Below are 113,834 nucleotides of genomic sequence, written 5' to 3'. Positions count from 1 at the left end.
GCGTGCGCCGGGGCTGCCGTCGCGGAGGGAGCGCCTTGGGGCTGGGGGGCGACCGGGGTGGGTGCGCCGTGGGGCTGGGGCGCCACCGGTGCCGGTGCGCCATGCGCCTGGGCTGCCGCCGGGCCGGGTGCGCCCGGCGGCAGTGTGGCCGTCTGGACTGTCGTGCCGTGGGCGGGAGTTGTCGCCGGGTGCTGGACCGGTGGGGCGGGCGCCCAGGGGCCGGGCTCGCCGTAGGGCGGGGTGCCGTAGGGATCGGGGTCGTGCAGCGGCTTGGGGCGCTCGGAGGCCGCTCCAGAGGCGGTTGAGGAGCCGTCCTGCGCCCTCGGCGGCTGAGCATCGGCAACAGCGGCGACGGCGGCGGCCGGGACACCGGGCTCGCCCGTGCCCTGCCCCTGCCCCTGCCCCTGCCCCTGCCCCTGCCGAGCGGTCTCCTCACCGTTCGCGTTCGCCTCACCGACCGACACCGAACCACCCCCGTCGACAGGCGCGTTGCTCCGCTCCACCGCGAGCCGCGTGGTCGCCTCGGCCGAGGCCGACACATGCCCCTCGGCATTCGAGGACGCCGAACGCCCCTCTGCGGTTTCAACACCGCCCGCCCCGGCACGCGACGCCCCCGACAATCCGTCGTCGGCGGGGCTCGTCGACTCGGCCGCCGAACCCGCGTCCGTACGCGGCGAAGCGGGCCGCTCCAACTCGAAGTCCCCGTCGCTGTCGACGCGCGGTGAGGAAGCGTCCGGCGACGCGGCACGGGCACCGGACACGGAGTCGGAGTCATCCGCCGGCTCGTCGGCCGCACCCGGTGTGGAAGCGCCCGACTCCCCGGCGTCGACACGTGCCACGGCATCCCCGCGCGTCCTGCCCTCGGCCCCCGGCCGGACGTCGTCGGCGTTCGGCAGGGCGCCGTCGGCCCCCGGCGCGGGCGAACCGTCACTCAAACTCCGTGCGGGCCCCGCCAGTTGGAAGTCGCCGTCGGGGTCGGGCGTGACCGGAGTGGGTGGTGGGGTCGCAGGTCGGTCCAATTCGTAGTCGCCCCCGTCGCTTCCGCCGCGCAGCGAACCCGCTCGAGGTCGGCTCCACCACTTACCCTTCGTGGGCTTGCCCTCGTCCATGCTCTCCCCACACCTGGGGCCCGTCCTCAGGACCGGCCCGCTACCCGTCGCGGACCCGCCTCAAGGACCGGTCCGCCGCCCGCCGTTGGCCGGGTGCCACCGGCCGGAATCGGCCGGGGCGGCCACGGCCCTCCCTGGATTCAACCAGGTTCGCGGGCCGTCGCGCAGATCCCGGGGTCAGCGCAGGGCGGGGGAGGAAGGAGTGGGAGACGAGGTCGCGTCGGGTGCCGTCAGCAGGCCCGGAGCGGTGAGCTCGGGTGCCGGAGGCCATGAGGTGAGCTGCAGCGGGGGCGCGGCGGTGAGCGGGTGTATGAGCGGCGACATCAGCGCGGCACCGGAGAGCGCGGGCGCCGACAGCGGTTGCGCCGCCGTACGGCCCTGCCCGGCGGGGGCGGGGATTCCGGGCAGCAGGGGCGCGGAGATCGACGCCGGTGCCACCGGCACCTCGCCGACGACCCGCTGGCCCTGCCCGAGCAGTGGCCCGCTCGTGCCTCGGCGACGCTGTGACTCGGGGGTCGTGGAGGCTCCCGTGGACTGGGTCCGCAGCGGGGTGACATTGCTGCCGGAGCCGGAACCGCCCCGGGCGTCCACCGTCTCGCCGGGCACCCCGGTGGTCATCCCGCCGAGCGCGATCGCGGCCAGCGACACCGCGCCGGCGGCCACGAAGGCGAACCGCATCCCGCGCGAGGCCGAACGCTCGGCCTCGTGCCGGCTCACGTCATGGATGCGGAAGCCCCGGTCACCCGTGACTCCACGGCTCTCCGCGACGCCGTCCGCGCACTCCTCGGCGGGGTCCGTGCCGTCCGTGCTCCCGGCGGCACGTCTGTCGGTCTCGTCCGTGGGACCGCGTCCGGCGCCGGTCGGGAAGCCCCGGTCGCCCGACGGCGTACGGCCGTTGAGGGCGCCCCGGTCGCCGAGGAAGCCTCGGCCGCTCAGAAAGCCCCGGTCACCGAGGAAGCCACGGCCACCGGTCAGTCCCCGGCCGCCCAGGCCGCCCAGCAGTCCACGTCCTTCCGACGGCGTCAGCGCGCCGCTGTGTGGTCCCGACGGGAGGTATCCGAACGAGTCGCCTCGGGGGCGGAAGACGCCGAAGTCCGCGAAGTCCCCGGAGTCGGAGGGGTCCCCGGGGAAACCGGGTCCGCCGGCCGTGCCCCGGAGCCGTCCGCCGAAGCCTCCGCCGTCCAGCGGGGAGCCGCCGTCGGTGTCGCCGCCCGCCGGGAGCATCTGGAGCCGGGCCAGAAAGCTCTCGGAGGGGGGCGGAGGAGCGGCCTCCGCGAAGACGTTCTTCAGTCGGCGCTGAGCGTCGGCCTCGACCTTGCACTTGGCGCAGGTGGCCAGGTGTGCCAGGACGCGCTCGCGCGCCTCATGACCGAGCTCTCCGTCGATCAGGGCGGAGAGTCGGTCTCCCAGATGCTGCTCAGCAGGCGTAGGACGTGATCCACTCACGCGGTCGCGCCCCCTCCTCCCAGCGCCGGCACCCGGGGCACCGCGAAGGAGCGGCGCTCGGCCCGGGCCTCCGGGGAGCGGTGCGCGAGGGCCTTGCGGAGCTGGGAACGGCCGCGGTGGATACGGGAGCGGACCGTGCCGAGCTTGACGCCCAGGGTCGCGGCGATCTCCTCGTACGACAGCCCCTCGATGTCACAGAGGACGACGGCCGCGCGGAACTCGGGCGCGAGGGTGTCGAGGGCCTGCTGGACATCGGCGTCGAAGTGCGCGTCGTTGAAGACCTGCTGGGGGGTGGGCTCGCGGCTGGGCAGGCGCTCGGCCGCGTCCTCGCCGAGGGCGTCGAAGCGGATGCGCTGCTTGCGGCGGACCATGTCCAGGAAGAGGTTGGTCGTGATGCGGTGCAGCCAGCCCTCGAACGTGCCGGGCGTGTACGTCGACAGGGAGCGGAAGACTCGGACGAAGACCTCCTGCGTGAGGTCCTCGGCGTCGTGCTGGTTACCGGTCAGACGGTAGGCGAGGCGGTAGACCCGGCCGCTGTGGGTGCTGACGATCTCCTCCCAGGTGGGCGGAGTCCACGCCTGCGCGTTCGCGTCCATGGTGAAGGTCGCGGTCTGCGCGGCGTCGGTGGCGTGGCTGTGGTCAGCGGTGTCGTTCACGGATTTCGGCCTGCCTGCCGACCCGAGAAAGCGCCGCAGCACTCCTCCCCGATCCACAGGCGCGGCCGCACCTCCCCTGTCGGCTCTGGTGGTGTCCAGTGGAGCCCCTACCATAGCCACCCCGCCCGTTAGCTCCGGATAAGCCGATTTATAAGAAATTGATGTGTGCTGATGCCGCTCATCGGGCCCATGCCGCCCATCCGGCCGATGCCGCGCATATGGCCTCGTCAGCACCTGCACCTGTGTCTGCTCGGTGTACTGATCCATTCCCTGACCCCCGTCGCGGCCCCCGTCACTGACTCATCCCTTTAAACGACCGGTCCCATCAGCAGGTTCCCGGCGGCAACGGATACAGTCACGCCCAGGCAACCACGGGCACAGAGGAGAGGGTCATTACCGGCAACCGGCTGACGAGCTGGGCGTTCGCCGACGCCTTTGTCGCCGAGGACGACGCGCTGCGCTGGGCCCGTGACCGGGCCCGGGAGGCAGGGCTGCGCTCGGTGTCGCCCGGCACGGGCGCCGCGCTGCGGGTCCTCGCCGCGACCGTGGACGCGAAGGCGGTCGCGGAGATCGGGACGGGGACCGGTGTCTCCGGTATCCATCTGCTGCACGGCATGCGGCCGGACGGGGTCCTGACCACCGTGGACCCGGAGCCGGACCACCAGCAGTTCGCGCGGCAGGCGTTCCGCGCGGCGGGCTTCGCCAGCAATCGCGCGCGCTTCATCCCGGGCCACGCGCTGGATGTGCTTCCCCGGCTCGCGGACTCCGGCTACGACCTCGTCTTCTGCGACGGCGACCGGCTGGAGTGCCTCGACTATCTCGCTGAATCGTTGCGCCTGCTCAGACCCGGCGGCCTGGTCGCCTTCGAGGGTGTCTTCGCCAACGGCCGCACCGTGGACTCCGGGCCCCAGCCCACGGAGGTCATACGTCTGCGGGAGCTGCTGCGCACGATCCGCGAGAGCCCCGAACTGGTGCCGTCCCTGCTCCCGGTCGGAGACGGGCTGCTCTGCGCGGTCAAGCGCTGAGCACCGGCGGGGTGCGCGGTGGTCCCCGGGCCCGTGGCGTACGGCCTCCCCGACGGGCCCCTGACCAGGTCCGGCCCCGTCCTCTGACCAGGTCCCGGCTGTTCTCCGAGCAGGCCCCGGCAGCCCTCCCGGACAAACAACCGCCCCGGCATCAGGGTGGCGATGCCGGGGCGGTTGAAAGGATATGGTCGCTACGCGCGTCAGCCGACGACCTTCTTGAGGGCGTCGCCGAGTGCGTCGGCCTCGTCAGGGGTCAGCTCGACGACGAGCCGACCGCCGCCTTCGAGCGGAACGCGCATGACGATGCCCCGCCCCTCCTTGGTCACCTCGAGCGGGCCATCGCCCGTCCGCGGCTTCATGGCCGCCATGCTCGTTCCCCTTCCTGAAACCAGCTCATCGTCAAAGCCGACGGCCCTGGAGGGCACGCGCGGTCCGACTCGGACACGCGACACCGGCATCGAACACATTGCTTCCAGGCCATTATCCCGCATCTCATGACCCGATGACCAACATCAGTCGGCATCGCTTGGGCAACGCGCGCGAGCAAAACCACCCAATTCGGCGATGTGACTGCGATACTGCGCCACCACACCCTCCCCCGTCACCGCTCGGCCAATCGTGATTCTTTGACGCAGGTCACACGTACCGCCCGCGCGACCGCCGGTGATCTCCGCCATGCTGTGCTGTGACGCAGAACGTACCGGTCGGTACTGACAGCCGTCGACGGACGTCGACGGTGATCGATCCGTACGTCGGAGCCGCGACACCGGAGGGGAACACCGCCATGGCCGACACCGTGCTCTACGAGGTGAGCGACGGGCTCGCGACGATCACGCTGAACCGCCCGGAGGCGATGAACGCGCTGAACATCGCGGCGAAGGTCGCGCTGCGGGAGGCGGTGGAGGCCGCCGCCGGGGACGCCGGGGTACGGGCCGTGCTGCTCACCGCCGCCGGGGACCGGGCCTTCTGTGTGGGGCAGGACCTCAAGGAGCACATCGGGCTGCTGCGGCAGGACGCCGAGACCGGGTCGCGGGCGACGATGACGACGGTTCGTGAGCACTACAACCCCATCGTGCGGGCGCTCGTCGGGATGGCGAAGCCCGTGGTGGCCGGGGTGAACGGGGTCGCCGCCGGGGCCGGCTTCGGGTTCGCGCTCGCCGCGGACCATCGGGTCGTCGCCGACACCGCCGGGTTCAACACATCCTTCGCCGGGGTGGCGCTGACCGCCGACTCCGGGGTGTCGTGGACGCTGCCCCGGATCGTCGGGCCCGGGCGGGCCGCCGATCTGCTGCTCTTCCCTCGGAGCATCAGCGCGGAGGACGCCTACGCCTTGGGGATCGCGAACCGGGTGGTGCCGTCGGCCGAGCTGGCCGAGGAGGCTCGCAAGGTGGCGCGTTCTCTGGCCGAGGGTCCGACCGTGGCGTACGCGGCGTTGAAGGAGTCCCTCTCCTACGGGCTCTCCCACTCCCTGGAGGAGGCTCTGGAGAAGGAGGACGAGTTGCAGACGCGGGCCGGGCTCTCCGAGGACCACGGGATCGCTGTGCGGGCGTTTGTGAACAAGGAGATGCCGAAGTACTTGGGGCGGTGAGTTCGGGGGAACCAAGCGTCGTCGCGGACTGCGGGTGTGTGGGGGCTGGTCGCGCCCACGCGGCGGAGCCGCACATCAACACAGCCCCGCGCCCCTTTCAGGGGCGCTGCCCCCCTGCACCGCTACAAGGCGGCCGCTTCTCAAGGCGCGCTTCTCGCGGCGCACGCTTCCAAGTGGTCGTTCACCAACCCGCAAGCCTGCATCAGCGCGTACGCCGTCGTCGGGCCCACGAATCTGATGCCTCTCTTCTTCAGTGCCTTCGACAGGGCCTTGGACTCGTCGGTGACCGCGGGGACGTCCGCCAGGGTTCGGGGGACGGGGCGGGTCATGGGGTCGGGGGCGTGGGACCAGATCAGTTCGTCCAGTTCGCCGGGGGACCAGTCGGCGAGGACCTGGGCGTTGGCGATCGTCGCCTCGATCTTGGCGCGGTTGCGGATGATGCCGGGGTCGGTGAGGAGGCGGGCCTTGTCGGTGTCCGTGTAGGTGGCGACCTCCGCGATCTTGAAGTCGGCGAAGGACGCGCGGAAGCCCTCGCGGCGGCGGAGGATGGTGATCCAGGAGAGGCCGGACTGGAAGGCTTCGAGGCAGAGGCGCTCGTAGAGGGCGTCGTCGCCGTGGACCGGGCGGCCCCACTCCTCGTCGTGGTACGCGATGTAGTCCTCGGTGGACAGGGCCCAGGGGCAGCGCAGGGAGCCGTCCGGGCCGGCGAGGGCGGTGCCGTCGCTCACTGGTGGTCCTCCTCGTCCCGCTTGACGAGTGAGGTCGTGGCCGCGTGGGCGCCCGCGAGCGCGGACTCCAGGTCGGCGATCCGGGCGTCGCGCTCGGCGAGTTCGGCGGCGAGGCGGTTCAGGGCGTCGTCCACCTCCGTCATGCGGTAGCCGCGTACGGCGAGCGGGAAGCGGAGCGCGTCGATGTCCGCGCGGTCGACCGGGCGGTCCGCCGGCAGTGGGTCCTGGAGCCGCTCCCCCGCGGCCTCGGGCAGCGCCGCGCTGTCGCCGCCGCCGACCACGGCGAGTGTCACCGCCGCGACCACGACGGCGAGCGCGACCACCAGGAACAAGAAAGTGAACATCGCTGGGTCCCTCTCGGATGTGTTCGGCTCCGATCGTGCCATGCGAGTCTGACAGTCCGGGCCTCGGCCGGGGGGCGAGGTGCACGATCCGCAGGACGTACTGGGAGAGGGCACAGGAGATGCTCAGACTGGGTACGCGGGAATTCGATGCGCACGAGCCGGTGATCATGGCGATCGTGAACCGGACGCCGGACTCCTTCTACGACCAGGGGGCGACCTTCCTGGACGAGCCGGCGCTCGCGCGCGTGGAGCAGGCCGTAGCCGACGGGGCCGCGATCATCGACATCGGCGGGGTCAAGGCCGGACCCGGCGAGGAGGTGTCCGCCGAGGAGGAGGCGCGGCGGACGGTCGGGTTCGTCGCCGAGGTACGGCGGCGGTTCCCCGATGTCGTCATCAGTGTCGACACATGGCGGCACGAGGTGGGTGAGGCCGTGTGCGAGGCCGGGGCCGATCTGCTCAATGACGTGTGGAGCGGGGTCGATCCGCGGCTCGCGGAGGTGGCGGCGCGGTACGGGGTCGGGCTGGTGTGCACACATGCCGGGGAGTCGGAGCCCCGTACGCGGCCGCACCGGGTCGTCTACGACGACGTCATGGCGGACATCCTCCGGGTGACCCTCCGGCTGGCCGAGCGGGCGGTGTCCCTCGGGGTGCCCCGGGATTCCGTGCTGATCGACCCCGGGCACGACTTCGGGAAGAACACCCGGCACAGCCTTGAGGCGACTCGGCGGCTGGGGGAGATGGTGGAGACCGGGTGGCCCGTGCTGGTGTCGCTGTCCAACAAGGACTTCGTCGGGGAGACCTTGGACAAGCCGCTCAAGGAGCGGCTGCTCGGGACGCTTGCGACCACCGCGGTGTCCGCTTGGCTGGGGGCGCGGGTGTACCGGGTGCACGAGGTGGCGGAGACGCGGCAGGTGCTGGACATGGTGGCGTCGATCGTGGGCCACCGCCCTCCGGCGGTGGCCCGACGCGGTCTCGCCTGACCGAGGTCTGCCGAGGCCGGGCCGAGGACTGCCCAAGGCCGGGCCGAGGACCGCCCGAGGGCTGGCTACTGCAGGCCCCTGGTGCCCGCTTCCTTCGAGACCAGCGCCACCGCCTCGTCCACGTCGTCCGTGACGTGGAACAGGGCCAGGTCCTTCTCGGCGGCCTTGCCCTGGGCGACCAGAGTGCCTGTGAGCCAGTCGACCAGACCGCTCCAGTAGGACTCGCCGAAGAGCACGATGGGGAAGCGGGTGACCTTCTGGGTCTGGACGAGGGTGAGCGCCTCGAAGAGTTCATCGAGGGTGCCGAGGCCGCCGGGCAGGACCACGAAGCCCTGGGCGTACTTGACGAACATCATCTTCCGGACGAAGAAGTAGCGGAAGTTGAGGCCGATGTCGACGTAGGGGTTGAGGCCCTGCTCGAACGGCAGCTCGATGCCGAGGCCGACGGAGGTGCCGCCCGCCTCCAGAGCGCCCTTGTTGGCGGCCTCCATGGCTCCGGGGCCGCCTCCGGTGATCACGGCGAAGCCGGCCTCCACCAGGCCGCGGCCGAGCCGTACGCCCGCCTCGTACTCGGGGGAGTCGGCCGGTGTCCGGGCCGAGCCGAACACGCTGATCGCGGCCGGGAGTTCGGCGAGGGTGCCGAAGCCCTCGATGAACTCCGACTGGATGCGCAGCACCCGCCAGGGGTCCGTGTGGACCCAGTCGGAGGGACCGCCCGCGTCCAGCAGCCGCTGATCGGTCGTGCTGGCCTGCACCTGGGTGCGCCTGCGCAGCACCGGCCCCAGCCGCTGCTCGTCCGGTGGCTGCTTCTTGCCCTCGGGGTTGCCGGTCGCCATGTCCGCTCCCTCCGCCGTGCTGGTGGTTCACCTCAGCCTAGATCCACGCGGGTTAAGGACGGGGTACGCGCGTGTGTCCGCCACGATCCGCCGTCCCGTACGTTTCGCCACGATTCGGCGTCACCGGGCGGCGACACGATCCGGCCAGGGGCACTCCAGGGACATTCCAGGGGCCTTCGGGTCAGGCCGTCAGCCATGCCTTGAGGCGTTCCTCGCCCGCGAGGATCTTCTTCGTGTCCACCCGCTCGTCACGGCGGTGCGCCAAGTGGGGGTTGCCGGGACCGTAGTTGACGGCCGGGACGCCGAGGGCGCTGAAGCGGGAGACGTCGGTCCAGCCGTACTTGGGCAGCGGGGTGCCGCCGACCGCCTCGATGAAGGCCGCGGCGGCCGGGTGGGAGAGACCGGGGAGGGCGCCGGGGCTGTGGTCGTCGATCACGAACTCCTCGACCCCGCAGTCGGCGAAGACCTCGCGGACGTGGGCGATGGCCTCCTTTTCCGTGCGGTCGGGCGCGTAACGGAAGTTGACGGCGACCACACACGCGTCGGGGATGACATTGCCCGCCACCCCACCGGTGATCCGTACCGCGTTGAGGCCCTCGCGGTACTCCAGGCCGTCGATGACCGGATACCGGGGCTCGTAGGAGGCGAGGCGGGCGAGGATCGGGGCGGCGGCGTGGATGGCGTTGGAGCCCATCCACGCGCGCGCGGAGTGGGCGCGCTCGCCCGTGGTCTTCAGCAGGACCCGCAGGGTGCCCTGGCAGCCGCCCTCGACCTCGCCGCTGGTGGGCTCCAGGAGGATCGCGAAGTCGCCCTCCAGCCACTCCGGGTGGGCCTCGGACAGCAGCCTCAGGCCGTTCAGCTCGGCGGCGACCTCCTCGTTGTCGTAGAAGACGAACGTCAGGTCGCGGTTCGGGGCCGGGACCGTGGCCGCGATACGGAGCTGGACGGCGACGCCGGACTTCATGTCGCAGGTGCCGCAGCCCCACAAAACGCCGTCCTCGTCGAGACGGGAGGGGACGTTGTCCGCGATGGGGACGGTGTCGATGTGGCCGGCCAGGATCACCCGCTCCTTGTGGCCCAGGTTCGTCCGGGCGACGACGTTGTTGCCGTGGCGGTCGACCGTGAGGTGCGGCAGGGCGCGCAGCGCGGTCTCGATCGCGTCGGCGAGCGGCTTCTCGCTGCCGCTCTCGGAGGGGAAATCGACGATCTGCGCGGTAAGTCGCGCGGCGTCCAGAGTGAGGTCAATCGCGGTCTCGGCCATGGTCCCGACCCTAACCCGCCGCCGGAAGGGGTCCGCCTTCGAACGGATTCGGTCACCTCCGAGCGGTTGTCCACAACCCACAGCGGACCCCTATTACTCTCCAGTACCTTGTACCGCGTGTCAGAGCCGTACACAGTTTCTTCGCAATCCCGTCCCCGTCGCCGCGGTGGCTGCTTCCTCCGTGTCGCCGGGGCGTTCGTCGTCCTGGTCGCGATCGGGGCGTATCTGGCCATGCAGTGGCTGACCGGGGGCAATGGCACACCGAAGTGCACGGTGGTCTCGGCGACGGACGACGAGGTCTCGTACGAGTTCACGCCCGAGCAGGCTGCCAACGCGGCGACGATCTCGGCGGTCGGCACCACCCGCGACCTGCCCGAGAGGGCCGTGACGATCGCCCTGGCGACCGCCCTCCAGGAGTCCGGGCTGCGCAACATCACGCATGGCGACCGGGACTCGCTCGGCCTGTTCCAGCAGCGGCCCTCGCAGGGCTGGGGCACCGAGGAGCAGATCCAGGACCCGGTGTACGCGGCGGGCGAGTTCTACGAGCACCTCGTCAAGGTCGAGGGCTACGAGCAGCTGCCGCTGACCGTAGCCGCCCAGCGGGTGCAGCGCAGCGGCTATCCGGAGGCGTACGCCAAGCACGAGCCGGACGCCACGCTGCTCGCCGCCGCGCTGACCGGCCGGGCCGCGGCCACGCTGACCTGCGAGGGCCGCACCGAGACCAGCGCCGGCACCGCGGTGGCCGGCGGTCCCGACGCCGTGCGCACGGCGCTGGTGCGGGACTTCGGGGACGGGGTCCTGGAGCGGGCCGGCACCAAGACCGGGACCGACTCCGCCGTCCGCGCGCGGACCGCCGCCACGGAAGCCACCCCGAGCGCCGCTCCGACCGCCTCCCCCGGCGCCGAGGCCGTCACCATCCCCCTGCCGGGCGACGCCACCGAGGTCCGGCAGCGCGGCTGGGAGCTGGCGCACTGGGCCGTGGCCAACTCCGCGCGGCTGAACATCGAGCGGGTCGCCTACGCGGGGCGGGAGTGGGTCGCCGGGGGCCGGGCGGGAGCGTGGCGTACGGCCGAGGGGGCCGGCACCGCGAGCGATGTCGCCGCCGAGGCCGACGAGGTGCGCATCGTCGCCGGAGGGTCCAAGGAGTAGGGGCACGCGTCACCCGTAGGGGGGACCTGGCGGCGCGTCGCATGGACGGGGTGGGCGGGTTTTCACTCGCTCTCCCCGCACCCCGGGGACTCCCGTGGAATCCCTTGGGAGCACAGGGCCGTAAGGATTCGGCGGACCGTCGGATCACCCAGCCTATTGTCCGGTTTAATCCGCATTCGATAATGCGACGCATTACCAACTCTTTACGTCGGGCCGCCGCAACCTTCGCGGAGTTCGAGCGGTAGTCACTGCGTCCGAGCCCGGAACGATCACTTCGACAGCCATTCGAGGTCAACTCCCGGGCACGGTCGGACACTTCAACGTTCCCTTCCGTCAAAGGAGCACCATGTCCCTCCCCCTGACCCGCCGGATCGCCCAGACCGCGCTGCTGACCGCGGCGGGAGCGGCTTCCGTGGTCGGTGCGGCCGGCTCCGCGAGCGCGGCGCCCGAACTCCCCGCCACCCCCAACCTCGGCGGTCTGTCCGCCGTCGACGGGGCGAACGCCGGTAGCACCGTCGACGGGGCCACGCAGAGCGTCACCGGGGTCGCGAGCAATGTCGGAGGCAAGGCGGCCAAGGAGACCCTGCCGACCGTGAGCAAGACCGGCGGGAGCGCCGTGAAGAAGACGACGCCTGTCGCGCAGAAGGCGGCCGGGGATGCGGCCGGCTCCGCCGGGCAGGTTGCGGGTGATGTGGCCAAGGGGGCGTCGCTGCCGGGTGGCCCCGCCGGGAAGCTGCCGGTGAAGAGCCCGCTGGGCTGACCGTACGTCGCTGAAAGGGGTCCGGGGTTTCCCCGGGCCCCTTTCGGCTTTGCTGCCCTTGGGCCTTGGTTGGTTCGGCGCCCGGCGCTGTCGGCTGTGCCCATCCTCCCCCACGAGCGGGAGGTACCCCCATCGCCCCGCGGAACGATTGCCCACAGCCGGAGCGGCCGGGGCAAGCAGCGCGGCTATGCCCTCGCCAGGCGTTCTACCGCTGCCGCTACTCGCTCGTCCGTCGCCGTGAACGCCACGCGGACGTGGTTGGCGCCCGCCTCGCCATAGAAGTCGCCGGGGGCTACCAGGATGCCCAGGTCGGCCAAGTGGGAGACCGTGTCCCAGCAGGACTCGTTCCTCGTCGCCCAGAGGTAGAGGCTCGCCTCGCTGTGCTGGATCTGGAAGCCGTGGGAGACGAGGGCTTCGCGCAGGGCGGTGCGGCGGGTCGCGTAGCGGGCTCGTTGCTCGCGGACGTGTTCGTCGTCCCCCAGGGCCGCGATCACGGCCGCCTGGGTCGGGGCCGACGTCATCATGCCGCCGTGCTTGCGGATCTGGAGGAGGGGGTTCAGGACGGTCGGGTCGCCCAGGAGGAAGGCCGCCCGGTAGCCGGCCAGGTTGGAGCGCTTGGAGAGGGAGTGGACGGCGACGATGCCGTCGTACGAGCCGCCGTTCACGTCCGGGTGGAGGACCGAGACGGGGTCCGTCTCCCAGCCGAGTTCCAGGTAGCACTCGTCGGAGAAGAGCAGGATGCCGTGGGAGCGGGCCCAGGCGACGATGCGGGTCAGCTCGGCCTGGGAGAGGACCTTGCCCGTGGGGTTCGACGGGGAGTTCAGCCAGAGGAGCTTCAGGCCGGTGGGGTCCAGGGCCGTCGGGTCGTCGTAGACCTCGTAGTCGGCGCGGGCCAGGCGGGCGCCGACCTCGTAGGTGGGGTAGGCCAGGCGCGGGTACGCGACGCGGTCGCCGGGGCCGAGGCCGAGCTGGGTGGGGAGCCAGGCGACCAGTTCCTTCGAGCCGACGATCGGCAGGACGTGGTGGTGGGTGATCCCCCGGGCGCCGAGGCGGCGCTCCGCCCAGCCCGTGATCGCGTCGCGCAGCGCCGGGGTGCCCCAGACCGTGGGATAGCCCGGTGAGTCCGCCGCGTCGATCAGGGCTTTCTGGATCAGGTCCGGCACCGGGTCGACGGGGGTGCCGACCGAGAGGTCGACGATGCCACCGGGGTGCGCGGCGGCCGTCGCCTTGTACGGCTCCAGCTTGTCCCAGGGGAAGGTGGGGAGACGATCGCTGACTGCGGACACGGATCTGGCTCACTTTCTCGTACGTACGTTCCCTGCCGTCCCTTCGGTGGCGGTGGGGCGGCGTACGTACTGCTTGTACGGCGAACGCCTCGGTCCCGTACGACGATCATGGTGATCGGGGCGTACGGGACCGAGGCGGCGCGGCTGCGGCGGGCCACCCGGGGGCGGCCCGCGGCGTCGCGTCTCAGGCCTGCGGCGGCAGTGCGGCGACGAAGGGGTGGTCGCGCTCGATCAGGCCGAGCTTGCTGGCACCACCAGGCGAACCGAGCTCGTCGAAGAACTCGACGTTCGCCTTGTAGTACTCCTTCCACTCCTCCGGGGTGTCGTCCTCGTAGAAGATCGCCTCGACCGGGCACACCGGCTCGCAGGCACCGCAGTCGACGCATTCATCCGGGTGGATGTAGAGGGACCGCTGACCCTCGTAGATGCAGTCGACCGGGCACTCCTCGATGCACGCCTTGTCCTTGACGTCGACACAAGGCTGCGCGATGACGTAGGTCACGCTGTCGTTCCTCCTCGATAGGGCGCTGGCGGGCCTCCTCAGGCTCCGCCGCCTGGCGCGCGGGAGCGCGGCGTCGTCGATGCCCGCACCTAGTATCTCCGTTCCTGGGCATGATCCGAACAGGAGGGGTGAACTGACCTGTGGAAATCTCTGCCGGTGGACGGCTCGTGGTCCGTATCCGCCCTGCTGACGTGGGCAAACGCGTATCCGTGCGACGTGTTGACGAAGATGCCGACGCGACGGGGAAATTCACTGACACGGTTGGTGTTCTCACATCATGGGACGACGGGATTCTGCTGATCACCCGCCGGGACGGGGAGCGGGTGCGGATCGAGGAGTCGTCGCTGGTCGCGGGGAAGGTGGTCCCGTCGGCCCCGGCGCGACGGCGTGGGCCCGCCGCCTCGTACGAGGAACTGGCGCGGGTCGCCGCGCGCGGCTGGCAGCCGGTCGAGCGGGAGCCGCTCGGCGACTGGGAGCTGCGGGCCGCCGCCGGATTCACGCGACGCGCCAACTCCGTACTGCCCCTCGGTGACCCCGGAATACCCCTGGACGAGGCTCTGACGGCCGTACGCCGCTGGTACGCCGACCGGGGGCTGCCCGCGTACATACAGCCGGCCACAGGCACCGAGGGGACCCAGGAGCGGCTCTGTGCCGAGGTGGAGCGGCGGGGGTGGGTCAAGGAAGTCACCGCCGAGCTGTGGATCGGGGGGCTGGCCCAGGTCGCGGATCGGGATGCCTCCGGAGTCGTGCTGTCGCGGGTGGCCGACGAGGCGTGGCTGAGCCGGTACCAGCGCAAGGGGGTGAGCGAGGTGGCGCTGAAGGTGCTGGGGAGCGGGCCTTCGGTGTGGTTCGCGACGGTGCCGGGGGCGGAGGGGGAAGGGCCGGCGGCGATCGGTCGGTGTGTCGTGGACGGGCGGTGGGCCGGGTTCTCGGCGGTCGAGGTGGCTCCGGAGTGGCGTCGGCGGGGGCTGGCCACGACCGTGATGACCGCGCTGGCCCGGCGGGCGCTGGAGGAGGGCGCCTCGGCCGGGTGGCTGCAGGTCGAGCTGGACAATGTGGGGGCTCGGGAGATGTACGCGGGGATGGGGTTCGCGGCGCATCACGCGTATCACCACTACCGGGGGCCCGAGCGCGGCGGGGACGGCTCCGGGGCTGGTGGCGGCGTCGGTATCGGTGGCTTCGGAGGGCGAGGGGCGTCGTGATGGGGTATGAGACCGGTGTGCGTGGGCCTTTTCCGCCGGAGCCGGAGCGGGCCGCGGAGGTGCGGCGGCGGTTCGCCGAGGAGGCGCGGGGTGAGCGGCCCGATCTGGCGCTGCTCTGTCTGCTCGTGGGCGCGGCCGGGGACGGCTCGCTGGACGACGCCGGGATCGATGCCGCGCAGATCGAGCTTGACCGGCTCGCCGGTGAGGTGCCGTTCCGGCCGGGCGGGGCGCGGGCCTGGGCCGAGGCGCTGGGTGAGGTGCTCGGGGAGCGGTACGGGTTCCGCGGCGCCCCCGCCGACTATCAGCGGCTGGAGTCCTCGCTGCTGCATCAGGTGCTCGAACGGCGGCGGGGGCTGCCGATCCTGCTGTCCGTGGTGTGGATGGAGGTCGCCCGGCGGGCGGGGGCGCCGGTGTACGGGGTCGCGTTGCCGGGGCACTTCGTCGTGGGGTTCGGGGCTCAGGAGGAGCAGGTGCTCGCCGATCCGTTCGACGGGGGGCGGGTGATGAGCGGGGCGGACGCCGAGTTGTTGGTGGCGGGGGCGACCGGGGCTCCGCTGGAGCCGGGGATGTTGCGGCCGGCCGATCCGTTGGAGGTGGTGTTGCGGGTCCTGAACAACGTACGGGCCTGGGCCGCGGCGCGACCGGAGCGGTCGGATGTCGCCCTGTGGGCGCTGGAGCTGTCGTTGGCGTTGCCCGCGCATCCGGCTCGGTTGCGGTACGAGTGGGCGCAGTTGCTGGTGCGGCGGGGGGAGTTCATGCGGGGGGCGGATGAGTTGGAGGCGTATGCGGGGGTGGTGGAGGGGGTGGATGAGGGGGCTGCGGAGAAGGTGCGGAGGCAGGCCGATGCGGCTAGAGCTCTGCTGAACTGAGGGCGCCTACTCGCCATGGGGGACTGGTTGGTTTGCGACTGCGGGTAATCCGTGGCTGGTCGCGCCCACGCGGCGGAGCCGCACATGGACACAGCCCCGCGCCCCTTGGGTCGGCTGCCCCTGACCGGCAGTTTCCCGTCCCGCCTCCCGCTCACAACCAGCCCTTCCCCCTTGCGATCCGTACCGCCTCTGTTCTGTTTCTCGCCGCCAGCTTTTGGATCGCCGTGGACAAGTAGTTGCGGACCGTGCCCTGGGACAGATGCAGGGTTTTCGCCAACTCCGCGTTCGTGGAGCCGTCCTCTGCCGCTCGCAGGACCTCCCGTTCGCGGTCCGTGAGGGGGTTCGCGCCCTCCGCCAATGCCTCTGCCGCCAGGGTCGGGTCGATGACTCGTTCGCCGGCGAGGACCTTGCGTACCGCCTGGGCCAGTTGGGCGGCGGGGGCGTCCTTGACCAGGAAGGCGTCGGCGCCCGCTTCCATGGCGCTGCGGAGGTAGCCGGGGCGGCCGAAGGTGGTGAGGACGACCAGTCTGACGGCCGGGAGGGCGTTGTGGAGCTGGGCGGCCGCCTCGATGCCCGTCGCGCCCGGCATCTCTATGTCGAGGAGGGCCACGTCCACGGAGTGGGCGCGGGCCGCCGCCAGGACCTCGTCGCCCCGGGCCACCTGGGCGACCACCTCGATGTCGTCCTCCAGACCCAGCAGGGCGGCCAGGGCCTCACGGACCATCGACTGGTCCTCGGCCAGGAGGACCTTGATCGTGCGGCTGGTCATGGGGCGGATTCTATGGGGGGCGCGGATACGGCCGGGGCTCGGGCCACCACGCGGAAGCCGTGCTTCACCGGGCCCGCCTCCAGGGTGCCGCCCGCCTTCTGGAGGCGTTCGGCGAGGCCCGTCAGACCGTTGCCGGGGCCCGCGGGGATGCCGGTGGTGGGGTCATTGCCGCCGGTTCCGTCGTCCTCGACGGTGAGTTCGAGGACGGGGCCGTCGAGGGTCTGGCGATGGGTGAGGCGGACCGTGCAGCGGTGGGCGCCGCTGTGGCGTACGACGTTGGTGACGGCCTCGCGCACGGCCCAGGCGAGGGCGGCCTCGCCGGACTCGGGGATGTCCGGGAGGTCGGTGAGGTCGGGGTCGGCGGGGAGGTCTGCGGTGACTCCGGCGGCCGTCAACGCGACTTTGGCGCCCGCCAACTCCGAGGAGAGGCGGGGGCGGCGGTAGTCGGACACCGCCGCCCTGACGTCGACGAGGGCCTGACGGCTGACCTGCTCGATGTCGGCGACCTCCTTGGCCGCCTTCCCGGGGTGGGCCGGGAGCATCCGGCCCGCCAGTTCGCTCTTGAGCGTGATCAACGACAGGGAGTGGCCCAGCAGGTCGTGCAGGTCGCGGGCGAGGCGCAGGCGTTCCTCGTTGGCGGCGAGCTGGGCGACCGTGGCGCGGGCCTCGCGCAGCTCGTTGGCCGTGCGGATCAGTTCGCGTACGCCGGTCATCGAGAAGCCGCCGAGGAGGGACGGGAGGAGCAGTCCGGCCAGGAAGGACTCGCCGCCGGGGACCGCGAGGGCGACCGCGGTGAGCAGGGCGGACACGGCCGGGATGGTCCAGCGGGCGAGGCGGAACGGCAGGGCCGCGCCGGACGAGATCGCCACGTACACGAACAGGACGAGCCACTCGCGGCCCAGGGTGAGGGCGAGGACGGTCGACTGGGCGGCCAGTACGGCCAGCGAACCGAGCACCAGGCCGTTGGTCTCGCCCCGGCCGGTGCGGAAGACCAGGGCGAAGTACCAGGCGACGAAGGCGACCAGGCCGATCCAGCCGAGGACCTGGACGCCGGTGCTGTGTCCGCCGTGCAGCAGGTCGCCCACCGGCGCGCTGAGGTAGGTCAGCCAGATGCCGACCCAGAGGAACTTGACGGTCTTCTGCCTGCGGTTGCGCGGGCGCTGTCCGATGCCGATGCCGAAGCCGCTCACGCCTTCAGCGTGTCCTTCCGGTAGAGCCAGGCCGCGCCGCCCGCGAAGAGGACGAAGGAGACGGCCAGGATGGCGAGGTCGGTCGCGTGCGGGGTGCGGCTCTGTTCGATGGCCTGTCCGATCGCGGCGTACGCGTGCGTGGGCAGCCACCTGGCGATGTCCCGCAGCCACTCGGGGAACGTCGTCGTCGGCATCCACAGGCCGCCGAGCAGCGACAGCGCGAAGTAGATCAGCATCGTGACGGGGCGTACGGCGTCGCCGGTGGCGAGGTAGCCGATGCCGACGCCGAGCGCAGCGAAGACCAGGCTGCCGGCCCAGATCGCGCCGGTGAGGGCGAGCCACTGCCAGACGTCGAGGCGTACGTCCTTCACGGTGGCCGCGACGACGAAGACGATCACGATGGACGGCAGGCTGACCACGGCCGCGCTCGCCGTCTTCGCGAGGACATAGCCCCTGCCGGGCAGCGTGGTCAGCCGCAGCTGCCGTACCCAGCCGTTCTCGCGCTCCTTGGCGATGCGCTCGCTGTTGCCGAGCAGTACGGCCGTGAGGGCGCCGAAGGAGGCCATGGAGACCATCATGTACGTCGGGAGGGTCAGGCCGGTGCCGTCGACCTCGGCGGTGGTGCTCGCGCTGCCCGCGATCAGCAGGAACAGGATCGACGGGTAGAGCACCGAGAAGAACAGGGACTTGCGGTTGCGCAGGGCGCGGGTGAGTTCCAGCTTGATCAGGCCTCGGGAGGCGAACGTGTTCGTCATTTGGTCCTCGCCTCCTCGGCGGCGGTGATGGCTACGAAGGCCTGTTCCAGGCCCAGGCCGGCGACTTCGAGGTTGCGGGGGTGGAAGCCGAGGCCGTAGAGGGCGTGGACGGTCGCGTCGGGGTCGGTGGACTGGATGCGGACGGTACGGCCTGATATGTCGAGGTTGGCGAGGTTCGGGAGGGCGTGCAGGGCGGCCTCGACGATGGGGTCGATGCCGCCGTTGGCGCTGTTGGCGTCGTTGCCGTCGTCCAGGTCGAAGGAGATACGGCGGGCGCCCGCCCTGGCCTTGATCTCGGCGGCGGTGCCGTCGGCCAGCAGGCGGCCCCGGTGGAGGACGAGCACGCGGTCGGCTACGGCGTCGGCCTCCTCCAGATAGTGCGTGGCGAAGAGGACCGTACGGCCCTGGTCGGCCTGTTCGCGCATGGTGGCCCAGAAGGCCTGGCGGGTGGTGACGTCCATGCCGGTGGTGGGCTCGTCCAGCACGATCAGGTCGCTGTCGCCGGCCGTGGCGAGGGCGAAGCGGACTCGTTGGGACTGGCCGCCGGAGAGCTTGTCGACCTTGCGGTCGGCGATCTGGGTGACGCCGGCGCGGGCCAGCACCTCCGAGACGGGGTACGGCCTCGGGTGCAGGTCGCAGGCCAGGCGGACCAGTTCGGTGACCGTGACCTCGTCCATCAGGCCGCCGGACTGCAGCATGGCGCCTACGCGGCCGGCGACGATGGCCTGCCTCGGGGGCGTGCCGAAGAGGTGGACCGAGCCGGTGTCGGGGCGTTTCAGGCCCAGGAGGAGGTCGAGGGTGGTGGATTTGCCGGCGCCGTTGGGGCCCAGGAGGGCGACGGTTTCGCCGGGGTGCAGGGTGAGGGTGAGGCCGTCCACGGCGCGGACCTCGCCGTAGGTCTTGGTGACGGTGTCGAAGCGGGCCGTCGGGGGTGTCGCGGTTGTCATCCCGGGGATCGTCATGTGGTCCAGGGTGGCCGCGAGGGGGTGTGGCCCGGCAGTGTCTGCGGTCCTCAGCGGCGGATGACAGATGTCATACGACGAGGGGGCACCCGGCGTACTTCGGGTGCCCCCTCGCGGTGGCTGGTCGGGGGTTGGTCTCGCTTACCGGCGCTTACAGGCTGCCGCTCTCTTTGGGATGGGTGCCGCCCCAGCGGCACGATTGCCCGCAGCTACGAACACCGGCGGTGGCCTCCCGCACCCCAGCGGCACGATTGCCCGCAGCTACAACGACTGCTGGGTGAGCGCCGCCTCAGCGGTGCGCCCCCGCTAACTGGGGTTCGTCTCGATGACTGCCACCCTGTCCGTCTTGCTCATCAGGGCCAGGCGCAGTGCCCCGTAGACGTCCTGCACCGTGACCGGGGTCTTCTCGCCCGTGGCTCGGGTGATGAGGACGCCGTCGAAGGTGCCGCCGTAGAGTTCCTTAAGGGCCTTCTCGTCGTAGGAGTCGACGAGTTTGCCGTCGACGGTCTTGACGGTCAGGAACTTCCAGAGGGAGTTCTGGGGGCTGAAGTCGATGGTGTGGAGGGCGTCCGTCTGGACGGTGACCTTGGCCGACATCGCCGGCTCGGCGAACTCCTTCATGAACCGGTCGACCTCGGCCTTGTCGACCGACGGCTCCTGGGTCTTGGTCGGCAGATTCACCGCCCCCGCCTTGCCGGTCTCGACCTGGGTGCGGTACGCCTCCTCGACGGCCGTGACGGACCCGGCGGTGTCGATGCCCTTGCTCTCCTTGCCGTAGACGGCGACGGCCTTGCCCTGCTCGTACTTGACGGTGCCGTCGCTGGCCGTACCGGCGCTGCCCCCGGCGCGCTCCAGCGCGGCCTGGAGCTTCTCCTCGTCGACCGGCATGACCGGCTCGACGACCCGCTTCTGGCCGAAGAGGGAGCCGATCACGGAGACGGGGTTGTAGTCGCTGACGGCGGCGGAGCTGACCGTGTCCTGCATGTCGAACTGGAGTCCGGCCTGGTCGGGCCTGAGGGAGACGGTCCGGCCGTCGACGGTCAGCTTCAGTGCCGTCCCGGCTCGGTCCTCGAAGGCCTCGTCGAGTTTGTTGAGGGCCTCGTCACGGGTGCCGCCGCCGATGTCGACACCGAGGACGGTGGTGCCCCTGGGGACGTCGGAGTGGTTCATGAGGAGGCCGGCGCCGTAGACACCGCCGCCGAGGACGACCACGCCGCCGACGAGCAGACCGAGCTTGCTGCGGCCCTTCTTCTTGGCCGGCTTCGCCGCCTTGGTGTTCTTGGCCCCGCCGGACTTCTGCTGCGGGCCGGGGTCGGGCAGCTTGGGCGGGGTGTGCCCGGTGGCGCCGTCGCCGCCGCCCGGGGCGAAGGGTGCGCTCTGGTTGCCCGGCGGCACCACGGGGATACCGCTGGTCAGGGTGTGCCCGGAGGGGTTGTCCATGGCCCCGCCCTGGCCAGGGATGCCGGGCCCGGGGGCCGGCCGCTGGGGGGTGAGGACGGCGGTGTCGTCGCTGAGGCCGCCGCCGGGGCGGGCGTAGTCGCCGCCGGGGGCCGAGTAGTCCGTGTTCGGCGCGGAGAAGTCGGCGCCGGGGCGGGCGAAGGGGTCGGGCGGGGCCAGCGGGCTGTCGCCGGTGACGGGGCCGGAGGTCGCGCCGGCGGGGCCGCCTGAGTGGCCGTTCGAGCCGACGGGGATGTTGCCGGTGTCGGGGTCGTTGAAGTACGGCAGGTCCTCGCGCTTGGTGGCGGCGAGCGCGGCCGAGACGTCGAAGGAGCCGGTGCCGCCGCCGTGGCCGGGAGCCACCGGTCCGGCGCCCGTGGCACCGGGGAGCCCGGAGCCGTTCGTACCGCCGGGGCGGGGGCCGGCGCCTGCGCCGGGGCGCGGGCCGCTCGCGGGGGCGCCGCCCAGCGGACCTGCGCCGTTGCCACCGCCGGGGCGGGTGCCCGTGCCGGGGCCGGCCGGTGTGCCGGGAGCGGTCCTGGGCAGCGAACCCGTGGAGAACCCGGCGCCGTTGCTTCCGCCGCCACTCGAAGGCTTGGGTGCGGGAGAGCTCTTGCGTGGCGCGAACCAGTCGCTGGCCGGCGCCTTCTCGTCGGCCGCCGGAGCCGGGTCGGGCGCGGGGGCCGGAGTGTCCGGCAGTACGGGCATCGCCTGGGTGCCGGTGGTCTCCGACTCGGAGGCGGTGTCGTCCGTGGTGCCCTCGCCGTCGCCGACCGGCTTGCGGACGACGACCGGCGGGATGGGCCGTGACCCCGGGATGTTGATCCGGACCCGTGTCGTCAGTGTGGTCTCGGTCTTGGGGCCGTCCGGCCGCTCGCCCGCACCCGACCGGGCCGCGGCGGCGCCGTTCTCGGTGGCCATGGGTGTGCCGTACGGCGGTGTCCCCGACGGGTACGCGGTGCTGCCGCGCCCATGGGCCCCGGAGGACGAAGTGTCAGTTTCACGACTCAAGGCAGGTTCTCCCGGTTTGCTCCGCCGCCCGTCACGACCTCAACTCAGCGGACAGCCCGGCGGCGCGCACCACCATACTGGCCACTTCCGGCGCGTATCCCACGACCGCGTCGGAAACCCACACGGGACCCGCACCTGCAACGTACGGCGAAGTGGTCGTCACTTCCCAAGTCGGGCGTCGGGCCCGGTCGGTTGCCTCCCCCAGCCAAGGGTGGCGCACATCACAGCCACGGCCATGCCGCCGAGAAGAAAGAGATAGGAGCCGACTCCCGCGGCGAACAGGAAGTCTCCCTCGGGGCGGGTGGCGGTGAGCAGGATGACGGAGATCATCCAGCCCGCGGCCGGGGCAACGGCCCCCGATCTGGAGCCCGTCGCCCGGGCGCCGCCCAGGAAGAGTCCGGCCGCGCCGAGCAGTGCGAGCAGCAAACCGCCGGGGAACCAGGCCGCTTGGACCAGTCCGCCGGCCAGTCCGACGACGGCTCCCAGGACGAAGAGGCCCAGGAGGAAGAAGGTCCGGCCGAGCGGGGGCAGCGTCAACGGGCGGGCGAGGGCGCTGCCTTGCCCGGCGGCGGGCCGGTGCGTCGTGTTCATCGCGGGCCCGCCTCTCGGCCGTCGCCCGGGTGCGCCACTCGTTCGTCATGCACATATGTACGCATCAGAGGCCCGTTCCGTTCTGGCCACCCTCGAAAGACCCGGAGGACCCGGAAGCCCCGGAGGACTCCGAGGGCGCGAAGGACACTCCGGGCACCCCTTCGAACAAGTCGCTCTCCCGGCCCCCTCCTTCGACCCGGCCGCGCACCAACTCGTAGTACTCGGTGGTCAGCAGGGGTTGGGCGAGTTTGTTCGAGAGTGCGAAGTAGGGTTCGGCGACCTCGATCTGGGTGACGTGGGCACGCATCGCGGCGGCCTTCGCTGCCGCGAAGTCGGTGCCGTCGACCTCGGTGGTGACGATGTGGTCGTCGACCACTCCGGGCACCTCGGTGACGGCGGCGAGCTGCTGGAAGGGGGTTCGTCCGGGCTCGGCGAGGTCGCGGCGGAGCCGGCCGAAGGCCTCCAGGATCACTCCGCGCGGCATCCGGTTCCAGTAGACCTTGGCGATCTCCCAGGGCTCGCCGAGGTCGGGGCGGAAGTCCGGGTCGGGGCTGAGGTCGGCGGCGCGCATGGCGACGCGGTGGGCCTGGATGTGGTCGGGGTGGCCGTAGCCGCCGTTGGGGTCGTAGGTGACGAGGACCTGGGGGCGTACCTCGCGGATGATCTCGACCAGGAGGGCGGCGGCGTCGTCGACGTCGGCGGACCAGAAGGCGCCGGGGCGGTCGTTCTGCTCGACGCCCATCATCCCGGAGTCGCGGTAGTGGCCGGGGCCGCCGAGGAAACGGTGGTCGGTGACGCCGAGTTCCTTCATGGCCTCGGCGAGCTCGCCCACGCGGTGCGGGCCGAGGCGATCGTCGCGGTCGGGCGCGAGATGGGCGAGCTGGGACGGGATGACCTCGCCCTCCTCACCGAGGGTGCAGGTCACCAGCGTCACCAGCGCTCCCTCGGCCGCGTACTTGGCCATGGTCGCGCCGTTGTTGATCGACTCGTCGTCCGGGTGCGCGTGCACCAGGAGCAGTCGGCGAGCGAAGCGAGATGGGGGTCCCCCCGGCCGAAGGCTGGGGGAGGAGCGGAATGAGGGTCCCCCCGGCCGAGCGCTGGGGGAGGGCAGATCCGTCATGGGCCCACCCTACGAGGCGCCCGGCCCGCACCCGATCCGGGCACGGGCATTCACAGGAACGTACAGACTCCGGCCGCGGGGAGGCTGGGACGGCCCCGGGCGGCCGAAGGTGTCAGGGGCGGGCGGTGTTGTCGGGGGCGGACGGAGGTGTCAGAACTTGATGCTGCCGATCATGCCCGCGATGTTGGTCGTCAGCTCGCTGATCGTCGGCGCGATGGTCGAGGAGGAGAGGTAGAAGCCGAGCAGGATACAGATGATCGCGTGTGGTGCCTTCAGCCCTGACTTCTTGATCAGGATGAAGACGATGATCGCCAGCAGCACCACCGCCGAAATCGAGAGTGCCACGGCGGCTCACCTCCAATGAGTTCCCTGGGACCTGGGGAGCGAAGCGGTTGTCAATCCATTGCGAGAGTGACGCAGTTGTAAATCTGTACAGCGGCCAGCAGGTTCATACCCACTCGGCGGTAGTGATCATAACTATCCAAACGCGCGCATCGATCGGCGCACGGCCGCACAAGGGGGCGCATGGCCAATATGGTCGGGGGATGACGACCGAGCCCGAGTCCTTTCCCCGTAGGCACGCGCGGACACAGCGTTTCACTCTCGGCGCGCCGCGCGCGTTCTGTGTCGCTCCCGACGGTTCACGCGTGGTGTTCCTCAGGTCCCCGTCCGGCACCGACCGGGCCAACAAGCTGTGGGTGCTGGACGTTCCGGACGGCGACGAGAGGGTCGCGGCCGACCCCGGCGCGCTGCTCGGCGGCTCCGCCGAGGAGTTGTCGCCCGAGGAGCGCGCACGCCGTGAGCGCAGCCGTGAGGGTGGCGCCGGAATCGTCGGCTACGCCACCGACAGCGCCGTGGAGTTGGCCTCTTTCGCCTTGTCAGGGCGGCTTTTCGTGGCCGAGCTGCGGGCCGGTACGGCACGTGAACTCGCCGTTCCCGGCCCGGTGATCGACCCTCGCCCCTCCCCCGACGGCCGGTACGTCGCGTACGTCGCCCAGGGCGCCCTGCGGGTGGTGGCGGCGGAGGGCGGTGACGACCGGGCGCTCACCGAGGAGGGCGTGGAGAACGTCACGCACGGGCTGGCGGAGTTCATCGCGGCCGAGGAGATGGGCCGTTCACGCGGTTTCTGGTGGTCGCCCGACTCGGACCGGTTGCTCGTGTCGCGTGTGGACGACACGCCGGTGCGCCGGTGGTGGATCTCGGACCCGGCACAGCCGGAAAGGGACCCGCAGCGGGTCGCGTATCCGGCGGCCGGGACGCCCAACGCCGAGGTCCGGCTGTTCGTGACCGACCTCTCCGGGAGCCGTACGGAGGTCGTGTGGGACCGCGTCCGCTACCCGTATCTGGCGCATGTGCACTGGTCAGCGGCGGGTGCGCCACTGATCCTGGTGCAGGCGCGGGACCAGCGCAGTCAGCTGTACCTGGCCGTGGACCCGGACACCGGGGCGACCCGGATGGTGCACGCCGACGAAGATCAACATTGGCTTGATCTTTTCCCTGGGGTCCCTTCCTGGACCCCTTCGGGGCAGCTCGTGCGTGTCGCGGACGAGGGCGGCGCGCGGGTGCTGGCGGTGGGCGAACGTCCGCTGACCGGGCCGCAGTTGCACGTCCGCGCGGTCCTGGACGTCTCGGACGACGACGTCCTGGTCTCGGCGTCCGCGGGCGAGGGGGCGGGCGAGCCCGAGATCGGCGAGGTGCACGTCTACCGCGTGAACGAGCTGGGCGTGGAGCGCGTCTCCCAGGAACCCGGTGTGCACTCGGCGGTACGGGCCGGGGGCGTGACGGTACTCGTCTCCGCCGTCCTGGGGAAGCCGGGGGCCCAGGCGCAGGTGCTGCGGGACGGCAAGACGGTGGCCATCGTGGCGTCTTATGCCGAAAATCCCGGTTTGACCCCGCGCGTTCGGTTTACACAGGGGGGCGCACACCGCGTACCGTGCGCCCTGCTTATGCCTACGGACTACGACGGCAGCACTCCCCTGCCGGTCCTCATGGACCCGTACGGCGGTCCGCACGGCCAGCGGGTGCTGGCCGCGCACAATCCTCACCTCACCTCGCAGTGGTTCGCCGACCAGGGTTTCGCGGTGATCGTCGCGGACGGTCGCGGCACTCCTGGGCGCTCGCCGGCCTGGGAGAAGGCGATCAAGGACGACATCGCGGCGGTCGTAATGCAGGACCAGGTCGACGCGCTCCAGGCGCTCGCCGCCGACTTCCCGCTCGACCTCACCAAGGTGGCCATCCGCGGCTGGTCCTTCGGCGGCTATCTCGCGGCCCTCGCCGCGCTGCGCCGCCCGGATGTCTTCCACGCGGCGGTCGTGGGCGCCCCGGTCACCGATCTGCGGCTGTACGACACCCACTACCAGGAGCGCTATATCGGGCACCCCGGGGAGCAGCCGGAGGTCTACCGCCGCAACTCGGTGATCGACGACACGGGCCTGGTCGACGCGGCGGAACCCCACCGCCCGATGCTGATCATCCATGGCCTCGCGGACGACAACGTGGTCGTCGCCCACTCCCTGCGCCTGTCCTCGGCCCTCCTCGCCGCCGGCCGCCCCCACGAGGTACTGCCGCTGTCCGGGGTGACCCATATGACCCCGCAGGAGGCGGTCGCGGAGAACCTGCTGCGACTCCAGCTGGACTTCCTCCGGCGGGCCCTCAAGCTGAGCTGAGCGGAAGCACTCCACGGAGCGCCGCAACCATCAATTGAGGAACCACGACGAAACATCAGCCGGCTCCGCGAAAGCGGCGCCGGTTTAGGCGCAAAGAACAGGCCGGGGCTACATGGCGAGCCCCGGCCTGTTTACGGCACCCGCACGGCCGTACGTCATTCAGATTCGCGCGTCCGTATATCGGAACGGGGTCGGTCAAGTTGCCTGTGTGTTAACGCGGTTGGTGGGCATTTGTACGGCTATCTGACCCCGTCGCCATGATCGTCCACCAGTTCCTCCGGCGGGACCACCCTCCCCGGCGCGGAGCGCCTGATGGATACGGCCTCCGCGAAATGGCAGGCCGAGTCATGGGCGGCCGGCCCGGTGGTGAGCCGGAACTCGGCGGGCACCGCCAGCAGCGGTACCTCCAGCGCGCATCGTTCCCGGGCCTTCCAGCAGCGGGTGCGGAAGCGGCAGCCGGACGGGATGTTCGTCGGCGAGGGCACGTCTCCGGCGAGGATGATCCGCTCCCGGTGCTCCCTGGCCTCCGGGTCGGGGACCGGCACGGCGGAGAGGAGCGCCTGGGTGTAGGGGTGCGTGGGATGGTCGTAGATCTCGGCGTCACGGCCGATCTCCACGATCCTGCCGAGGTACATCACGCCGACCCGGTCGGAGATGTGCCGCACGATCGACAGGTCGTGCGCGATGAACACGTACGACAGCCCGAACTCCCCCTGGAGCCGCTCCAGCAGGTTGATCACCTGGGCCTGTACGGAGACGTCGAGCGCGGAGACGGGCTCGTCGGCGACGATGACCTCGGGGCGCAGCGCCAATCCCCGGGCGATGCCGATGCGTTGGCGTTGGCCGCCGGAGAACTGGTGCGGGTAGCGGTTGATGTACTCGGGGTTGAGGCCGACCACGTCGAGGAGTTCCCGCACCCGGCGCCTGCGGTCGCCCTTGGGCGCGACCTCGGGGTGGATGTCGTACGGCTCCCCGATGATGTCGCCCACGGTCATGCGGGGGTTGAGGGAGGTGTACGGGTCCTGGAAGACCATCTGGATGTTGCGGCGGACCGATTTGAGGGCCTTGCCGGAGAGCCGGGTGATGTCCTCGCCCTTGTACATGATGGACCCGGCGGTCGGGCGCTCAAGATTGACCAGCATCTTGGCAACGGTTGACTTGCCGCAGCCGGACTCGCCGACGATGCCGAGGGTCTCTCCTTTGTTGAGTGTGAAGTCGACACCGTCAACAGCCTTGACGGCACCGATCTGCTTCTTGAACAGAATGCCCTGGGTCAAGGGGAAGTGCTTGACCAGTCCGCTGACTTCAAGGATCGGCTCAACCATGGACTCCGGCTTCTCAATCATTGACGAGACCATCAAGGCACACCCTTCTCGGCTCAACCATTGAGGCACTCCACCCAGTAGTGACAGGCGCTCAACCGGATGCCGTCGGCCGGCTCCACGTCGTACAGCGGCGGCACCTCGGTCCGGCACAGGTCGCGGGCCATGGGGCAGCGGGGGTTGAAGGCGCAGCCGGGCGGGATGCGCGTCAAGTTGGGCGGCAAACCCTTGATCGCGTACAGCTCCTGGCCCTTCTGATCAAGACGGGGGATGGAGTCGAGGAGTCCTCGTGTGTAGGGGTGGGCCGGTGCCTTGTAGATGTCGTGGACCGGGGCGGACTCGACGATGCGGCCGGCGTACATCACGGCGATTCGGTCGGCGACGTCCGCGACGACTCCGAGGTCGTGGGTGATGAGGACGAGACCCATGCCGAGTTCCCGTTGCAGCTCAGCGAGGAGTTCCATGACCTGGGCCTGGACGGTGACGTCCAGGGCGGTGGTCGGTTCGTCGGCGATGATCAGGGCCGGTTCCAGGGCCAGCGCCATGGCGATCATGATGCGTTGGCGCATTCCGCCGGAGAACTGGTGCGGATAGTCGCGTACGCGCTCCTTGGCGGCCGGGATGCGGACGCGGTCCATCAGTTCGACGGCCCTGGCGCGGGCGTCCTTCTTCGACATGCCCCGGTGGACGACGAACATCTCGCCGAGTTGATCGCCGACGCTCAACACGGGATTGAGGCTGGACAACGCGTCCTGGAAGATCATCGCCATCTCGGCGCCGCGGATCTTCCGCCGCTGCTCCTCCTTGAGCTTCAGCAGGTCCTGCCCCTTGAAGAGGATCTCACCGCCGGTGATCCGCCCCGGCGGTGTGTCGAGGATGCCCATGACGGCCTGCGCGGTGACCGACTTCCCGGACCCCGACTCCCCGAGCACGGCGAGCGTCTGCCCCTCGTCCACCCCGTAGTTGACCCCGTTGACCGCCTTGGCGACCCCGTCCCGCGTCCTGAACTCCACCCGCAGATCCCGCACTTCGAGCAACATGGCACCGACTCACCTCAACTTCGGATCAAGGGCGTCGCGGACCGCGTCGCCCAGCATGATGAACGCCAGGACCGTGATCGCCAGGGCGCCCGAGGGCCAGAGGAGGGCGTGGGGGGCGTTGCGGATGTAGGGGGAGGCGGCGGAGATGTCGATGCCCCAGGAGACGCTCGGGGGTTTCAGGCCCACGCCGAGGTAGGACAGGGTGGCCTCCAGGGCGATGTAGGTGCCGAGGGCGATGGTCGCGACCACGATCACGGGGGCGACGGCGTTCGGGGCGATGTGGCGGAGCAGCATGCGGGAGTTGGAGGCGCCGAGGGCCCGGGCGGCCTGGACGTAGTCGTTCTGCTGGGCGGTGATGACCGAGCCCCGGGCGATCCGGGAGATCTGCGGCCAGCCCAGCAGCACCATGAAGCCGATCACCGGCCAGATGGTGTTACTGGTGACCACGGACAGGAGGACGAGACCGCCCAGCACCACCGGGATGGCGAAGAAGATGTCGGTGACGCGGGAGAGGAAGGAGTCCCAGACCCCGCCGAAGAAGCCGGCGAGTCCGCCGAGCACCGAGCCGAGGATCGCGACCCCGAGCGTGGCGCAGACGCCCACGGCGATGGAGATCCGCGCCCCGTAGACGGTCCGGGTGTAGACGTCGCAGCCCTGGCCGTCGAACCCGAAGGGGTGGCCGGGCTCGGAGCCCTGCTGGGCCTTGGAGAGGTCGCACTTGAGGGGGTTGCCGGAGGCGATCGCCGACGGCCAGAGGGAGATGAGGACCAGGAAGAGGATGACGAGCCCCGAGATGATGAAGACGGGGTTGCGGCGCAGGTCGCGCCAGGCGTCGGACCAGAGGCCGCGCGCCTTCTCGGCGGGGCCGACACCGATGTCCGGGACGTCACCGGCGGCGGCCGAGGGGACGCCGGCGTCCAGGGCGGGGCCCAGCGGCTTCTCCAAGGTCTCCGCCTCCGTCGTGGCCAGGTCCATGGTGCCGTCCAGTCCTGTGGCGGCGATGGCGCCGTCCTCGGCCGCGCGCCCGCCGCCCGACACATGCGGCTCCTCGGGTGGGGGCTCAGGCATAGCGAATCCTCGGGTCGAGTACGGCGTAGAGAAGGTCGACGAGCAGGTTGGCGAGGAGGAAGACGAGGACCAGGACGGTCACGAAGCCGACGACGGTCTGGGTGTTCTGGCGGAGGATGCCCTGGTAGAGCTGGTAGCCGACGCCGTGGATGTTGAAGATCCGCTCGGTGACGATGGCGCCGCCCATGAGGGCGCCGATGTCGGTGCCGATGAAGGTGACGACGGGGATGAGCGAGTTGCGCAGGAGATGCTTGCGGATGACCCGGTGGCGCGGCAGGCCCTTGGCGACGGCGGTGCGGACGTAGTCGGCGCGGGTGTTCTCGGCGATGGACGTCCGGGTGAGCCGGGTGACGTAGGCGAGGGAGACGGAGGCGAGGACCAGTCCGGGGACGATCAGCTCGTCGAAGGTGGCGTCGGAGGAGACCGAGGGCCGAATCCAGCCCCACTCCACACCGAGCAGCAGTTGGAGCAGCAGACCGGTGACGAAGGTGGGGACGGAGATGACGACCAGGGTGACCAGCAGTACGCCCGTGTCGGTGGGACGTCCGCGCCGCAGTCCGGTGACGACACCCAGCGTGATGCCGATGACGATCTCGAAGAGGATGGCGACGATCGTCAGCCGGATGGTGACGGGGAAGGCGGTGCCCATCAGCTCGGTGACCTCCTGCCCGTTGAACGCGGTGCCGAAGTCGCCGGTGAACACATTGCCCATGTAGGTCAGGTATTGCTGCCAGACGGGCTTGTCGAGGCCGAACTCCTTCCTGAGCCGGCCGGCCGTGGCCGGGTCGCACTCCCGGTCGCCGCACAGGCCCGCGATGGGGTCGCCCATCACGTTCACCATCAGGAAGATCAGCAGGGTGGCTCCGACGAAGACCGGGATCATCTGGAGCAGGCGCCGGACGACGTACCGCCCCATCGGAGGTCAGCCGACCTTGATCTGGTCGTACACCGGCACGCTGAACGGGTTCAGCTTCACGTTCGACAGCCGCTCGGAGTAGCCGGCGCTGCCGTTCTGGTACCAGAGCGGGATAGCGGCCATGTTGTCCCGGACGACCTCCTCGGCCTGCTGGAACTTCTCCACCGCGTCGCCCGTGTCCTCCTCGGCGTTGGCCTCGTCGACGAGGTCGTCGAACTTCGTGTTGGACCATTTGCCGTCGTTGGAGGAGGCGTTGGTGTAGTAGAGCGGCTGGAGGAAGTTCTGGATGAGCGGGTAGTCCATCTGCCAGCCGGCGCGGAACGGGCCGGGCATCTTGCGGTCGGTGATCTGGTTGCGGAAGTCGGCGAAGGTGCCGACCGGGTTGCCGACGCACGCCTTGTCGTTGTCGAGGGCGTTGTTGATGGAGTTGCAGACGGCGTCGACCCACTGCTTGTGGGAGCCGGTGTCCGCGTTGTACGTGATCTTGACCTGGCCGCCGGGGAGGCCGCCGCCCTCGTCGATCAGCTTCTTCGCGGCCTCCGGGTCGTACTCGCAAGCGTCGCCGCACAGGCCCTCCTCGAAACCGCCGTCCTTGGCGAGCACGGGTGAAGTCCAGTCGGTGACGGGGGTGCGGGTCTTCTGGAAGATGGTCTCGGTGATCTGGTCGCGGTCGATCGCCCGGGACAGGCCCGTGCGGACCTTGTCCATGCCCTGTTTGTTCCAGTCCTCGTCGTAGTAGGGGAAGGCGAGGGTCTGGATGATGCCGGCGGGGGTGTTGATGTACCGGTCGCCGAGGTCCGCCTGGACGTTCTTGAGCTGGGAGGCGGGGACGTCGTCGACGAGGTCGAGGTTGCCGGCCATCAGGTCGGTGTAGGCGGTGTTGTTGTCGGTGTAGACCTTCAGGTCGACGCCGCCGTTCCGCGCCTTGTCCTCGCCGGCGTAGTCGTCCCATGTGCGCACACTGAGCTGGGAGCCCTTGATGTACGAGTCCACCATGTACGGGCCGTTACCGATGGGCTTGTTCAGCCAGGCGGCGTGGTCGGTGAAGAACACCTGCGGCAGCGGGGCGTAGGCGTTGTAGCCGAGGGTGTCGGGGAAGGTCGAGAACTTCTGGGTGAGCTTGACGGTGAAGGTGTTGTCGTCGACGACCTTCAGCCCGGAGAGCGTGTCGGCGGTCTGCTCGCTCCCGTCGTCGGGGTGGGTCTTGTCGTAGCCCTCGATGTACTCGAAGAAGTACGCGTTGCGCTGGTTGTTCTTGAGGCTCGCACCGTAGTTCCAGGCGTCCACGAAGGACTTGGCGGTGACCTTCTCGCCGTTGCTGAAGGTCCAGCCGTCCTTGATGGTGATGGTGAAGTTCCGCGAGTCGGTGGACTCGATGGATTCGGCGAGCATGTCCTCGGCCTCGCCGCTCTCCGGGTCGTACTGCTTCAGCCCCCGGAAGATCATCGAGAGCACCTTGCCGCCCTGCACCTCATTGGTGTTGGCGGGCTCCAGCGGGTTCTGCGGATCACCCCAGGAGGAGCTGAGCACGGCGCCGCTTTCGCCACCGCTGCTGCCACCGCTGTCGTCGTCCCCACCGCCACAGCCGGTCGCGACCAGCACGACCGCCGCCGCACCGGCGACCCATCGGGCATGCGTGGCTCCGCGCATGGTGTGCCTCCTCACGAGTGATCCGTTACCGGTCAATATCGGGGCATTCATCAGATAACGCACGCTCATGCGCCCGTATGGCGTCCGGCGAGCCCCACGTCGGCCGACAGGAGGAGCGCTCGGGCCGTCAGGAGGAGCGCTCGGGCCGGTAAGGGGAGGGTTCGGGCCGGTAAGAGCGGGGTGCGGGACGGACCTGGTCCAGGTCATGCCGGTGTCAAGCGTGGACAACCGAGCGGCCAGCACCGGGTCAAGCGGCAAAAGTCCAGCTCAAAGCCGCGAATACCCCATTGACCGAGGAACGGGGCGAGTTGAAGGGTCACGCCATGGGGACCTCGTCCACACCCTCGCCCTCCTCGTCGGCCATGCCCTTCGAGACGGTGGCCGACCCGGCTGCCGCACCCCCGGCACCCACCGCGCCGCCCCGGGGCACCGGCACCAGCTCGCCCGGCCGTATCGCCTGGCGGCGGTTCCGGCGCGACCGGGCCGGGGTGGTGTCGGCCGCCGTCGTACTGCTGTTCTTCGTCGTCGGCGTCGCCGCCCCGCTGATCGCCGAGGTGTACGGCAAGAACCCGTACACCACCTACGGCCAGAACCAGTCGGGTCTGCTGAACGACTTCGGGTTCCCCATCGCGCCCAACGGCGGCGTGAGCGGTGACTTCTGGTTCGGTGTCGAGCCGCAGCTCGGCCGGGACGTGTTCACCCTCCTCCTCTACGGCATCCGCAACTCGCTGCTGATCGCCACGGTGACGACCCTGCTGGTCGTGGCGCTCGGCATCGTCGTCGGGGTGACGGCGGGCTATCTCGGCGGCCGGATCGACAGCCTCGTGGGCCGGGTCGTCGACATCCTGCTGGCGTTCCCCTCCACGCTCTTCTTCATCGCCATGTGGCCGGTGATGCTCTCCGTGCTGGTCGAGCCGGACGAGAACACCCCGACGTGGCTGACGGTGGTGAGCCTGATCTCGGTGATGACCGCGTTCGGCTGGGCGCCCGTCGCCCGGCTGCTGCGCGGTGAGGTACTGGCCCTCAGGGAGCGGGAGTTCGTGGAGGCCGCCAAGGTGACCGGCGCCTCGGCGGCCCGGATCGTCTTCCGCGAGCTGCTGCCCAACCTGTGGACCCCGGTCCTCATCCAGGCGACCCTCGCGCTGCCGATGTACGTCACCACGGAGGCCGCCCTCGCCTTCCTCGGCGTCGGTCTCAGCGACCCGACCCCCGACTGGGGGGTGATGATCCAGCGCGGCGCGCAGGTCTACCAGAGCGACATCACCTACATGCTCTTCCCCGGCCTCTCCATGGTGATCTTCGTGATCGCCTTCAACCTCCTCGGCGACTCCGTCCGTGACGCCCTGGACCCGAAGACCAGACGCTGAGCGCCCTTTTCCCAGCGGACCCCTCCCTTCTCCCTGATTCAGGCAGGCTCCCATGTCGATCTCCCGCAGAAACCTCGTCATCGCCGGCTCGGTCGCGACGGCCGGCGGCTCCCTGCTTCTCAGCGCGTGCAGCAGCGGAGGCGGGGGCGGCACGGCGGGGGGCGGCGGTACGGCCGCCGGCTCGGCCGCGTACTCCAAGGTGTCCGTCGGCACGGCGGACGACTCCACGGGCCCGGCACCGGAGGTCAAGGGCGCCCGCACGGGCGGCACCATCCACGCGATCGGCCCCGACGACTTCTCCCACCTCGACCCCCAGCGCGTCTACTACGCCTGGAACTCCACGGTCGCGAACCTCTACGTCCGCTGCCTCACCGGCTACCGGATCGCGGCCGACGGCTCCATGAAGCTCGTCGGAGACCTCGCCACCGACCCCGGGACCATGGCGGACGCCGGCCGGACCTGGACGTTCACCCTCAAGGACGGGCTGAAGTGGGAGGACGGCACGGAGCTGACCGTCGAGGACGTACGCCACGGCATCGAGCGCGGCTTCGCGAGCTTCACCACCGAGGGCGCTACATACGTCCAGACCTGGCTGACGGGCTCCAACGACTTCCGCAAGCTCTACAAGGGCCCCTACGGCGGCAAGCACCTCGACTCGATCGTCACGGACACCGCGAAGAAGACCATCGCGTTCCATCTGAAGACGGCCCGCCCGGACTTCAACTGGGCGCTGGCGATGCACTCCTACGGGGCTGTGCCGGTCGTGCACGACAGCAAGGAGAAGTACGACAAGGACCCGGTGTCGTGCGGCCCGTACCGGATCAGGCAGCACTCGGTCGACAAGTCCCTGACCCTGGTGCGCAACACCCGCTGGGACCCGGACACGGACGCGATCCGCAACGCCTACCCCGACTCGGTGGTCTTCGAGTTCGGCCCCGAGGCGCTCCAGGCCACCGACCGGCTGATCGCCGACTCGGGCACCGACCAGTACGCGGTGATGGCGTACAGCGGCGTCCCCGCCGAACGCATCCAGAAGGTCATCGCCACACCGGAGTTGAAGGACCGCACGATCGACGGACTGTTGACGGGTCTGTACTACTACGCGATCAACTGTCGACGAATCAAGGATGTACGGGTACGTCAGGCCCTCAACTACGCCTGGCCGCTGGAGCAGATCCGGTCCATCTACGGCGGCCCGTCGGCCGGCGACTACGCGACGACCATCCTCAGCCCGGACATCGCGGGCCGGGTGAAGTTCGACGTCTACGGGAAGCTCACCGACCCCCGTGGTGACACGGCGAAGGCGAAGTCCCTGCTGAAGGAGGCGGGAAAGCTCGGCCAGAAGATCGTCTACACCTATCCGCAGGGCGCCGACGACGCGTACGACAAGACCAAGGTCGTCATCGTCAACGCCCTGAAGGAGGCGGGCTTCGACCCGGTGGTGAAGCCGGTGGAGTCGACGAGCTACTACGACCAGGTCGGCCGGATCGACAACGCCTTCGACGTGATGTGGTACGGCTGGTCGCCGGACTGGCCCGCCGCGTACACATTGATCCAGCCGCTCTTCGACGGCACGACGATCGCCGACAACGCGCCCAATGTCTCCCAACTCAATGTTGATTGGGTCAATGCGGCGATCAAGAAGGACGCCACCATCACGGACACCGGCAAGCAGGAGGCGGCCTGGGCGGCGCTCGACAAGCAGGTCATGAGCAAGGAGGCGCCGATCATCCCCGAGACGTACCAGCGCCGCTTCTATCTGTACGGCTCCAAGGTGGGCGGCGCCGAATTCGACCCCCTGTTCTCGGCGTTCACCCTCTACAAGCTGTACGTCAAGGCCTGAGGCGTAGGGACACCGGTGCGGCCATGCTCCGTTTCATCGCACGCCGAACGCTGAGCGCGCTGCTGATCCTCCTGATCATCAGCGCGATCACGTTCGTCCTCTTCTACGTCGCCCCGCGCGACCCCGCCCGCGCGGCCTGCGGCAAGCTGTGCACCCCGCAGACGCTCGCCCTGGTCCGGCACAACCTCGGCATCGACGATCCGCTGCCGGTGCAGTACTGGCACTGGCTGACGGGACTGTTCCTGGGCCGCGACTACACCGGGCTGGGCCACTGCCCGGCCCCCTGCCTCGGCTACTCCTTCACCAACCACGAACCGGTCCTGGGCCTGATCACGGACCGCTTCCCGACCACGCTGTCCCTCTCGGTCGGCAGCGCGGTCGTCTTCGTCGTCCTCGGCGTCGGCACGGGCATGGTCGCGGCGGTGACGCAGGGCAGGGCCCTGGACAAGATCGCGTCCTCCGCGTCCCTGGTCGGCTCGTCCCTCCAGATCTACATCGTCGGAGTGGTGGCGATGTACTACCTCTCCGACCAGTGGCATCTGCTCCCCCGCCCCTCGGACGCGGTGGGGCTGAGCCAGGCCCCCCTGACCTGGTTCAAGGGCCTGCTCCTGCCCTGGCTGGTCCTGGCCGTCATCTTCACCGCCAACTACACACGCATGACCCGCTCCCAGCTGGTCGAGACCCTCGCCGAGGACTACGTCCGCACGGCCCGCGCCAAGGGCATGTCCCGCCGCACGGTCTTCTTCCGCTACGCCTGGCGCGGCGCCATGGGCCCCATCGTCACCATCCTCGGCCTCGACCTGGGCTATCTGCTGGGCGGCGCGATCATCACGGAGGAGACCTTCGGCCTGCACGGCATCGGAGCCCTGTCCATCAAGGCCGTACGCGACAACGACCTGCCGCTGCTGCTGGGGGTGGTCCTGGTGGCGGCGACGGCGATCGTCATCGCGAACATCGTGGTGGACGCGGTGTACGCGGTGATCGACCCTCGGGTGCGGTTGCCCTAGGGCCTGTCGTTTGGATCACGCCTGGGCCGCGGGGTGTGGCACGCACTCCCCCACTGAGCGGGAGGTGCCCCCACCGCGGGAGGTACCCCCATCACCCCGCTCACCGGCAGCCACCCAGGCACCGCAGCCCGCAGCCCGAAGCCCGAAGCCGGCATGATCCAAACGACAGACCCTAGCGCGGCCGAGGCGGGGACAGCCGGTCGGTGTCGGCCCGTCTCAGCCCAACTCCCCCCGTTCCACGCAGAATTCATTGCCCTCGGGGTCGGCCATGAGGACCCAGCCGCCGCCGTCCGGGCGGGTGTGGTCGGCGACGACACGGGCGCCGAGCCCGAGCGCCCGCTCGACCTCCTCGGCACGCGTACGCCCCTGGGGCTTCAGATCGAAGTGCACCCGGTTCTTCACCGACTTGGCCTCCTGAACCCGCACGAACAGCAGCCGCGGCCCCCCGTCCGGGTCCGCGATCAACGCCTCCGGGTCACCGGGCTTGTCGTCGTCGGCCAGGGGGCGGCCGAGCAGTTCGCTCCAGAAGAGACCGACGTAGTACGGATCGCCGGTGCAGTCGATGGTGACGCTGTGGACGGTGGGGTGCATGACAAGACTCCGATCGATTACGGCGGCTAAGGCAATTACGGCTGTTACGGCTGTTACGGCTGTTACGGCTGTTACGGCTTCAAACGGCTCGGGTCGGCTCAGGGTTGGCCGCTCACTCTCGGCGGCCAGGTGAACGGCAGCCGAGCGCCGTCGACACAGCCCCGGACGCCTCCTCCAGGGACCCGAAACACGCATGTGCGCCCCGGAGTTCACCGGCCCCGTGCGTGGACGCCACCGCGTACACCGTGCACCCGGCGGCGAGCCCGGCCGCCACACCCGCCGGGGCGTCCTCGACCACCAGGCAGCGGCCCGGGTCGACCCCCAACCGGGCGGCGGCGGTCAGATACCCCTCGGGCGACGGCTTGCCCTCGCGCACGTCCTCGGCGCACACCCGCACCTCGGGCACCGGCAGCCCCGTACGAGCCAACCGAGCCGCGGTCGGCTCCGCGCGGCTGGACGTGACCACGGCCCACCGGCCCACCGGCAGCGCCCGCAACAACCCGGCGGCTCCGGGGAACGCCCGGAACCCCGGCTCCTCGGCCGCCATCAACCGGTCCAGTGCCCGGTGCTCCTCGACGGGGTCCCGCTCGGGCGCCACCGCCCTCAGGATGTCCGCCCGCCGCCGCCCCTGCGTGGCCACCCACACCGCCTCGGGGTCCAGCCCCCGCTCCCGCGCCCAGGCCCGCCACACCCGCCCGTGCGCGTCGGCGGTGTCGATCAGCACCCCGTCCACATCGAACAGCACAGCCGTGGCCAACGCCCCGTCACCCGCCACCCGTCGCCCCCGTCCCGGATCGCCGTCCCGGATCGCCGTCCCGCATCGTCGTCCCCGCAGCCGCCGGAAACGCTACAGGGCCCGCCGCGCGTCAGCGATGTCACTGTCGTACGGCAGACCCCGAGCGGAAACGAACGGGCAGCCCACGCGGAGACGAACGGTCACCCCTTGGTGGTCTTCGCCTCGGACCCGGCGGTCGCGCTGTCCTCCAGCGCCTTCAGCGCCGGGTCCAGCACGACGTCCTCGGCGCGCGCCTCGGTCGTCGGGTCCTCCGGGAAGTGGCAGGCCGTGAGGTGGCCGTCGCGGTTGCCGGAGAGCTGGAGCAGCGGCGGCTCCTCGGCGGCGCACTTGTCCTGCGCCTTCCAGCAGCGCGTACGGAAGCGGCAGCCGGACGGCGGTGCGATCGGCGAGGGCACGTCGCCGGAGAGCCGGATGCGTTCCCGGTTCTCGGCCTCGTCGTCGATCCCGACCTCGGGGACGGCCGAGAGCAGGGCGTGGGTGTAGGGGTGGCGGGGGCGGTTGTAGATCGAGTCACGGTCACCGACCTCCACCACCTTGCCGAGGTACATCACGGCCACGCGCTGCGAGAAGTGCCGGACGATGGCGAGGTCGTGCGCGATGAAGAGGAAGGCGATGCCCAGCTCCTCCTGGACCTTCTGGAGCAGGTTCACCACCTGGGCCTGGATCGACACGTCCAGCGCGGAGACCGGCTCGTCGGCGACGATCAGCTTCGGGTTCAGGGCGAGCGCGCGGGCCACACCGATGCGCTGACGCTGACCGCCGGAGAACTCGTGCGGGAAGCGGTTGTAGTGCTCGGGGTTGAGGCCGACCAGCTCCAGCAGCTCGCGGACCTTCTTCTCCCGGCCGCCCTCCGGCTCGATCCCGTTGACCTCCATCGGGGACTTGATGATCGTGCCGACTGTTTGCCGGGGGTTCAGCGAGGAGTACGGGTCCTGGAAGATCATCTGGATCTCGGACCGGATGGGCGCCAGCTGCCTGCGCGAGGCGTGGGTGATGTCCTTGCCCAGGTAGGTGATCTTGCCCGCGGTCGGCTCCAGCAGCCGGGTGATCAGCCGGCCCGTGGTCGACTTGCCGCAGCCCGACTCGCCCACCAGGCCGACGCTCTCGCCGACGCCGACGGTCAGATCGACGCCGTCGACCGCCTGTACGGCGCCGACCTTGCGTTTGATCGGGAAGCCGCCGTAGATGGGGAAGTGTTTGGTCAGGCCCTGGACTTCGAGGAGGGTTTCCTTCGAGGTGCCGGTGGAGCCCTGCTGTGCGGGGAGGGTGAGGTTGTCGCTCATGATCTCGGTTCTCCCTAGCGCAGCCGGGGCTGGATCTTGTCGATGAAGATGGTCTGCTTCTGCTCCGCCGTCAGATGGCAGGCGGCGGCCCGTCCCTCGGCCAGCGGCGGCCGGGTGTCGGTGCACAGCGTCCCGGTGACCTCGCCCGTGAACGCGCACCGCGGATGGAAGCGGCAGCCGGTGGGCGGGTTGAGCAGCGACGGCGGTGCGCCGGGGATCGGCGTCAGCATCTCGTGGATGTCACCGTCCAGGCGCGGCATCGAGCTGAGCAGGCCCCAGGTGTAGGGGTGCCGGGGGGCGTGCAGCACCTCCTTGACGCTGCCGCGCTCCACGGCCCGACCGGCGTACATCACCAGCAGGTCGTCGGCCATGTGGGAGATGACGCCGAGGTCGTGGGTGATGAAGATGATCGCGGAGCCGAACTCCTGCTGGAGGTCCTTGAGCAGGTCCAGGATCTGGGCCTGCACGGTCACGTCGAGAGCGGTCGTCGGCTCGTCGGCGATCAGCAGGTCGGGGTCGCACATCAGCGCCATGGCGATCATCGCGCGCTGGCGCATACCGCCGGAGAACTGGTGCGGGTAGTCGTCGAAGCGCACCTTGGGCTGGGGGATGCCGACCTTCTCCAGCATCTGGATCGCCCGGTCCTTGGCCTCCTTCCTGGAGGCGCCGCGGTGCTTCATGAACGGCTCGGACAGCTGCCGGCCCACCGTGTAGTACGGCGACAGGGCGGTCAGCGGGTCCTGGAAGATCATCGCCATCTTGTTGCCGCGGAGCTTCTCCAGCTCCTTCTCGGTGGCGGTGACCAGTTCCTTGCCGTCGAGGACGATCTCGCCGTCGACGGTGCTGGTCCGGGGGTTGTGCAGGCCCAGGATCGTCAGGTTGGTGACGGACTTGCCGGAGCCGGACTCGCCCACGATGCCCAGGGTCTTGCCGCGCTCGACGTCGAAGGAGAGCCCGTCGACGGCTTTGACGATGCCGTCCTCGGTGGAGAACTGCACCCGCAGGTCACGGACCGAGAGGAAGCTCTCGGGCCCGGTCGGGGCCGGGGCGTCCTCGGTCTTGGTCAGTGTGGTCACGGTGGTTCGTTCTTCCTAGGAGAGCCGGACGCGCGGGTCGATGTAGGCGTACGCGATGTCGGTGAGGATGTTCACGATGAGGATGAAGAAGGCACCGAACATCATGACGCCCATCGTCAGCGGGAGGTCCTTGGAGCCGGCGCCCTCCACGGCCAGGCGTCCGATGCCCTGGAGGGAGAAGGTGATCTCGGTGACGACGGCACCGCCGAGCATGGAGCTGATGTCGATGCCCAGGACGGTGACGATCGGGATCATCGAGCCGCGCCAGGCGTAGCGGAAGAAGACGTACTTCTTCGACATGCCCTTGGCGCGAGCGGTGCGGACGTGCTCCTCCGCGAGCTGCTCGATCATCGCGGCACGCGCCATACGCGTGTACTGCGCGGTGAAGATGGTGGCCATCACGACCACGGGGATCGACATCCCGATGAACCAGCCGGCCGGGTCCTCGGTGAGGGGAACGTACTTGGGGTCCTCCATCCAACCGGTGCTGTAGACGAGGATGACCAGCACGATCGGGCCGAGGAAGTAGATCTGGAAGGAGCTGAGCACCATGGACGCGCCCGTGGCGACCTTGTCGATCAGGGAACCGCGCCGGTAGGCGGCGAGCATGCCCGCGCCGACACCGATGAGGAGGAAGCAGATCGCGCCGCCCGCGGTCAGCGTGAGGGTGGTCGGGAACCGGTCGATGATCGTGTCCCAGACCATGTCGCCCGAGTGGAACGACTGGCCGAGGCACGGGGCCGCGCAGTGGCCGTCCGGGAAGTCACGGCCCGTCACGATGCCGGACATGAACTGCCAGAACTGGGTCGCGATGGGCAGGTTCAGGCCGAGCGCCTCGCGGATGTCCTCCAGTCTCGCCGCGGAGCAGTCCCTGCCACAGGCCAGAGAGGCGTAGTCGGACGGCGCGGCGACGAAGAGGAAGAACGTGGCGGCGCCGATGAGAAACAGGGTGACGACGGCGCCGGCCAAGCGCCGGATGATGAACTGAAGCATGGCGGGGAGGCTGCTCTCTACGGAGACGGTGGGAGGTTTCACGGAACCGCGGGAGTGCGCTCCGCCTGGTGCGCACCCCCGCGATCAGCCGTAGGACGTTACGACTTCAGGTACAGGCCGTTGACGTCGATGTAGCTCGACTCGGTGCTGTAGCGGGCACCGCCGATGTTCGAACCGTGCAGCTGGAACTGCTTGACGTACCACAGCGGAGCGGCCGGGTTGATCTTCTCCAGGATGTAGTGGTGCGCTTCCTTCCAGGTCGCCTCGGCCTCGGTCGGCTCCTGGGTCAGGGCCTTCTTGATCAGCTCCTGGACCTTCGGGTCGTTGACGTGCGAGTAGTTCGGCGAACCGTCGGCGATCTGGTCACCGTCGTAGACGGGCGTGACGACCGTAGCGGCGGACGGCCAGTCCTGGCCCCAGCCGCTGATGTAGATGTCGTACGGGTTGTCGAGCTTGCCGATCTGCTCGTAGTAGCTCGCCGAGTCGACCTCCTTGGAGACGACATCGATGCCGACCTTGGTCAGCGCGTCCTCGATGGCGACCTTGCGCTTCTGGCCCGCCTCGTTGTTGTTGTAGGCGAAGACGAGCTTCTTCTCGGCGGCCGGAACGTCCTTCAGGAGTTCCTCGGCCTTCTCGATGTTGCCCTGAGGCGTCGCGAGGCGGCCGTACGGGTCGTAGGAGTCCTCGTAGCCCGGCAGGGTCGGGGCGAAGAGGTTCTGGGCGACGTCACCGCCGTAGACACCGCCCTCACCGGCGATGAGCGACTTGGAGTTCACCGCGTAGGTGATCGCGTCGCGGACCTTCTTGTTCTTGACCCGGTCCAGGTTGAAGTTGAGCACCTGGACGTAGGGGGCGTAGCCCTTGACCGTGCGCTTGTTGACGGCCGGGTCGGTGACGACGTCCTGGATCTGCGTGGACTCCACGGTGCCGGTGAGCTGGATGGCGTTCTTGGAGGCACCCTGGTCGGCGATCAGACGCTTGGTCTGGGTGGACTCGGTGACACCGAAGTCCATGTTCCAGCCGTCCACGTACTGGTGGCGCACGGAGTCTGTCTTCGGGTCCCACTGGTCGTTCTTGACGAGCTTGAGGGACTTGCCGACCTTGTACTCGGCGATCTTGTACGGGCCGGTGGAGACCGGGGCCTTGTCGTACTTCTCCTTCGTGTCGGTCTTCTCCGGAACGATGGTGTAGCCCGGCATGGCCAGCGTCTGCGGGAGGTCCGGACGCGACTGGTCGAAGTGGAAGACGATGGTCTTGTCGTCCGGGGTGTCCAGGACGGTGTCCGGCAGGTGCTTGTCGCCGTAGCCGCCGTCCGGCAGGGCGTCGCGGTAGTCCGGACCGCTCAGCCAGGTCTGCAGATAGGTGGGGCCGTCGAAGATGAACTTGGCGTACTGGCGCTCGATGGTGTGGCGGACGTCGGCCGAGGTGATCTCGTTGCCGTTCTGGTCCTTGATGCCGTCCTTGAGCGTGAACGTCCAGGTCTTGCCGTCGTCGGAGGAGGTGCCCGAGTCGGTCGCGAGGTCACCGACGACCGCGACGCCGCCCTTGCCGTCCTCCTTGAAGTTCGTCAGCCCGCGGAAGAGCAGGTTGGCGACCTGGCCGGCGTCGGAGACGTAGATCTGCCCGGGGTCCAGGTGCGAGAGACCCGCCTCCTGGTAGACCTCGACGGTGCCGCCGCTCTTTGCGCCGGCCACCTCCTCGGCCGGGCCGGTGGAGGCAGCGGCGTCGGCGTAGGTGACGGGCTTGGCCTGGGCCGCCGCACCCTTCTGGTCTTCCGCGGCGTTCTTCTTCGAGTCGGTGCCCTTGTTCTCCGAGCAGCCGGTCAGCGCGAGTGAGCCGGCCGCGAGGGCGACGACTATGGCGCGCGCTCTGCGCGAGGTGAGCGACTTCATGACGGTGTATGCACCTACCTGTCGGTTGTTATCCATGAGTACTGCCTGACGCGGCTGGTAGGCCGACGCGGGGGCGGCAGTCACCCCCCACCAATGGACGATTCAGCGCCCGGACTTGGGGTCGAAGGCATCCCGTACGGAGTCTCCGAGAAGGTTGAAGCAGAGGATGAAGAACACCAGCGCCAGGCCCGGGAAGAACATGAACGCCGGGTCCTGCTCGGCGTACTTGGCGCCGGCCGCGAACAGCCGTCCCCAGTCCGGGGTGGGCTCGACGAAGCCGACACCCGCGAAGGAGAGGAACGCGATGGTGAGGATCGTGCTGGGCAGCTGATACGTGAACTGCACCAGGATCGGGGAGACGACGTTGGGCAGGATCTCCTTGCGGACGATCCGCCAGGGCGAGGCGCCGGAGACCTTCGCCGCCTCCACGAACTCCCGCTCCCGCAGGGACAGCACCGTGGAACGGACCAGACGGGCCATACCCATCCAGCCCAGCAGCCACAGCACGATCAGGATCGCGAGCGCCCGGAAGTACGTGGGCGTCTCCTCCCTCGGGTCCACGAAGAACGCGGTCACCACGGGCATGAAGGCGATGAAGAACAACTGCTGCGGAAAGGACAGGAAGAAGTCGGTGACGCGCCCGATCCAGTAGTCGGTCCTGCCACCGAAGTAGCCGCCGATCAGACCGATGATGACGCCGGTGACCATCAGCAGCACGGTCACGCCCAGCGCCATGAACAGCGAGGTGCGCATGCCGTACACCAGCATGGCGAACAGATCCCGCCCGTACTGCGGCTCCACCCCGAACCAGTGGGTCCCCGAGACACCGCCGAAGTAGCCGAGCGGCAGACCGAAGTCGTCCAGCACGGGGGTGTCCGCGTAGGTGGGGTCCTGGCCGTACAGGGTGTAGGGGTTGGTCCCGCTGATGGCGGTGAGCAGCGGGGCGCACAGCGCGATGACGAAGTAGAAAATCACTACCCCGGCGCAGAACATGCCAGTACGGTCTCGCCTGAAGCGCTGCCACATCAGCTGGCCGGGGGAGCGACCTTCAAGCGTCTTCGGCTTGTCGGCCTCGGTGGTCTCAGCCAGTTCGGGCTCCAAGGCGACCGTGGGTCCCGAGCCCTCGGCCTTGGTTGGACTGGTCATGTGTGTTCTGCCCCCGGGGGGTTGGAGAGTTGAGCGCAGCACAGATACCGGCGGGTTCTGTGGTTTGGGGGAACTTTCGCCAAGGCGGTCAACGCGCGTCAAGGGCGGAAGGCATAGGGATCTCCCTACCGTCCATATTTTGAGCAAAAATTGCAAAGATTGACACCTAAGCGCGCTTGACAGCCGAGACCAAGACTTCGCGAAACGGACATTTAAGCTGGGATTTTTGTTTACATGTCCGAAACTTGATCGCCGGGTCACCGATATCCGAACAGCGTCGCACAGCTCACGGACAGTCAATCGAACGGTCCGGGACGCAAGTCCAGCCTCCTCCGCGAGGCCTTCACGCCCTCCCCGAAACCACCAGCATCCCCATCGAACCTCCCGCGTATGCGGGCACGACGAAAGCCCGGCCCTCCACAAGCGGAGAACCGGGTCCGCACAGACAGTCGGTGGCGGGGTGTCAGCCGTGCTTGGCGCGGCTCGCCGCACGCGCCCGCTCGCGTGCGTCCAGGTTGACCTTGCGGATGCGTACGGCCTCGGGGGTGACCTCGACGCACTCGTCGTCGCGGCAGAACTCCAGGGACTGCTCCAGCGACAGCTTGCGCGGCGGGACGATGGACTCGGAGACGTCGGCGGCCGAGGACCGCATGTTCGTCAGCTTCTTCTCCTTGGTGATGTTGACGTCCATGTCGTCGGCGCGGGAGTTCTCACCGACGATCATGCCCTCGTACACCTCGGTACCGGGCTCCACGAACAGCACACCGCGCTCCTGGAGGTTCGTCATCGCGAACGCGGTGACGGCACCGGAGCGGTCGGCGACCAGCGAGCCGTTGTTACGGGTCTGGAGCGCGCCGAACCAGGGCTCGTGGCCCTCGTGGATGGAGTGTCCGATACCCGTACCGCGAGTCTGCGTCAGGAACTCGGTGCGGAAGCCGATGAGACCGCGCGAGGGCACCACGAACTCCATGCGCACCCAACCCGAGCCGTGGTTGGACATGTTGTCCATACGGCCCTTGCGGACGCCCATCAACTGCGTGACGGCGCCCATGTGTTCCTCGGGCACGTCGATCGTCATGCGCTCGACCGGCTCATGGACCTTGCCGTCGATCTCCTTGGTGACGACCTGCGGCTTGCCGATGGTCAGCTCGAAGCCCTCGCGGCGCATCTGCTCCACCAGGATGGCCAGCGCCAGCTCACCACGCCCCTGCACCTCCCAGGCGTCGGGCCGCTCGGTGTTGTCCAGCACCCGGAGGCTGACGTTACCGATCAGCTCACGGTCGAGGCGGTCCTTGACCTGGCGGGCGGTGACCTTGCGGTCCTTGACGGCCGCCTTGTTGTCGGCGCCCTTGCCGGTGCCGCCGCGGCCGACCAGCGGGGAGGTGTTCGTACCGATGACCATGGAGATCGCCGGCTCGTCGACCGTGATCAGCGGCAGCGCGAGCGGGTTCTCGGGGTCGGCCAGCGTCTCGCCGATCATGATGTCCGGGATACCGGCGACCGCGCAGATGTCACCGGGGCCGGCCTTCTCGGCGGGCTTGCGGGTGAGCGCCTCGGTCATCATCAGCTCGGAGATACGGACGTTGGTGACCGAGCCGTCGCGCTTCATCCACGCGACCGTCTGGCCCTTCTTCAGCTCGCCCTGGTGCACGCGCAGCAGCGCGATACGGCCGAGGAAGTTGTCGGCGTCCAGGTTGGTGACGTGCGCCTGGAGCGGGGCCTCGTCGTCGTACGTCGGGGCCGGGATGTGCGCCAGGATCGTGGAGAAGAACGGCTCCAGGCTGGTGGAGTCGGTCGGGACCGTGCCGTTGTCGGGCTTGGTCAGCGAGGCGACGCCGTCACGGCCACACGCGTAGACGATCGGGAACTCGATCTGGTCCTCGTCGGCGTCGAGGTCCAGGAAGAGGTCGTAGGTCTCGTTGACGACCTCGTCGATACGGGCGTCGGGCCGGTCCGTCTTGTTGATGCACAGGATGATCGGCAGCCGGGCCTGGAGCGCCTTGCGCAGCACGAACCGGGTCTGCGGCAGCGGGCCCTCGGAGGCGTCGACGAGCAGCACGACACCGTCCACCATCGACAGACCGCGCTCGACCTCACCGCCGAAGTCGGCGTGGCCGGGGGTGTCGATGATGTTGATGGTGATCGGGTCCCCGCCGTCCTTGGGGTGGTACTTCACCGCCGTGTTCTTGGCGAGGATCGTGATGCCCTTCTCACGCTCCAGGTCGTTCGAGTCCATCATGCGGTCGTCGACCGAGTCGAGCTGGTGGGCGGCGAAGGCACCGGCCTGCTTCAGCATGCCGTCGACGATGGTCGTCTTGCCGTGGTCGACGTGAGCAACGATGGCTACGTTACGGATGTCGTGACGCGTTGCAGTCACAGCCATGGTGTGGCGTTCTCCCGGAGTGTGTGGACGGCCCCTGCTGCGTACATCTGTGTTACGCGGGCCCTGCCGGGCTGCACACGCCACGGCCTCACCCCATCGTACGGTGCCGCTGCCGCTGGGCTTGGCCGGGAGGTGGGCGGGGGTGGGATTGTGAGGTACTCGGCAGGGAGTGGGCCTGTGTGCGGGGTGCCTGCGCGGCGGCGGATACAGCGGGTCGTGGGGGCGCGGTCTCATCTGCCGGGTTTCTGTGCGTTGGAGGGTGCGGGCAGTGGTGGGCTGGTCGCGCAGTTCCCCGCGCCCCCTGAAAAGCAGGGGCTGCGCCCCGCTTTTCATCGGCCCGAAGGGCCGTATCGCAGGGCCGCAGGCCCGTGCTTTCAGGGGCGCGGGGCTGTGACATCAGCGGCTTCGCCGCGGGGCGCGAGCGACCACACACCACCCGCACCCGCCAACGAACCCCACCTCCCCCGAGCTGTAAGGCACCCAAGGAGGTCGAAGGGGCGCAGCCCCTGGGGAAGGGACGGGTAGGGGCGGCGGGGGCGAGGGAAAGGTCAGCTGGGGCGAGGGGTGGTCGCGGAGGTCCTGTCGGCCTTGTTCAGGAAGCCCATGTCCTCGTACACCGGGGTCTCGAAGCCGAAGGCGCCCACGTTGGCGAGGTTCGTGCGCGTGGCGATGAGCTGGGGGCGCTGGTAGAGGGGGATGGAACCGGCGGCGGCCCAGATGCGGGCGTCCGCCTTGCGGATCAGTGAGCGCGTCTCGGACTCGTCGAGTGTGGAGACCGCCTGGTCGAAGAGCTGATCCACCTGGTCGGTACCCACCCGGGTGTAGTTCTGCTCGACGCTCAGCGAACCGTCCGCCGCCGGCACGGGCTTGGCGTAGATCGGCCGGGCGTCCGTCGCCGGGTACGCGGAGGTGGGCCACGAGTACAGCGCCAGGTCGTACTGCCCGTTCGCGATGTGGTCCTTGAAGTAGCTCTCACCGGCGACCTTGGAGATCTCCGTACGGATACCGACCCGCCCCAGCATCGTCGCGATCCGCTTCCCCACGGCCCGCAGCGACTCCGTCCCCGGACCGGACGGCAGCACGAAGCGGAGCGTCAGCGGCTTGCCGTTCTTGGCCAGCGGCCCCCGTGCCGGGTCGCCGGGCGCCCGCGTCCCCTTCGGCGCGTACGCCCCCGAGGCGTCCCCGGCCCCGTCCGTCTCCCGCTGCCCGTCCCGCCCGAGACGCTCGTCCCCGGCGTCGCCGTCACCGCCCTCCCGGTCGCCGTCGTACGGCTTGTCGTCGTGCCTGGCGACAGACGCGCCGTCGTTCCCGGGGTCCCAGGCGGCACCGGACGACTCGGCGGCCCCCTCTCCACGCCCCTCGCCCTTCTCGCCCTTCTTCCCCTCCGGCCCGGCGGCCTTCTTCCCCGCCGCCTTCTCCTCGTTCTCCGCGATCGGCCCGCCCCGCTCCCACCCGGCGTCGGCGAGCAGGGCCCGCGCCTCCTCGGTGTCCTGGCCGCCGAGCGCCCCGCTGTTGTCGGCGTACGCGGCCTGGCCGGCGAGGGCGAGGTGGCTGCCGACGGGTTCGGCGGGCAGCCCCAGGGGCTTCAGGACGAGCGCGGCGAGCGCCTCGCGGTCGAGGGCGCGGGCCACGGCCCGGCGTACGCGTTCGTCGGCGAGGGGGCCGTCGGAGCCGTTGAGGGCGAGCTGGGTGAAGGCGGGTTCCAGGGACCGGCGGACGGTGAAGCGGCGCAGCGCGGACTGCTGGGCCGCGAGGCGGGCGCTCGCCTCGCGGCGCTCCTTCCGCGCGCTCTTCTCGTCCTCGGCCGCCTCCTCGTCCGAACCGTGCGCGATCGCCCAGGAACGCAGGGCGTCGGCCGCGCCGAGCTGCCCGCCCACACCCCGCGCGAGGGGCCCGTGCGCCCCGGCTCCCACTCCCCCGCCGTCACCGACCTCGACCCCGGCCGCCGCGTCGGCCCCCGTCCCCGACTCGACCCCGCCACCGGCCCTAGCACTCGCGCTGGCACCTGCACTGGCGGTGCCCCCGGCCCCGGCCTGCCCCTGTCCCCCGCCCGCCCGTGTGATCCGGGCGGCCTGCACCGCGTCGACCTCGGCGATGTCGACCTCGCCGTCGGCGAGCGCCTTGGTCCGCTTGTCGCGCGGCACGGCCTTCAGCACCAGCTCGGAGAGCTTCGCGGGGCGGCCCCACCAGCGGGCGTTACGGGTGAGGGTGACCTCTCCGTCCTCGCGGTCGACCTCCTTGAGCGCGAACGGCCCGGCGGTGACCTTGAGCTTCTTGCGGGCGCCGTCGTTGAAGGAGTCGGGGGTGCCCATCACCTGCTTGGGGTAGAGCGGCGAGAACAGCGACTTCCAGTCGGCGTAGCGGCGGGCGAAGGTGACCCGGACCTCCATGTCGTCGGCGCCGCGTTCGATCTTCTCGATGCGCTCGTACCCGGCGTTCCGCGCGGTCCAGTACGCGGAGTCCTTGCCGGACAGGGCCCGCCACTGGGCGGCGAAGTCGGCGGCGCCGATCTCCCGGCCGTCGCTCCAGACGGCCTCCGGGTGGAGCTTGTAGACCACGACCTGCTTGGGCTCGCGCTCGACGACCTTCGCGGATTCCAGGTAGTCGGTGTTCCTCTCGGGCCGCCCACTGGCGTCGAGGCGGTACATCGACGGCAGTACGGCACCGGCGATCCGTGTGGTGGCGGCGTCGGCGTCGGCCTGGAAGGTGTTCAGGGTCTCCGGGACGGCGTCCACCGCCCAGCGCAGGCTGCCGCCGTCCTTGACGCGGTCACGGTCGGCCGGGGCGATGTCCTGGTCGGCCATCGGCCTGCCCGCCGGGTCGTTCTCGCTGCATGCGCCGAGCAGGGGCACCGCGAGCGCGCCCGCGGTGAGGAAGGCGACCGAGCGCATGACCGCGCGCAGGCCGATGCCGTCGTGGGACATCTCTGCTACCTCCGATGGGCCGCCCCGCCAGTGAACGGTCACCTCGGGTGGGCCGCACCGCCGGCGAACGGGGTTTATGATCACTTTTGGGTGCATATGGAGCTGATCAGATCTACGGCCACACACTGAAGAGGAAGGGAGGGACCGACCGGCGGCGACACGCGGCGGGGAACGAAAAGCCACCCGTGCGGCGCAACGCACCGAACCCCGGCGCACACCGAGCGCGTTTGGGCGTGCAGGGGAGGCCCGCAATCCGCCAATCCATGCACATCCCTTCACAGCGCAACGTGTGACGCGCAACACTCGCAGGCGCATGAACGTTGCCGCCTCGGCCTCCACGACCCGCGGAAGTGAGGGCAAGTCATGTCCGTGCAAGACGAATTGACATCGGTCCAGCGGTGCCTCGACGACCTGTACCGGTCGGTGGGACGCCTGGAACAGCAGATCGGCGGCGGCGGACTCGACATGCGCCGAGTCCGCGTAGACGCCGACCATCTGCGCGAGAGCGTGGCGCTGCTGCGCGAGACCGCCCCCGGCGGCCCCTCCCCAAAGCGCCCCGACCTCGTCGCCATCCCCGACACCCCGTACGACGACTCCCTGTGGACGGACACGGACGACGAGGGCCTCGGCGCCCGCGACCGCCGCGCGCCCTGAGTCCGCCCCAGGACAAGACCGCGACCACGACCTGAGCACCCGACCGGGAGTCCCCGTTGGCCACTGGTACGGAACCACCAGCGACAGAACCCCATCCCGGACGCGGCGGCGTACACACCGGTACGCGCGCCGCGATCGCCGCCCCGCATCTGCGGACCGACCGCTGGTGGCTGGCGCCCGCCACCACCGCGGCCGGTCTGCTGGCCTTCATCGTGTACTCGACCTGGCGGGCCTTCGCGGACGCGCACTACTACGCGGCCCCGTATGTCTCGCCGTTCTACTCGCCCTGTCTGGCGGAGCGCTGCGAGCCGATGCACGCGGGCCCCAACTGGGAGATCTTCGGCAGCTGGTGGGGCATCTCACCGGCGATCATCATCCTGATCTTCCCGCTCGGCTTCCGCCTGACCTGCTACTACTACCGCAAGGCGTACTACCGCGGCTTCTGGGCCTCCCCGCCCGCCTGCGCCGTCGCCGAGCCGCACAAGAAGTACACCGGTGAGACCCGCTTCCCGCTGATCCTGCAGAACATCCACCGGTACTTCTTCTACGCCGCCATCCTCGTCGCGGGCATCCTCACCTACGACACCGTCCTGGCGTTCCGCGACGAGGACTACGAGTGGGGCCACATGGGTCTCGGCACCCTCGTCTTCCTCGTCAACATCGTGCTGATCTGGGCGTACACCCTCTCCTGCCACTCGTGCCGGCACATCGTCGGCGGCAAGCTCAAGCATTTCTCCAAGCATCCCGTGCGCTACCGGATGTGGCAGTGGATCGGGAGGCTCAACGCCCGCCATATGCAGCTGGCCTGGGCGTCGTTGGTGAGTGTGGCGCTCGCCGACTTCTACGTGTATCTGGTCGCGTCCGGTGTCTTCGACGACCCCAGGTTCTTCTAGACGGGCTTCTGGCCGGGAAAGAGGCGTTTTTCGATGTCCGTGGTGGAACGGCAGGAGTGGGACGTCGTCGTGGTCGGCGCCGGGGGTGCGGGCCTCCGCGCGGCGATCGAGGCACGGGAGCGGGGCGCCCGTACCGCCGTGATCTGCAAGTCCCTGTTCGGCAAGGCCCACACGGTGATGGCCGAGGGCGGTATCGCCGCCGCCATGGGCAACGTCAACGAGAACGACAGCTGGCAGGTCCACTTCCGCGACACCATGCGCGGCGGCAAGTTCCTCAACCAGTGGCGGATGGCCGAGCTGCACGCGCGCGAGGCCCCCGACCGGGTGTGGGAGCTGGAGACCTGGGGCGCCCTCTTCGACCGTACGAAGGACGGCCGGATCTCCCAGCGCAACTTCGGCGGCCACGAGTACCCGCGCCTCGCCCACGTCGGCGACCGTACGGGTCTGGAGCTGATCCGCACCCTTCAGCAGAAGATCGTGTCGTTGCAGCAGGAGGACCATCGCGAGACGGGTGACTACGAGTCCCGGCTGAAGGTCTTCCAGGAGTGCACGGTCACCCGCGTCCTCAAAGATGGCTCGCGGGTGTCCGGGGTCTTCGCCTACGACCGCGAGTTCGGCCGTTTCTTCGTCCTGAAGGCCCCCGCCGTCGTGATCGCGACGGGCGGCATCGGCAAGTCCTTCAAGGTGACGTCCAACTCGTGGGAGTACACCGGCGACGGCCACGCCCTGGCGCTGCTCGCGGGCGGCGCCCTGCTGAACATGGAGTTCGTGCAGTTCCACCCGACGGGCATGATCTGGCCGCCGTCGGTCAAGGGCCTGCTGGTGACCGAGTCGGTGCGCGGTGACGGCGGGGTGCTCAGGAACTCCGAGGGCAAACGGTTCATGTTCGACTACATCCCGGACGTCTTCAAGGAGAAGTACGCGCAGTCCGAGGAGGAGGGCGACCGCTGGTACGAGGACCAGGAGAACAACCGGCGCCCGCCCGAACTGCTCCCCCGCGACGAGGTCGCCCGCGCGATCAACTCCGAGGTGAAGGCGGGCCGGGGATCGCCCCACGGCGGGGTCTTCCTGGACGTGTCGACCCGGATGCCCGCCGAGGTCATCAAGCGCCGGCTGCCGTCCATGTACCACCAGTTCAAGGAACTGGCCGATGTCGACATCACGGCGGAGCCGATGGAGGTCGGGCCGACCTGTCACTACGTGATGGGCGGCATCGCGGTCGACTCCGACACGGAGGGCGCGCTCGGGGTGCCGGGGCTGTTCGCGGCCGGTGAGGTCGCGGGCGGGATGCACGGCTCGAACCGGCTCGGCGGCAACTCGCTGTCCGACCTCCTGGTGTTCGGGCGCCGGGCGGGCTGGCACGCGGCCGAGTACGCGGCGGGCCTGGCCGGCTCCCGCCCACCCGTGGACGAGACCCAGGTGGACATGGCGGCCGCCGAGGCCCTGCGCCCCTTCTCCGCCGAGGGCCCGACGACGGGCCAGGACGCCGGACGGCCTCCGGAGAACCCCTACACCCTCCACCAGGAACTCCAGCAGGCCATGAACGACCTGGTCGGCATCATCCGCCGCGCGGGCGAGATGGAGCAGGCCCTGGAGAAGCTGGCCGACCTCCGGGCACGGGCCCGACGGGCCGGTGTGGAAGGCCACCGGCAGTTCAACCCCGGCTGGCACCTCGCGCTCGACCTGCGCAACATGCTGCTGGTCAGCGAGTGCGTGGCGCGGGCCGCGCTGGAGCGCACCGAGTCGCGTGGCGGCCACACCCGCGAGGACCACCCGACGATGGAGCGCGACTGGCGCCGGGTGAACCTGCTGTGCCGACTGACCGACCCCACCGGCGAGTTGGCGGCCCCCGCCGGCGCCCAAATCGCCCTCACCCGTGAGACCACCGAACCCATCCGCACCGACCTGCTCGCCCTGTTCGACAAGGAGGAGCTGGTCAAGTACCTCGCCGAAGAGGAGCTGTACGAGTGAGCAGCTACGAGGCCCGTTTCAAGGTGTGGCGGGGCGATGTCGAGGGCGGCGGCCTGGAGGACTTCGCGGTCGAGGTCAACGACGGCGAGGTCGTCCTCGACATCGTCCACCGCCTCCAGGCCACCCAGGCCCCCGATCTCGCCGTGCGCTGGAACTGCAAGGCGGGCAAGTGCGGTTCGTGCTCGGCCGAGATCAACGGGCGGCCCCGGCTGATGTGCATGACCCGTATGTCGGTCTTCACGAGGGAGGAGACGATCACCATCACCCCGCTGCGGGCCTTCCCCGTCGTACGGGACCTGGTCACGGACGTGGGCTTCAACTACCAGAAGGCGAGGGAGGTCCCGTCCTTCGTACCGCCCGAGGGGGTGGGGCCCGGCGAGTACCGGATGACGCAGGAGGACGTGGACCGCTCGCAGGAGTTCCGCAAGTGCATCGAGTGCTTCCTGTGCCAGGACACCTGCCATGTGGTCCGCGACCACGAGGAGAACAAGCCGGCGTTCGCTGGCCCGCGCTTCCTGATGCGCGTCGCCGAGCTGGACATGCACCCCCTGGACGCCGCCGACGCCTCCGGCCTGGACCGCAAGGCCACCGCCCAGGACGAGCACGGTCTCGGCTACTGCAACATCACCAAGTGCTGCACCGAGGTCTGCCCCGAGGGCATCAAGATCACCGACAATGCCCTGATCCCGCTGAAGGAGCGCGCGGTCGACCGCAAGTACGACCCGCTGGTGTGGCTGGGCTCGAAGATCAGGAGGCGTTCATCGACCGGCTGAGGGGCGGACGCGGCCGGGGCGGTCGGCGAGGAGGCTCAGGTACCAGCTGCCGAGGAACGCGAACACGGCCACGGTGAGCAGGGTCGGCTCGTCGACCCGGTACGACGCGTACATCACGCACATGCCCACCGCACCGAGCAGTGACGAGCAACCCCACAGATGGGGCCGCAGGGTCTTGGCGCGCAGCCAGGGCAGCAGCCATCCGGTGCGGATCGCGAGGACCGCGAACGTGGTCACCACCACGGTGACCGCCACCGTGAGCACCGCCATGGCGATGTCGAACATGTCCCCCGCCTCCCGTATGTCCCCCCGTGGAACCGTGAACGGATCATGTCACCCGTACCGCGTGGACACCAGCCCCGCCCGGAGGCCTCATCGCTCCCCATCCGCCTCCCCTCGCACCACCCCGGTCGCGGGCACGCGAAAAGCGCCATACGCTCCCAAATGTGACGTCGCGTCTGGGGAGAAGTCGGTCGCGCGGCGCCACGTCGCACATAGGTGTGCGGGTGGCGCACGCCGCGTTCGGAGGGCTGGCCGCCCTGGGCTGGCTGCTGCTGCCTCCGACCACGGCCCCGACCGTGGCGGACCGCACCACGGACACGGCCATGGCCGACCGCACGACGGACACCGCCCTGGCCGACGACTCCGGCCACGCCGACCGCGCCAACCACGCCGACCGCGCCGAGCCACCGGCGGCCCGGGAGACGGCCGCCGAGGACACCGACAGCTCCGCCACGGATCTGATCCTGCCGGTCGCGGCCGCCGGCGCGGCAGCGGCTGTGGCCACGTACTCGCTCATGCGCCGCAGAAGGCGCACGGCCCTGCACACGACCCCGGCCGGCGGACCCCCGCCGTCCCCCGCCGCCTCCCTCCCCGACCTGCGCGACCAGGGCCGACGCCTCCTCGTCGCCACCGACGACAGCGTCCGTACGAGCGCCGAGGAACTCCGCTTCGCGGCGGCCCGCGCGGGCAACACCGAGGCGCGGCCGTACGTCGACGCCCTCACGGAGGCCCGCGCCGAACTGTCGGCGGCCTTCCGCGCCCGCCGCCAACTGGACGAGCTGGGCGAAGGGCCGATGGCGGTGCCTCCGGAGACCGAGCGTGCCCTGTGGGAGGAGGTCGTCCTGCGCTGTACGACGGCACAGCGCCGACTCGACGTGGTGGCCCCCGGGTTCGACCAACTCCGCGCGCTGGAGCGGGACATGATCCCGGCACTGGAGTGCGCGGAGGCCCGCTTCCGCGAACTGACCACTCGTACGTCGACGGTGGCCACCACGCTCACCGACCTCCACGACCGCTACGCCCCCACCGCGCTCCTCTCCATCACCGGCGACGTCGAACAGGCCAAGGACCGCCTGGTGTTCGCCACGGCCGAGCTCAACCGGGCCCGCCAGCACACCGACACGACCGACCACCGGATCGCCGCCGCGCACCTGAGGGCGGCGGAGGGCGCGATCGACCAGGCGGACATCTTCGTGACGGGCGTGGAACGCCTGGCCACGGCCCTCTCCCAAGCGGCCGAGACCGCCAAGCACGGCGTCCCCTACACCGGCTCCTACGCGGACCCCCTGGACGCCCTGCGCCGCCAGGGCCGCTGGCTCCTCCCGGCCCACAGCGCGGTGACCTCGGCGGCGGACTTCATCACCACCCACCGGGCAGCGGTGACCGCCGAGCCCAGAACCCTGCTGGCGGAGGCGGAAAGGCAGTTGAGGGCAGCGGAGACGACGACACCTTCCAGCGCCCCCGAGGGCACCCCGTACGCCCAGCAGGCCCACACCCTGGCCCAGAAGTCCCGACGCCTGGCCGAACAGGACGTACGGGCATACGGCAACCCCTACGGGGGCCCCCTGGGCGACGGCATGGCCGGCGCCCTCCTGGGCGGCATCCTCCTGGGCGGCCCCGAAGCCGGCAGGGGCGACCTACGGGGCCCGGCCTGCTACGGCGGCCCGGCAACGAGGGAGCGCAGGGTGGTAGGGGGCCAGTTCTGACCACTGTTGCCTGCGCCTCGCAGAAGACGGCCCTGGTAGGAGGCGGTTGTCGGTCCTGCGGGCGGACGAAATGCCGGGCGCAGCCCGCATTTCAGGGGCGCGGGGCTGTGTCGATTTGCGGCTCCGCCGCGTGGGCGCGACAAGCCCCCACCGACCGTCAGCCCGCACCCGACCGAAGCACCCCTCTGGTGACGACGATCCCCTAAAACAGGCTCAACAACGCCTCCGCCGGATCAGCCAACCCGTTCTCGTCCCCCGGCAACGGAAGCTCGAACCACACGGTCTTACCCCGAGGCGTCCGCCGCGACCCCCACGCGGCGGACAGCAGCCCGACCAACTGCAACCCCCGCCCACCTTCATCCGTGTCCCGCGCCCGCCGCCGCCGCGGCTGCACGAGCCCGGCGTCCCACACCTCGCACACCAGCGTTCTGTCGAGCAGCAGCCGCAGCCGAATCTCCCCCTCGCCATAACGCAGCGCGTTGGTGACCAGCTCACTGACCAGCAACTCCGCGGTGTCGACGAGCGGTTCGAGATCCCAGGCGAGCAACCGCCCCCGGGCGTACTCCCGGGCCCGCCCCACACTGCGCGGCTCGCGCGGCAGCGTCCAGTCGCCGACGGAGTCCTCCGGCAGCCCCTGGACACGTGCCATCAGCAGGGCGATGTCGTCCTCGCCGTGGTGGGTGTCGAGGGTGTTGAGGACGTGGTCGCAGATGTCCTCAAGGGAGCGGGGGACACCGGGGCGCAGGGTCGTGGGTGACTGCGCGGGGTCGGTGAGCGCGCCCACGAACGCCTGCAGCCCCTCGTCGAGGGGGTGGTCGCGGGATTCGACGAGTCCGTCGGTGTAGAGCGCGAGGAGGGCCCCTTCGGGCAGTTCGACCTCGACCTCCTCGAACGGCTCCCCGCCGACCCCGAGCGGCATCCCGGGCGGTACGTCCAGCATCAGCGCGCTCTCGCCGGGCTCGACCAGCACCGGCGGCAGATGCCCGGCGTTGGCGAACGTGCAGCGCCGCGTCACCGAGTCGTAGACGGCGTACACGCAGGTGGCGAGGTACACCTCGGCGAGGTCCTTGTCGCGGGGCCTGCTGGCGGCCGTACGGGACGCCGACTGGACGCCTCCGGAGGTGCCGAGGCCACGGGCGATCTCGTCCAACGCCGAGAGCACCTCGGCGGGTTCGAGGTCGAGCAGGGCCAGCGTACGGACGGCCGTGCGGAGTTCGCCCATCGCCACCGCCGCGCGGAGCCCTCGGCCCATGACGTCGCCGACGACGAGTGCCGTGCGGTGCCCGGGGAGTTCGATGACGTCGAACCAGTCGCCGCCGACCTCGGTGGCCGCGTTGCCCGGCAGATAGCGGCAGGCGATGTCGAGCCCGGAGGCCTCGGGGTCGCCCGGTGGGAGGAGCGAGCGCTGGAGGATGAGGGCGCGTTCGTGTTCGCGGCGGTAGAGGCGGGCGTTGTCGATGCAGACGGCGGCGCGGGCGGCCAGTTCGACGGCGAGGGCCCGGTCGCGTTCGCCGAACGGCTCGCTGCCCTTGGTCCGGGAGAACTGGACGAGTCCCACGACGGTGTCGTGGGCGACCATCGGCACGGCGAGCGTGGTCTGGATGAGGGTGTCCTCTTCGGCGACTTCCTTGGGTCGGCCGGTGCGCAGGGCGTCCGCGCAGGGCGAGTTGAACGCGTAGTGGTGGACCGCGCCGACCCGCACCGGGGCGGGGCCGCCGAGGAAGGGGGCCTCGTCGACCGCGCTGGCGAAGGCGACCCGGCGCAGTTCGGCGCTGCCGTCGGCGAGGCCGGGCGGGGTCTCGTCGCCGACGAGCAGGCCCTGGTAGAGGTCGACGGTGGCGAGGTCGCAGAAGCCGGGGACGACGACGTCGAGGAGTTCGCGGGCGGTGGTCTCCAGGTCGAGGGAGTTGCCGATACGGGAACCGGCCTCGTTGAGGAGGGCGAGATTGCGCCGGGCGGCGGCCGCTTCGCGGGCGGCGGTGCGGCGGGCCGTGATGTCGATGGCCAGCCAGGCGATACCGATGGGGCGACCGGTGCCGCTGTGCACGCGGTAGAGGTTGACGGACCAGTCGCGGCGCTCCTCGACACCGGGCAGCGTGCCCGTGACATGCATGTCCGTGATGGGGTCGCCGGTCTCCAGCACGCGGCGGAGCGTCGCCTCGACGCGCTCGGCCTCCGGGGACTGCAGATAGTCGTGGACGCCCCGGCCGCGGTGGTCGTCGACATCGCCGCCGTAGACGGTCGCGAAACGATCATTGGCGCGGCGTACCCGCAGGTCGGTGTCGATCAGAAGGAAACCGAACGGAGTTTGGCCGAAAATGGACTGCGATGCGGCAAGGTCGGTCTCTATCCGACGCAGCGTGCGGACGTCCACGACGATGCAGACGGCGGCCCGGTCGCCGCCCTCCACCGTGGTGGGCATCACATAGACCTCGGCCAGCCCCTCGGCCCCCTCCGGCCCCGGCACCCGGAAGGGGACCACTCCGGTCCACTCCCGGCCGTCGAGGATCTCGGCCATCTTCCGCTGGCCCTCCGCGCGCCGGTCGGGGTCGATGAACGCCTCTACGGGGTCCATGCCCACGGCCTGCTCCGCGGTGATGCCGAACAGCTGCTCGGCGCGCAGACTCCACTGGTCGACGAGGCCGTCGGGGCCGATGGAGAACGAGGCGACCTTGATGTAGTCGTACATCGATCCGGGCGGGCTGGTCTGCCACATCGGGTCACCGGCCCCGCCGTCCCCGGCCATGGCCGCGGGTACGCCGACAGCGGCCCGGCGCGGTCCGGAATCGACCGCGGCCCTGGGCCTCGCGCCGCCCGACGGTTTCCCGGCCCCCTTGGACCCCATGGACTCCGTGGCCTTCGCTGGTATCTCGCTCACGCGAACCGTCCCCTCCAGCTCACCGCGTCCGGCTTCGGTCACCAGGGGCGGCTGCCCGCAGTATCCAGCACTACGGCGCCGCACAACACGGTGTTCACGATCACAGCACGATCCCGATCGTTTTTGGACCTGCCGCAACATACTCCCAAGTCTTCTAACCAGGGGATGCCCCCTCGAATCAAAGACTCCAGCCACCCCTACTGGCTTGAACCAGTCGGTCGCACGCGCGCCCCCGGGAGCCGCCCCCTCCCCCGGCCCGTACGCCGTGGACGCCGGTCGTGCACCAAGGGCTTCGCCCCGTACGCCCAGGAGTCCACGCCTCCGGGTACCGCAGGGCACTCGACGGGGTACCGGGGTCGGCCTCGCGCGTTCAGCCGGGGAGGGTCAGCTCGAACCAGACCGTCTTGCCGACGCCCCCGGGGCGGGTGCCCCAGGCCCTCGACGAGCAGGCCACCAGCTGCAGTCCGCGACCGCTCTCGTCGTCGACCGCGGGGGCACGTTCACGGGGCGGGTCGGGCAGCGGGTCGGAGACCTCGACGAGCAGGGTGCCCGGCGGGTCGACGGGGCGGACGAGACGGACGCCGATGGGGCCGGTGGCGTGCCGGAGGGCGTTGGTGACGAGTTCACTGACCAACAGAGCGGCGACGTCACCCACGGCGTCGAGCCCCCACTCCCGCAGCCGGCTCCGCACAACGGCACGGGCGGTGCGCACGGCGTCCGGCTCCGCGGGGAAGGTCCATTCGGCGCGGTCATCTCCGGCATCTCCGGTGTCGCTCACGCCGATCACTTCCCAGTCCAGAAGCGGTGCCTGTCCGGTTTCGTGGGGTTAATGGCCACATACCCGATATCCGGACCGCCGTACCGCGCATGAGGGCGCACGGTAGCACCAACGGCGTACGGCCGGTTTCGAGGGGGGTGCCTGAGGTTTGCGCTTCACCTGCGGGCCGAAAAGCATGGGGCGCAGCCCCTGCTTTTCAGGGGCGCGGGGCTGTGTCGATGTGCGGCTCCGCCGCGTGGGCGCGAGCAACCACAACGCACCCGCACCCGCCAAAACCCCCCGCACCCCCGAGCTATTAGGCGCGCGGCAGCTACTAGGCGCGCGGCCCCCAAGCCAACCGTGCCGTCTCCATCACGGCCGGGACATCCTGGTCCAACCAGTCGACGTCCCACACCTCGTCCACGCTCAGCCAGCGCAGCTCATCGTGGTCCTCCAACGGCCGCGGCTCCCCCGAGAGCAGGTGGGCGATCCACACCCGCAGCACATATCCGGGTCTCACGGGCCACTCCCCGGGCACCCGCTCCGCGGACTTCGCCTCGATGCCCAGCTCTTCGCGCAGCTCGCGCACGAGTGCCTGTTCGGGAGGTTCGCCGGGCTCCACCTTGCCGCCGGGCAACTCCCAGCGGCCGGCCAGCTCAGGCGGTGCGCTGCGGCGGGCGGCGAGCAGGCGCCCCTCGCTCAGCAGGGCGGCTCCCACCACCACGATCGGTTCGGTCATGCGCGGGAGCCTACGGGAGCGGACGTATCGGCAGGGCGCGGTGGTTCATTTACTCCCGCTCTGCCCGTTGCGGCTGTTCTGCTCGACGCGCTCGACCCAGTAGAGCTGCTTGTGCCCGCGGCCGTCGAGGCTGTCCGCGATCTTCTGCGCCTCGGCGCGGGTCGCATACCTGCCCACGCGGTAGCGATTGCCGTTGTCGTCCTGCCTTATGACGAGCCAGGGAAGCGTGATCGTGCCGTCGTTCATCAAGCCCCATCGCTCCTTCCCACCCCGGTGCGTCCAGGCCCGACCCCCGGATTCCACCGGACCCCGCCACCCAAGGAAACCGCAATCCGCATATGCCCGAGGGTACGCCTAACCTTCACTCAGCGAATCCGCCTTTTCACAAAGAGGTACGCAACCAGCCAAGATGGAGGGGGCGCACTCCGTCGAACGCGCCGTCGATCACTACCCGCGCGCCCCCCAGCGCCTCAACGAGCAGCGATCCAGCGCGATCCGCACGAAGCGGGACGCCGCCGGGCCCCAGGACGCACCGACACCGAGAACGACCGAATTCGAACTGCGTTCGGACACCCTAGAAGCCCACGACGGCTTCAACTTCCCTCCGGCAAGGGCCACTTGACCCATGCCCGCGTCACCGTCCACTACACACGAACCCGACAAATTCCCCGAACTGGGCAGCGTCGCAGGACACTTCATCGCCATGGCGGGCAGGGGGAAACGGACAAGGCACGGAGCAGACAGGGCACATGGGCCCGACGCGGCAGACGGGCACGCCGACACGAGCCCCCGCGTGATCAGCAGATGGACGGCGTCGATCTCGCCCCCGGGCGAGCCGCTGTCACTTCACCGGCAGGTGGTACGCCACTCGGTAGCGGTCGGCGGGGACGACCACGTCCGCCGTCTCGACGGGGCGGCCGGAGGCGTAGTACGTGCGGTGGACGACGAGGACCACATGGCCGGGGACGCCGCCGAGGACGACAAGCTCCTCGGCGAGTCCGGGGCGGGCGCCGACCTCCTCGGTGACGTTGTCCACGACGACGTCGATGGCGGCCATGCGCTCGACGACGCCCATACCGCCGAGGGGGCCCTCCTCGGGGAGCATCACCGGCGTGCGGCCGGTGACGGCGAGGGGCTCCCAGGAGGTGGAGAGCATCATGACCTCGCCGGCGTCCCGGAAGGTGTACTTCGTGCGCATCACCCGGTCACCGGGCTGGATGGCCAGTCGCTCGGCGATCGCGCCGCCGGCCTCGACCTGCTCGCTGTGCGACTCCCAGGTGCCGCGCGCGGTGGCGTCGGCCTGCTCCTGGCGGAACGGCGTGGCCCCACCCGCGGGCCGGAATCCGGAGCGGGCGACCCGCCGCGGCACCGGCCGCTCCCGCACATATGTGCCCGATCCGGAGCGGCCCTCGACGAGCCCCTCGGCCATCAGCACCTTGCGGGCCTCCAGCGCGACCGTGTCCGAGACGCCGTACTCCTCGCGGATGCGGGCCTGGGAGGGGAGGCGGGTGTGCGGTGGCAGCGAGCCGTTCACGATCTTCCTGCGGAGATCACCCGCGACACGCAGGTACGCCGGCTGCTCACCGAAAGTCACTGGCCGCTCCCATCTGGCTGTACAGACAGCAACAGCCTGGCAACCGTGGGTTGCGCCACGCAAGCAGAGGCCAGAGAATCACTCGATGTGATGACATAGGCCCGGTAGGGGCTTTACGCAGGCACTTTCTCCCCGCTATGGACGCCGTCACACCTCCACACCGGAGTCATCCCCTCCGCCGCCGCCCGAGCCACCCTCGTCGGTGCCCTCGTCGTCGTAGGCCGGTGGTGTGGTGGCCAGCCCCAGAGCCTCGCGCGCGGTGACCACCTTCGGGCCGTCGGTGAGGCGGTACGCCTTGTCCCAGTGCTCGCTGAAGGTCTCGGCGTCGGCCGCGTCGGCGGCCTCCTGCCACTCCTCGCGGGCCTGGTCCAGGGCCTTGGCGTAGTCGGTCACCGCCGGCTCGGCGCCGAGGTCCCAGTCGTGCGCCCGCAGCGCCGCCGTCTGCTGTTCGAGAGCGTCGACGACCTTCGGCGCCCACTCCTTGTGGGCGGGCAGGTCGTCCTCGACGTACTCGGTGTCGGGGATCGCGTCGTAGGCGTCGTTGAGGAAGGCGTCGGCCTCCAGGAACGCGTACTGGTCGGCGTCGAGGGTCGTCTCGTCCTGGCGCAGCGAGCCGGTCAGACCGGCCTCGGCGTCCGCGTTGCCGAACATGCAGGTGATCTGACGATCGCCGTAGCGCCAGCTCTGCCGGGTGGGCGTGAAGTAGTACACGTCAACGTAGGCCGGGAAGGCCCAGCTGTCCATCGCGTACCGGTCGGAGAGGTCGTAGCACTTCTCGTTCGCGACGTCGGTGACCGCGTCGTCGCCCGGGTAGTCGCCGTCCGGCATCGGGACGTTGGCGAACACCTCGGCGTCGTGCTCGCCCTCGCACGGCACGGTGTCGACGTCGTACGCGTAACCCTCCAGGGAACCGCTCGGGGCGTCGAAGCACTCGCCCTTCTCGACCGTGAAGGTGGTGCCGGCGCTGCTCGCGGCGTCCCGGAAGCCGTTCCACGCATCGCGCGCGCCCCCTGTGGCGAGGGCGAGCGTGAGCAGGAGCGCGCCGACCGTGGACAGCACGATTCCGGCCACCGCCATGCCCTTGCCGCGCTCGCCCCTCCGGCGGATCTGCGTCAGCGCGACGATGCCGAACACGAGTCCCACACCGGGGAGGAAGCAGAGGGCGCCGAGGGTCAGCGCCGTGATCGCGAGGCCGTTGACGGGCGGGGGCGGGTTCAGCGCGGGGTACGGGTACGCCTGCGGCTGGGGCCGGTACGGGTGTGGCTGCCCCGGGGGCGCGAACGGGGCGCCCGGGGGCTGTTGGGGCCCGAGGGGCGGGGGTGTGGCCACGGGGTGGTACTCCTTGTTGCCGCGGGAACTGGCGTGCGAGTGGGGGGCCTAAGGGCGCATCGTAAGGGGGGTGATGGCTTTGTGAGCGGCTGCGGGTTCGTCGTGGTTGCTCGCGCCCACGCGGCGGAGCCGCACAATGTCAGAGCCCCGCGCCCCTGAAAAGTGGGCCTGCGGCCCCTTTTCAGGTGCCGCGCGGTCCCCCCCTCGTGCTTACCCTGTGGGCATGTCACCTTTGGCGGATCGGTTCTGTTCTGCGGACGGTACGCGCGTTCCCGCTGCCTCGTTGGACTGGTGTTGTCCGGCCTGTCGGGGGCCGCTCGATCTGGACTTCGCGCCCACGCCCGCGCCGCTGAAGGCCTTGGCCGGGCGGGTGAACTCGCTGTGGCGGTACGCGGAGTGCCTGCCGCTGGGGGCGCCCTCGGTGTCGCTGGGTGAGGGGCGGACTCCGCTGGTCGAGCTGAAGGACGGGGTCTCGGCCAAGCTCGACTTCCTGATGCCGACGCTGTCCTTCAAGGACCGGGGCGCGGTGCTCCTCGCCGAGCTGGCCCTGCGGCTCGGGCCCGGCCGGGTCGTCGCCGACAGCAGCGGCAACGCGGGCACTGCGATCGCCGCGTACTGCGCACGGGCCGCACTGCCCTGCACGGTGTACGTGCCCGCCGGTACGTCGGCCAAGAAGCTGGAGCAGATCGACGCGCACGGCGCGCGGCTGGAGGTCGTCGACGGCGACCGGGAGGCGACGGCGAACGCGGCCCGCGAGGCGGCCGACACCGAAGGCGTGTTCTATGCCTCGCATGTCTACAACCCGTACTTCCTGCACGGTACGAAGACCTACGTCCACGAGCTGTGGGAGGACCTCGGCGGCCGACTGCCCGAGGTGATCGTCGTACCGGTCGGCAACGGCACCCTGCTGCTGGGCGCGGCGCTCGCCGTCGCCGAGCTGCACTCGGCGGGGCTGATCGGCCGCCGTCCCGCGCTCGTCGCCGTCCAGGCGGCGGCGGTCTCACCGCTGTCCCACGCGTTCGCCGAGGGCGCCGACGACGTCATCGGGGTCACCCCCATGGCCCCCACCTTCGCCGAGGGCATCGCGATCCCCCGTCCGCCGCGCGCCCGCCAGATCCTCCGCGCGGTCCGCGACTTGGGCGGGACCTTCCTCACCGTGACCGAGGACCAGATCCGCCACGCCCAGCGCGACCTGGCCTCCCGGGGCCTGTATGTCGAGTCCACGGGCGTGGCCTGCTGGGCCGCCGTACGCGAGGGCGCCCTCGGCGGCCGTACGGCGGTGGTGCCGCTGTGCGGGGCCGGACTGAAGACGGGGCCGGCGGCGGACTGAGGACGACCGATCGCCGCAGCAGGCCCGGCGGAAACCGCGGACGCCCCATCGCCTCACCGCGCCCGGCAGGACTGCGGACGCCCGATCGGCTCACCACTCGCGGCAGGGCTCAGAACACCGCGAACAGCAGGACGGCGAGGAACGCCGCACCGACCGCCTGCAGCAGTGCGCTGCTCCTCTTGTGTCCGAGCCACACCAGCAGCACCCCGGCGGCCACCGCCAGCACGCGGAACTCACCGTTGAACACCAGCAGTACGCCGAGAATCGCCAACGCCACCCACATGGTGACTCCCCTCCCCACGGCCTGACGACCTGCCCGTTTCCAGGCTTCCCCGGTCAGGAGATCGACACCCCATAACGGTACGGATCGCCATGGATCACCGCGTGAACCGGCCAAGAGCCGAGCGATACGACGCGCACGCCGATGCGCCCCTCGATTCCCCTGCGGACGGGTGAAATCTGACCTGGCGTCAGTTCAGCGGGGCATGGATGTGGGGCCAGCCCGGCTTCGGTCACGGCAGTCGGGGAACACGACGCGCCGGAGGCGAGTGATGAACGAACGTGCGGAGCGGGACGACGACCACATCCACCGGGTCCCTGTCCTGATCGTCGGCGGTTCCCTGGTCGGCCTGTCGACGTCGCTGTTCCTGGGACGGCTGGGCGTACGGCACACCCTGGTCGAGCGGCACGCCGGAACCTCCATCCACCCCCGCGGCCGGGGCAACAACGTCCGCACGATGGAGCTGTTCCGGGTGGCCGGCGTCGAGTCGGCGATCCACGCGGCCGCCGAGACCCTGGCCGACAACCACGGCATCCTGCAGACCCCCTCGCTGGCCGGCGACGCGGGCGAATGGCTGTTCCGGAACATCGACCCCGGCGGCGGGCTGGCCCGGTTCAGCCCCAGCTCCTGGTGTCTGTGCAGCCAGAACGATCTGGAGCCGGTCCTGCTGGAGCACGCCGTACGGCACGGCGGCGATCTGCGGTTCCACACCGAGATGCTGTCCTTCGACGCCGACGCCACCGGTGTGACGGCGGTGGCCAAGAACCGGGAGACCGGCGAACACACCACCATCCGCGCCGATTACCTCGTCGCCGCCGACGGCCCCCGCAGCCCGGTCCGCGAGCAGCTCGGCATCGGCCAGAGCGGCCCCGGCGATCTGTTCCACAACGTCAGCGTCACCTTCCGGTCCCACCGGCTGGCCGAGGCCGTGGGCGACCGGCGTTTCATCGTCTGCTATCTGACCAGCCCCGACGCCGACGGGGCGCTGCTGCCGGTGGACAACGTGGAGAACTGGGTCTTCCATCTGCCCTGGCGCCCCGAACACGGGGAAACCCTGGAGGAGTTCACCGACGAGCGGTGCGTCGCGCACATCCGCCGCGCGGTCGGTGTCGCCGATCTCGATGTGGAGATCACCGGCCGGGCCCCCTGGCACGCCGCCCAGCGGGTCGCCCGCAGTTACCGGTCTGGGCGCGTCTTCCTGGCCGGTGACTCCGCCCACGAGATGTCCCCGACCGGCGCGTTCGGCTCGAACACCGGTATCCAGGACGCCCACAACCTCGCCTGGAAACTGGCCGCGGTGCTCGGCGGCTGGGCGGGCGAAGGCCTGCTGGACACCTACGACAGCGAGCGCCGGCCGGTGGCGGAGGCGACCAGCGCCCGTGCCGCCGCCCGCTCGGCCGAGCACAGCCACCCCGGTTTCGCGCCCCCGCCCGGCGCGGCAGGCGGCCCCCAGCGAGGCATCCTCGACGTGGCCCTCGGCTACCGCTACCCGAACGGCGCCGTCGTCGGCATCGAGCCCGGTACCCCCGTCGTCCCGGACGCCCTCGACCTGACCGGCGCCCCCGGCAGCCGGGCCCCCCACCTGTGGGTACGCCACCGGGGCGAGCGGATCTCCACCCTCGACCTCTACGAGACGTCCCTGGTCCTGCTCAGCGACGCCGGGGAACCGGGCGGCTGGCACGAAGCCGCCGCCCGCCTCGCCGAGCGGACGCCGGTCCCGGTCGTGTCGTACCGGATGGGCGCCGAGCTGACGCCCGAGGACGGGGCCGACTGGGCCGGACGTCATGGTGTGGAGCGCGGCGGTGCCGTGCTCGTCCGCCCCGACGGGTTCGTCGCCTGGCGGTCGCCGGACGCGGTCGCGGACGCCGAGTCGACGCTGCGTCAGGTGCTGATGGCGGTCACCTCGCTGACCTGATCTCAGGGACGGCGGTGGGCGGGCCTTCACCCGCGTAGTTCACGCGAGTCGCGCTCTTCACAGGACGGGCACAGGATCGAGGAACACCGAGGTCGCACCCAGCGGCCGACGTTCGCCTCCTGCCCCCGCCGAGAAGGAGTTGTGCGCAGGATGACCACCACGTCCGAGCAGGCCCCGGGTCCGCTGACCCAGCAGGCGCCCCGCGTGTCCCAGTCCGTGTTCGACGGCTCCCGGCTGCGGGTCGTCCTGCTGGTGGACGTCTACGACGGCGCCCAGCAGCAGTTCCTGGAGGCGTACGAGCAGCTGTGCCACCAGGTCGCGTCCGTGCCCGGGCACGTCAACGACCAGCTGTGCCAGTCCATCGAGAACCCCTCCCAGTGGCTGATCACCAGCGAGTGGGAGAGCGCCCCGCCGTTCCTCGCCTGGGTGAACAGCGAGGAGCACGTACGGATGGTGGAGCCGCTGCACAGCTGTGTCCGGGACACCCGGTCGCTGCGCTTCCACGTCGTCCGCGAGACCGGCGGCCCGGCCACCGCCGACCCCGGCCGCCGGCTCCAGACCTCGCCCCGGATCGGCGACGGTGTGATCCGCCACGCCCTGACCTTCACCGTGCGGCCGGGCAGCGAGGAGAAGGTCGCCAAGATCCTCGCCGACTACGCCTCCCCCGAGCCACGGGTCGACGACACCACCCGGCTGTGCCGCACCTCCCTGTTCATGCACGGCAACCGGGTCGTACGGGCCATCGAGGTCAAGGGCGATCTGCTCGCCGCGCTGCGGTACGTGGCCCGGCAGCCGGAGGTCCGCGCGGTCGAGGAGGCCATCAACCCCTATCTGGAGCAGGACCGGGACCTCGACGACCCCGAGTCGGCCCGGATGTTCTTCACCCGGGCGGCCCTGCCCGCCGTCCACCATGTGACGGCGGATCAGCGGGAGGTACGGGCGGAGCGGCACGCCCTGTACTACCCGGCCCGGCCCGGACTCGGTATGCGGCTGGCCGAGCTGCTCGCCCGGCACGACGAGACGGCGGCGGGCGACCCGAGCAGCCCCGTCGTGCGCAGCACGATCTTCCAGCGCGACGACGTCGTGGTCCGGCTGATCGATCTGCGCGGCGCGTTCGACAGCGCGGCTCCCGTGCCGCTGCTCGGCCTCGCCGACCCCGGTCAAGTGGCCGAGCTGACCACGTTCCAGGACGGCGATCCCACGCGGGTGCTGCGGGCCGCCCGTATGGATCTCGTCACCGACCGCCGTTCGCCGGACGCCTGACCACCCCGGCCCGCACCGGCGAAGCCACCCCCCATCTGCCATGCAGCGCCTGATCGGAGCACTGTCGTGACCACTTCCCGTCCCAAAGTCGTGGACCTGAGCGATATCGAGCCCAACACTCGCCGCGGCGGGGACCTGCGTGCCCTGCTCACCCCCACCACGGTCGGCTCCACCAGCGGTTTCATGGGCGTGGCCATCGTGCAGCCCGGCGACCGCATCGCGGAGCACTACCACCCGTACTCCGAGGAGTTCATCTACGTCCTGTGCGGTCTGCTGGAGGTCGACCTCGACGGCGAGGCCCAGTCGCTGCGGCCCGAGCAGGGGCTGTTGATCCCCGCCCATATGCGCCACCGCTTCCGCAACGTCGGCAATGTGGAGGCCCGGCTCGTCTTCCACCTCGGTCCGCTGGCCCCGAGCCCCCCGCTCGGCCATGTCGACACCGAGGAGACGGTCCCGGCGGCGGACCGAGAGCGGGTCGGCTCATGAGCAGGCGAGTGGCGGTCACCGGCATAGGTGTGGTCGCCCCGGGCGGCATAGGCGTACCGGCGTTCTGGAACCTGCTGGCCGAGGGCCGGACCGCGACCCGGGGCATCACCTTCTTCGACCCGGCGGGCCTGCGGTCGCGGATCGCCGCCGAGTGCGACTTCGACCCGGCCGCGCTCGGGCTGGACGCCGAGCAGATCGCGCGCTGCGACCGCTACATACAGTTCGCCCTGGTCGCGGGTGAGGAGGCGGTCCGGGACGCCGGGCTCGACCTCGGCCGGGAGAACCCCTGGCGGGTCGGGGTGTCGCTCGGCACCGCGGTCGGCGGCACCACCCGGCTGGAGCACGACTACGTCCTGGTCAGCCACCGGGGCGAGCGCTGGGACGTGGACGAGCGGCGGGCCGAGCCCCATCTGCACCGCGCCTTCGCCCCCAGCACGCTCGCCTCGACCGTGGCGGAGCGGTTCGGGGCGTGCGGACCGGTGCAGACCGTCTCCACGGGCTGCACCTCGGGACTTGACGCGGTGGGGTACGCCTTCCACACCATCGAGGAGGGCAGGGCCGACGTCTGCATAGCCGGTGCGTCGGACTCGCCGATCTCCCCGATCACCATGGCGTGCTTCGACGCGATCAAGGCCACCTCCCCGAACAACGACGACCCGGCCCATGCCTCCCGCCCCTTCGACGCCGAACGCGACGGCTTCGTCATGGGCGAGGGCGGTGCCGTACTGGTCCTGGAGGAACTCGACCACGCGCGGGCCCGAGGCGCTCCCGTGTACTGCGTGATCGACGGCTACGCCACCTTCGGCAACGCCTACCACATGACCGGTCTGACCAAGGAGGGGCTGGAGATGGCACGGGCCATCGAACAGGCCCTCGACCACGCCCGCCTCGACCCCACGGCGATCGACTACGTCAACGCGCACGGCTCGGGCACCCAGCAGAACGACCGGCACGAGACCGCCGCGGTGAAACGGGCCCTGGGCCCGCATGCCTTCGACACGCCGATGAGCTCCATCAAGTCCATGGTGGGCCACTCCCTCGGCGCGATCGGGGCGATCGAGGTCGTCGCCTGTGTGCTGGCGCTGGCCCACCAGGTGGTACCCCCCACCGCGAACTACCGGACCCCGGACCCCGAGTGCGATCTGGACTACGTCCCGCGCACAGCCCGTGAGCGCAGGCTGAACAGCGTGCTCTCCGTCGGCAGCGGGTTCGGCGGCTTCCAGTCCGCGGTGATCCTTTCCCGGCCGAGGGAGCAATCACGATGAGCGAACCGCGTCCACGGCGTGCCGCCGTCACCGGAATCGGGGTGGTCGCCCCCAACGGGGCCGACACCGAGGTCTTCTGGAAGTCCACGGCGGAGGGCATCAGCGTCCTCGACCGCGTCACCCGCGAGGGCTGTGAGCATCTGCCGCTGCGGGTGGCCGGCGAGGTCCGCGACTTCGAGCCCTCGTCGGCGGTCGAGGAGCGGTATCTCGTCCAGACCGACCGGTTCACGCACTTCGCGCTGGCGGCGGCCGACCGCGCGCTGGAGGACGCCGGGCTCGGCCGCGCCGACACCGAGGGCGAGCCGTTCTCCGTCGGCGTCGTCACCGCGGCCGGTTCCGGCGGCGGCGAGTTCGGGCAGCGGGAGCTGCAGCGGCTGTGGGGCAAGGGCAGCCGCTTCGTCGGCCCGTACCAGTCCATCGCCTGGTTCTACGCCGCCAGCACCGGCCAGATCTCCATCCGCCGGGGTTTCAAGGGCCCCTGCGGGGTGGTCGCGTCCGACGAGGCGGGCGGTCTGGACGCCCTCGCGCACGCGGCTCGGGCGGTGCGCCGGGGCACCGATGTGGTGGTGGCCGGCTCCACCGAGGCGCCGCTCGCCCCGTACTCCATGGTCTGCCAGCTCGGTTACCGGGAGTTGAGCACCGAGGACGACCCGGCGTGCGCGTACCGCCCGTTCACCAGCGCGGCCTGCGGGTTCGTGCCCGCCGAGGGCGGCGCGATGCTGGTCGTGGAGAACGAGCGGTCGGCCGCGCAGCGCGGCGTGGAGGTACGGGCGTGGATCGCCGGGCACGCGGCGACGTTCACCGGGGGCTCCCGCTGGGAGGAGTCCCGGCACGGCCTCGCCCATGCCGTCCGCGGTGCCCTCGCCGAGGCCGAATGTGCCCCGGAGGAGATCGACGTGGTCTTCGCCGACGCCCTGGGCGTACCGGAGGCGGACCGCGCCGAGGCCCTGGCGATCGCGGACGCGCTGGGCCCGCACGGGCGGCGGGTGCCGGTGACCGCGCCGAAGACCGGGATCGGCCGCGGCTACGGGGCGGCGCCCGTCCTGGACGTGGTGACGGCGGTGCTCACGATGCGGCACGGTCTGATCCCGCCCACCCCGAACGTCTTCGACGTCTGCCACGACCTCGACCTCGTGACCACCCGGGCCCGTGTCGCCGAGACGCGCACGGCGCTGGTCCTCAGCCGGGGGCTCATGGGATCGAACGCGGCGCTGGTGCTGCGGCACGGCGCCTCGGAGGCGCACTGACCAACCATCAACAGACCGAGCGATCAAGGACCAAGGAGAACCACCGCATGAGTGAGCGCATCACCGTCCAGGAGCTGTCCGAGCTGATGAAGCAGGCAGCCGGCGTCACCGTCTCCCCCGAGGAACTGCAGCGGAGCCACGACTCCGGCTTCGACACCTTCGGCATCGACTCGCTGGCCCTGCTGGGCATCGTGGGCGAGCTGGAGAACCGGTACGGCAAGCCGATGCCACCGGACGCGGAGCGCAGCAAGACCCCTCGGCAGTTCCTCGACCAGGTCAACGGCGCCCTGATGGCGGGTGCGTGACATGGCCGGGCACACCGAGAACGAGATCACCATCGCCGCGCCGGTCGACCTGGTCTGGGACATGACCAACGATGTGGCGGGCTGGCCGCGCCTGTTCAGCGAGTACGCCTCCGCCGAGATCCTCTCCGAGGAGGGCAACAAGGTCACCTTCCGGCTGACCATGCACCCGGATGCCAACGGCACGGTGTGGAGCTGGGTCTCGGAGCGGGAGACCGACCGCGCCACGCTCACGGTCCGGGCCCGCCGGGTCGAGACGGGCCCCTTCGACCACATGAACATCCTGTGGCGCTACGAGGAGGTCCCGCAGGGCACGCGGATGGTGTGGACGCAGGACTTCGCGATGAAGCCCGAGGCGCCGGTCGACGACGACTGGATGACCGACAACATCAACCGGAACTCCAAGGTCCAGCTGGCGCTGATCCGGGACCGCATCGAGAAGGCCGCCGTCGAGCGGGGCCTCACCCCCGGTCTGACCGACTGACCGGCCTGACCGACTGAACCGGAATCCGGAATCCTGAAAGAGGGCAACCACCCATGCATCAGGCACTGATCGTCGCCCGGATGGCGCCGGGCTCGGCCCCGGACATCGCCAAGATCTTCGAGGAGTCCGACCGGGGGGAGTTGCCGCATCTCGTCGGCGTCGTCCGGCGCGGGCTCTTCCAGTTCGGCGACGTCTATATGCATCTCATCGAGTCCGAGCGCGAGCCCGGTCCCGCCATCGCCAAGGTCACCGACCACCCGGAGTTCCGGGCCGTCAGCGAGCGGCTGTCGGCGTACGTCAGCGCGTACGACCCCGAGACCTGGCGTTCCCCGAAGGACGCCATGGCCCGGCGCTTCTACCTCTGGGAGCGCGACCGGACGGACTGACCCGCCCGGAACGTCAACGGTCGCCGGACCCGCGCTGCGGCGGGCCCGGCGACCGACGCGTGCCGGTTCCGGGGCTGTCAGCCCGGGACGTGGCAGTCGAAGGCGTGCAGATAGGGGTTGACGGGGCGGACGTCGTCGATGACCAGGCCCGCCGCCGTCAGCCGGCCGACCATGCTCTCGGTGGTGTGCTTCGCCCCACCGACGTTGAGCAGCAGCAACAGATCCATGGCGGTGCTGAACCGCATGGAGGGCGAGTCGTCGACGAGGTTCTCGATGACGACGACCCGCGCCCCGGCCCCGCCCGCGTCGCGGACGTTGCGCAGGGTGCGAGCGGTGCTGTCGTCGTCCCATTCCAGGATGTTCTTGATGATGTACGCATCGGCCCGGACCGGAACGGCCTCACGGCAGTCGCCGCCCATGATGCGCACCCGGTCCGCGAGCGCCCCGCCCGGCCTGAGGCGTGCGTCGGCGTTCTCCACCACCCTCGGCAGATCGAGCAGGGTGCCCCGCATCGTCGGGTACTTCTCCAGCAGGCTCGCCACGACATGCCCCTGGCCCCCGCCGATGTCGGCCACGGAGGCGGCCCCGGACAGATCGAGCAACTCCGCGACGTCCCTGGCCGACTGGACGCTGGAGGTGGTCATCGCCCGGTTGAAGACGTCCGCGGATTCCGGGGCGTCCTCGTTGAGGTAGTGGAAGAACTCCTTGCCGTAGAGGTCCTGTACGACGTTGCGGCCGCTGCGTACGGCCTCGTCGAGCTTCGGCCAGGCGTCCCAGGTCCATGGTTCGGTGCACCACAGCGCGATGGCGCGCAGGCTGTTCGGCTCGTCCTCGCGCAGCAGCCGGGACAGATCGGTGTGGGCGATGGTGCCGTCGGGCCGCTCGGCGAAGACGCCGTAGCAGGACAGGCCCCGCAACAGCCGTCGTAGCGGCCCGGTTTCGGTCTTCACCGCGGCGGCGAGGTCCTCCACGGCCATGGGGTGCTCGCCGAGGGCGTCGGCGACCCCCAGCCGGGCCGCCGCGCGGAGGGCGGCGGCGCAGGCGGCCCCGAAGACGAGTTCCCTCATCCGCATGGAGGGCGGTGGGGCGGTCGGGACTGTCGGGGCAGTCGGCGCGGTCACCACGTGCCCACTCCCTTCCTCGGTCTGGGGGGTGCGGTCGGTCAGCACAGGCCCGCCGGCTTGGACGCTCGGCAGGTGTTGCCGACGAAGGTGTTGTCCTTACCGGTTTCCCCGTTGACGAGGTCGGCGGGGGCGTTGGCCTCCAGGACGTTGTCCCTGATCCGGTTGCGTTCGCTGGTGACGCCCACGAAGCTCTTGAACAGCACGATGCCGCCGGACAGCGGGGACTCGCCGGCGTTGTCCGTGACCGTGTTGCGGGTGACGAGGGTGTCCTCCGCGCCGGTCAGGACGATGCCGGAGCCCTGGAGCGCGGGCAGCCGCTCGGTCTTGGGGCAGGACTTGTTGTTGTGCACGATGTGGTTGTCGCGCACGGTCAGGTCGCCCGTCTTGGGCAGGTTCTCGTCGCCGACGACGAAGACGCCCGCGCAGTTGTCGCTGATGTGGTTGCCCGCGACGGTGAGGTCCCTCAGGCGGCGGACGGTGACGCCGATCCGGTTGTCCTCCAGCCGGTTGCGTTCGACCACCGTGCCCTGGGTGTCCATGGCGCCGGTCTCGCTGGTGATCGTGTTGGCGAGGAAGAGGCCCGCGTCGCCGTTGTCCCGGGCGGTGTTGCCGACGAACACACCGCGTACCGAGCGTTCCTGGGCGATGCCCCACACCCCGTTCTTGACGGCGGTGACGTTCCGTACGGTGAGCCCGTCGGTCCCCACGGCGGAGACACCGCTCTTGGTGAAGCCGGTCACCGTCAACGAGCCCACGGTGACGCCCTCGACGTTCTGGTCCCCGCTGCCCACGACACAGATCCCGTTACCGGCCTCGGCACAACTGCCGACGGCCTTCCCCGTACCGGGTGCGAGGACCGTGCCCCGGCCCATCCCCCGCAGGGTCAGCCGGGGCGTGGTCACCCGCACGCTCTCGTGGTAGGTACCGGAGGCCACCAGCACGGTGTCCCCGGGAGCGGCGGCGTCCACCGCCTGCTGGATCGATTCCCCGGGGAGAACCAGATGCGTCATGGGCTCGGGGGCCGGCGGGGCGGCACCGAGCCCCGCCCCGAACATCACTGCGGTGCACGCCAGATACGCGATGCGACATTTAGTCATATTCCACACGTTATGACCGAACAGATCCCACACTGAGCCTGCTGGGCCATCCGGAGGCGTGTCACCGACGAACCCGCTACTCGGCGGAGCGGGAACCAGGCCCTACACGTTGAAGCGGAACTCGACCACGTCGCCGTCCTGCATCACATACTCCTTGCCCTCCATGCGGGCCTTGCCCTTGGCGCGGGCCTCGGCGACCGAGCCGGTGGCCACGAGGTCGGCGAAGGAGATGACCTCGGCCTTGATGAAGCCCTTCTGGAAGTCGGTGTGGATGACACCGGCGGCCTCGGGGGCGGTGGCGCCCTTCTTGATGGTCCAGGCGCGGGATTCCTTGGGGCCGGCCGTGAGGTAGGTCTGGAGGCCGAGGGTGGCGAAGCCGACCCGGGCGAGGGTGGCGAGGCCGGGCTCCTCGGCGCCGACCGACTCCAGCAGTTCCAGCGCGTCGGCCTCGTCCAGTTCGGCGAGGTCCGCCTCCAGCTTGGCGTTGAGGAAGATCGCCTCGGCGGGGGCGACCAGGGCGCTCTGCTCGGCCTTGAAGTCGTCGTCGGTCAGCTCGTCCTCGTCGACGTTGAAGACGTAGAGGAACGGCTTGGTCGTCAACAGGTGCAGATCGTGGAGGAGTTCGGCGCGCTCGCCGCCCTGGACGATGCCCTGGGAGAACAGGGTGTCGCCCTTCTCCAGGATCTCCTTGGCCTCCTCGACGGCCTTCACCTTCGGCGCGACGTCCTTCTTGATCCGCGACTCCTTCTGAAGCCTCGGCAGGACCTTCTCGATGGTCTGGAGGTCCGCCAGGATCAGCTCGGTGTTGATCGTCTCGATGTCGTCCTTCGGCGAGACCTTGCCGTCGACGTGCACGACGTTTTCGTCCTTGAAGGCGCGGATGACCTGGCAGATCGCGTCCGACTCACGGATGTTCGCGAGGAACTTGTTGCCGAGGCCCTCGCCCTCGCTGGCGCCGCGCACGATGCCCGCGATGTCGACGAAGTCGACGGTCGCCGGGAGAATCCGCTGGGAGCCGAAGATCTCGGCCAGCTGGGTCAGCCGCGCGTCCGGGACGCCCACGACGCCGACGTTCGGCTCGATCGTGGCGAACGGGTAGTTGGCCGCCAGCACGTCGTTCTTGGTCAGGGCGTTGAACAGGGTCGACTTGCCGACGTTGGGCAGACCGACGATTCCGATCGTGAGCGACACGTTTACGACTTCCCGTACGTAGGAGGGCCAGGCGGCGGGGCCGGGGACCTGGGGCGGTGGGGCCTGGGACGACCTGGGGCCGGTCCGGAGAGTCCGGCCGGTCCGGTGGACCCGGCGGTCCGGTGGATCGTGCCCCAGCGGCCAGAGGGCTGGCCGATCCCCCAGTTTACGGCGTGCCGAGGCCCCGCCCGGCGGGGTATCGAACGCTTGGCCAAGGTCCGTCCAACGGCGTGTCTGTAGACCCATTCGGCACATTAACCGACCTAAGTTGGTCCGGTGGAGCAACACAGGACGCACCTCCCTCGCCCCGCCCCGCACCGCGGCACGCCCCTCCCGCCCCAGGCGGCCCGAGGCGGCCGACGTCCCTCGGGCGCGGGGGCGCCACGACGCGCTCCCGTCGCGCGCGGGCCCGTCCCACCCCCCGTACAAGCCGTACGACGCGTCGCCCGCGCCGTGCGCCGGATGCCGAACCCCCGGCTCACCGGGTTGGGCTGCGGGCTGTTCAGCGGCATGACGATGTTCGCCCTGGCCTGCCTGGACCGGCTGCTGTTCGGGGCCTCCCCCGCCGTCTACGGCGTGCTGTTCCTGCTGGTCAGCACGCTGACGGCGGCGTGGGTACGGCAAGGGGACCTCACCAGCGGCCCGGTGGTCGTGCCGATCGCCTTCGCCGCCGGTCTGCCCCCGATCGCGGGCGCCGAGGGCGGCCTCGGCGCTCACCTGATGGCCCTGGTCACCGCCCTCGCCATGCAGGCGGGCTGGCTCTACGGCGGCACTCTCATCGCCGGCCTCATCGTGACCGTACGCAAACTACGCCTGATGGCCCACCGGGCCGCCGACCGGGAGGACCGGGAGCGCCTACGGGAGGCGGCAATGGGCCGGACACCGGCCCGGGCCGATGAGGGCGGGGGGCGGCCTGTCGGGGAGCGGCCGGTTGGGGGGCGGGGACGGGCAGGCGGCGCTCGGGGCGGGACGCCGGGGGGCCAGGTCGGAGCACCGGGGGGCCAGGTCGGGGCACCGGGGGGCCAGGTCGGGGCGCAGGGTGGCAGGGCCGGGGTGCAGACCGGCCGAGGCGGGGCGCCGGGTGCCCAGGGCTCGGCGTCGAGTGGCCGGGCCGGGGCGCCGGGTGGCGAGGCCACAGCGCTGGGTGGCCAGGCCGGGGACCCGTACGATCGCGGCCGACCCGTACGGCCCCGCTCCCCCAGGCCGGCGGCCCAGCCCGGGCGTACGGTCCCTCGGGGTTACTAGTCTCCGAAGGGCGATCGCGTACCGATGGTTCACGGAAGACCGGACCGGCGACGTCCCAGCGCGCATCGCGCAACCGAGCGGGCCCCCTCCCGGTCGGGCCCGCCCCTCGACCGTCCGATCGCTCGCGACTGGCCACGCTCGGGTTCGGGGCCCGCCGCAGCGGAACAGACTCCGCCCGAGGCACGCGTGCGGAGGGACGCCGAGCGGGGGACTCCGTGTCCTGACGTCCCTGCGTCCCGGCCGCCCAATCGCCCGCAGCCGACCACGTTCGGATTCAGGCCCGCCGCAGCGAAACAGACCCCTCCGGGGGGACGCCATGCCGAGGGACCCCGTACTGCGGTGAGACGCCGCGCGGAGGGGGACGCCGTGTCCTGGCTTCCCTGCGGCCGTCCCTCCCTGTCGGCCACGCGGGCGGCCACCGCGGTTGCGCCCTACCGCCGCAGGCTGCGGCTGTCCGGGCGGGGTCTGGGGCCCCAGCCTGCGACGAATGCTTCGCTGTCACAGGAATCCAGAGCCCGCGCCCCAACCGGCCCTCACCGGCTCCTACCGTCCTCAACCGGGCCCCGCCGACCCCCGCCGACGCGCCCAACCGGGCCCTCGCCAACACTCGCCGCCCCAACCGACCCTCGTCGGCCCATGCCGCCCCCAATCAGCCCTCGCCGACCCCCGCCGCACCGAACCGACGCCCGCCGCGCCCAACCGACCCCGTCGGCCCCTAGCCGGCCTTCGCCGCTCGCATCGCGGCGCCTACGATGCCCGCGTTGTTCTGGAGCTGGGCCGGGACGATCTCGGCCTTGATGTCCTCGATCAGGTGGAGGAACTTCGCGGATTTGCGGCTGACGCCGCCGCCGATGATGAACAGTTCCGGGGAGAGGAGCATCTCGACGTGGGCGAGGTACTTGGTGACCCGGCGGGCCCAGTGCTCCCAGGTCAGCTCGTGGTCGTCCTTGGCCTTGGTGGAGGCGCGGGTCTCGGCGTCGTGGCCGCCCAGCTCCAGATGGCCCAGCTCGGTGTTGGGCACGAGGACGCCGTCGCTGAAGACGGCGCTGCCGATGCCCGTGCCGAAGGTGAGCATGATGATCGTGCCCTGGCGGTCGCGCCCGGCGCCGAACTGGACCTCGGCGACGCCCGCCGCGTCCGCGTCGTTCACCACCGTCACCGGCAGTCCGCCGAGCCGCTCGCCGAGCAGGGCGCGCGCGTCGACGTCGATCCACCCCTTGTCGACATTGGCCGCCGTACGGATGGTGGAGCCGCCCGTGACCACGCCGGGGAAGGTGATGCCGACCGGGCCGGTCCAGCCGAAGTGGTCGACGACCTGCTTCACGCCGTCGGCCACCGCGTCGGGCGTCGCCGGGTGTGGGGTCAGCACCTTGAACCGCTCGTCCGCCAGGTCGCCCCGGTCCAGATCCACGGGAGCGCCCTTGATCCCTGAACCGCCGATGTCCACGCCGAAGATGTGCATGGCCCTACGTTACGTCGTACGACTGACAGTCACGGCCCCGGGCGGGCGGACCGGCCCCCGGGCCCGGAATCCTCACGTCCTCGAACACGTACGCCCCCGGAACCTTCACGGACGCTCGACCGACAGCGTCCGTTCAAGTCCCGGGGGCGTACCGAATTCCCGAGGTCAGGTCTCCGTGCTACCCGAGGTCACGTCTCCGCGCCACCCGAGGTCAGGCCTGTGCGGTCCCTTGGCCGGTGCGCTCGGCGACGAGGGCGGCGGCTTCCTCGCGCAGATCGCGGCGGAGCTCCTTCGGCAGCGAGAACGTGATCGACTCCTCGGCGGCCTTGACCAGCTCGACATCCTCGTACCCGTGCTGGGAGAGCCACTCCAGGACCTCCTCGACGAGGACCTCGGGCACGGAGGCGCCGGAGGTGACGCCGACCGTCTCGACCCCCTCCAGCCAGGCCTCGTCGATCTCGCTGGCGAAGTCCACGAGGTACGCCTCGCGGGAGCCGGCCAGCTTGGCGACCTCGACGAGCCGCTTGGAGTTGGAGGAGTTGCGCGAGCCGACCACGATGACCAGCTCGGCCTCCGCGCCCATCTGCTTCACGGCGAGCTGACGGTTCTGGGTGGCGTAGCAGATGTCGTCGCTGGGCGGCGAGACGAGCAGCGGGAACTTGTCCTTCAGCGCGCCGACCGTCTCCATCGTCTCGTCGACGGAGAGCGTGGTCTGCGACAGCCAGACGACCTTCGACTCGTCGCGGACCTCGACCTTGGCGACGTCGCCGGGGCCGTCGACCAGCTGGATGTGGTCCGGCGCCTCGCCCGACGTACCGATGACCTCTTCGTGTCCCTCGTGGCCGATCAGGAGGATGTCGTAGTCCTCCTTGGCGTAGCGGATCGCTTCCTTGTGGACCTTGGTGACCAGCGGGCAGGTGGCGTCGATGGTGGCGAGCCTGCCGCGCTCGGCCTCCTCGTGGACGGTCGGGGCGACACCGTGCGCCGAGAACATCACGATGTTGCCCTCGGGCACCTCCTCCGTCCGCTCGACGAAGACGGCCCCCTTCTTCTCCAGTGTCTGCACGACGTACTTGTTGTGCACGATCTCGTGTCGGACATAGATCGGGGCCCCGTACTGCTCCAGGGCCTTCTCCACAGCGATCACAGCACGGTCGACGCCCGCGCAGTACCCGCGCGGGGCGGCGAGAAGAACACGGCGGCGAGGCGAGGAAGTCATGCGGTCCATCGTAAGGCCGGGGGTGGGGGCACCCGCACGCGCCGAACCACCCGCACGCCCACCCCAGTAGGCGCCGCCCCAAGCCTCCAGGCACCGCCTGATTGTCGGCACCCCCTACTACTCTCGGCGTCATGGCCCTCAACACATCCGCCGAAGCCCCCCTCCCCGTCGGCGAGGTATCCCGTCTGATCGGCGGCTGGATCGATCGGCTCGGCGCGGTGTGGGTCGAGGGGCAGATCACCCAGTTGTCGCGGCGGCCGGGCGCGGGCGTCGTCTTTCTGACGCTGCGGGACCCGTCGTACGACATCTCGGTGAGTGTGACCTGCTTCCGGCAGGTGTTCGACGCGGTGGCGGACGTCGTGAGCGAGGGCGCGCGGGTCGTCGTTCTGGCGAAGCCGGAGTGGTATGCGCCACGGGGGCAGTTGTCGCTGCGGGCGACGGAGATAAGGCCGGTGGGGGTCGGTGAACTGCTCGCCCGGCTTGAGCAGTTGAAGAAGTCGTTGGCGAGTGAGGGGCTGTTCGCGCCGGAGCGGAAGAAGGCGTTGCCGTTTCTGCCGCAGCTCATCGGGCTCGTCTGCGGGCGGGCCTCGGCGGCCGAGCGGGATGTGCTGGAGAACGCGCGGCACCGCTGGCCGGCCGTGCGTTTCGAGGTGCGCAATGTGGCCGTGCAGGGGGTGCATGCCGTGCCTCAGGTGGTCCAGGCGGTGAAGGAGCTGGACGCGCTGGACGGCGTGGACGTCATCATCGTTGCGCGCGGCGGCGGCAGCGTGGAGGACCTGTTGCCGTTCTCCGACGAGCAGCTCGTACGGGCGGTCGCGGCCTGTCGTACGCCGGTGGTCTCGGCGATCGGGCACGAGCCGGACACTCCGCTGCTGGACTATGTGGCCGACCTGCGGGCCTCCACCCCGACCGACGCGGCGAAGAAGGTCGTGCCGGACGTGGGCGAGGAGTACGAGCGGGTGCGGTGGCTGCGGGACCGTGCGCGGCGGTGTGTCGAGGCGTTCGTGGAGCGGGAGGAGCGGGGGCTGGCGCATGCGCTGGCCCGGCCGTCGATAGAAGATCCGCACCGGATGATCGACGAGCGTGCCGACCATGTGGACTCGCTCCTCGACCGGAGCCGCCGCTGTCTCGGCCACCATCTGGACCGGGCCGTCTCGGAGTTGACGCACACGCACGCGCGCGTGGTGGCCCTCTCCCCGGCGGCGACGCTTCAGCGGGGGTACGCGGTGCTGCAGAAGGCCGACGGTCATGTGGTCCGCACGCCGGACGAGGTCACGGCGGCGGAGCCGTTGCGGGCGCGGGTGGCCGAGGGCGAGTTCACCGTCCGGGTCGACGCGACGGACGCGACGGCGGGGACCGCCGACCGCACCACGGACGCGACGGCGGGGACCGGCCCCGCCGCGGACGCGACCGGCGGGCATGAGGGGACCGACGGAACCGGCGGGACTGTCAGTGGGGACGCATAGGGTGGGCCGCATGACCAGCAACGTGAGCGAGGCCGACGGGATGACCGACGCCGCGGGGGCACCCGGCATGTCCCAGGCCGACCGCGCCCTCGGGTACGAGCAGGCGCGTGACGAGCTGATCGAGGTCGTACGACGGCTGGAGGCGGGCGGTACGACGCTGGAGGAGTCCCTCGCGCTCTGGGAGCGCGGCGAGGAGCTGGCCAAGCTCTGCCGTCGCTGGCTGGACGGCGCCCGCGCCCGTCTGGACGCCGCGCTGGCGGAGGACGAGGACACGGAGAGCGACGGCAACGGCGATCGGTGAAACCTGGTGAGGCTGTGAAGTGGATCACTCAGGCCCGCTTTTGATTGAACCTTGAACTTCTTTTGCGTACCTTCGTGGACGTAAGCCATCAAGTCTCACGAAGGTTGCCCCATGTCGCTCGCCCTTGACACCGCCGCCCAGGATCTGCTGTTCCGCGAGGCCCACACCGCGAACGCGTTCACCGACGAGCCGGTGACCGAGGAGCAGGTGCAGGCCATCTACGACCTGGTCAAGTACGGCCCGACCGCCTTCAACCAGACTCCGCTGCGCATCACCCTGGTCCGCTCCGCCGAGGCCCGTGAGCGTCTGGTGAAGCACATGTCCGAGGGCAACCAGGCCAAGACGTCCACCGCCCCGCTGGTCGCGATCCTCTCCGCGGACAACGAGTTCCACGAGGAACTGCCGACCCTGTTCCCGGCGTTCCCGCAGGCCAAGGACCTCTTCTTCGCCGAGCGCCCCGCCCGTGAGTCCGCGGCCCGGATGAACGCCGCGCTCCAGGCCGCGTACTTCATCATCGGGGTGCGCGCCGCGGGCCTCGCCGCCGGCCCGATGACCGGCTTCGACTTCGCCGGCGTCCAGAAGGAGTTCCTGGACGACGACCACACCCCGCTGATGGTCGTCAACATCGGCAAGCCCGGCGAGGGCGCGTCCTACCCCCGCTCCCCGCGCCTGGCCTTCGACGAGGTCGTCACCACGGTCTGAGCACCGCCCCGGCGGGAGACGGACGAGAAGGGCCCCGGCAATCGCGCCGGGGCCCTTGTCATACGTGGTCGTGCATGGTCGTACGCGGTTGGTCGTACGCGGATACGCGGGTAGGCGGGGAAGCGGCCAGGTGGGTGCGCGGGCGGTGGGAGCGCCGGTCAGCCCGTCGGTTCGGCCGTCGTCGTGGGCGTCTTCTCCATCCGGAGCGCCTGCGCCATCTTCGTCAGTTGGTCGAACGACGCCGTGCCGGCGACCACGGTGGTGGAGCCGTCCTGCCGGAGGACGAGGGCGTCGTAGCGGTCGCCCCGGTAGCGGGTCCAGGTGTCGTCGCCGATGTCCTGGGTGGTCCCGGTCTTCGCCGCGTCCTGTGTGGCGTCCGGGATGAAGGTGGATGGCTTCTCGGCGGACTGCTCGATCGCCACGTATTCGCCGTCGGGGTCGTGGAACCCGAGGTGCCAGCGGTCGGACCGGTCGGCCCGGAAGCGTACGGAGGTGGCCTTCCAGGTGTTCGGCAGGCCTTCGGGCGCGGCCACCGCGTACGAGGCCGCACGGCGGGCCGTCAGCAGTTCGACGCGGTAGTCGACGCGCTTGAGCTCCGGCTCGGTCTCGTCATGCGGGATGAAGAGGTAGATGACTCCGGCCGCCATCACACAGACCCCCAGGGAGAGGATCATGTTGCGGACCGTCTGCTTGCCTTGCCTGCTTGCCACGTCCTCATCGTCGCAGGTGCACCCGTCCGCCCCTCCCCCGGGTCCCCGTGCTCATCCGTGGGGTCCACTGCTCATTCTGTCGGACTGACGATAGAGTCGAGCGGAACCCTCATCCGGCCGTCGTCGTATCAGAAAGGTGCGCTCCGATGACCGAGAATCATCATCTGCCGTCCGAGCTCGAAGTCCCCTCCGAGGCCCCCGACCGCAACCTCGCCCTGGAGCTCGTACGGGTGACCGAGGCGGCCGCGATGGCCGCGGGTCGCTGGGTCGGGCGCGGCGACAAGAACGGGGCCGACGGGGCCGCCGTGCGTGCCATGCGGACCCTGGTCTCCACCGTCTCGATGAACGGCGTCGTCGTGATCGGTGAGGGCGAGAAGGACGAGGCGCCGATGCTCTTCAACGGGGAGCGCGTCGGTGACGGGACCGGCCCGGAGTGCGACATCGCCGTCGACCCGATCGACGGTACGACGCTGACGGCCAAGGGCATGACCAACGCGATCGCCGTGCTCGCGGCGGCCGACCGGGGCACGATGTTCGACCCGTCGGCGGTCTTCTACATGGACAAGCTGGTCACCGGGCCGGAGGCGGCCGACTTCGTCGACATCGACGCGCCGATCTCCGTGAACATCCGCCGGGTCGCCAAGGCGAAGCGGTCGGCGCCGGACGATGTGACCGTGGTCATCCTGGACCGGCCCCGCCACGAGAGCATCATCAAGGAGATCCGGGAGGCCGGGGCGCGCATCAAGCTGATCTCCGACGGGGATGTCGCCGGGTCGATCCTCGCGCTGCGGGAGGGCACCGGGGTCGACATGCTGCTCGGCATCGGTGGTACGCCGGAGGGGATCATCTCCGCCTGTGCGGTGAAGTGTCTCGGCGGCACGATCCAGGGCAAGTTGTGGCCGAAGGATGACGCGGAGCGGCAGCGGGCGATTGATGCCGGGCATGATCTCGATCGGGTGTTGACCACCGATGATCTGGTGTCCGGGGAGAACGTGTTCTTCGTGGCGACCGGGATCACGGACGGGGAGTTGTTGCGGGGGGTGCGGTATCGGTCGGAGACCGCCACCACCGACTCGATCGTGATGCGGTCGAAGTCGGGGACTGTGCGGAGGATTGATTCGGTGCACCGTTTGAGCAAGCTGCGGGCTTACTCCTCCATTGATTTCGAGAAGGCCAAGTAGGTCGGGTCTGGGCGGAGTTGGTTTGGGGGGCTGCGGGTTGCGTTGTTGGCTGCGGGTGCGTTGTGGCTTGTCGCGCCCACGCGGCGGAGCCGCACATGTAAACGCCCCGCGCCCCTAAATGCCTGCGGCTGGTCGGCAGCGCAACAGTTGACCCCGCGCCCCTCAAAGCCAAAACCTGCGCCCGGTCGGCGCTGAAAAGGCGCCCTCTTGTGCGGAGAGGGCGCCTTTCTTGTGCTGGTCGGCGTCAGGGGTTCAGCCTGCTGCCGCTATCGTGCCGGCCGTCCTTGCCGCCTTCTTGAGTTCCAGGTCTCGGCGGCGCCTGCGGGCGAGGACCACTCGGCGTTCGGCTGCGGTGAGGCCGCCCCAGACTCCGTAGGGTTCGGGTTGCAGGAGGGCGTGTTCTCGGCACTCGACCATGACGGGGCAGCGGGCGCAGACGCGCTTGGCGGCCTCCTCGCGGGAGAGCCGGGCCGCGGTGGGCTCCTTGGAGGGGGCGAAGAACAGGCCGGCCTCGTCACGCCGGCACACGGCCTCCGTGTGCCACGGGGCGTCCTGGTCGCGGTCGCGCACTGGCACCCGCTGGGGCGGCACGGCAGCGACCTGCAGGGACGAATGCGGCGGATGCAGCACGGTCTACTCCTGACGACGGCTTCGCGAGCGAGAGACGATGCAGCAAGCCCTACCCGCTGTGCGCGCGCCTATGCACTGAGTCCCGAACCGCTGGAATTCCACCACCTCAGCGGGCTGCAGCAAGTGTTTCGCATCACTTGAGGAACAGCCCGGGAGCGATCGAATTCGCAAGCGTCAACGATCCAGATGTTTGCGCAAATGATCGTCGACCTTGTGTGAGACGCGCTCGGTCACGCGGTCGAGGAGGTTCGCGATCGCCTTGCCCCGCGCGGGCTTCGCCTCGATGCTGCCCAGTACCGCCAGCCCGTCGACATAGATCACCGGCGCGTCCGTCTCGGCCGAGTCCAGGGTGTCCACCTGGAAGTCGCCGAGGACACCGGCGCCGCTGCCGCGCAGCGACACGTTCTCCGGGACGCGGATCTCGACGCTGCCGAATACCGAGACCGTCTTGATCATCACCTGGCGGTGCTCGAAGAGGGCCTCGCTGAGGTCTATCTCGACGCTGCCGAATATCGCGAAGGCGTGGATACGGCGGCCGACACGCCAACGCCCCTTGCGCACCGAGGCGCTGAAGACGGCTATCTGGCGGTCGTCGGGGTCGACGGGGATGGCGCCGGGGGCGGGACGGCGCGGCACCGAGGAGGAGAACGAGGGGGCGGGCGCGTAGGCCGCCGCCTTGTGGGTGCGGGAGACGGGGAGGTCCCGTATGAACACGTCCAGCTCGCCGACCGTCTTGGCGGCCAGCACGCCCTCGACCCGCTCGGCGTGCTCCTCGGCGGTGAGGCGGCCCTCGGCGAGGGCGTCCCGCAGGATGTCGGCGGTGCGGTCACGGTCGGCGTCCGAGGCGCGCAACTCGGCGGCGGAGGTGCGCGGTTCGGTCTGCTTCTGAAGGTCCACGGCAGCAGCGTACCCAAACACGATAGATCGCGATAGCCCCCTGGGAAGGCCGGGAAGCCGTTCGGGTTGTCCGTCGAACTGAGCCTTACCTCACAAGCCCGGCGTCAGTGGCAGGTCCTACGCTGGTGGGCGCTGCCGATGGAGGCCAGCCGTGCTGTCTGTCTAGTGAGGAATGGGCACCGATGCCTGAGTTCGAGTACACCGATCTGCTCCCCATGGGAGAGGACACCACCCCGTACCGGCTGGTGACCTCCGAGGGTGTCTCCACCTTCGAGGCCGACGGGCGGACGTTCCTCAAGGTGGAGCCGGAGGCACTGCGCAAGCTCGCCGCCGAGGCCATCCACGACATCCAGCACTATCTGCGCCCGGCCCACCTGGCTCAGCTGCGGCGGATCATCGACGACCCCGAGGCCTCCGGTAACGACAAGTTCGTCGCCCTGGACCTGCTGAAGAACGCCAACATCGCGGCGGCGGGTGTTCTGCCCATGTGCCAGGACACCGGTACGGCGATCGTCATGGGCAAGCGCGGGCAGAACGTCCTGACGGAGGGCGGCGACGAGAAGGCCCTGTCCAAGGGCATCTACGACGCATATCTGAACCTGAACCTCCGCTACTCGCAGATGGCTCCGCTCACCATGTGGGAGGAGAAGAACACCGGGTCGAACCTGCCGGCGCAGATCGAGCTGTACGCGACGGACGGCGGCGCCTACAAGTTCCTGTTCATGGCGAAGGGCGGCGGCTCCGCCAACAAGTCCTTCCTGTACCAGGAGACGAAGGCCGTGCTGAACGAGGCCTCCATGATGAAGTTCCTGGAGGCGAAGATCCGTTCGCTGGGCACGGCCGCCTGTCCGCCGTACCACCTGGCGATCGTGGTGGGCGGTACGTCCGCCGAGTACGCCCTGAAGACCGCCAAGTACGCCTCCGCGCACTACCTGGACGAGATCCCGGCCGAGGGCTCGCCGCTCGGGCACGGCTTCCGGGACAAGGATCTTGAGCAGAAGGTCTTCGAGCTGACGCAGCGGATCGGGATCGGGGCGCAGTTCGGCGGCAAGTACTTCTGCCATGACGTACGGGTGATCCGGCTGCCTCGCCACGGCGCCTCCTGCCCCGTCGCGATCGCCGTGTCCTGCTCCGCCGACCGTCAGGCCGTCGCGAAGATCACCGCCGAGGGTGTGTTCCTGGAGCAGTTGGAGACGGACCCTGCGCGGTTCCTGCCGGACACGACGGACGAGCATCTCGACTCCTCCGACGAGGACGTGGTCCGCATCGACCTCAACCAGCCGATGGACGACATCCTCGCCGAGCTGACCAAGTACCCGGTGAAGACGCGGCTTTCGCTGTCCGGGCCGCTGGTCGTGGCGCGCGACATCGCCCACGCCAAGATCAAGGAGCGGCTCGACGCGGGTGAGGAGATGCCGCAGTATCTGAAGGACCACCCGGTGTACTACGCGGGGCCGGCGAAGACCCCCGAGGGATACGCCTCCGGGTCGTTCGGTCCCACGACCGCCGGGCGCATGGACTCGTACGTGGAGCAGTTCCAGGCGGCGGGTGGCTCCAAGGTGATGCTGGCGAAGGGGAACCGTTCGCAGCAGGTGACGGACGCGTGCGGTGCGCACGGCGGCTTCTACCTCGGCTCCATCGGTGGCCCGGCGGCCCGCCTCGCCCAGGACTGCATCAAGAAGGTCGAGGTCGTCGAGTACGAGGAGCTGGGCATGGAGGCCGTCTGGAAGATCGAGGTCGAGGACTTCCCGGCGTTCATCGTGGTCGACGACAAGGGCAACGACTTCTTCACCGAGCCTGCGCCCGCGCCGACGTTCACGTCGATTCCGGTGCGGGGACCGGGGCTGGCGTAGGGCTTGGGGTTTGTGGGGGTGGAGGATGCTTTTTCGCCCCCGCCGCCCCTACCCGTCCCTGGGGGCTGCCGCCCCCAGACCCCCGCTTTCGGCCTGAACGGCCTCGTCCTCAAACGCCGGACGGGCTCAAAGACGACGGCCGACACCTTCAGGCAAAGCCCCTCACGGGCGAGTGGAGGCCAAGGATGGCGGCAGCCTCGTCCTCAAACGCCGGACAAGCCCAAAGACGACGGCCGACACCTTCAGGCAAAGCCCCTTGCGGGTGGATGGGGGCCAGGGATGGTGGTGGCCTTGTCCTTGAACGCCGGACGGGCGGAATACCCAGCCCGTCCGGCGTTGATTCCAGCCCGTCCGGCGTTGAATCAGCCCGTCCGGCGTTAAATCCAGCCCCTCCGGCGTTTGAGGAGCGGGGGTCCAGGGGGCGGAGCCCCCTGGGAGCGGGGTCGAAGGGGCGGCAGCCACTGGGGGATGGGAACGGGTAGGGGCGGCGGGGGCGACAAACCCTCCCGGCGTGCCCCACCCGGCGCAATCCCGGAACATCCCCACCCTCCCGAGTGCTGTACCCGGTATGAGCGACTACCGCATCGAGCACGACTCCATGGGCGAAGTACGCGTCCCCGCCCACGCCAAGTGGCGCGCCCAGACCCAACGTGCCGTCGAGAACTTCCCCGTCTCCGGCCAGCACATCGAGCGCGCCCACATCGAGGCGCTGGCCAGAATCAAGGGCGCCGCCGCGAAGGTGAACGCCGAGTTGGGCGTACTCGACAAGGACATCGCCGAGGCGATCCAGGACGCGGCCGCACAGGTCACGGAGGGCCGCTGGGACGAGCACTTTCCCGTCGACGTGTTCCAGACCGGGTCCGGGACGTCCTCCAACATGAACGCCAACGAGGTCATCGCGACGCTGGCGAGTGAGCAGCTCGGGCGGAACGTGCATCCGAACGACCACGTCAACGCCTCGCAGTCGTCCAACGATGTGTTTCCCTCGTCCATCCACATCGCCGCCACGGCCGCCGTGACCCGCGATCTCGTCCCCGCGCTGGAGCATCTGGCCTCCGCCCTGGAGCGCAAGGGCGAGGAGTTCGCGGATGTGGTCAAGTCGGGGCGTACGCATCTGATGGACGCCACCCCCGTCACCCTCGGACAGGAGTTCGGCGGGTACGCCGCTCAGGTGCGCTACGGCGTCGAGCGGTTGACGGCGTCGCTGCCCCGGCTCGCCGAACTGCCGCTGGGCGGTACGGCCGTGGGGACCGGGATCAACACGCCGCCCGGGTTCTCCGCCGCCGTGATCGCCGAGGTCGCTCGGGCGACGGGGCTGCCGCTCACCGAGGCCCGCGACCACTTCGAGGCGCAGGGGGCGCGGGACGGGATCGTCGAGACCAGCGGGCAGCTGCGGACCATCGCCGTATCGCTCACCAAGATCGCCAACGATCTGCGGTGGATGGCGTCCGGGCCGCGCACCGGGCTCGCGGAGATCTCCCTGCCCGACCTCCAGCCGGGATCGTCGATCATGCCCGGCAAGGTCAACCCGGTGATCCCGGAGGCCGTGCTCATGGTCGCCGCGCAGGTCGTCGGCAACGACGCGACCGTCGCCGCCGCCGGAGCCGCCGGCAACTTCGAGCTGAACGTGATGCTGCCGGTGATCGCGAAGAACGTACTGGAGTCGATCCGGCTGCTCGCCAATGTGTCGCGGCTGCTCGCCGACCGGACCGTCGACGGGATCGTCGCCCATCGTGAACGGGCCCGCGAGTACGCCGAGTCGTCGCCGTCCGTGGTGACCCCGCTGAACAAGTACATCGGATACGAAGAGGCCGCGAAGGTCGCCAAGAAGTCGCTCGCCGAGCGGAGGACCATCCGGGAGGTCGTGCTGGACAGCGGCTATGTCGACCGCGGCGATCTGACACTCGAACAGCTCGATGAGGCACTGGATGTCCTGCGGATGACGCGCCCGTGACAAAAGAGCCACCGAAGGGCGAGTTCCGGCCTTCTTCGGTGGCACGCGGGTAAACGATTCCCGCTGTCGCGTGAACCATGACCGGGGCCACGGCGTCGTATGCCCATGACACCTAATATCTGTGCATGGCAGACGACGGAGCGGTGAGACGAGTGGAATCAGGCGGGTCGACGGTGTTCTGGGAGCCCGGGAGCCGAATCCTGTGGCGTTACCGGGAGAACGGCGGCGCGGGGTTCCACATCGCACGCCCCGTCACCGTCGTCCGGGACGACGAGGATCTGCTGGCCGTATGGCTGGCCCCCGGTACCGAGTGCGTCAAGCCCGTGCTGGCGGACGGCACTTCACCGGCCGCCGAGCCCCTCGCCTCCCGCTACAAGAAGCCCCGTACCGTACAGCTGGACCGCTGGTTCGGCACCGGAGTGCTGAAGTTGGCGCGACCGGGCGAGCCCTGGTCGGTGTGGCTGTTCTGGGAGCCGGGTTGGCGTTTCAAGAACTGGTACGTCAACCTGGAAGCGCCGCTTGCCCGTTGGGAGGGCGGTGTGGACTCCGAGGACCACTTCCTGGACATCTGCGTCTACCCTGACCGGTCCTGGGACTGGCGCGACGAGGACGAGTTCGCGCAGGCCCAGCTGGACGGACTGATGGACGGTCAGGAGGCGGAGCGGGTAAGAGAAGCGGGACGGTCCGCCGTCGAGGTGATCCGCGCCTGGGGGTCGCCGTACGCGGACGGCTGGCAGCACTGGCGGCCGAATCCGGCCTGGGGAGTACCGTCTCTCCCGGACGACTGGGACCGTACACCGGTGCACTTGTCCTCATGAGACCCTTGATGCGCCCCCGGGCCACAACCGTAGGATCGTCCTCCGCAGGGGTTCGCAAGGGTTCACAAGGGCAACTCCCGCAGTTCGCGCAGAGCTTGACCATATGTCACCGAGGGGCGGCAGGACGTGATCAAGGGGTACGAGGGCCACACCGGTAACCGCCGGAGAAGGCCCGACGGAGGGACCGTGCTGTCCTCCGGCGGGTCCGCCGGTACCGTAGGTGGCACAGGAACTGCCTCTGACCACGCGGGAATTCCGTTCCCAGGACACCTATTCCGGGTATCGGCCTTTCTGCGGGACGAAGTATCGGGTTTGCTGCGGGACGAACTGCGCACACGACGCGCAGTCCCGGACGGATGGATTCGACACGCGTGACGGAGCACCCCACCTCCCACGAGCGCCCTCAGAGCGGCGCCGGCCCCGCGGACCCCCGCGGGGCGGTCCTGCGTACCCAGGAACCGCTGCGGACCGCGGGCGCCTTACCGGCACAGTCACGCTCGGGCGACGCGCAGTCCGCCTCGGGGACGACGGCCCAGTGCGCCAAGAGCGGGCAGGCTCCCTCGGAGCACGCCCAGCCGACGCTGTCCGAGCACTCCCAGCCCGCGGCCACCGAGCCCGACCCGCACCGTCCGCGCCCCGCGCCGGAGGGCATCCCGGCCCAGCCCGGCGGTGACCCGGAGCGGCCCGGCAACGCCGGCGCGGCCCTGGAGCGGCGCGGTGGACAGGGTGCGCAGCCCGGCGCCCCCATGTCCATGCGGCGCGACGGGGACCGGCTGCGTTTCGTGGGCGCCGCGACCCGGCGGATCGCCCGCGGTATCGACCTGGACGAGATCGTCATGGGTCTGTGCCGGGCGACCGTACCGACGTTCTCGGACGCGATCCTCGTCTATCTCCGCGAGCCGCTGCCCGTCGGCGACGAGCGGCCCACCGGGCCCATGGTGCTGCGGCTGCGCCGTACCGACCGGATTCCCGAGGAGCGGGACACCGAGGGCGGCTTCATGCCCGTCATCCAGCCCGAGCCGGTGGACCTGGCGGTCGTCACCGCCGAGAGTTGCGAGGTACGGCCCGGTGGCGCGCTCGCCGAGGTGCTGCGCGGTGTACGGCCGGTCTTCGCGGACGCGCCGGCCGCGCACGACGCGCTGCCCGAACTGCTCGGCCCCGACGCCGAGCTGACGGTGCCGACCGGTCAGCGGGCGATCCTCGCTCCGCTGCGCGGACGGCGCCGGGTGATCGGCGCGGCCGTGTTCCTGCGGCGGCCCGAGCGGCAGGCGTTCGAGCAGGACGACCTCCTGGTCGCCGCCCAGCTCGCCACGCACAGCGCGCTCGGCATCGACAAGGCCGTGCTGTACGGGCGTGAGGCGTATATCGCCGACGAACTGCAGCGCACGATGCTGCCGGAGGCGCTGCCCAAGTGCACCGGCGTGCGCCTCGCGCACCGGTATCTGCCGGCCGCCGAGACCGCGCGGGTCGGCGGTGACTGGTACGACGCGATTCCCCTGCCGGGGAGCCGGGTCGCACTGGTCGTCGGCGATGTCATGGGGCACTCGATGACCTCCGCCGCGATCATGGGGCAGCTGCGGACCACCGCGCAGACGCTGGCGGGACTCGATCTCCCGCCGCAGGAAGTGCTGCACCATCTCGACGAGCAGGCGCAGCGGCTCGGTACGGACCGCATGGCCACGTGCCTGTACGCGGTGTACGACCCGGTATCGCATCGGATCACCATCGCCAACGCCGGGCATCCGCCGCCGGTGCTGCTGCATCTCGGGGGACGTGCCGAGGTGTTGCGGGTGCCGCCGGGGGCGCCGATCGGTGTGGGTGGCGTGGACTTCGAGGCGGTCGAGCTGGACGCGCCGGCCGGGGGCACGCTGTTGCTGTACACCGACGGGCTCGTGGAGTCGCGGCTCCGTGATGTGTGGACCGGGATAGAGCAGTTGCGGGAGAAGCTGGCCGCGACCGCGCAGTTGACCGGGCCGGATCATCCGCCGCCGCTCGAAGCGCTGTGCGACGAGGTGCTGGACATGCTGGGGCCCGGGGACCGGGACGATGACATCGCCCTGCTCGCCGCGCGGTTCGATGGGATCGCTCCCAGTGATGTCGCGTACTGGTTCCTGGAACCGGAGGAGATGGCTCCGGGGCGGGCGCGGAGGCTGGCTCGGCATGCCTTGTCCCGCTGGGGGCTTGAGGAGTTGAGCGACTCCGTCGAGTTGCTCATCAGTGAGGTCGTCACCAACGCGGTGCGGTATGCGACGCGGCCGGTTACCTTGCGGTTGCTGCGGACCGATGTGCTGCGGTGTGAGGTGACCGATGATGTACCGCAGTTGCCTCGGCTTCGGCAGGCTCGGGCGACGGATGAGGGTGGGCGTGGCCTTTACCTGGTCAATCGGCTGGCCAAGCGGTGGGGGGCCACTCGGTTGAGTGCGGGGAAGGTTGTTTGGTTCGAGTTGAATCGGTCCGGTGGATGAGCTCAATCGCTCTGCTGGGTGAGCCGGGCCGATCAGGGTTCGGGACTGACTGTGCATTGCGGGCGGCGGGCCGTCCGTGGCTGGTCGCGCAGTTCCCCGCGCCCCTAAAGATGGGCCTGCGGCCCAAAAAATGAGGGCCTTCGGCCCTCCAAAAGCGAATAGGGCGCCCGGCGAATGCCGGGCGCCCTTCCCTCATGTCTGTCCCTAGTCGTCCTGCTGTGGGTCGTTCGGGTTGGTCGGTAGGCCGCCTATGCCGCTGTCGTCCTCGCCGTCCGTCGGGGTTTCCTCCGGGGTGGTTTCCGGGGTTTCCTCGGGGGTCGTCTCGGGGGTCGTTTCCGGGGTGGTTTCCGGTGTTGTCTCGGGGGTTGTCGTCGGAGGTTCGGTCGTCGGAGTCTCCGACGGGGTTTCCGACGGGGTGAGGGTCGGGGTCGGGGACTCCGTGGGCTTGACCGCGGCGCCCTGGTTGGTCTCCAGGTCGAACTTGGTCGTCTTGCCCATCACTCCGAAGGTGTACTCGGCCCAGATGCGGGCGGGGAAGCCACCACCGTTGATGCGGGCCTCGCCGAGCGCGTTGTACATCGAGACGTGCTTGCCGCCGTTGTCCATGTCCTCGCCGAAGAGGCCGACGGAGGTGACCAGGCTCGGCGTGTAGCCGGTGAACCAGGCGGAGCGGTTCTCGTCGGAGGTACCCGTCTTGCCGGCGACCTGCTGGCCGTCGCGGGCCGGGTTGTCGCGGACGGAGGTCTTGGCCGTACCGTCGTCGACCACGCCGGTGAGGACCGAGGTGACCGTGTCGGCGGCCTCGCGGGTGATGACCTGCTCGCCGATCGGGCTGGGGAACTTGACCTCGCCGTCGCGGTGGGTGGCGGAGGCCACGATGGACGGGGTGACCTTCTTGCCGTGGTTGTCGAGGGTGGCGTAGATGCCGGCCATCTCCAGGGGGCTCGCGCCCATGGTGCCCAGGGTCTGGGCGGGCACGGCCTGCATGTCCTCGGTGTCCATGCCGAGCTTGCCGGCGACCTCCATGACCTTCTCCATGCCGACGTCGACGCCCATCTGCGCGAAGACGGAGTTGATGGACTTGTTCATGGCGGTCTGCACGGTGACGTCGCCGTAGTCGGCGTTGTCCTCGTTCGGCGGGCTGAAACCGACCTTGGTGCCGTTGTCGACGACCTCGTGGCCGCTGTCACCGTCGTAGATGGTGTTCGCGGTGATCGGGTCGCCGTCCTGGGTCTCGGCGGCCTCGTCGACGGCGGCGGCCAGGACGATCGGCTTGAAGGTGGAGGCGGGCTGGTAGTCCCGGCGGGTGGCGTTGTTCTGGTAGTGCTTGAAGTAGTCGACGCCGCCGTACATCGCGAGGACCTTGCCGGTCTTCGGGTCGACCGAGACGGCACCGGCCTGGATGTACTTGTCGACCTTGTTCTTCTTCGGTTCGAGCTTGCTGGTGAGCTGTTCCTTGACGGCCTTCTCCAGCTTGGTCTGCTTCTTCGGGTCGATGTTCAGCGTGACGGTCCAGCCGCCGTCGTCGATGAGGGCGATGGCCTGCTCACGGTCGTCCGCCCTGCCGGTGGCGACGAGTTGGTCGGCCAGCTCGCTGTTGGCGGCGTCCACCAGATAGCCGTTCTGGCCCTGCTTGTCGGGCGAGCCCTGCGGGTCCTTGGGGATCGGGAACTTCATGTCGGCCCGCTCGGAGGCCTCCAGCCACTTCATCTCGACCATGTTGTCGAGGACGTAGTTCCAGCGCGCCTTGACCAGCTTGCGGCCGGTCTCGGAGGCCGCGGACCAGTCGTACTGGCTGGGGGCCTGGAGGAGCGCGGCGAGATAGGCGCCCTGTTCGACCTTGAGGTCCTTGGCGTCGACGCCGTAGTAGGCCTGGGCGGCGGCCTGGATGCCCCAGGCGCTGCGGCCGTAGTAGCTGGTGTTGATGTAGCCCGCGAGGATGTAGTCCTTGGACTTGTTGCGCTCCAGCTTCAGGGAGATGATCAGTTCCTTGAGCTTGCGGCTCACGGTCTGGTCCTGCGTCAGGTAGTAGTTCTTGACGTACTGCTGGGTGATCGTCGAACCACCCTGCTTGCCCTTGCCGGAGAGGGTGTTGATCAGACCTCGGGCCGTGCCCTTGAAGTCGACTCCGGGGTCCGTGTAGAAACCCTTGTTCTCGGCGGCGACGAAGGTCTGCTGGACCTGCTTGGGGACGTCGGAGAGTTCGACGATCTCACGGTTGGTGGTGCCGGAGCGGGCGAGGATCTTGCCGGTGGAGTACTTGTAGACGTTGCTTTCCTTGGTCGCGTCCGGGTTGCCCTGGGGGATGTCGATCATCATGTAGAGCACCACGAAGGCGCCCATGACGAGCAGGCAGAGGCCGAAGAACGCGCCGAGGATCTTCTTCCAGGTGAAGAGGCGGCGTATACCGCTCTTCTTTTTCTTGCCGTTCCTGCCGGCGTTCCTGGCCGCCGCTCTCGCCGCCGCCCGGCCGCCGCCCTCCGAGGGGCCTATGACAGTGGTGGCACCCCCCGACGCGTTGCCCGCCGACGCGTTGCCCGTGGTCGAGCGCTGGGGCGCCGCGCGGCGACCGCCACGCTGCCGCGCTCGTCTTTCTTCCGCTCGTCCCATGGCTCCGGTCCGCTCCGCCTTCTGTTCGTCTCGTTCGAGTGCCGTACGGCTTGTCCATCTGTACGCCTCGTACGTCACTCGGGTGTCGCCGGTCGGCCTAGCAAGCTAACACCGAGGACTGTGGCCCCGGGGAGCCGCATCGCCCCGTTCCGGCGTGACAATGCGCACGAGATGCGCGTCGCCGTACATCTCATCCCACCGGAACGGACGTTCCAACAGGGCCGATGGTTGCCTCGCGCGCCCCTTCCCGCACCGGCGAACTCGGTGACAGAACCGTGACATTCGGCTCTGACCAGGGCCCCTTCCACCCCCCGCCGCAGGCTATACACGGCACGTATACGCGAGGTGTATACCCGCTGTGTACAGTCGTGCTCATGTCCATCGGTCACACCCTCCTGGGACTCCTGGAGTCCGGGCCCCGCCACGGTTACGACCTGAAGCGGGCCTTCGACGAGAAGTTCGGTCATGACCGGCCGCTGCACTACGGCCAGGTCTACTCGACGATGTCGCGGCTGCTGAAGAACGGTCTCGTCGAGGTCGACGGCATCGAGCCCGGCGGCGGCCCCGAGCGCAAGCGGTACGCGATCACCGAGGCGGGCATCACCGATGTCCAGCGCTGGCTCGCCACCCCCGAGAAGCCCGAGCCGTATCTGCAGTCGACCCTCTACACCAAGGTCGTCCTCGCCCTGCTGACCCATCGGAACGCGGCCGACATCCTCGACACCCAGCGCTCCGAACACCTGCGCATGATGCGCATCCTCACCGACCGCAAGCGCAAGGGCGACCTCGCCGATCAGCTGATCTGCGACCACGCCCTGTTCCATCTGGAGGCCGATCTGCGATGGCTGGAGCTGACCGCCGCCCGACTGGGCAAGCTGGCCGAGGCGGTGGCCCGCTGATGATGCCCGCCGGCTCCCTGCTGCTCGCGACCGATCTGCGCAAGGCGTACGGTCCGACCACCGCGCTCGACGGCGCCGAGTTCTCCATCCACCCCGGCGAGGTCGTCGCGGTGATGGGCCCCTCCGGCTCCGGCAAGTCGACCCTGCTCCACTGTCTCGCTGGGATCGTGACGCCCGACTCGGGCTCCATCATGTACAACGGCCGCGAGATGGCCACCATGAACGACGCCGAGCGCAGCGCGCTCAGGCGCAGCGAGTTCGGGTTCGTCTTCCAGTTCGGCCAGCTGGTGCCCGAGCTGACCTGTGTGGAGAACGTGGCGCTGCCGCTCAGGCTGAACGGCACCAGCCGCAAGGAGGCGGAGAAGACCGCGCTGGGCTGGATGCGGCGGCTTGAGGTCGACGACCTCGCCCGTAAGCGGCCCGGTGAGATATCCGGCGGGCAGGGGCAGCGCGTCGCCGTGGCCCGGGCGCTGGTCACCAGCCCCCGGGTGATCTTCGCGGACGAGCCCACCGGCGCCCTCGACTCCCTCAACGGCGAGCGGGTGATGGAACTGCTCACCGAGGCCGCCCGCTCCGCCAACGCCGCCGTCGTCCTCGTCACCCATGAGGCCCGGGTCGCCGCCTACTCCGACCGCGAGATCGTCGTACGCGACGGCAGGTCCCGGGACATGGAGCGCGTCGTATGAGCGCTTCTTCGAGTTCTCCCTCGGGATCTCCTTCGAGTTCTTCTTCGGGTTCTGCTTCGGGATCTCCTTCGCGTCCTTCTTCCGTGCGCCGATGGGCCCAGGACCTGGCGATGGGTGTCCGGTTCACCTTCACCGGGGGCCGCGAGGGCTGGGTCCGGGCCGTGCTCACCGCGATCGGCGTCGGCCTCGGGGTCGCGCTGCTGCTGCTCACCACGGCGATACCGAACGCCATGTCCGCCCGGACCCTCCGCGACGACGCCCGCGAGGACATCGGGCTCCTGTACGACGAGGACATGTCCCGGAGGAAGGCGTCCGACAGGACTCTGATCGCCGCGCTCGCCAACACCGATTACCACGACGAGAACGTCCGGGGACGGCTCCTCGAACCCGAGGGGGTGAACGCGCCGGTGCCGCCGGGGGTCTCGAAGCTCCCCGGCAAGGGCGAGATGGTCGTCTCCCCCGCCCTCGACGAGCTGCTCAAGTCGGACGAGGGCAGGCTGCTGCGCGAGCGGCTGCCGTACCGCACGGTGGGCACCATCGGCGAGGCCGGACTGATCGGCTCGGCCGAACTCGCCTACTACGCCGGCGCCGACGGCCTCGCCGAGCGCGTCGACCAGGGGAGCGCGGGCCGTATCGAACGCTTCGGCCCCAAGGCCGAGCCCGAGCCGGAGGAGCTGGACCCGGTTCTCCTGCTGCTCATCCTGGTCATCTTCGTGGCGCTGCTGATGCCGGTCGCCGTCTTCATCGCCACCGCCGTACGGTTCGGCGGCGAGCGACGCGACCGACGGCTGGCGGCGCTCCGGCTGGTCGGCTCCGACGGCGGGATGACCCGCAGGATCGCGGCGGGCGAGGCGGTCGCGGGCGCCGCGCTGGGCCTCGTCTTCGGCACCGTCTTCTTCCTGATCGGCCGGGAGGTCGCGGGCTCGGTCCAGGTGTACACGTTCAGCGTCTTCCCCAGCGACCTCAACCCCTCCCCCGTGCTGGCCCTGCTGGTCGCCCTCGCGGTCCCGGCGGCGGCCGTCCTCGTCACCCTGTTCGCCCTGCGCGGGGTCGTCATCGAACCGCTCGGCGTGGTCCGTACGGCCAAGCCCGCGCGCCGCCGGCTGTGGTGGCGGCTGCTGCTGCCCCTCGGCGGACTCGCGCTGCTGCTGCCCATGGTCGGCCAGGGCAACGAGGGCGGGGAGTTCAACGAGTTCCTGGTCTCGGGCGGCATCGTGCTGCTGCTCGTCGGCATCACCGCGCTGCTGCCGTGGATCGTGGAGCGGGTCGTCGCCCGCCTCGGCTCCGGCGCCGTCTCCTGGCAACTGGCCGTGCGCCGCCTCCAGCTGAGCAGCGGTACCGCCTCCCGCATGGTCAACGGCATCGCCGTGGCGGTGGCCGGCGCCATCGCCCTGCAAATGGTGTTCGCGGGGGTCGAGGGCGACTACACCGAGGACACCGGTCTGGACACCGGCCGCGCCCAGATGCAGGTCAATCTGCCGGAGGGCATCCCGGTGACCGCCGCCGCGAACGAGCTGAAGGAGGCCAGGGGCGTCGACACCGCCGTGGCGCTGTTCGGCGACTCCGTCTCCGCCGTCCGCAAGGACCCGGAGTACATGGTCGACGTGACCATCGGCACCTGCGACGATCTGCGCCAGCTGGCCCGAATCCCCTCCTGCCGTGACGGTGACGTCTTTCTCATGGAGGCCGCGACCGACAGCTTCGACGAGGACATGCCGGCCCTCGCCGCACCGGGCAGGACGCTCTACTTCGACCCGACCTTCTCCGACGAGGGGGAGGACATCAAGGGCACCGAGATCCCCTGGACCCTGCCGGCCGACATGGAGAAGGTGAACGAGCGCCCCGACCCGCTCCGGTCCGCCATGTCCGGGCTGCTGGCCACCCCGGGCGCCGTGCCGGCGAGCACGGAGTCCCAGCACTACAGCAGCATCTATGTCTCGCTCGACGCACAGGTGCCGGACGCGGTGGAGGAGGTGCGGAACGCGGCGGCGGCGATCGATCCCATGGCCGACGCCTGGCAGTGGCAGTCGGAGCGGGCGACCGACGAGTTCGCGACCATCCGCACCGGGCTGATGGTCGGGGCGTCCGCCGTGCTGCTCCTCGTCGGGGCGAGCCTGCTCGTGTCGCAGTTGGAGCAACTGCGCGAGCGGAAGAAGCTGTTGTCCGCGCTGGTCGCGTTCGGCACGCGGCGGCGGACCCTCGGGCTCTCCGTGCTCTGGCAGACGGCGATACCGATCGTCCTGGGGTTGTTCCTCGCGACGCTGGTCGGGCTGACTCTGGGCACGGTGCTTCTGAAGATGACCGCGGTGCCTGTCTCTGTCGACTGGCCGAGTGTGCTGATGATGACCGGGTTCGGGGCGGGGGTCGTCGTTCTGGTGACGGTGTTGAGTCTGCCGCCGTTGGTTCGGCTCATGCGGCCGGATGGGTTGAGGACGGAGTAGGGGGAGGGTGTTCGGGGGCGTTTGCCGACTGCGGGTCGTAGGGGGCTGGTCGCGCAGTTCCCCGCGCCCCTTTGGGGGCGCTGGTGTGAGACTTACGGCATGACGCTCGACTCTCTCAGGGCCGCTATTCCTGCCTACGCCCATGATCTGCGGCGGAATCTGGACTCTGTCGTCGGGGACTCGCCTCTGTCGGAGCAGCAGCTCTGGGGCACCGTATTGGTCGCCGCCATCGCCTCTCGCTCGGCTCTCGTGCTGCGGGAACTCGGGCCGGAGGTCGAGGTGCGGCTGACGCCGGAGGCGTACACCGCGGCCAAGTCCGCTGCGGCGGCCATGGCGTTGAGCAACGTCTTTCACCGGAGTCGGCATCTGCTCTCCGATCCCGAGTACGGGCGGCTGCGCACCGGCCTCCGGATGAATCCGCTGCGCGACCCCGGTGTGGACCGCGTCGACTTCGAGCTGTGGTCTCTCGCGGTGTCCGCCGTCAACGCGTGCGGGGCCTGTCTCGACTCCCATGAGCAGGCCCTGCGCAAGGCCGGGGTCGGACGGGAGATCGTGCAGGAAGCCCTCAGGGTCGCGGCGGTGGTCCAGGCGGTGAGCGTGACGCTGGACGCGGAGGCGGTCTTCTCGGAGAAGTTCTGAGATCGGAGAAGTCCTGAGATCGGAGGAGTACGGAGGAGTACGGAGGGGGCCGGTCCGTCGGAAATCCGGTCGCGGGTCCACCGCCTCCCCGGAAGAATCCATCCCCATGTCCGCCGACCGCTCCCCCACATCCCCGTCCCGTACCTTCGAGGACCTCGTCGCCGAAGGGGCCGCCGTGCCCACCGACGGGTGGGACTTCTCCTGGTTCGAGGGGAGGGCCACGGAGGCGCGGCCCTCGTGGGGGTACGCCCGGCTGATGGGCGAGCGGCTGGCGGAGGCGTCGGCGGCGCTGGACATCCACACCGGTGGCGGGGAAGTGCTCGCCTCCGCCCCGAAGCTGCCTCCGGTGACCGTCGCCACCGAGGGCTGGCCCCCGAACGTCGCCAAGGCCACCGCCCTGCTGCATCCGCGCGGAGCGGTGGTGGTCGCCTGCCCCGAGGACGCGCCGCTGCCCTTCGCGGACGGCGCCTTCGACCTGGTGACAAGCAGGCACCCGGTCACCGCGCGGTGGACGGAGATCGCGCGGGTGCTCAAGCCGGGCGGCACGTACTTCGCCCAGCATGTAGGGCCACGCAGTGTCTATGAACTCGTCGAGCACTTCCTCGGCCCGCAGCCGGACGCCGCGGGCCATCCGCGGCATCCGGAGCACGAGCGGGCGGGGGCCGAGGCCGCGGGGCTGGAAATCGTCGATCTGCGGGCCGAGCGGCTGCGGCTGGAGTTCTACGACATCGGTGCCGTGGTCCACTTCCTGCGCAAGGTGGTCTGGATGGTGCCCGGGTTCACCGTCGAGGGGTATCTGTCCCAGCTCCGTTCCCTGCACGAGCGGATCGAGGCCGAGGGCCCCTTCGTCGCCCACAGCAGCCGCCATCTCTTCGAGGCCCGCAGGCCCACGGCCCCCTGACCCCGCGCGGGCCCTTCAGGCGTGCGGGCCGACCGTAACCTTCCCGATCGCCAACTCGGCCCGCGCCTGAAGCGCTTCCCCCACCCGCCGCGCCCACTCGCCCACCTCCCGCTCCTGTCGCGCGGTCAGCCGCCCCAATGGCTCCACCGTCACGGTCGTACGACGTCCCGCGCGCCGCTGGTGCCAGACGCCCGCGACGACTCCGTCGACCAGCAACAACGGATAGTTGCCGGCCTGACCGCGCGCCAGCGCCCGCTCGTACGCGGCCCCGGGGAACAACCGTTCGCGGGGCTGCGCGGCGATGCCGTACGCGTCGAAGTAGGGCAGCAGCCGTACGCCCTGAAGCAGCGGCCCCGGCTCCTCGGGGAAGTCGGTGTCGCCGGTCACCACCCAGGCGGGCTCCCCCTCGAAGTCGACCTTCTCGATCTCACCATCGGCGGCCAGCGACGCGAACAGCCGCTCGGCCCAGCCGCCGGGAGCCGCCGCCCACTTGGCGAAGTGCCGGGCACCGGCGGGGCCGTAGGCGCGCAAGTAGTGCCGTACGAGGGTGGTGAGACCGTCGGCCGGGTCCGGGAGCGGGGTGAAGTGCGGCGGCCGGGTGTACGTGGCCTTGCGGCCACGGTCGGGGGCGAAGCAGAGGGCGCCGGACTGGCCCGCCCGGTGCATGATCTGGCGCCAGCGCGGCCAGAGGTCCTGGAAGGCGGGCATGACCCGGTCACCGGCCCACGGTCCGGTGCGGGCGACGACCTCCTCGCCCAGTTCGTCGAGGGTGAGCGTGGCCCCGTCCAGGGCGGCGCGGATCGCGGCCACGACCTGTTCGGCCTGCTCCTCGCTGAGCCGTACGTCCGGTGGGAAAGGGCTCGGGCCGGACGGGATCGCGGTCAGGGCGGCCGTCCAGAAGGGGAGGTCGGCGGTGGGCAGCAGATGGACGGTGCCACGCGGCCCGTACGTCTTGACCAGCGTCCGTTCCTCCCACAGCGCGGCCCGTACGTCCGCCCGCGTGGCCTCCTCGGTGCGCACCCCCACCGACAGCTCGGCCGCGGACAGCACCTGGGCGTGGGCGCCGAGCATGGCCCGGACGACCTCGGCGAGCGGTGTACCGGCCGGGGCGGGGGCCGCCAGGAACTGCCGTTCCATGCGCCGAGCGCACGCCTGTTCCCAGCCGACCTTCGTCCTGCCTGCCGGGCACGCCGTGCCCGGCGTGTCCGGCGTGCCCTTGGTGCCCGTCCTCGTCGTCATGAGGGTGACGCTAGAGCCGTAAGAGGTCGGATTCTGTCCTCCATACCGGCCAGACGGGTGTCCACATCGTTATCGGCCTCGGCTTGGCTTCGCCGCACGCCCTCACGTAGGTTCAGACCAAGGTAATTCGCGTGAGCAAAGCTGCGCGGGCGGCACCGCGCAGTGGAGGGGGCTGCGCGGTGCGCCGACCGGAAAGTCGTCGAGAAAGGGCGTCAAGCGCGCGTTCCAGGCCCGCTTCACCCGTACGAGGGTGCTCCACCCCTCCCCCGCGACACTCGCACAAGAATGCGCAAACCCAATGGTTCCAGCAGGATTCCGCCCGTTCCCCTTGGAATCCGTCGCGATCCAGCCATGATCACCACGCGATCACACCCAGAATGAACGCTTCCGCACTCACCGCCACGCTGTCATCTGACTCCGCAGAGTAGTTGTAGCCCGCCGATGCACGCAGCATCACTCACAAAGGGTTATGGTGGAAGCCCCCCCCTCGGGCCGGTCCGTCTCCCCCCCACGGACCGGCCCGTTTTTTGTGCGGTCAGGGGTGCCGCGTCAGGAGGCCCGGGGGCAGCCCCGAAAAGGGGCGCGGGGCTGTGTCGAATTGCGGCTCCGCCGCGTGGGCGCGAGAAACCACGACGAACCCGCACCCCGCAACGCACAGAACCCCCCGAGCTGAGCCCGGCCCAGCCCTCAACCCCTTGGCAGACCCGGCCCCAACCACCGGTAAGCTCGGCCCCCCAAGGGAAGGGACCGCATTCACGTGAACCTGCGCGACAAACTGCGCGGCCTGCTGGTCAAGGTCTACGCACGCAGGGTCGAGGGCCACCTCGACCACGCCCAGGTGCCCAAGCACATCGGCGTGATCGTGGACGGCAGCCGCCGCTGGGCGAAAGCAGCGGGCTCCACGACGGTGCAGGGCCACCAGGCCGGCGCCGACAAGATCGAGGAGTTCCTCGGCTGGTGCACGGAGACGGACGTCGAGGTCGTCACGCTCTGGCTGCTCTCCACCGACAACTTCAACCGGCCGCAGGAGGAACTGGTCCCGCTCCTCGGGATCATCGAGGACACCGTCCGCTCCCTCGCCGCCGACGGCCGCTGGCGGGTGCACCACGTCGGGGCGCTGGACCTGCTGTCCTCCGGGATGCAGCGCACGCTCAAGGAGGCCGAGGAAGCCACCGCGGACATCGACGGAATACTGGTCAACGTGGCCATCGGGTACGGCGGGCGGCAGGAGATCGCCGACGCCGTACGGTCGATGATCCTGGACGCGCACGACCGGGGCACCTCGATGGAGGAGCTCGCCGAGAAGGTCTCCGTCGACCTGATCGGCAGCCACCTCTACACCGTCGACCAGCCCGACCCCGACCTCGTGATCCGCACCAGCGGCGAGCAGCGGCTGTCCGGATTCATGCTCTGGCAGACGGCCCACTCGGAGTACTACTTCTGCGAGGTCTTCTGGCCGGCCTTCCGTAAGGTCGACTTCCTGCGCGCCCTGCGTGACTACGCGGCGCGACACCGCCGCTACGGGGGCTGACGCTCCGTATCCATCCCCGCCTGTCGGCGGATGGCGTTCGCGGCCCTTCCACGGATGGCGTTCGTATGGCCCGCGCATTGCGAACCGGGCGCAAATCACCCCCATTTGGGCAGAAGTAACGAGGAGTTCACCGGGGCGCCGTCGTACTGCGTGGCATGGCGGCGCATGTTCGAGGGCATAAGCCAGTCAGGTCGACACCCGAACCACGGGTGTCGGATCTCAGCGGGCGGCTCGGGGCCGTCCGCCCGGGAGGCCCTTTGCACCAGCCCGATCGTGCGGTCACAGCACGGACGAAGCAGCGGAGGGCCGGTCCTCGGCCCGTGCAACGGCGCCGACGACCGGCCGTTTGTTCGCACCCTGTCTTTCCTGGGTGCTTTCCCGTCGCTCCCCGACCTCATCCGAGGGGGTACGTCCTTCCGTGGTGACCAGCACAAAGCGCCACAAGCCAGACCGGCGCACCTACGTCCTCGACACCAGCGTCCTGCTGGCCGACCCGAATGCTTTGAGCCGCTTCGACGAGCACGAGGTAGTGCTTCCGATCGTCGTGGTGACGGAGCTGGAGGCGAAGAGGCACCATCCCGAACTCGGCTATTTCGCCCGGCAGGCCCTGCGGCTGCTGGACGAGTTCCGGGTGCGGCACGGCCGTCTCGACGCCCCCATCCCGATCGGGGACCTCGGCGGGACCGTCAGGGTCGAGCTCAACCACTCGGACCCCAGCGTCCTGCCGACCGGCTACCGCCTGGGGGACAACGACTCCCGCATCCTCGCGGTGGCCAGGAACCTCCAGGCCGAGGGCTACGACGTCACCGTCGTGTCGAAGGACCTGCCCCTCAGGATCAAGGCGTCGTCCGTCGGTCTCCTCGCCGAGGAGTACCGGGCGGAACTCGCCATCACGGACGCCTCCGGCTGGACCGGAATGTCCGAACTGACCCTGCCGGGCGAGCAGGTGGACATCCTCTTCGAGGAGGGGTCGGTCTTCGTCCCCGAGGTGAGCACGCTCCCCGTGCACACCGGTCTGACGATCCAGTCGGAGCGCGGCAAGGCCCTTGGCCGGGTCACGCCCGAGGGCAACATCCGGCTCGTACGCGGCGATCGTGAGGCGTTCGGCATCAAGGGCCGCAGCGCCGAGCAGCGCATCGCGCTGGATCTGCTGCTCGACCCGGACGTCGGGATCGTGTCGATGGGCGGCCGGGCCGGTACCGGCAAGTCCGCGCTGGCGCTCTGCGCCGGCCTGGAGGCCGTACTGGAGCGGCGTCAGCACCAGAAGGTGATGGTCTTCCGTCCGCTGTACGCGGTGGGCGGGCAGGAGCTGGGCTATCTGCCGGGCTCCGAGGCCGAGAAGATGAGCCCCTGGGCGCAGGCGGTCTTCGACACGCTGTCGGCCGTCACCTCCCGGGAGGTCATCGAGGAGGTCACCGCACGCGGGATGCTCGAAGTCCTGCCGCTCACCCACATCCGCGGACGCTCGCTGCATGACGCGTTCGTGATCGTGGACGAGGCGCAGTCACTGGAGCGGAACGTCCTGCTGACCGTGTTGTCCCGAATCGGCGCGAATTCACGGGTGGTTCTGACCCATGACGTGGCCCAGCGGGACAATCTGCGCGTCGGGCGGTACGACGGTGTCGTCGCCGTGGTGGAGAAGCTGAAGGGTCATCCCCTCTTCGCGCACGTCACGTTGACGAGGTCCGAACGCTCCCAGATCGCGGCACTTGTGACCGAAATGCTGGAGGACGGGCAGATTTAGTCCCGACTCCTGGGATTCGGCCTCATCTCCCAGGATGTGACCCCACTTCCTGGGACTTGACCCCACTCCCTGGGGTTCGGCCACAACACATCGGCGCCGTCCGGCAAAAGGCGTAGCAGCCTAGCCGGGCGGCGCCTCGGCGTGTGCGGCTTTCCGACAATCCCCTGCGTCAAACGAGGTGTGACCTTTCACACGTACACCTGAATTGCCTCGCGGCGTCGGGTTACGGCAGAGTCTCATTTCTGTCAGGCCCCGCATACGACACACCTGTACCGCCAGCGGTACGGAACAGCTTGAGCACCACGGTCAACTCCATAGCGTCGTCGTATGCCGCCCGCTCACCACGCGGCGCTCCCCTCAGGGGAGTTGCCCACCGGGCCCGCGCCTCCGTGACCCCGCAGTTGGGAGGCCAGCGCCAGGGGCACGATTGCGTCCGCCAGGGTCACCGAGGCGGGCGACGCTGGAAGGAAACCGTGTGAGCCGGATTTCGGTCCGGGGATTCGCAGTGGCCTCGGCCACCGCGGTCACCGCAGTCGGAAGTGTCGTCGGCGTTGCCTCCGGCAGCACCGCGCAGACCGCTGACGACGCCGAGGCTGTCGCGAACGACACCACGTTGCTCGCCGACATACCCGTGGGCCAGCAGGCCCAGGTGCAGACCGCATCCCTGACTGCGCAGGCCGACGCCCAGGCCATCGCCGCCGACGCGACCGCCCGCAAGGACGCCGAGGAGACCGCCCGTAAGAAGGCGGCCAAGGACGCGGTGGCCAAGCAGGAGGCGGCGAAGCAGGCGGAGGAGGAGCGCAAGGCGAAGGAGGAGGCCGAGGCCAAGGCCGAAGCCGCCGGGTCGCTCGGAGACCTTCCCACGCAGAGTTCGTACTCCATCGCCGAGATCCAGGCGATGGCCAAGTCGGTCGTCGCCAGCGACCAGTGGACCTGCTTCAGCAACATCGTGGACCACGAGTCCAGCTGGAACTACAAGGCCGTCAACCCCTCCTCGGGTGCCTACGGTCTCTTCCAGGCGCTGCCCGGTTCCAAGATGTCGTCCGTCGGCGCCGACTGGCAGACCAACCCCGCGACCCAGATCAAGTGGGGCCTCAACTACATGGAATCGCGCTACGGCAGCCCCTGCGGCGCGTGGTCCTTCTGGCAGGCCAACCACTGGTACTAGCCACTGGTACTGGGCCGCCCCGCCGGGCTCATGGCCACCACGGCCACCACCGCCGAGCCCGGCGGCCGCTCAACCTCACGCAGCCCCTCACCGTCCTTTGGTGAGGGGCTGCGGCCATGTACGGTCATCACGCCCCGGGCCGCGACCTCCGGGGTGAGCGGTGAACAGCGGAAGCAACGGGGGAAGAGGGCGGAACATGTCGCGAGTGCCTGAGTGGCTCGGCAGACTCGGCGCGGGGCGACGAGGGTCACCCCGCTCGGGGGGAGCCGAGGGCGCCGGAGAGGCCGAGCGGGACGTCGAGGCGGGGGCCGGGGCCCACGAGGGTGAGGGGGCCGAGAGACGCGGGGACTCCCCCGGCGAGGCCTCCGACCAGGAGTCGTTCGAACCCGTGTACCCCTCACGGCCCGATCCCGCGTCCGTCGTGCCCTGGGGGATGCGGGTCGCGGCGGAGGCCGGGTGGCGGTTGCTCGTACTCGCGGGGACCCTCTGGGTGTTGATGCGGATCATCAGCTCCGTACAGCTGCTGGTGCTGTCGTTCACCACCGCGCTGCTCGTCACGGCGCTGCTCCAGCCCACGGTGGCGCGGCTGACCCGCCATCGCGTACCGCGCGGTGTCGCGACCGCGCTCACGGCGATCCTCGGGTTCGTGGTGATGGGGCTGATCGGCTGGTTCGTCACCTGGCAGGTCATGGAGAACATCGACGACCTCTCCGACCAGGTCCAGGACGGTATCGAGGAGTTGCGGCGCTGGCTGCTCGACAGCCCCTTCCATGTCACCGAGAAGCAGATCAACGACATCGCCGAGAACCTCCGTGACGCGATCAGCGACAACACGGACACCATCACCACGGCGGGCCTGGAGGGCGTGACCGTCATCATCGAGGCCCTCACCGGCATCCTGCTGACGATGTTCTCCACGCTGTTCCTGCTGTACGACGGCAAGCGGATCTGGCAGTGGACGCTGAAGCTGGTGCCGGCGGCGGCCCGCCCCGGTGTCGCCTCGGCCGGACCGCAGGCCTGGCAGACACTGACCGCCTATGTGCGCGGGACGGTGATAGTGGCGTTGATCGACGCCATCTTCATCGGCCTGGGCATCTACTTCCTGGACGTCCCGATGGCCGTCCCGCTCGCCGTCTTCATCTTCCTGTTCGCGTTCATCCCGCTGGTGGGCGCGGTGGTGTCCGGCGCGCTGGCCGTGGTGGTCGCGCTGGTGACCCAGGGCGTCTTCACGGCCGTCATGACGCTGGTCGTGGTCCTCGCCGTCCAGCAGATCGAGGGACACATCCTGCAGCCCTTCATCCTCGGCCGGGCCGTACAGGTGCATCCGCTGGCCGTCGTGCTGTCCGTCGCGGCGGGCGGCATGGTCGCCGGGATCGGGGGCGCGGTCGTGGCGGTGCCGCTGGTGGCGGTCACCAACACGGTGGTGGGGTCGCTGCGGGCGTACTCGCGCGAGCGGGAACGGGAACGGACGCGCGGGCTGCGGGGCGGACGGCAGGGCGAGAGAGCGGGCTGACGGGGCCGAGGGGCCGCAGGGGCCGCAGGGGCCGCAGGGGCCGCGGAGGCTAGTCCTTGGCGTGGTGGAGGAGTACGACGCCGTTGCCGAAGGTGTGGGTCTCGATGAGACGCAGGCCGGTCGGGGTCATGGTGTCCGTCTCCGCGAAGAGGCGCCTGCCCCGGCCGATCATCACGGGGTGGATGTAGAGCCGGAACTCGTCGATCAGGTCGTGCCGCATGAACTGTTCGGCGAGTACGGCACTGCCGAGGCAGAGATCGCCGGCGCCCTCCTGGGCCTTGAGTGCCTTGATGTCGTCGACGACGAGGTCCCGCACGATCGTCGTGTGGTACTCGGCCCGCTGGAGCGTCCGGGAGAACACGATCTTGGGCATCCGGCGCCAGATCGCGGCGAACTCGGCGACGGGGGCGGAGACCTCCGGGTCCCGGTCTGCCGTGGGCCAGTACTCGGCCATCATCTCGTGGGTGATCCGCCCTTGCAGGAAGGCGTCCATGCCGCCGAGTACGTCGTTGAAGTGCGCGTGCAGTTCGTCATCGACCCTGGACCAGTCGAGCTCGCGGTTGGGTCCCTCCATATAGCCGTCGAGGGACAGGGACATCACCAGAACGATCTTTCGCATGCCGACGGCTCCCGGGTGCAGAGGCTGAGTACTCACAGATGAGGATCGCGTGGGAGAGCGCCCGCCGCACGGACTTGGGCCCGGCGGCGTGTAATTCGATCGCCCGGGCCGGCGTGGAAGCCTAGGGTTCGCCCGGATGGACGAGTGTTCGAGAGGGCGAGAGGGCGGGGCGGGCTTGTCGCTGGAGGGCCGGGAGGAGGACGGGGACGGGGTGACGGCGCTCGGGGTGACGGCCCTCGGCGTGGCCGCTCAGGGCGACGACGCGGAGACCGTACGGGCCCTTCTCGACGCCGGTGCGGAGGTGAACGGGCGGTCGAGGGGCGGGCTGACCGCGTTGATGCTGGCGGCGGCAGCGGGGGCCCACCACGCGGCGGAGGCGCTGCGGGAGGGCGAGGCGCATGTGGCCCTGCGGGACGAACTCGGGCGCAGCGCGCTGGACTTCGCGGAGCGGGGCGCCGAGCGGCACCCGGACGAGCCCGGGTACTGGATCATCGTCACGGATCTGGAGAAGTACTTCGGCAAGCGGGCCGGTTTCGCCGAGGTGATGGCGCGGGCGCTCCGGTTCGGGGACGCGGACGGCGACATGTGGACGCGGGCGCTCTGGACGCTGGACGGCCGAGCGGACGACGAGACGGTGCAGGGCGCCGCGGAGGCCCTCAACAGCCCCCGGGCGCCCGAGCGTTACTTCGCGGCGGATCTGATGGGGGTGTTCTGCCTGTGGAACGCCTCCCTGCGCAACGGCAGGCACCGGACGCGGCAGGCGGTGGGGCTGCTCCGGGCGCGGCTGGCGGTGGAGGAGCATCCGGTCGTTCTGGCGCGTGTGATCCGGGGGCTGGTGCTGCAGACGGGTTTCGCCGAGGACGCCGCCGGGATCATGCGGCACGCCGCTCATCCGCATCACGAGGTCCGTGCGGCGGTCGCGTACGCCGCGGAGGGCTCGGCGGGCCCCGAGGACCACGACATCCTCCAGGCCCTCATCACCATGGCGCGCGATCCTTACGCCGAGGTCCGCCGCCAGGCCGTGGCCGCCCTGACCCACGTGGCCGACTGGCCTCCGGCCGTCCGCACCGCCCTGCGCCGGGCCGTTCACGACCCCGACCCGACGGTCGTCCTGGACGCCGCCGGCGCCCTCGGCCACCGCCACCCCGAACGCCCTCTCCCCTTCCGGGCCCAACAGATCCTCGTACGGCACTATCTCGCCCAGTGCCACGAAGCCCGCTACCACAGTGCGGCGTACCGGGTGATCAAGGGGTGGACGGAGGAGCACTACTGGGATGTGCGGGATTCGTTGCCGGAGTAGGGGTGTGGTGCCGGTTTCGGGTGTGGGTGTCGGTGGTGGTGTCAGCTCTGGCCGGTGTCGGTTCCGGATGTGGTCCTCGGGAAGGAGATCTCCACTCGGCGGTTCTTCTTGCGGCCCTCCTCCGTGGAGTTGTCGGCGATCGGGTAGTCCTCGCTGTAGCCGCGTACCTCGAAGGTCAGGTTGCCGTCCAGGTCGGCGGCGAGGAGGCTGTGGACGGCGTCCGCGCGCTTCTTGGAGAGGGTCAGGCCGTGCTCGTAGGAGCCGAGGTCGTCGGTGAAGCCGAAGACCCGGACCTTGGTCGCGTTCTGGGTCTTGATCTCCTCGGCGATGGCCTGGATGCGGGAGCGGGCCTGGGGGTTCAGCGTCGAGCTGTCCTTGGGGAAGAGGACTTCCGCCTGGAGCGCGAAGGTGACGGTCTCGTTGGTGTCCTCGCGGCGCTCCTCGCCGCCGAGGTCCTCCACGACTGACTTGATGTCCAGGACCTTCGCCGGGGCCAGCGTCGCGCCGTCGGCCAGCTGCAGGCCCGGACTGTTCGCGTCCACTTCCGGGGGCGGGGAGGTGCTGACCGAGCCCGGGGGTTCGCTCGGGTCGTCGGCGGCGTGGGCGGCCGGGGCGGCGAGGGTGAGGGCGGCCAGTACGGCCACGGCGACACCTAGCGTTGCCGAGCCCCTTGTGGCGGCTCGTGGGGTCAGGGCGACCATGGTCACTCTCCCTCGGAGAGTTCGATCGTGGCGGGGGGCATGGAGCCGACTTGGAAGTCGACTTGGGTGGTGGATTCTGGGGGGGCGGGGAATTGGGCGAACCAGTTGGTGGTCGCGCCTTGCACCAGTGCGCCGGTGAACCGGGTGCACAGGCAGCGCCCTTCGGTGTCACGAAGGATGAGGTACTTCTTCTTGCCCGTCTGGTCGATGAGACTCGCACCCGCTACCGAGCCGCCGTTGTTGACCAGTTCACGCTCTTCGCCGCGCCAGTCGGCGGCGACCCAGGACCTGCTTCCGTTGTTCGTCACTGTGCCCTCGACCGTGACGAAGCCTCCGTCCCCTCGGACAGCAGAGGTGACCTTGAGCGTCAGGTCGTCGCCCTTGACCTCGGCCAGCACCGAATCCGCAGCCGGGGCCTCGGTGTCCTGCTTTTCGTCGTCGGCCGTCGACTCGTCGGTCTTGTTGGAGGGAGCGGACGACGACTCGGATTTCGAGGACGTGTCGTCCTCCCCTCCCCCGCCACAGCCGGCCACCGTGAGGACCAGCCCGGTGGCGATCGTCACCGTGGTCAGAGCCCTACGGCCCTTCATGGTGTACCGGAACTTCATGGGAACAGCTTCCTCTCACTCGGCCAGACGCACTGAGAACATCACGGACGCGTCGGGAAGGTCGTCCGGATCGAAATTTCCGGGGTCGATGTCAACCGGCTCCCCGTCGCAGTCCAGCGCGACGGGCTGCGTGGGATCTGCGGTCGCATCGAAGTCGCAGCGGGGTTGGATGACGGCGGTGGCCTGGGCCTGCGCCGTCATGCTCTCGGTGCCGGGGATGATCGAGTCGCCGACGGTGTAGTCCGTCTCGACTGCCACTCGGAAGCCGGGGAAGCCTCCCACCTCGGTGGGTACGGCGCCGCCCTGGACCGTCGAGTTGTTGGCTGCCGCCAGTTCCTCGGCCGCCGTGGTGGCCTCCTCGGCGGATAGCCCTCCGGCAGGCAGGTCCAGCCAGTCCAGCCACTCGTCGTCGCCCGCGTCGATGGCGTCACCGAGGTCGAGCAGCAGTTCTTCCCGCGCCTCCTGCGCGGCTGCCAACGCCGCAGCGTCCGCCGCGGATTGAGCACCACTGCGGGCGGACGCTGCCTGGGCGAACGCGAAAAAGGCCAACATCACGAAGAGGAGAATCGTCGTCAGCCAGATGTAGATGGGGAGCGTGGAACCTCTGTCGCCGAAGGGCTGTGGCGAGGTCAGCCTCCGCCGATGACACTGTTCACGGCATCGAAGATCGCAGTCGAGATCAACCCGTCCAACCCCAGACCGTCGATCATCACAAAGATCCCCGCAACGATGATCATGATTCCCGCGTACTCCACGAACCCGGCGCCCGCGTCGCGCTGCTTCCCCCGCATTCGGGAGATGACGGTCGTCTTCCAGGTCCCGAAGCGGATTTTCACCTTCATGGCGGTTGCCTTCCCGCGCGATGTCGACTCCAACCGGATCACTGTAGGTGAGGCGGCACGTACTGGGGGTGGGTCCGGGGACCCACCTTCGGGAGGGGGAGGGGGTCATCGGGGCCACCTCCCGGGGGTCGTGCCGAGCCAGTGGGCGATGGCTTCGCTGCGGGTTGAACTGTGCAGTTTCGCGAAGATGTGATTGATGTGATTCTTGACGGTCTTCTCGCTGATGAAGCAGGTGGCGGCGATCTGACGGTTGTTCATGCCGGACGCAATGAGGTCCATCACCTCCACCTCCCTTGAACTCAGGCCGTAAGACGGTCGGTTCGAGCGGTCCAGGATGCGAGGACGATGCGGTGACGCATGACCCTGGCCAGCCTTTGGCGACTGTGACATAGATGGTTGCAGATGCGAAGAGCGGGCGTGACCTTCTTGTGAAGGTTTGTAGGAAACGCCGAGGGAAGTTGAGACAGAGGTGGAGAGGGGGCGCCGACCCTGCCTCAGGTCCCTTACCGACGCGATCAGTTCGGCCGCCGTGAACTCGCCGTGGACCAGGTAGCCGGACGCGCCTCGGCGCAGGGCCTCGGCCACGACCTCGGGTTCCGTGCTGTAGGTCAGCATCATCACCGGGGAGAGAGCGGCCAGTTCGGGGAGTGCGGTGAGGCCGTCCGTGCCGGGCATGCGGACGTCGAGGAGGGTGATGTCCGGGTGGGTCCGGGTTGCTTCGCTGATCGCCTCCTCGCCGTTCGTCGCCTGGGCCACCACCTCGATGTCGGGGTGCACCCCGAGCAGGGCGGCCAGGCCGGCGCGGACCACCGGGTTGTCGTCCGCGATCAGTACGCGGAGTGCCTGGTCCGGGGTCCGGTCCTGGTCAGGCATGGGCGGACTCCTGTCGGGGGGCTCGGGAGGGGTGGGACGGGGTCAGGGGGAGGGTGACGGTGACTTCCGTACCCGCGGGGTCCGAGCGCAGGTGGAAGGTCGCGCCCATCTGTTCTGCCCGCTCTCTCATGCCCAGTACTCCGAAGTGGCCTGAATTCGGTGCCTCTTCGAGAGTGGTCGGGGACGGCAGTCCCACGCCGTTGTCCTTGATCGTGAGGTGGACGGTGGTGGGGGTCGCTGTCACGTTCACCTCCGCCCTTGTCGCCCTCGCGTGGCGGTGGATGTTCTCCAGGGCCTCCGTGGTGATGGCCAGAAGGTGCCGCGTCGCTTCCGAAGGGAGGGGGGAATGGGGTGACTGGGGAGGGTGGGGTGGGTGCGGAGAGTGCGGTGTCGTTGGGGTGGTGGCTGTGGGTGGCGTCGTCGTGGTCAGGTCCGTGTGGCGGCGTAAATCCGTGAGGAGGTCTCGGGACTCGGCGGCGGCTGTGCGGGCCGCCGATGCCACGAGGGTCGCCTGTTGTTTCAGTGTGGCCGGGTCGGGGGCCGGGCCGTCCGCCGAGATGGTCAGGGCGTCCGCCGCCAGTGCCAGGCCGTGGAGGGTCTTCGCCACCGAGTCGTGGAGTTCGCGGGCCAGGCGGGCGCGTTCCGACTCCACCGCCTCGGCGACCGCCAGGCGGGACGTCGCCTCCGCCAGGGCCTGGGTGGCCGTACCGAAGCGGAACAGCAGGTTGCGCAGGGTTACGCCGATGATGCCGGCCGCCACGCAGAAGCCGGCGATGAGCAGGGTGCTCGCGCCTGCGCCTGGGCGGTGTTCCCAGGCTCGGTGGACCGTGAACAGGACGGCGAGTTGGAGGCCGGTGAACACGCCTGCGCCGCGCCAGCCGTAGAGGAGCCCGGAGAGGAGGGGGGTGCAGACCGTGGCGTAGGCCAAGGGGGAGGCCGGGGAGGCGGTCAGGAGGAGCACCGCGCCGAAGAGGAGGTCCAAGGCCATGAGGGTGGGGTGGGCCAGGAGACGGGGGGCTACGCGGGGCCAGTCTCTGAGTGGGCGGTTCGTAAGGTGATGTCCGTTTCTGGCTGGGGTTGGGGCAAGGTCGCTGGTGGAGGGTGGGTCGGCTATTGCTTCCTGGCGAAGTTG

At 70.1% G+C, this 113,834-nt stretch carries 101 protein-coding genes (1 of these 101 running past the window's edge); 44 read left to right on the top strand and 57 right to left on the bottom strand.

The genetic code is table 11. The annotated features are described in order from the left end of the window. The 3 genes from ACWD4G_RS24705 to sigE form a co-directional block, all read right to left on the bottom strand. Positions 1-1,019 carry the 5' end (the start) of a trypsin-like peptidase domain-containing protein gene (locus ACWD4G_RS24705; RefSeq protein ID WP_451296855.1) on the bottom strand. 1,564 nt of this gene lie to the left of the window's left edge, so the window shows 1,019 of its 2,583 coding nt (coding positions 1-1,019); its start codon is at positions 1,017-1,019; its stop codon lies off the left edge, out of view. Between the two features lie 267 nt (positions 1,020-1,286). Next, positions 1,287-2,555, bottom strand: coding sequence for a zf-HC2 domain-containing protein (locus ACWD4G_RS24700; protein WP_451296853.1), 1,269 nt, complete (start codon positions 2,553-2,555; stop codon positions 1,287-1,289). Continuing rightward, on the bottom strand, positions 2,552-3,253 hold the full coding sequence (sigE, locus tag ACWD4G_RS24695) for an RNA polymerase sigma factor SigE (RefSeq protein ID WP_451297057.1): 702 nt from the start codon (positions 3,251-3,253) through the stop codon (positions 2,552-2,554). The genes ACWD4G_RS24700 and sigE overlap by 4 nt, the downstream gene beginning before the upstream one ends. A 350-nt stretch (positions 3,254-3,603) precedes the next feature. Between sigE and ACWD4G_RS24690 the strand changes: the two genes are divergently transcribed. After that, positions 3,604-4,236 (top strand): O-methyltransferase, encoded by a 633-nt coding sequence (locus ACWD4G_RS24690; RefSeq protein WP_451297055.1) that lies wholly within the window; start codon positions 3,604-3,606, stop codon positions 4,234-4,236. Positions 4,237-4,436: 200 nt separating this feature from the next. On the opposite strand, the gene ACWD4G_RS24685 is transcribed toward ACWD4G_RS24690, so the two are convergent. Further along, complete coding sequence (locus tag ACWD4G_RS24685; RefSeq protein ID WP_003966491.1) at positions 4,437-4,604, bottom strand: DUF3117 domain-containing protein; 168 nt, start codon at positions 4,602-4,604, stop codon at positions 4,437-4,439. A 416-nt stretch (positions 4,605-5,020) separates the two neighbouring features. Between ACWD4G_RS24685 and chcB the strand changes: the two genes are divergently transcribed. Continuing rightward, positions 5,021-5,824, top strand: a complete 804-nt coding sequence (gene chcB, locus ACWD4G_RS24680; RefSeq protein ID WP_451297053.1) for a 2-cyclohexenylcarbonyl CoA isomerase — start codon at positions 5,021-5,023, stop codon at positions 5,822-5,824. A gap of 140 nt (positions 5,825-5,964) precedes the next feature. Here the strand turns inward: chcB and ACWD4G_RS24675 are convergent, their stop codons facing one another. Together ACWD4G_RS24675 and ACWD4G_RS24670 are read right to left on the bottom strand one after the other, a co-directional pair. After that, on the bottom strand, positions 5,965-6,552 hold the full coding sequence (locus ACWD4G_RS24675) for a DNA-3-methyladenine glycosylase I (RefSeq protein WP_451296851.1): 588 nt from the start codon (positions 6,550-6,552) through the stop codon (positions 5,965-5,967). Next, the gene (locus ACWD4G_RS24670; RefSeq protein WP_451296849.1) at positions 6,549-6,896 is read right to left on the bottom strand and encodes a DivIVA domain-containing protein; all 348 of its coding nucleotides are present in this window, start codon (positions 6,894-6,896) and stop codon (positions 6,549-6,551) included. The genes ACWD4G_RS24675 and ACWD4G_RS24670 overlap by 4 nt, the downstream gene beginning before the upstream one ends. A 119-nt stretch (positions 6,897-7,015) precedes the next feature. Between ACWD4G_RS24670 and folP the strand changes: the two genes are divergently transcribed. Next, a complete protein-coding gene (gene folP, locus ACWD4G_RS24665) occupies positions 7,016-7,876 on the top strand; it encodes a dihydropteroate synthase (RefSeq protein ID WP_451296847.1) in 861 nt (286 codons plus the stop codon). Between the two features lie 65 nt (positions 7,877-7,941). Here the strand turns inward: folP and ACWD4G_RS24660 are convergent, their stop codons facing one another. Further along, on the bottom strand, positions 7,942-8,712 hold the full coding sequence (locus ACWD4G_RS24660; RefSeq protein ID WP_451296845.1) for an LOG family protein: 771 nt from the start codon (positions 8,710-8,712) through the stop codon (positions 7,942-7,944). Positions 8,713-8,893: 181 nt separating this feature from the next. Further along, a complete protein-coding gene (dapE, locus tag ACWD4G_RS24655) occupies positions 8,894-9,973 on the bottom strand; it encodes a succinyl-diaminopimelate desuccinylase (protein ID WP_451296843.1) in 1,080 nt (359 codons plus the stop codon). A gap of 117 nt (positions 9,974-10,090) precedes the next feature. Here dapE and ACWD4G_RS24650 point away from each other — a divergent pair, with 117 nt between their 5' ends. Beyond that, positions 10,091-11,122: a heavy metal transporter gene (locus tag ACWD4G_RS24650; protein ID WP_451296841.1), complete on the top strand. Its 1,032-nt coding sequence runs from the start codon at positions 10,091-10,093 to the stop codon at positions 11,120-11,122. A 346-nt stretch (positions 11,123-11,468) separates the two neighbouring features. Then, positions 11,469-11,882: an ATP-binding protein gene (locus ACWD4G_RS24645; RefSeq protein WP_451296839.1), complete on the top strand. Its 414-nt coding sequence runs from the start codon at positions 11,469-11,471 to the stop codon at positions 11,880-11,882. Positions 11,883-12,067: 185 nt separating this feature from the next. Here ACWD4G_RS24645 and ACWD4G_RS24640 read toward each other — a convergent pair whose 3' ends face one another. Both ACWD4G_RS24640 and fdxA read right to left on the bottom strand, forming a co-directional pair. Further along, entirely contained in the window at positions 12,068-13,168 is a 1,101-nt protein-coding gene (locus tag ACWD4G_RS24640) for a bifunctional succinyldiaminopimelate transaminase/glutamate-prephenate aminotransferase (protein ID WP_451296837.1), read from the bottom strand. Between the two features lie 184 nt (positions 13,169-13,352). After that, complete coding sequence (gene fdxA, locus ACWD4G_RS24635; protein ID WP_451296835.1) at positions 13,353-13,670, bottom strand: ferredoxin; 318 nt, start codon at positions 13,668-13,670, stop codon at positions 13,353-13,355. Positions 13,671-13,810: 140 nt separating this feature from the next. On the opposite strand from fdxA, the gene ACWD4G_RS24630 reads away from it, so the two are divergent. Both ACWD4G_RS24630 and ACWD4G_RS24625 read left to right on the top strand, forming a co-directional pair. Further along, on the top strand, positions 13,811-14,872 hold the full coding sequence (locus tag ACWD4G_RS24630) for a GNAT family N-acetyltransferase (RefSeq protein ID WP_451296833.1): 1,062 nt from the start codon (positions 13,811-13,813) through the stop codon (positions 14,870-14,872). After that, on the top strand, positions 14,872-15,741 hold the full coding sequence (locus ACWD4G_RS24625; RefSeq protein ID WP_451296831.1) for a transglutaminase-like domain-containing protein: 870 nt from the start codon (positions 14,872-14,874) through the stop codon (positions 15,739-15,741). Before ACWD4G_RS24630 ends, ACWD4G_RS24625 begins: the two co-directional genes overlap by 1 nt. Before the next feature lie 151 nt (positions 15,742-15,892). On the opposite strand, the gene ACWD4G_RS24620 is transcribed toward ACWD4G_RS24625, so the two are convergent. The 8 genes from ACWD4G_RS24620 to ACWD4G_RS24585 form a co-directional block, all read right to left on the bottom strand. Next, entirely contained in the window at positions 15,893-16,510 is a 618-nt protein-coding gene (locus ACWD4G_RS24620; protein WP_451296827.1) for a response regulator, read from the bottom strand. Next, positions 16,507-17,700 (bottom strand): sensor histidine kinase, encoded by a 1,194-nt coding sequence (locus ACWD4G_RS24615; protein WP_451296825.1) that lies wholly within the window; start codon positions 17,698-17,700, stop codon positions 16,507-16,509. The genes ACWD4G_RS24620 and ACWD4G_RS24615 overlap by 4 nt, the downstream gene beginning before the upstream one ends. Further along, complete coding sequence (locus tag ACWD4G_RS24610; protein WP_451296823.1) at positions 17,697-18,455, bottom strand: ABC transporter permease; 759 nt, start codon at positions 18,453-18,455, stop codon at positions 17,697-17,699. The genes ACWD4G_RS24615 and ACWD4G_RS24610 overlap by 4 nt, the downstream gene beginning before the upstream one ends. Beyond that, positions 18,452-19,417, bottom strand: a complete 966-nt coding sequence (locus ACWD4G_RS24605) for an ABC transporter ATP-binding protein (RefSeq protein WP_451296821.1) — start codon at positions 19,415-19,417, stop codon at positions 18,452-18,454. The genes ACWD4G_RS24610 and ACWD4G_RS24605 overlap by 4 nt, the downstream gene beginning before the upstream one ends. Positions 19,418-19,723: 306 nt before the next feature. Next, entirely contained in the window at positions 19,724-21,865 is a 2,142-nt protein-coding gene (locus ACWD4G_RS24600) for a hypothetical protein (RefSeq protein ID WP_451296820.1), read from the bottom strand. A gap of 159 nt (positions 21,866-22,024) precedes the next feature. Continuing rightward, on the bottom strand, positions 22,025-22,456 hold the full coding sequence (locus ACWD4G_RS24595; RefSeq protein WP_451296818.1) for a DUF6113 family protein: 432 nt from the start codon (positions 22,454-22,456) through the stop codon (positions 22,025-22,027). Positions 22,457-22,520: 64 nt separating this feature from the next. Continuing rightward, positions 22,521-23,576: an N-acetyl-1-D-myo-inositol-2-amino-2-deoxy-alpha-D-glucopyranoside deacetylase gene (gene mshB, locus ACWD4G_RS24590; RefSeq protein ID WP_451296816.1), complete on the bottom strand. Its 1,056-nt coding sequence runs from the start codon at positions 23,574-23,576 to the stop codon at positions 22,521-22,523. 150 nt (positions 23,577-23,726) lie between these two features. Next, positions 23,727-23,921 (bottom strand): hypothetical protein, encoded by a 195-nt coding sequence (locus ACWD4G_RS24585; protein WP_055713941.1) that lies wholly within the window; start codon positions 23,919-23,921, stop codon positions 23,727-23,729. A 200-nt stretch (positions 23,922-24,121) separates the two neighbouring features. Between ACWD4G_RS24585 and ACWD4G_RS24580 the strand changes: the two genes are divergently transcribed. Further along, the gene (locus ACWD4G_RS24580) at positions 24,122-26,242 is read left to right on the top strand and encodes a prolyl oligopeptidase family serine peptidase (RefSeq protein WP_451296814.1); all 2,121 of its coding nucleotides are present in this window, start codon (positions 24,122-24,124) and stop codon (positions 26,240-26,242) included. 239 nt (positions 26,243-26,481) lie between these two features. On the opposite strand, the gene ACWD4G_RS24575 is transcribed toward ACWD4G_RS24580, so the two are convergent. Genes ACWD4G_RS24575 through ACWD4G_RS24555 form a run of 5 tightly spaced genes read right to left on the bottom strand, consistent with a single transcriptional unit; the run spans position 26,482 to position 32,238 of the window. Next, positions 26,482-27,567, bottom strand: a complete 1,086-nt coding sequence (locus ACWD4G_RS24575) for an ABC transporter ATP-binding protein (protein ID WP_451297051.1) — start codon at positions 27,565-27,567, stop codon at positions 26,482-26,484. Positions 27,568-27,620: 53 nt separating this feature from the next. Beyond that, positions 27,621-28,604 (bottom strand): ABC transporter ATP-binding protein, encoded by a 984-nt coding sequence (locus ACWD4G_RS24570; protein ID WP_451296812.1) that lies wholly within the window; start codon positions 28,602-28,604, stop codon positions 27,621-27,623. A 9-nt stretch (positions 28,605-28,613) separates the two neighbouring features. Further along, a complete protein-coding gene (locus ACWD4G_RS24565) occupies positions 28,614-29,672 on the bottom strand; it encodes an ABC transporter permease (protein WP_451296810.1) in 1,059 nt (352 codons plus the stop codon). Then, entirely contained in the window at positions 29,665-30,588 is a 924-nt protein-coding gene (locus ACWD4G_RS24560; RefSeq protein WP_451296808.1) for an ABC transporter permease, read from the bottom strand. The genes ACWD4G_RS24565 and ACWD4G_RS24560 overlap by 8 nt, the downstream gene beginning before the upstream one ends. 6 nt (positions 30,589-30,594) lie before the next feature. Continuing rightward, entirely contained in the window at positions 30,595-32,238 is a 1,644-nt protein-coding gene (locus ACWD4G_RS24555) for a peptide ABC transporter substrate-binding protein (protein WP_451296806.1), read from the bottom strand. A gap of 323 nt (positions 32,239-32,561) precedes the next feature. Here ACWD4G_RS24555 and ACWD4G_RS24550 point away from each other — a divergent pair, with 323 nt between their 5' ends. From ACWD4G_RS24550 to ACWD4G_RS24540, 3 genes are read left to right on the top strand one after another with little or no spacing between them, the layout of a single operon-like run. Continuing rightward, entirely contained in the window at positions 32,562-33,605 is a 1,044-nt protein-coding gene (locus tag ACWD4G_RS24550; RefSeq protein ID WP_451296804.1) for an ABC transporter permease, read from the top strand. Positions 33,606-33,657: 52 nt separating this feature from the next. Further along, a complete protein-coding gene (locus tag ACWD4G_RS24545) occupies positions 33,658-35,448 on the top strand; it encodes an ABC transporter substrate-binding protein (RefSeq protein WP_451296802.1) in 1,791 nt (596 codons plus the stop codon). A 23-nt stretch (positions 35,449-35,471) separates the two neighbouring features. Further along, a complete protein-coding gene (locus tag ACWD4G_RS24540) occupies positions 35,472-36,455 on the top strand; it encodes an ABC transporter permease (RefSeq protein ID WP_451296800.1) in 984 nt (327 codons plus the stop codon). A gap of 216 nt (positions 36,456-36,671) precedes the next feature. On the opposite strand, the gene ACWD4G_RS24535 is transcribed toward ACWD4G_RS24540, so the two are convergent. The 9 genes from ACWD4G_RS24535 to ACWD4G_RS24495 all read right to left on the bottom strand — a co-directional run bounded on the left by ACWD4G_RS24535 (position 36,672) and on the right by ACWD4G_RS24495 (position 49,539). Then, the gene (locus ACWD4G_RS24535; protein ID WP_451296798.1) at positions 36,672-37,046 is read right to left on the bottom strand and encodes a VOC family protein; all 375 of its coding nucleotides are present in this window, start codon (positions 37,044-37,046) and stop codon (positions 36,672-36,674) included. Between the two features lie 112 nt (positions 37,047-37,158). Then, positions 37,159-37,803: an HAD-IA family hydrolase gene (locus ACWD4G_RS24530; RefSeq protein WP_451296796.1), complete on the bottom strand. Its 645-nt coding sequence runs from the start codon at positions 37,801-37,803 to the stop codon at positions 37,159-37,161. A gap of 179 nt (positions 37,804-37,982) precedes the next feature. Beyond that, positions 37,983-39,125, bottom strand: a complete 1,143-nt coding sequence (locus ACWD4G_RS24525) for an ABC transporter ATP-binding protein (protein ID WP_451296794.1) — start codon at positions 39,123-39,125, stop codon at positions 37,983-37,985. A 14-nt stretch (positions 39,126-39,139) separates the two neighbouring features. After that, on the bottom strand, positions 39,140-40,201 hold the full coding sequence (locus ACWD4G_RS24520) for an ABC transporter ATP-binding protein (protein WP_451296792.1): 1,062 nt from the start codon (positions 40,199-40,201) through the stop codon (positions 39,140-39,142). A 15-nt stretch (positions 40,202-40,216) separates the two neighbouring features. Further along, positions 40,217-41,194: an ABC transporter permease gene (locus ACWD4G_RS24515; protein WP_451296790.1), complete on the bottom strand. Its 978-nt coding sequence runs from the start codon at positions 41,192-41,194 to the stop codon at positions 40,217-40,219. 98 nt (positions 41,195-41,292) lie between these two features. Further along, the gene (locus ACWD4G_RS24510; RefSeq protein ID WP_451296788.1) at positions 41,293-43,086 is read right to left on the bottom strand and encodes an ABC transporter substrate-binding protein; all 1,794 of its coding nucleotides are present in this window, start codon (positions 43,084-43,086) and stop codon (positions 41,293-41,295) included. Between the two features lie 102 nt (positions 43,087-43,188). Then, positions 43,189-44,232, bottom strand: a complete 1,044-nt coding sequence (locus tag ACWD4G_RS24505; protein WP_451296786.1) for an ABC transporter permease — start codon at positions 44,230-44,232, stop codon at positions 43,189-43,191. A gap of 463 nt (positions 44,233-44,695) precedes the next feature. After that, on the bottom strand, positions 44,696-46,615 hold the full coding sequence (typA, locus tag ACWD4G_RS24500) for a translational GTPase TypA (RefSeq protein ID WP_451296784.1): 1,920 nt from the start codon (positions 46,613-46,615) through the stop codon (positions 44,696-44,698). A gap of 548 nt (positions 46,616-47,163) precedes the next feature. Beyond that, positions 47,164-49,539: an ABC transporter family substrate-binding protein gene (locus tag ACWD4G_RS24495; protein ID WP_451296782.1), complete on the bottom strand. Its 2,376-nt coding sequence runs from the start codon at positions 49,537-49,539 to the stop codon at positions 47,164-47,166. A gap of 363 nt (positions 49,540-49,902) precedes the next feature. Between ACWD4G_RS24495 and ACWD4G_RS24490 the strand changes: the two genes are divergently transcribed. From ACWD4G_RS24490 to ACWD4G_RS24475, 4 genes are read left to right on the top strand one after another with little or no spacing between them, the layout of a single operon-like run. Next, positions 49,903-50,193: a hypothetical protein gene (locus ACWD4G_RS24490; RefSeq protein ID WP_451296781.1), complete on the top strand. Its 291-nt coding sequence runs from the start codon at positions 49,903-49,905 to the stop codon at positions 50,191-50,193. 56 nt (positions 50,194-50,249) lie between these two features. Then, entirely contained in the window at positions 50,250-51,086 is an 837-nt protein-coding gene (locus ACWD4G_RS24485) for a hypothetical protein (RefSeq protein ID WP_451296780.1), read from the top strand. Between the two features lie 33 nt (positions 51,087-51,119). After that, complete coding sequence (locus ACWD4G_RS24480; protein WP_451296778.1) at positions 51,120-53,057, top strand: fumarate reductase/succinate dehydrogenase flavoprotein subunit; 1,938 nt, start codon at positions 51,120-51,122, stop codon at positions 53,055-53,057. Further along, entirely contained in the window at positions 53,054-53,830 is a 777-nt protein-coding gene (locus ACWD4G_RS24475; protein WP_451296776.1) for a succinate dehydrogenase/fumarate reductase iron-sulfur subunit, read from the top strand. Before ACWD4G_RS24480 ends, ACWD4G_RS24475 begins: the two co-directional genes overlap by 4 nt. Here ACWD4G_RS24475 and ACWD4G_RS24470 read toward each other — a convergent pair. Continuing rightward, entirely contained in the window at positions 53,816-54,115 is a 300-nt protein-coding gene (locus ACWD4G_RS24470; protein WP_451296774.1) for a hypothetical protein, read from the bottom strand. The genes ACWD4G_RS24475 and ACWD4G_RS24470 overlap by 15 nt on opposite strands. 221 nt (positions 54,116-54,336) lie before the next feature. On the opposite strand from ACWD4G_RS24470, the gene ACWD4G_RS24465 reads away from it, so the two are divergent. Next, positions 54,337-55,818, top strand: coding sequence for a hypothetical protein (locus ACWD4G_RS24465; RefSeq protein ID WP_451296772.1), 1,482 nt, complete (start codon positions 54,337-54,339; stop codon positions 55,816-55,818). Positions 55,819-56,020: 202 nt separating this feature from the next. Here ACWD4G_RS24465 and ACWD4G_RS24460 read toward each other — a convergent pair whose 3' ends face one another. The 6 genes from ACWD4G_RS24460 to ACWD4G_RS24435 all read right to left on the bottom strand — a co-directional run bounded on the left by ACWD4G_RS24460 (position 56,021) and on the right by ACWD4G_RS24435 (position 63,115). Then, positions 56,021-58,696 carry a SpoIIE family protein phosphatase gene (locus ACWD4G_RS24460; protein ID WP_451296770.1) on the bottom strand — a complete coding sequence of 892 codons (2,676 nt, stop codon included), beginning with the start codon at positions 58,694-58,696 and terminating at the stop codon, positions 56,021-56,023. Between the two features lie 370 nt (positions 58,697-59,066). Then, a complete protein-coding gene (locus tag ACWD4G_RS24455) occupies positions 59,067-59,483 on the bottom strand; it encodes an ATP-binding protein (RefSeq protein ID WP_451296768.1) in 417 nt (138 codons plus the stop codon). A 304-nt stretch (positions 59,484-59,787) separates the two neighbouring features. Further along, positions 59,788-60,192, bottom strand: a complete 405-nt coding sequence (locus tag ACWD4G_RS24450) for a (deoxy)nucleoside triphosphate pyrophosphohydrolase (protein WP_451296766.1) — start codon at positions 60,190-60,192, stop codon at positions 59,788-59,790. Positions 60,193-60,237: 45 nt separating this feature from the next. After that, positions 60,238-60,438 carry an SPOR domain-containing protein gene (locus ACWD4G_RS24445; protein WP_451296764.1) on the bottom strand — a complete coding sequence of 67 codons (201 nt, stop codon included), beginning with the start codon at positions 60,436-60,438 and terminating at the stop codon, positions 60,238-60,240. 595 nt (positions 60,439-61,033) lie between these two features. Continuing rightward, a complete protein-coding gene (locus ACWD4G_RS24440; RefSeq protein WP_451296762.1) occupies positions 61,034-61,786 on the bottom strand; it encodes a GntR family transcriptional regulator in 753 nt (250 codons plus the stop codon). A 147-nt stretch (positions 61,787-61,933) separates the two neighbouring features. Continuing rightward, positions 61,934-63,115 (bottom strand): DUF4190 domain-containing protein, encoded by a 1,182-nt coding sequence (locus tag ACWD4G_RS24435; RefSeq protein WP_451296760.1) that lies wholly within the window; start codon positions 63,113-63,115, stop codon positions 61,934-61,936. A 223-nt stretch (positions 63,116-63,338) separates the two neighbouring features. On the opposite strand from ACWD4G_RS24435, the gene ACWD4G_RS24430 reads away from it, so the two are divergent. Further along, a complete protein-coding gene (locus ACWD4G_RS24430) occupies positions 63,339-64,445 on the top strand; it encodes a pyridoxal-phosphate dependent enzyme (protein WP_451296758.1) in 1,107 nt (368 codons plus the stop codon). 109 nt (positions 64,446-64,554) lie between these two features. Here the strand turns inward: ACWD4G_RS24430 and ACWD4G_RS24425 are convergent, their stop codons facing one another. Then, on the bottom strand, positions 64,555-64,722 hold the full coding sequence (locus ACWD4G_RS24425) for a hypothetical protein (protein WP_451297067.1): 168 nt from the start codon (positions 64,720-64,722) through the stop codon (positions 64,555-64,557). A 274-nt stretch (positions 64,723-64,996) separates the two neighbouring features. Between ACWD4G_RS24425 and ACWD4G_RS24420 the strand changes: the two genes are divergently transcribed. The 8 genes from ACWD4G_RS24420 (at position 64,997) to ACWD4G_RS24385 (ending at position 72,073) form a co-directional block, all read left to right on the top strand. Next, positions 64,997-66,640 (top strand): FAD-dependent oxidoreductase, encoded by a 1,644-nt coding sequence (locus ACWD4G_RS24420; protein WP_451296756.1) that lies wholly within the window; start codon positions 64,997-64,999, stop codon positions 66,638-66,640. Positions 66,641-66,790: 150 nt separating this feature from the next. Then, complete coding sequence (locus ACWD4G_RS24415) at positions 66,791-67,903, top strand: SchA/CurD-like domain-containing protein (RefSeq protein ID WP_451296754.1); 1,113 nt, start codon at positions 66,791-66,793, stop codon at positions 67,901-67,903. A 66-nt stretch (positions 67,904-67,969) separates the two neighbouring features. Further along, positions 67,970-68,389 carry a cupin domain-containing protein gene (locus ACWD4G_RS24410; RefSeq protein WP_451296752.1) on the top strand — a complete coding sequence of 140 codons (420 nt, stop codon included), beginning with the start codon at positions 67,970-67,972 and terminating at the stop codon, positions 68,387-68,389. Next, positions 68,386-69,654, top strand: coding sequence for a beta-ketoacyl-[acyl-carrier-protein] synthase family protein (locus ACWD4G_RS24405; protein WP_451296750.1), 1,269 nt, complete (start codon positions 68,386-68,388; stop codon positions 69,652-69,654). The genes ACWD4G_RS24410 and ACWD4G_RS24405 overlap by 4 nt, the downstream gene beginning before the upstream one ends. Beyond that, complete coding sequence (locus ACWD4G_RS24400; RefSeq protein WP_451296748.1) at positions 69,651-70,901, top strand: ketosynthase chain-length factor; 1,251 nt, start codon at positions 69,651-69,653, stop codon at positions 70,899-70,901. Before ACWD4G_RS24405 ends, ACWD4G_RS24400 begins: the two co-directional genes overlap by 4 nt. Before the next feature lie 47 nt (positions 70,902-70,948). Further along, positions 70,949-71,206, top strand: coding sequence for an acyl carrier protein (locus tag ACWD4G_RS24395; RefSeq protein WP_451296746.1), 258 nt, complete (start codon positions 70,949-70,951; stop codon positions 71,204-71,206). Position 71,207: 1 nt separating this feature from the next. Then, the gene (locus tag ACWD4G_RS24390) at positions 71,208-71,687 is read left to right on the top strand and encodes an SRPBCC family protein (RefSeq protein ID WP_451296744.1); all 480 of its coding nucleotides are present in this window, start codon (positions 71,208-71,210) and stop codon (positions 71,685-71,687) included. A 53-nt stretch (positions 71,688-71,740) separates the two neighbouring features. Continuing rightward, positions 71,741-72,073: a TcmI family type II polyketide cyclase gene (locus tag ACWD4G_RS24385; RefSeq protein ID WP_451296742.1), complete on the top strand. Its 333-nt coding sequence runs from the start codon at positions 71,741-71,743 to the stop codon at positions 72,071-72,073. Positions 72,074-72,150: 77 nt separating this feature from the next. Here the strand turns inward: ACWD4G_RS24385 and ACWD4G_RS24380 are convergent, their stop codons facing one another. The 3 genes from ACWD4G_RS24380 to ychF form a co-directional block, all read right to left on the bottom strand. After that, positions 72,151-73,146 (bottom strand): methyltransferase, encoded by a 996-nt coding sequence (locus ACWD4G_RS24380; RefSeq protein ID WP_451297049.1) that lies wholly within the window; start codon positions 73,144-73,146, stop codon positions 72,151-72,153. Between the two features lie 89 nt (positions 73,147-73,235). Further along, positions 73,236-74,294, bottom strand: coding sequence for a right-handed parallel beta-helix repeat-containing protein (locus ACWD4G_RS24375; RefSeq protein WP_451296740.1), 1,059 nt, complete (start codon positions 74,292-74,294; stop codon positions 73,236-73,238). A 102-nt stretch (positions 74,295-74,396) separates the two neighbouring features. Then, positions 74,397-75,485 carry a redox-regulated ATPase YchF gene (ychF, locus tag ACWD4G_RS24370; protein ID WP_451296738.1) on the bottom strand — a complete coding sequence of 363 codons (1,089 nt, stop codon included), beginning with the start codon at positions 75,483-75,485 and terminating at the stop codon, positions 74,397-74,399. Between the two features lie 462 nt (positions 75,486-75,947). Here ychF and ACWD4G_RS24365 point away from each other — a divergent pair, with 462 nt between their 5' ends. Then, positions 75,948-76,730 carry a DUF6542 domain-containing protein gene (locus tag ACWD4G_RS24365; protein WP_451296736.1) on the top strand — a complete coding sequence of 261 codons (783 nt, stop codon included), beginning with the start codon at positions 75,948-75,950 and terminating at the stop codon, positions 76,728-76,730. A 715-nt stretch (positions 76,731-77,445) separates the two neighbouring features. On the opposite strand, the gene ppgK is transcribed toward ACWD4G_RS24365, so the two are convergent. Both ppgK and ACWD4G_RS24355 read right to left on the bottom strand, forming a co-directional pair. Beyond that, positions 77,446-78,192, bottom strand: a complete 747-nt coding sequence (gene ppgK, locus ACWD4G_RS24360; RefSeq protein ID WP_451296734.1) for a polyphosphate--glucose phosphotransferase — start codon at positions 78,190-78,192, stop codon at positions 77,446-77,448. A 211-nt stretch (positions 78,193-78,403) separates the two neighbouring features. After that, on the bottom strand, positions 78,404-79,420 hold the full coding sequence (locus ACWD4G_RS24355; RefSeq protein WP_451296732.1) for a 4-hydroxy-3-methylbut-2-enyl diphosphate reductase: 1,017 nt from the start codon (positions 79,418-79,420) through the stop codon (positions 78,404-78,406). A gap of 122 nt (positions 79,421-79,542) precedes the next feature. Here ACWD4G_RS24355 and xseA point away from each other — a divergent pair, with 122 nt between their 5' ends. From xseA to ACWD4G_RS24340, 3 genes are all read left to right on the top strand, one after another. After that, positions 79,543-80,877, top strand: coding sequence for an exodeoxyribonuclease VII large subunit (gene xseA, locus ACWD4G_RS24350; RefSeq protein ID WP_451296730.1), 1,335 nt, complete (start codon positions 79,543-79,545; stop codon positions 80,875-80,877). A gap of 10 nt (positions 80,878-80,887) precedes the next feature. Continuing rightward, the gene (locus ACWD4G_RS24345) at positions 80,888-81,178 is read left to right on the top strand and encodes an exodeoxyribonuclease VII small subunit (RefSeq protein ID WP_451296728.1); all 291 of its coding nucleotides are present in this window, start codon (positions 80,888-80,890) and stop codon (positions 81,176-81,178) included. A gap of 111 nt (positions 81,179-81,289) precedes the next feature. Continuing rightward, positions 81,290-81,880: a malonic semialdehyde reductase gene (locus tag ACWD4G_RS24340; protein ID WP_451296726.1), complete on the top strand. Its 591-nt coding sequence runs from the start codon at positions 81,290-81,292 to the stop codon at positions 81,878-81,880. A 158-nt stretch (positions 81,881-82,038) separates the two neighbouring features. Here ACWD4G_RS24340 and ACWD4G_RS24335 read toward each other — a convergent pair whose 3' ends face one another. After that, positions 82,039-82,590, bottom strand: a complete 552-nt coding sequence (locus ACWD4G_RS24335; protein WP_451296724.1) for a DUF4245 domain-containing protein — start codon at positions 82,588-82,590, stop codon at positions 82,039-82,041. A gap of 146 nt (positions 82,591-82,736) precedes the next feature. Between ACWD4G_RS24335 and glpX the strand changes: the two genes are divergently transcribed. Continuing rightward, positions 82,737-83,771 carry a class II fructose-bisphosphatase gene (glpX, locus tag ACWD4G_RS24330; protein ID WP_451296722.1) on the top strand — a complete coding sequence of 345 codons (1,035 nt, stop codon included), beginning with the start codon at positions 82,737-82,739 and terminating at the stop codon, positions 83,769-83,771. Positions 83,772-84,023: 252 nt separating this feature from the next. Here the strand turns inward: glpX and ACWD4G_RS24325 are convergent, their stop codons facing one another. Both ACWD4G_RS24325 and ACWD4G_RS24320 read right to left on the bottom strand, forming a co-directional pair. Then, positions 84,024-84,401 (bottom strand): WhiB family transcriptional regulator, encoded by a 378-nt coding sequence (locus ACWD4G_RS24325; protein WP_451296720.1) that lies wholly within the window; start codon positions 84,399-84,401, stop codon positions 84,024-84,026. Between the two features lie 174 nt (positions 84,402-84,575). Further along, positions 84,576-85,298 (bottom strand): DUF1707 SHOCT-like domain-containing protein, encoded by a 723-nt coding sequence (locus ACWD4G_RS24320; RefSeq protein WP_451296718.1) that lies wholly within the window; start codon positions 85,296-85,298, stop codon positions 84,576-84,578. Between the two features lie 182 nt (positions 85,299-85,480). Between ACWD4G_RS24320 and ACWD4G_RS24315 the strand changes: the two genes are divergently transcribed. From ACWD4G_RS24315 to ACWD4G_RS24300, 4 genes are all read left to right on the top strand, one after another. Further along, positions 85,481-87,151 (top strand): fumarate hydratase, encoded by a 1,671-nt coding sequence (locus tag ACWD4G_RS24315; RefSeq protein ID WP_451296716.1) that lies wholly within the window; start codon positions 85,481-85,483, stop codon positions 87,149-87,151. 568 nt (positions 87,152-87,719) lie between these two features. Continuing rightward, positions 87,720-89,105: a class II fumarate hydratase gene (locus ACWD4G_RS24310; protein WP_451296714.1), complete on the top strand. Its 1,386-nt coding sequence runs from the start codon at positions 87,720-87,722 to the stop codon at positions 89,103-89,105. 125 nt (positions 89,106-89,230) lie between these two features. Beyond that, on the top strand, positions 89,231-89,923 hold the full coding sequence (gene fomD, locus ACWD4G_RS24305) for a cytidylyl-2-hydroxypropylphosphonate hydrolase (RefSeq protein ID WP_451296712.1): 693 nt from the start codon (positions 89,231-89,233) through the stop codon (positions 89,921-89,923). Between the two features lie 356 nt (positions 89,924-90,279). Then, complete coding sequence (locus ACWD4G_RS24300) at positions 90,280-92,388, top strand: SpoIIE family protein phosphatase (RefSeq protein ID WP_451296710.1); 2,109 nt, start codon at positions 90,280-90,282, stop codon at positions 92,386-92,388. Between the two features lie 204 nt (positions 92,389-92,592). On the opposite strand, the gene ACWD4G_RS24295 is transcribed toward ACWD4G_RS24300, so the two are convergent. Beyond that, positions 92,593-94,998, bottom strand: coding sequence for a transglycosylase domain-containing protein (locus ACWD4G_RS24295; RefSeq protein ID WP_451296708.1), 2,406 nt, complete (start codon positions 94,996-94,998; stop codon positions 92,593-92,595). 374 nt (positions 94,999-95,372) lie between these two features. On the opposite strand from ACWD4G_RS24295, the gene ACWD4G_RS24290 reads away from it, so the two are divergent. The 5 genes from ACWD4G_RS24290 (at position 95,373) to ACWD4G_RS24270 (ending at position 100,564) form a co-directional block, all read left to right on the top strand. Continuing rightward, positions 95,373-95,897 carry a PadR family transcriptional regulator gene (locus ACWD4G_RS24290; protein ID WP_451296706.1) on the top strand — a complete coding sequence of 175 codons (525 nt, stop codon included), beginning with the start codon at positions 95,373-95,375 and terminating at the stop codon, positions 95,895-95,897. After that, a complete protein-coding gene (locus tag ACWD4G_RS24285; RefSeq protein ID WP_451296704.1) occupies positions 95,897-96,583 on the top strand; it encodes an ABC transporter ATP-binding protein in 687 nt (228 codons plus the stop codon). The genes ACWD4G_RS24290 and ACWD4G_RS24285 overlap by 1 nt, the downstream gene beginning before the upstream one ends. A gap of 110 nt (positions 96,584-96,693) precedes the next feature. Then, the gene (locus ACWD4G_RS24280) at positions 96,694-99,024 is read left to right on the top strand and encodes an FtsX-like permease family protein (protein ID WP_451296702.1); all 2,331 of its coding nucleotides are present in this window, start codon (positions 96,694-96,696) and stop codon (positions 99,022-99,024) included. 99 nt (positions 99,025-99,123) lie between these two features. Next, positions 99,124-99,663 carry a carboxymuconolactone decarboxylase family protein gene (locus tag ACWD4G_RS24275; protein ID WP_451296700.1) on the top strand — a complete coding sequence of 180 codons (540 nt, stop codon included), beginning with the start codon at positions 99,124-99,126 and terminating at the stop codon, positions 99,661-99,663. 106 nt (positions 99,664-99,769) lie between these two features. Then, positions 99,770-100,564, top strand: a complete 795-nt coding sequence (locus ACWD4G_RS24270; RefSeq protein WP_451296698.1) for a class I SAM-dependent methyltransferase — start codon at positions 99,770-99,772, stop codon at positions 100,562-100,564. Positions 100,565-100,579: 15 nt separating this feature from the next. Here ACWD4G_RS24270 and ACWD4G_RS24265 read toward each other — a convergent pair whose 3' ends face one another. Continuing rightward, positions 100,580-101,701 carry a winged helix DNA-binding domain-containing protein gene (locus ACWD4G_RS24265; RefSeq protein ID WP_451297047.1) on the bottom strand — a complete coding sequence of 374 codons (1,122 nt, stop codon included), beginning with the start codon at positions 101,699-101,701 and terminating at the stop codon, positions 100,580-100,582. Positions 101,702-102,560: 859 nt separating this feature from the next. On the opposite strand from ACWD4G_RS24265, the gene ACWD4G_RS24260 reads away from it, so the two are divergent. From ACWD4G_RS24260 to ACWD4G_RS24245, 4 genes are all read left to right on the top strand, one after another. Beyond that, positions 102,561-103,334 carry an isoprenyl transferase gene (locus tag ACWD4G_RS24260; RefSeq protein WP_451296696.1) on the top strand — a complete coding sequence of 258 codons (774 nt, stop codon included), beginning with the start codon at positions 102,561-102,563 and terminating at the stop codon, positions 103,332-103,334. 418 nt (positions 103,335-103,752) lie between these two features. Continuing rightward, positions 103,753-105,078, top strand: coding sequence for a PhoH family protein (locus tag ACWD4G_RS24255; RefSeq protein WP_451296695.1), 1,326 nt, complete (start codon positions 103,753-103,755; stop codon positions 105,076-105,078). Between the two features lie 475 nt (positions 105,079-105,553). Next, on the top strand, positions 105,554-106,246 hold the full coding sequence (locus ACWD4G_RS24250; RefSeq protein WP_451296693.1) for an aggregation-promoting factor C-terminal-like domain-containing protein: 693 nt from the start codon (positions 105,554-105,556) through the stop codon (positions 106,244-106,246). 196 nt (positions 106,247-106,442) lie between these two features. Further along, entirely contained in the window at positions 106,443-107,759 is a 1,317-nt protein-coding gene (locus tag ACWD4G_RS24245; protein WP_451296691.1) for an AI-2E family transporter, read from the top strand. Positions 107,760-107,808: 49 nt separating this feature from the next. Here ACWD4G_RS24245 and ACWD4G_RS24240 read toward each other — a convergent pair whose 3' ends face one another. Continuing rightward, on the bottom strand, positions 107,809-108,378 hold the full coding sequence (locus tag ACWD4G_RS24240) for a dihydrofolate reductase family protein (RefSeq protein ID WP_451296689.1): 570 nt from the start codon (positions 108,376-108,378) through the stop codon (positions 107,809-107,811). 175 nt (positions 108,379-108,553) lie between these two features. Here ACWD4G_RS24240 and ACWD4G_RS24235 point away from each other — a divergent pair, with 175 nt between their 5' ends. Further along, entirely contained in the window at positions 108,554-109,678 is a 1,125-nt protein-coding gene (locus ACWD4G_RS24235) for a HEAT repeat domain-containing protein (RefSeq protein WP_451296687.1), read from the top strand. A gap of 41 nt (positions 109,679-109,719) precedes the next feature. On the opposite strand, the gene ACWD4G_RS24230 is transcribed toward ACWD4G_RS24235, so the two are convergent. The 6 genes from ACWD4G_RS24230 to ACWD4G_RS24205 all read right to left on the bottom strand — a co-directional run bounded on the left by ACWD4G_RS24230 (position 109,720) and on the right by ACWD4G_RS24205 (position 113,690). Then, complete coding sequence (locus ACWD4G_RS24230; protein WP_451296685.1) at positions 109,720-110,385, bottom strand: OmpA family protein; 666 nt, start codon at positions 110,383-110,385, stop codon at positions 109,720-109,722. Next, positions 110,382-110,987, bottom strand: coding sequence for a hypothetical protein (locus tag ACWD4G_RS24225; protein ID WP_451296683.1), 606 nt, complete (start codon positions 110,985-110,987; stop codon positions 110,382-110,384). The genes ACWD4G_RS24230 and ACWD4G_RS24225 overlap by 4 nt, the downstream gene beginning before the upstream one ends. A 15-nt stretch (positions 110,988-111,002) precedes the next feature. Continuing rightward, positions 111,003-111,620: a pilus assembly protein TadG-related protein gene (locus ACWD4G_RS24220; RefSeq protein ID WP_451297045.1), complete on the bottom strand. Its 618-nt coding sequence runs from the start codon at positions 111,618-111,620 to the stop codon at positions 111,003-111,005. Next, entirely contained in the window at positions 111,617-111,829 is a 213-nt protein-coding gene (locus tag ACWD4G_RS24215) for a hypothetical protein (protein ID WP_451297043.1), read from the bottom strand. The genes ACWD4G_RS24220 and ACWD4G_RS24215 overlap by 4 nt, the downstream gene beginning before the upstream one ends. A gap of 105 nt (positions 111,830-111,934) precedes the next feature. Then, a complete protein-coding gene (locus ACWD4G_RS24210; protein ID WP_451296681.1) occupies positions 111,935-112,702 on the bottom strand; it encodes a response regulator in 768 nt (255 codons plus the stop codon). Beyond that, on the bottom strand, positions 112,695-113,690 hold the full coding sequence (locus tag ACWD4G_RS24205; protein WP_451296679.1) for a sensor histidine kinase: 996 nt from the start codon (positions 113,688-113,690) through the stop codon (positions 112,695-112,697). The genes ACWD4G_RS24210 and ACWD4G_RS24205 overlap by 8 nt, the downstream gene beginning before the upstream one ends. Positions 113,691-113,834: the final 144 nt, after the last annotated feature.

It is taken from the genome of Streptomyces sp. NPDC002643, assembly GCF_053592555.1.
This window is presented reverse-complemented; position numbering and strand designations above follow the sequence as displayed.

What these genes read in the sequence shown, in the direction of transcription:
- ACWD4G_RS24685 (WP_003966491.1), bottom strand. Translation starts at nt 4,604, where the DNA reads ATGGCGGCCATGAAGCCGCGGACGGGCGATGGCCCGCTCGAGGTGACC.
- chcB (WP_451297053.1), top strand. Translation starts at nt 5,021, where the DNA reads ATGGCCGACACCGTGCTCTACGAGGTGAGCGACGGGCTCGCGACGATC.
- ACWD4G_RS24670 (WP_451296849.1), bottom strand. Translation starts at nt 6,896, where the DNA reads ATGTTCACTTTCTTGTTCCTGGTGGTCGCGCTCGCCGTCGTGGTCGCG.
- folP (WP_451296847.1), top strand. Translation starts at nt 7,016, where the DNA reads ATGCTCAGACTGGGTACGCGGGAATTCGATGCGCACGAGCCGGTGATC.
- ACWD4G_RS24660 (WP_451296845.1), bottom strand. Translation starts at nt 8,712, where the DNA reads ATGGCGACCGGCAACCCCGAGGGCAAGAAGCAGCCACCGGACGAGCAG.
- dapE (WP_451296843.1), bottom strand. Translation starts at nt 9,973, where the DNA reads ATGGCCGAGACCGCGATTGACCTCACTCTGGACGCCGCGCGACTTACC.
- ACWD4G_RS24645 (WP_451296839.1), top strand. Translation starts at nt 11,469, where the DNA reads ATGTCCCTCCCCCTGACCCGCCGGATCGCCCAGACCGCGCTGCTGACC.
- ACWD4G_RS24625 (WP_451296831.1), top strand. Translation starts at nt 14,872, where the DNA reads ATGGGGTATGAGACCGGTGTGCGTGGGCCTTTTCCGCCGGAGCCGGAG.
- ACWD4G_RS24620 (WP_451296827.1), bottom strand. Translation starts at nt 16,510, where the DNA reads ATGACCAGCCGCACGATCAAGGTCCTCCTGGCCGAGGACCAGTCGATG.
- ACWD4G_RS24610 (WP_451296823.1), bottom strand. Translation starts at nt 18,455, where the DNA reads ATGACGAACACGTTCGCCTCCCGAGGCCTGATCAAGCTGGAACTCACC.
- ACWD4G_RS24605 (WP_451296821.1), bottom strand. Translation starts at nt 19,417, where the DNA reads ATGACGATCCCCGGGATGACAACCGCGACACCCCCGACGGCCCGCTTC.
- ACWD4G_RS24595 (WP_451296818.1), bottom strand. Translation starts at nt 22,456, where the DNA reads ATGAACACGACGCACCGGCCCGCCGCCGGGCAAGGCAGCGCCCTCGCC.
- mshB (WP_451296816.1), bottom strand. Translation starts at nt 23,576, where the DNA reads ATGACGGATCTGCCCTCCCCCAGCGCTCGGCCGGGGGGACCCTCATTC.
- ACWD4G_RS24580 (WP_451296814.1), top strand. Translation starts at nt 24,122, where the DNA reads ATGACGACCGAGCCCGAGTCCTTTCCCCGTAGGCACGCGCGGACACAG.
- ACWD4G_RS24575 (WP_451297051.1), bottom strand. Translation starts at nt 27,567, where the DNA reads ATGGTTGAGCCGATCCTTGAAGTCAGCGGACTGGTCAAGCACTTCCCC.
- ACWD4G_RS24570 (WP_451296812.1), bottom strand. Translation starts at nt 28,604, where the DNA reads ATGTTGCTCGAAGTGCGGGATCTGCGGGTGGAGTTCAGGACGCGGGAC.
- ACWD4G_RS24565 (WP_451296810.1), bottom strand. Translation starts at nt 29,672, where the DNA reads ATGCCTGAGCCCCCACCCGAGGAGCCGCATGTGTCGGGCGGCGGGCGC.
- ACWD4G_RS24560 (WP_451296808.1), bottom strand. Translation starts at nt 30,588, where the DNA reads ATGGGGCGGTACGTCGTCCGGCGCCTGCTCCAGATGATCCCGGTCTTC.
- ACWD4G_RS24555 (WP_451296806.1), bottom strand. Translation starts at nt 32,238, where the DNA reads ATGCGCGGAGCCACGCATGCCCGATGGGTCGCCGGTGCGGCGGCGGTC.
- ACWD4G_RS24550 (WP_451296804.1), top strand. Translation starts at nt 32,562, where the DNA reads ATGGGGACCTCGTCCACACCCTCGCCCTCCTCGTCGGCCATGCCCTTC.
- ACWD4G_RS24545 (WP_451296802.1), top strand. Translation starts at nt 33,658, where the DNA reads ATGTCGATCTCCCGCAGAAACCTCGTCATCGCCGGCTCGGTCGCGACG.
- ACWD4G_RS24540 (WP_451296800.1), top strand. Translation starts at nt 35,472, where the DNA reads ATGCTCCGTTTCATCGCACGCCGAACGCTGAGCGCGCTGCTGATCCTC.
- ACWD4G_RS24535 (WP_451296798.1), bottom strand. Translation starts at nt 37,046, where the DNA reads ATGCACCCCACCGTCCACAGCGTCACCATCGACTGCACCGGCGATCCG.
- ACWD4G_RS24525 (WP_451296794.1), bottom strand. Translation starts at nt 39,125, where the DNA reads ATGAGCGACAACCTCACCCTCCCCGCACAGCAGGGCTCCACCGGCACC.
- ACWD4G_RS24515 (WP_451296790.1), bottom strand. Translation starts at nt 41,194, where the DNA reads ATGCTTCAGTTCATCATCCGGCGCTTGGCCGGCGCCGTCGTCACCCTG.
- ACWD4G_RS24510 (WP_451296788.1), bottom strand. Translation starts at nt 43,086, where the DNA reads ATGAAGTCGCTCACCTCGCGCAGAGCGCGCGCCATAGTCGTCGCCCTC.
- ACWD4G_RS24505 (WP_451296786.1), bottom strand. Translation starts at nt 44,232, where the DNA reads ATGACCAGTCCAACCAAGGCCGAGGGCTCGGGACCCACGGTCGCCTTG.
- typA (WP_451296784.1), bottom strand. Translation starts at nt 46,615, where the DNA reads ATGGCTGTGACTGCAACGCGTCACGACATCCGTAACGTAGCCATCGTT.
- ACWD4G_RS24495 (WP_451296782.1), bottom strand. Translation starts at nt 49,539, where the DNA reads ATGTCCCACGACGGCATCGGCCTGCGCGCGGTCATGCGCTCGGTCGCC.
- ACWD4G_RS24490 (WP_451296781.1), top strand. Translation starts at nt 49,903, where the DNA reads ATGTCCGTGCAAGACGAATTGACATCGGTCCAGCGGTGCCTCGACGAC.
- ACWD4G_RS24480 (WP_451296778.1), top strand. Translation starts at nt 51,120, where the DNA reads ATGTCCGTGGTGGAACGGCAGGAGTGGGACGTCGTCGTGGTCGGCGCC.
- ACWD4G_RS24470 (WP_451296774.1), bottom strand. Translation starts at nt 54,115, where the DNA reads ATGTTCGACATCGCCATGGCGGTGCTCACGGTGGCGGTCACCGTGGTG.
- ACWD4G_RS24450 (WP_451296766.1), bottom strand. Translation starts at nt 60,192, where the DNA reads ATGACCGAACCGATCGTGGTGGTGGGAGCCGCCCTGCTGAGCGAGGGG.
- ACWD4G_RS24445 (WP_451296764.1), bottom strand. Translation starts at nt 60,438, where the DNA reads ATGAACGACGGCACGATCACGCTTCCCTGGCTCGTCATAAGGCAGGAC.
- ACWD4G_RS24430 (WP_451296758.1), top strand. Translation starts at nt 63,339, where the DNA reads ATGTCACCTTTGGCGGATCGGTTCTGTTCTGCGGACGGTACGCGCGTT.
- ACWD4G_RS24420 (WP_451296756.1), top strand. Translation starts at nt 64,997, where the DNA reads ATGAACGAACGTGCGGAGCGGGACGACGACCACATCCACCGGGTCCCT.
- ACWD4G_RS24415 (WP_451296754.1), top strand. Translation starts at nt 66,791, where the DNA reads ATGACCACCACGTCCGAGCAGGCCCCGGGTCCGCTGACCCAGCAGGCG.
- ACWD4G_RS24405 (WP_451296750.1), top strand. Translation starts at nt 68,386, where the DNA reads ATGAGCAGGCGAGTGGCGGTCACCGGCATAGGTGTGGTCGCCCCGGGC.
- ACWD4G_RS24400 (WP_451296748.1), top strand. Translation starts at nt 69,651, where the DNA reads ATGAGCGAACCGCGTCCACGGCGTGCCGCCGTCACCGGAATCGGGGTG.
- ACWD4G_RS24395 (WP_451296746.1), top strand. Translation starts at nt 70,949, where the DNA reads ATGAGTGAGCGCATCACCGTCCAGGAGCTGTCCGAGCTGATGAAGCAG.
- ACWD4G_RS24390 (WP_451296744.1), top strand. Translation starts at nt 71,208, where the DNA reads ATGGCCGGGCACACCGAGAACGAGATCACCATCGCCGCGCCGGTCGAC.
- ACWD4G_RS24385 (WP_451296742.1), top strand. Translation starts at nt 71,741, where the DNA reads ATGCATCAGGCACTGATCGTCGCCCGGATGGCGCCGGGCTCGGCCCCG.
- ACWD4G_RS24380 (WP_451297049.1), bottom strand. Translation starts at nt 73,146, where the DNA reads ATGCGGATGAGGGAACTCGTCTTCGGGGCCGCCTGCGCCGCCGCCCTC.
- ACWD4G_RS24375 (WP_451296740.1), bottom strand. Translation starts at nt 74,294, where the DNA reads ATGACTAAATGTCGCATCGCGTATCTGGCGTGCACCGCAGTGATGTTC.
- ACWD4G_RS24365 (WP_451296736.1), top strand. Translation starts at nt 75,948, where the DNA reads ATGCCGAACCCCCGGCTCACCGGGTTGGGCTGCGGGCTGTTCAGCGGC.
- ppgK (WP_451296734.1), bottom strand. Translation starts at nt 78,192, where the DNA reads ATGCACATCTTCGGCGTGGACATCGGCGGTTCAGGGATCAAGGGCGCT.
- ACWD4G_RS24355 (WP_451296732.1), bottom strand. Translation starts at nt 79,420, where the DNA reads ATGGACCGCATGACTTCCTCGCCTCGCCGCCGTGTTCTTCTCGCCGCC.
- xseA (WP_451296730.1), top strand. Translation starts at nt 79,543, where the DNA reads ATGGCCCTCAACACATCCGCCGAAGCCCCCCTCCCCGTCGGCGAGGTA.
- ACWD4G_RS24345 (WP_451296728.1), top strand. Translation starts at nt 80,888, where the DNA reads ATGACCAGCAACGTGAGCGAGGCCGACGGGATGACCGACGCCGCGGGG.
- ACWD4G_RS24340 (WP_451296726.1), top strand. Translation starts at nt 81,290, where the DNA reads ATGTCGCTCGCCCTTGACACCGCCGCCCAGGATCTGCTGTTCCGCGAG.
- glpX (WP_451296722.1), top strand. Translation starts at nt 82,737, where the DNA reads ATGACCGAGAATCATCATCTGCCGTCCGAGCTCGAAGTCCCCTCCGAG.
- ACWD4G_RS24315 (WP_451296716.1), top strand. Translation starts at nt 85,481, where the DNA reads ATGCCTGAGTTCGAGTACACCGATCTGCTCCCCATGGGAGAGGACACC.
- ACWD4G_RS24310 (WP_451296714.1), top strand. Translation starts at nt 87,720, where the DNA reads ATGAGCGACTACCGCATCGAGCACGACTCCATGGGCGAAGTACGCGTC.
- fomD (WP_451296712.1), top strand. Translation starts at nt 89,231, where the DNA reads ATGGCAGACGACGGAGCGGTGAGACGAGTGGAATCAGGCGGGTCGACG.
- ACWD4G_RS24300 (WP_451296710.1), top strand. Translation starts at nt 90,280, where the DNA reads ATGGATTCGACACGCGTGACGGAGCACCCCACCTCCCACGAGCGCCCT.
- ACWD4G_RS24295 (WP_451296708.1), bottom strand. Translation starts at nt 94,998, where the DNA reads ATGGGACGAGCGGAAGAAAGACGAGCGCGGCAGCGTGGCGGTCGCCGC.
- ACWD4G_RS24290 (WP_451296706.1), top strand. Translation starts at nt 95,373, where the DNA reads ATGTCCATCGGTCACACCCTCCTGGGACTCCTGGAGTCCGGGCCCCGC.
- ACWD4G_RS24285 (WP_451296704.1), top strand. Translation starts at nt 95,897, where the DNA reads ATGATGCCCGCCGGCTCCCTGCTGCTCGCGACCGATCTGCGCAAGGCG.
- ACWD4G_RS24280 (WP_451296702.1), top strand. Translation starts at nt 96,694, where the DNA reads ATGGGTGTCCGGTTCACCTTCACCGGGGGCCGCGAGGGCTGGGTCCGG.
- ACWD4G_RS24275 (WP_451296700.1), top strand. Translation starts at nt 99,124, where the DNA reads ATGACGCTCGACTCTCTCAGGGCCGCTATTCCTGCCTACGCCCATGAT.
- ACWD4G_RS24270 (WP_451296698.1), top strand. Translation starts at nt 99,770, where the DNA reads ATGTCCGCCGACCGCTCCCCCACATCCCCGTCCCGTACCTTCGAGGAC.
- ACWD4G_RS24265 (WP_451297047.1), bottom strand. Translation starts at nt 101,701, where the DNA reads ATGGAACGGCAGTTCCTGGCGGCCCCCGCCCCGGCCGGTACACCGCTC.
- ACWD4G_RS24245 (WP_451296691.1), top strand. Translation starts at nt 106,443, where the DNA reads ATGTCGCGAGTGCCTGAGTGGCTCGGCAGACTCGGCGCGGGGCGACGA.
- ACWD4G_RS24240 (WP_451296689.1), bottom strand. Translation starts at nt 108,378, where the DNA reads ATGCGAAAGATCGTTCTGGTGATGTCCCTGTCCCTCGACGGCTATATG.
- ACWD4G_RS24225 (WP_451296683.1), bottom strand. Translation starts at nt 110,987, where the DNA reads ATGAAGTTCCGGTACACCATGAAGGGCCGTAGGGCTCTGACCACGGTG.
- ACWD4G_RS24215 (WP_451297043.1), bottom strand. Translation starts at nt 111,829, where the DNA reads ATGAAGGTGAAAATCCGCTTCGGGACCTGGAAGACGACCGTCATCTCC.
- ACWD4G_RS24210 (WP_451296681.1), bottom strand. Translation starts at nt 112,702, where the DNA reads ATGCCTGACCAGGACCGGACCCCGGACCAGGCACTCCGCGTACTGATC.
- ACWD4G_RS24205 (WP_451296679.1), bottom strand. Translation starts at nt 113,690, where the DNA reads ATGGCCTTGGACCTCCTCTTCGGCGCGGTGCTCCTCCTGACCGCCTCC.